This is a genomic window from Streptomyces sp. NPDC051211 (genome assembly GCF_040689505.1).
GTDB lineage: Bacteria > Actinomycetota > Actinomycetes > Streptomycetales > Streptomycetaceae > Streptomyces.
Map to the genome: position 1 here is coordinate 113,159 of NZ_JBFBAV010000012.1, position 88,567 is coordinate 201,725.

Sequence of the window (88,567 nt, forward strand, 5' to 3'; positions counted from 1 at the left end):
GACGCTCGGCACGATTGACGATCATCTGTGACTGCTGCACGTTCCTTCACCCCGTCCCGAGATCCCGCGCGGTCGATTGTTCACCGCGTCTACCCCCCGGTCGCATTCCACAGCGATCAGCACCAACGGCTGCACTGATGGCCCAATGTCGGCGTGGTGGCATGCCCTGCTGTGTCCGCGCTGCGCGGTTGGCGTCGTCCCGGCGGGGGAAGAGGGATGAGTCCGAGGCCGGGGCTGGTTCGCCAAAGCCGCGCCCAGGTCGAGGGGTTGTGGGCCGCGGCCTGCCCCCCGTGCAGGCTGCCGTCCCGGCCTCCCCGGCACCGACGGCGGGCTGGGCGTGATCGTGGCGGGCCAGCCCGCCGCGCCACCCGGGGCAGTGACCTGCGACGGGGGCGATCCTTGAGGGAATGTCATGACGGCAGTGCCAGTCACCCCGCGGGCGCCGGGCCGGCGATCCCGCGGGACCGGCCGGACTTGGCCCCGCCCCGGCTCGTCCGGCAGGCGTCGATCCGTCGGTACGCGAGACGGTTTGAGCAGATCGTGCAGGCGGTCCGCGACGGCGACGACGCGGCCATCCGCGCCCTGCTGGCGATCTGGTCGCCGTCGCGGACACGTCGGCTCCGCTGTATCTGCGCGAGCGGCTGTACGCGACGCGGTGACCTGCGGCCGGTGCGGCGATCACGGCCGGCCGGGCAGCGATGCGGCGGCCGGCAGCTCGTCGGCGGCGCGGGCGATGAAGTGGCGGGTGTGCTCCGGGTTCAGGGCCTGGGCCTGGAGGTGGTCGTACATGACGCTGTAGTGCCGCACGTCGGATCGTTTCTCCAGGTAGAGGTCGCTGGTGAACCGCTCCAAATACACCGTCCCCGCCGTGGTGTCTGGGAATTGGAGGATGGAGAACTGTCCCGAGACGCCGGGGTGGGCTCCCACGTCGTAGGGGAGGACTTGCACGGTGATGTGCGGCTGTGCACCGAGGTGGTTCAGGTACTCGAGCTGTTCGCGCATGATCTCTGGGCTGCCGACCACGCGGCGCAGTGCCGCTTCGTCCAGTACCACCCATAAGCGGAAAGGCCGGGCAGGGTGGTGGGCCCGGGACTGACGGCGCAGCCGGACATCGTGGCGCACCGCGATCTGTTCGGCCGTGGCCTGAGGGATCGTTTCCTCGATGACCGCCCGGGCGTAGGCGGGTGTTTGCAGCAGGCCCGGGATCACCAGGGGCTCGTAGGAGCGGAGGGAAGCGGCTGCCGTCTCCAGGCCGATGTAGACGGCGTACGGGACCTCCCCGCAGGCGACCCACCAGCCCTGCCGGTTCGATTCCGTGGCCATCTGCATCAACGAGTCGATGACCTGCTGGTCTGTGACGTGATAGAGGCCGCACAGGTCCCGCACATCGCGCGGGCTGATGGCGCGGCGGCCGTTCTCCATGTGGCTGATCTTGGGCTGGGAGATCAACAGGTGTTCGGCCACCTGCGTACTGGTCAGGCCACGGGCCAGACGGAGCCGGCGCAGTTCCGCGCCCAGTCGGCGTCGTCTGACGGTCGGGTTTCCGCTCACCGCCACGGGCGGTCTACCTCCGGCTCGGGACTGTTGCCGGCAACGGGAGTTGCCGCGGCTGAGTCCCGCGTGAACGCATTCGCCGCGCAGTGATGATCAACGGGACCTGCTGGCGAGTGTCACGTCGCGCGAACGCAGCCGCGTGCACAGCCCGGGCACACTTCACCCAGATGCCATGACCTTCCACCTATCTGCCGGAAAAGCCCGCTTACCTGCTAAGTCCCGTGGGTGGGGACGTGGTCAGGAGTCTGGCGGCTGTGGAGGTCACGCGCGGGAGAACAGGTCGTCGGTGTCCATCCGGTGCCGGCCGACGAAAGGCAGCCCAGCGCGCCGGGGAACCTCCCGGCCCTCGGCGAGCCACTGCCGCTCGAGGGCGTCGTAGACCGGGGTGTCCGACGCGGGCCAGGACGCCACGCGCAGCCCTGCGAATCGCTGCCGTGGAGGCGAAACGGTTTGCTGCTCCATGCCCAGGTCCAACGAACCCGGTGAGCCGACGTGGCGGCGCGTGACCATTCCGTCATGAGCCGGAGTGAAGACGGCCAAGCCGCCGGGCGAGGAGCCGACGGGGTCCCGGGCGAGGTGGAGGCCGCCACACGGATTCCGGCCCGCGGGGGTGGTGGGCAGGCGGGTACGTGTCGCCACCCTCAACACCCGCGGACGGCCCCCCACGCCGGTTGGGCCGATCAGGTGTGGAGGCGGCTGTTGGGGCCGTCTTGGTCGCCGGCGCTGTCGTCGTTGAACCAGTAGTCACCGGCAGCCAGATACCGGAAGGAGTGTGTGCTTTTGCTGGGCAGCTCGACCGTGACAGCCCGCTTCCCGTCCTTGCGCGGGCGCAGGGTGTGGACGCCGGGCTTCCAGTCGTTGAAGTCGCCCACCACGCTGACCGGCCCGGGCGGGGTGTCGGCGGGAAGGATGAAGGTGACCTCGGTGCGGTCCTTGCGCAGCGTGCGCTCCAGCATGGGAATCGACTCCTGACGGCGCGGGGCGGTGGGGGTAGCGCCCATCCTCGGCACCAGACCCGCAACCCGCATTCCGGCGCCTCCGCATCGGGCGCGCAGATCACCCTCCCGCCACGATCAGTAGCCGAAATGAGACGGGCTGGATGCTTCGTGTCAGCGTGGGTGGGAGGAATCCACACCCACGCATCGAGGAGTCGCCGTCATGGGCGGTACGCAGGACAAGCGCCAGGAGCCGGGCAAGGGCCGCGAGGCGCAGGAGCACCATCGCCCCGGAGACCCCGCGTACCCTCAGCCGGGCAAGCCGTCCCGCAAGCCCGGCCGCGAGGAGAGCTCGCGCCGACGTGAGGACGACCTGCGGCGGCTTCACCACCAAGCTCCACCTGAGCGCGGATGGCCGCTGCCGCCCACTGTCCCTGGTCGTCACGCCGGGTCAGCGGGCTGATGGCACGCAGTTCAAGGCGGTTCTGGAGAAGATCCGTGTCCCGAAGATCGGGCTGGGCAGGCCCCGCAAGAAGCCCGACAGCGTCGCCGCCGACAAGGCCTACAGCAACCGCCCCTACCGCGAGTACCTGCGACGCCGGGGGATCAAGCACACCATCCCGGAGAAAACCGACAGTCAGGCCGCCCGGCTCCGCAAAGGCTCACACGGCGGCCGGCCACCCGGCTTCGATGAAGAGCGGTACAAGAAACGCAACACCGTCGAACGGGCCATCAACCGGCTCAAGCAGCACCGAGCAGTGGCCACCCGCTACGACAAGCGCCGGTACGTCTACCTCGGCACCGCAACCGCCGCAGCCCTCACCATCTGGCTCCGCACGTGATCGCCCGGACAAGTCCTAGACGGGATAGATGCCCAGCCGTGGGTGCATCGCGCGAGTTCGACGCCCTGCCCGCGCAGCCAGGCCCGCAGGGCGATGGCGGCGGGGATGCCGGCTCGGGCGGTCGCGGCCTGGGTCAGGCTGAGCGGACGTTTCTCGAGCTCACCGGTTCGGCCCAATGTCCGTGACGGGCGGGCGCCTCCGGCCGTTGTGGGGGACGTCATCCAGTGCCGTACTTTCCCGCGGCAGAGTGAGTTCAAGGAGATCTTGATGTTCCGTTTCGCCAAGGCCGTAGCCGTTACCGCCGCCACTGGTGCCGTCCTGGCAGGGGGGGCCGGCATGGCCGCCGCCGACGCCACGGCAGAGGGCGCTGCCATCGGCTCCCCGGGTGTCCTGTCCGGCAACGTCGTCCAGGTGCCCATCCACATCCCGATCAACCTCTGCGGCAACACCGTCAACATCGTCGGCCTCATCAACCCCGCCTTCGGCAACACCTGCATCAACAACGGCGGCTCGGACGGGCACCACAAGGCCGACAACCACGGCAAGAACTGACAGCACCAAGTCCTGGATCCGGCGCGCTCGTCGCGCCGGCACATCCAGCGCAGTCATCTGAACCAGCCGCAGCGCACAGCCCGGTGTAGAACGGCCTCCCCTCATCCTCCAAGGGGAGGCCGTTCTCATGACGGGGCCAGCTCCTGCAGCCAGCCAGCCAGCCAGCCGAGCCAAGCCACGGGGAGCGGGTTCCGCTCCTCCCGGTCCGCGTGCCGGACCTCGGTCGCGTGGGGCGGCCCGGTGCTACTGCCGCCAGAGCGCTCTGGTCACCGGGCCTCGCCCGCGCACGCCTTATCGGCGCGGACTGCGCCCGACCATAGCCGGGGCCGACCAGCGCTCCGCAGCACAATCACAGCGTTCGGCATCCTGTGTGAAACGCGGGGGCTAGCGTTGACGCCCGACGCTGACACCGCCCCTTCCATGAGAACCCGCCCCGCGGACCCCTCTCCCGCGTCAGCATCTGGCACCGTGCTCTCCGGCTGGCGGGGCTACCGGTGCACGCGAGCGTGCCGGTTCGCCGGCCTGTCGGTGTGGGCAGTGACTTGAGGCGGGGCGATCGGCTAGGGGATGACATGAGGGCAGTGCCAGGCTCCCCCGGTGGGCGCCGGGCCGGGCGAGGCTGCCGGACCGGCCGGCCTTGGCCCCGCCCCGGCCGGTCCGGACGGCATCGATCCGTCCGTACGCGAGACGGTCGAGCAGATCCTCCAGGCGGTCCGCGACGGCAACGACGCAGCCATCCGCACCCTGCCGGCCGACCTGGCCGCCGCCGCGGACACCGTCGCCCTGCTGTACCTGCGCGAGCGCCTGTACGCGACGCAGTGACCTGCGGCCGGTGCGGCGGCGATCACGCCCGGCCGGGCAGCGATGCGGCGCCCAGCAGCTCCTCAGCGGCGCGGGAGATGAAGCAGCGGGTGCGCTCCGGGTTCAGGGCCTGCGCCTGAAGGTGGTCGAACATGGCGCTGAAGTGCCGCACGTCGGATCGTTTCTCCAGGTAGAGATCGCTGGTGAACCGCTCCAGATGCACCGTCCCCGCCGCGAGGGCGTCTGGGAAGTCGATGATGGAGAACTGCCCCGAGACGCCCGGATGCGCTCCCGCGCTGTGCGGGAGGACCTGCACGGTGATGTGCGGCTGCGTGCCGAGGCGGTTCAGGTACTGGAGCTGTTCGCGCATGATGTTCGGGGCCGTGCTGGCCATCGTGGGCGTGGTGATCGTGGTGCGCAGCCTGATGCGTAAGTTCGAGAAGAACCTCCGTACGGACCGGATGAGCCGGACGGCGCGTCGCATCGTCGCGGCGCTGGGCATCATCGGCGGTGTGGCGTGCGGGGTGGTCGCGGTGGCGACCGGCCTGTTCGTTCTCCTGGCCGCGGTGCGCTTCGACGCCAGCGAGGCAAAGGGCTTGGACGAGACGTTGCGTTCGTTCGCCGATACGCCGGCCGGGCCGGTGCTGCTGATCGCCGCGGCGGTGGGCCTTCTGCTGTTCGGCCTCTACTCGTTCTGCGAGGCCCGCTGGCGTAAAGCCCCTGAACACGACGCCTCGGCAGAGCAGCCGATCAGCCGCGATGCCGGCTGACCGCCCTGCTCGCGCCGCCCCCGCCCGTACCCTGCCGACCGCCCAGTGCACCACGGGCCCCGGGGGATCAGCCATGACATCCCCGGGGCCCGGCTCTATGGAGGCGCGTTGTCCAATCCACAGCGCGGCCCCGGCGTCCCGCAGCGGCCGACTCAGGAACTCCGGGGGCGTCGGCCACCTTCCGGGTCATCGCGGCCACCTGCGGCGGGAGCCGGTGAAGTGAGCTGCGGGTGGTCGTAAGGCTGCACCCGTAGGGGAGGGCGGCCGACACGCGGTACAGCGGTCATCGGTGTTTGACCTCAGGGGGCGACCGGTCGCCCCGGGGCCGTGCCCCTGGGCCGGCGCGTTGACGCTACCGAGCGAGGAGGGCGCTTACGATCTTGCCGCCGGTCGCCTGGCGGGTCACGGCGGTGGCGCGGGCGAGGCGGTTGACCATGGGCCAGCCGAAGCCTCCGGTGCCGCCGTTCAGGTCGGGGGTGCGCGTGCGCGGGGCCCGCGGACTGCTGTCGTGCACGGCCACTTCGATGCTGTCCGGGTGCGCAGTCAGGTTCAAGGCGCAGGTGCCGCCGCCGTGGCGCAGGGCGTTGGTAACGAGCTCCGATACCACCAGGACCACCGTGTCAGCGGCCTCGGCTGCAATCGCCGGTACGAGATCTTCGAGGAAGTGTCGGGCGCTCTCGCGTGCGCCGGCGAGGGATGTCGAGGAGCGGAGGGATGCGATGGTGACGGTCATCGTGTCCATCAGGTCACCCTGGTCTCGATCGTCGCTGCCCGGCCCTGTCTGCCTGGTGCTTGTGCCCCGGCCTGCGGCGGTTAACCCGGCGAGGACCGCCTTGCGCCCTGCCCGCGTCGCTGTTCGCGGTTGATTACCTCACGACCAAGCACACGAAAATCTATGTCAGCCGAAGCCAGGGTTGTCGATGGGCGGCGACGGGGCTGACGACCGGACCGGGTGGCCCGCAGATATCAGGGGCCGCCGCGAGCACTACCGCAGTAAACGCAGTGGCAGTACCCGTAGTAAGTGCAGTTCGCAGTACCCAGCAGTGAAATCAGTGAGCAGCACCTCGGTGAAGGCGTCGGCTGCGGGCGCGCGCACCGGGAGGTTCGGCAGTGGGGTTCCAAGCCAGAGCAGACGCAGGATGGGCGACGGGGCTGGCTGCCGGAGCGTGGCGCTTGGCCAGGTCACGAGCAGTACAAAGCAGTTCGCAGTACCAGCAGTACGAGTATCCCGTTTGGTAGGTAGTCGATCACCGAGGGAAGAACGGAGGAATTGGGCGCCATCAGGATCGCCCGGGTCGGCAGTACGGCGCCCGGGTACCGCAGGACATCGATAGTGAGGTGGTCTCCGGTCACGCATCCGCGATCCCCGCACCCCCGACAGCATTCAGGTCGGGCCTGCGGACAGAGAAGGCCGGCGCAGTACCAGGGCCGGCAGATGGTGTAGCAGTTCCTTCGGGGCCCTGGTGCCATTGGCACCAGGGCCCCTCCGCTTGCTCCAGAAAGAGGTGCGATGACCGCAGACGACTCGTTCGGCCGACTCGACGATGACGATTACCCCGCCTACACGATGGGCCGGGCCGCCGAGATGCTCGGCACCACCCAGGGCTTCCTCCGCGCCATCGGAGAAGCACACCTGATCACCCCGCTCCGCTCCGCAGGCGGACACCGCCGCTACTCCCGCTACCAGCTGCGCATCGCCGCCCGCGCCCGCGAACTCGTCGACCAGGGCACCCCTATTGAGGCCGCCTGCCGGATCGTCATCCTTGAGGACCAGCTCGAGGAAGCGCAGCGTCTCAACGCCGAATACCGGCGCGCCGCCGAACCGGTGAACCCAACGGTCGCGGCTTGAGCCGGGGCGCGCCCGCCGGTCCTCGGCGGGCTTGCGCGCACTGGTCCAAGGCGTGACGCGCACTCGTTTCCTCTGGTGACAGCCCGTTGTGGGCGTGTAGCGTCTGGGTCAGCTGTCGTGGTTCGGAAGTTCCCCCTTTGCCCACGCTTTCGGCGTGGGCGTTTTGCTGTGCTGTGCCGCAGGAACCAGGGCGATCACCTCCGCCTTCCGCATGGAGTGGGAGGCGTTCCATCGACTGGAAGGCATCAGCTGTGGCTACCGGAACTGTGAAGTGGTTCAACGCGGAGAAGGGCTTCGGCTTCATCGCCCAGGACGGCGGCGGCCCGGACGTCTTCGCCCACTACTCCGCGATCAACTCCTCGGGCTTCCGCGAGCTCCAGGAGGGCCAGACCGTGACGTTCGACGTCACCCAGGGCCAGAAGGGCCCCCAGGCCGAGAACATCAACCCGGCCTGACCTTCACCACCCGCCCGCAGGACCGAGGGGACCGCGATCGACGCGTGCGGGTGCCCGTACCGACCGCAACAGCGGACGCCGGACTTGCCCGGCGACGCCGGCGGGGGTCTGAGGCGTACCGAATCGGGGCTGCGCAGCTGTTGCTGCGCAGCCCCGATCTGTGTCGAGACCGGAGTTCGGCCAACGCGCCCCGCAGTGGGTCGAACGGCAGCAACATACTTGTGCTCGTTACTCCCACCGCATCCCGATCGCGGACAGCTGTGCGTTCCCCGGCGGTGCGGGCGGTAGCGGAGCCGCTGCCCCCGCGACGCCCGCGGGTTCGCTTATTGCGCCTCCTGGCACCGGTGCGGGTGGTGACGGTAGCGCGGGCGGTACCGGCAGCGACGGAGCTCGGGGCGGCAACGGCGGGGAAACCACTGCCGGAAGCGGCGCCGGAGACTCGGGCGCCGCTGAGACGAACGGCAGTCTCGGCCAGCTCGGCCGTCCGGGAGGAAATGGTTATGCCGTGATCACCTGGGAGTAGGTCCCGTCGTTGGGGCTGCGGCGCCACGTCGCGGCCCCAACTGCATTCTCTGTGTAGCTCGACGCCCCCATGGTTCGCCCGACCGGGACCGAACGCACACCAAGATCACTCCTCGGCGAGTCGGCGGATGTGCGACCCGCGTCACAGGAGAAACGATCACTGGGTTGTGCCCAGACAAGAGGGTGCTGGCCGTCAAGGTGGGGTGATCCAGACGCTGACGGTCAGCTTCCAGACAGGGCAGAGCCTTCAGGGTGGCAGGACTCGCCCGCACAGCTACAACGGAGTTACCGCACCCAGGAAGGCTTCGCCATGGATCTCGGAATGATGGGCATCTGGAGCCTGGCGTTCACGCACGGGGACCGTGCAGAGGCGCGGGATGCCGCGGCTGAGTTGGAGGAGCTCGGGTACGGTGCCATCTGGCTTGGCGGCAGCCCGGGTGGCAACCCCCGCGGGGACCTGGTCGCAGCAGCTGAGGTCCTGGCCGCGACCAGCCGGGTCACCGTCGCGACGGGGTGTGTGTCCATCTGGGACAGGACCCCGGACCAGCTCGCTGCCAACTACCACGCACTCCCGCAGCAGCACCGGACCCGGCTCTTGGTGGGACTGGGCGTCAGTCACGCCGAGATCGCCGGCCGGTACCGCGAGCCGTACCACGCACTGCGCTCCTACCTGGACGCGTTGGACGCGGTGGCTCCTCCACTGCCGTCGACCGCGCGAATCATCGGTGCGCACGGGCCGCAGATGACCCGGCTGGCAGCAGCCAGATCCACGGGAGTGCACCCCTATCTCGTCAGCCCAGCCCATACCGTGTGGGCCAGGTCGATGCTGGGTGACGGGCCGCTGCTGGCACTGGAGCAGACCGTCATCCTGCACACCGACGCCGAAGCAGCCCGCGCCCAAGCCAGAGCCATGCTCGCTCCCTACCTCACACTGCGGAACTACCGGTCAGCGTGGCTACGCGGGGGATTCACCGCCGAGGACCTGTCCGATGGCGGCAGTGACCGGCTGATCGATGAGCTGTTCGCATGGGGCAAACCGGACGAGATCGCTGCTCGGCTCACCGATCACCGCCGGGCCGGAGCCGACCACATTGCCGTCCAGGTGGTCACTGACAACCCAGGCACCTTCGCCCGCCAGGCGTGGCGTGACCTCGCCCCAGCACTGCTCTCACCATCAGACGCCCGAGATGCTCATCGAGCGGGCGCTCCCGGCCCTCCAGTTGACCGCTGAACCAAGCGGGGAGTCCGAGCAGCCCCCGGAAAAACGCTGATCCCCTCAACACCCCCGACTTTCGCCCGACACGCGACAGCGAGGCCGGGGCAACGCTGATGTCCACGCACACACCACCTGGTGCGGCGTCCGCACAGATCCCCCGGTCGATCACCTCCGACAGTTTCAGGGTGAAGCACCGACTGCCGAACACCCCTTCGGGGTCGTCGTCCATGCTCGCCGCCAGCCCACCCGCGCGCCCCCTCCAGCTCCTGGTCCTCCGTCCGCGACCTTCCACAACCGGGGCGTGGCGGTCCTGTACAACCGGCGCAGGACGGGATCCGGGAGTTGTCATGGACGACTGCTCACGGCTGCCCGATCCGCCCGGACGTGCGGTGTGCCTCGCCACGGTGATCAGGTCCTAGGGCCTGTCTGACAAATGATCACCCGGCGGGCTCGCGGAGCCACAGGACCAGAGCTGCCACAACGATTCCAGCCCGATAGCGATCGGCGAGCTTGTCGAACCTCATCGCGATCGCACGGAACTGCTTGAGACGGGCGAAGCATCGTTCGACCACGTTGCGGTTGCGGTAGATGTCTTTGTCGAAGGCGGGTGGGCGACCGCCGTGGGTTCCGCGTCGCCGGCGGTTGGCCATCTGGTCGCGGCGTTCGGGGATCGTGGCAACGATGCCCCGGCGCCGCAGCAGGTGGCGTATCGCCCGGCTGGAATACGCTTTGTCGCCCAGCACCCGCGCCGGTGTCGTGCGAGGTCGGCCCGTAACAGCGCGCGGAATGCGGATGCTGTCGAGGACCTGGCCGAAGGCGGTGGCGTCGTTGATGTTGCCGGGTGTGAGCACGATGGACAGCGGGAGGCCACGGCCGTCGACGGCGAGGTGGACCTTGGTGGTCAGCCCGCCCCGGGACCGGCCGAGGGCCTGACGCTCCTGCGAGCGGCCCGGATCTTCCAGTTCGTCCCCGTCTGCGGCCCCTTTTTGCGGGCGCCGGCCGAGTGCTGGTGCGCTCGGTTGATCGTGGAGTCGACGGAGACGGTCCACTCCACCCGGCCCACCGCGTCGTCGCGGACCTGGACGTGTTCCAGCAGCTTCGCCCAGGTCCCGTCCGCTTCCCAGCGGGCGAACCGCTCGTAGACGGTCTGCCAGGGTCCGTACCGCTCGGGCAGATCGCGCCACGGAGCCCCGGTCCGCAGCCGCCACAGCACCCCGTTGACCACCTGCCGGTGATCACGCCACGGACGACCACGCCCATCCACCCGCGGCAACAAGGGCTCTATTCGCTCCCACGCCGCATCCGTCAGCTCACCTCGACCTGCCACAAGATCAATGATCAGACCGGCTATAGAGTCCTGCATGTGGCGAATCATCAGGACGAAACCAGGGCGGCCTACGACGGAGTCGTCGAGCTGTACGCATCGCTGTTCGCAGACCGGCTGGAGACACAACCGTTCGCCCGGGCCATGATCAACACCTTCGCCGAACTGGTGCGCGCGACGGGCAACCTGCGGGCAGCTGACGTCGGGTGCGGGCCCGGGCATCTGACGGCCATGCTGCACGAGCTGGGCCTGGACGCCTTCGGGCTCGATCTCTCCCCCGGCATGGTCGACCACGCCCGGCGGGCCCATCCGGCGCTGCACTTCCAGGAGGCGCGGATGGAGTCTCTGCCGATCGAGGACGGTGTGCTCGGCGGTGTACTGGCCCACTACTCGATGATCCACACCGCTCCGGAGGAACTGCCGGGGCTGCTCGCCGAGCAGGTACGCGTTCTGGCTCCGGGTGGTCTGCTCCTGGTGTCCTTCTTCGGGACCGACGGACCGGAGCCGGTCTGGTTCGACCACAAGGTGGCGCCTGCCTACAGCTGGCCGGCGGACCGCCTCGCCGAACTGCTGGCCGATGCCGGGCTCGTTCCCTTCGCCCGGCTGCTCCACGATCCGGGCTCCGAACGGGGCTTCCTCGACGCCCACCTGCTGGCCCGCCGTTCGTGATCCGGCCCGGCAAGACCCGCCGGACGGTCGGAGCACCTCCGGACTGCCGGCTCGGCGGACGCTCGCTGATCCGACGGGAATTGTCAGACGGGCGCTAGCCGGGGAGGCCGGTCTGGTGCGCGCGCTGAGGGTGCCGAGTCCGAGGGAGGCGTACGTGACAAAGACGGGGAAGCCGCCGAAGGGGCGCACCTGCGCGACCAGCGTCCACGTCCGTGAGACCCGGGAGTGTGGAAGTGGGTGTGACGTGGCATGTTGCCGGATCGTTTCAGCCGATGTGAATGATGGATTCCCCTTTTCCGGTCAAGGCTCCCTCTGTCCGGACCGCACCGGCCTGACCAACCGGTACACACCGCCCCGCGTCGCCGTCTGCGTTCCTTGCCCACAAAACGGGGCGGTGGTGTGATGGGCCGGTCGTTCTACTCGTGCCGTTCCTGCCGCCAGCCGCTCTACGCCACCAGTTCCCTCGCGATTCCGGCTGGCTGGGACTGGGAGATCGACCACCAGCAGCCCGGCGACTGCGCCAACGGGCATTTGATGCCCCTGACCGGCACTGCCACCGCCCCCGAAGACCTACCCAACGCCCCACGCGTTCTGCGTGTCTTCGGCTCCTGAGCCCAGCCGGTGCCCCCTGTGCAGGGAGAGGCATTGCCCCCCGTGGCGGGTCTGCCGGTGACGTGTGCGTTACTGCCCGTCACGGCGGCCGACATGGGGTCGTTGGGCTGGCTATGAACCAGGGAACCGTTCCAGGCAGAGGGGTTTCGTTGGTCAGCGTGGGGGCGGGCGGCGGGCGCGTGTCGGATTCGCCGATCTACGACGCCCCTGAGCAGCAGTGGCTTCAGAAAGGCCGGGAGGTTCCCGGCAGAGAGGGACGCGCGCCGAGAGGCAGGCACCGAGCAGAAGGGGATTCGTTTCACTGGGCTGCCAGGGGAGCGCTGCCAGCGTGACGTGTGCTGCGTGCGCCGGGTGTAGCCGACACGGACTCCGGGGAGCACGGGCATGAACACGTACCACCCTCCAGACGATGGTGGAGAGTTCGACGTCCCTGGCGTCTATCGGGAGGCGTTGCGGGCTCAGATGTCTCCCCCACGGTTCCGCACCCTGGTGGCGGCCGTCCAAGAGACGTGCGGGCGATCGACCGGTTGCGGTCGGGGTCGAGCGGGGTGGGAGTCGCGTTGGCGTGGCCGGCCGGCCCGCGTGGCGCTGGCCTCGTCTGCGAGGCCGGCGGGTGGGGTGGTTCGGCACGGGGTGTCGTACGCCGCTCCGGGGGCGGGGTGCTGGTGCGAGCGGCACGACTGCGGCGGCTTGGTCCCGGTGTCCTGGTGCGAGGAGCACGGGGGCGCGGCTGGCCCGGTGATGGAGTGGCACCCCGGCGGCGGAATCCGCTGTGCCGATCTGGCAAGACGTCGGCGGGGCGAGTCTGCGGAGCGGTGCGCCCCCCTTACGGGCTGTCCGCTTCGTGTTCCCTGATCGCTGCCTCAACCAGGGCACGTGCCGCCCAGGTGATGGCCTCCTCTTCGGCCTGCGGGCCAAGGCCCCGGACGTCGCGCAGGGCGATCTGCGCCTCCCAGCCGACCACGATGGTCAGGGCGGAGATCAGCCGCTGGTACGACTCCTGACTCAGGGTGCCGCGGAGTGGTTCGCAGGCCTGCTCCAGCCATTCGATCCGGCGGGGCCCCCGGCGCGGCCCGGTCGGCTCCTCGGTGCCGCTCACCGGCGGATCGACGGTCAGCCGGATCAGTCGCCGGCCCAGGGGAAGCGACTGCGGTGAGTACTTCAACAGCGTCCTTATGAGGGTGTCCACCCGGCCTGCGGGGTCGTCGGCCAGCGCGGGGTCGTTCAACGCTTCCTCGACTGGGGGCTCGTTGAGCGCGCCGGCGGTCGCGTCGATCAGCAGGTGGTCGAGGCTCGGGAAGTAGACGTAGATCGTGCGACGTGACACATCGGCGGAGGCCGCGATCTCGTCGATGGACGGCGTTGCTCCGCCGGCACTCAGCCGGACCGCCGCGTCAACGATTGCTTTGCGGGTGCGGCGGCGCTGTGCTTCGCGTCCGCCGCGTCGGACTGGATCGTCACTGGTCATCGAAGTCTGTCTCCCGTGTCGGTTTGGGTTGGTGATGTCTTGACGCCCCCGCACCGAATGAGTATATCTTCATGCAGTCACTGCACAGGAGTGCAGTGACTGCATCGATGTGATCTCTGCGGTGTGCAGGTCTCACAGCCTCACCTGTCACAGGGATCAGGTCGTCGGTGTCTTGTGCCCAGAACCCCTTGAAACGATGGAGAGACACCATGAACGAGAACACCGATGTGGTCGTCATCGGCGGCGGATACGCCGGCGTCATGGCCGCGAACCGTTTGACGCAGCGCGGCGACCTGACGGTGACGCTGGTCAACCCGCGTCCGGACTTCGTCCACCGGATCCGCCTGCACCAGCTGGTGGGCGGGTCCGACGCGGCGGTCGTCGCCTACCGGGACGTCCTGGCCGAGGGCGTCCGGCTGGTTGTCGACACCGTGGCACGGGTCGACGCGGACGACCGCCGCCTGGCGCTGAAGTCGGTCGGCACGCTCGGGTACGACTACCTGATCTACGCGGTCGGCAGCGGCAGCGCCGACCCGCGGGTGCCCGGAGCGGCGGAGTTCGCCTACCCGATCGCCACACTGGAGGACGCGCAGCGGCTGCGCCCGGCCCTCGACGCCGCGCAGCAAGGGACCGCGGTGACGGTGGTCGGGGCCGGTCCGACCGGTATAGAGACCGCCGCCGAGCTGGCGGAGGCGGGCCGCGCCGTGACCCTGGTCTGCGGAGGTGTCCTCGGCCCGTACCTCCACGCCCGGGGCCGCCGCTCGGTCGCCGGACGGCTGGCCAAGCTCGGTGTGAGCGTCCTCGACGGCCCCGGCACAAAGGTGACAGCGGTGAGCCGCGACGCCGTACAGCTCGCTGACGGCCGCGAACTGCCGAGCCAGGTGACCATATGGACCGCCGGATTCGGCGTGCCGGACCTGGCCGTGCGCAGCGGGCTCAGCACCGATGCGGTGGGCCGCCTGCTCACGGACGAGACCCTGACCAGCGTGGACGACGAGCGCATCGTCGCGGCCGGGGACTCGGCGGCGCCGTCGGACCTGCCGCTGCGGATGAGCTGCCAGGCCGCGATGCCGATGGGCGCGCGGGCCGCGGACACGGTGCTCAGCCGGATCGCGGGTGAGCGGCCCGAGACGCTCAACCAGTCCTTCGCCGCCCAGTGCATCAGCCTGGGCCGCGGTGACGGCATCTTCCAGTTCGCCAACCGGTCGGACGTCGCGGTGTGGTTCAACATCGACGGCCGCCTGGGCGCGAAGCTCAAGGAAGCCGTGTGCAGCGGCGTCGTCAAGCACCTGGCCGACGAGGCGGGCAAGCCCGGCGGCTACCGCCTGCACCGCATCTCGGGAGGCGCCACCCGCCGGCAACTGCTCCAGGCCAAGCGCACCACGGCAGCGGCCACCCGCTGAACAGGCAGCCGGGCCCAAGCACTTACGTGCGATCCGGCCAGGTCGGGCTGCACCGGATCCGAAGCGGATACCGTGCGACGACGCCCCTATGCGCCCGGCTCGGTGTGCCGTCGAGGACGGCGGCCCGCACCACCGCGGCCCGCTGGGCCGCCCGCTACCGGCAGCTCGGGACCGCCGGAACGAGTGACCGCTCCAGCCCGCCCCCGCCACCAGCCCGCCAGCACCCGGCCGCCTTGGCGCAGGGTGTTGGTCACGAGTTCAGAGACGACCTGGACCACGGTCTCGGCAGCTTCGGTCCCGACGGGCGTACGAGGCTGTCGAGGAAGTCCCCGGCCCTCTCGCGTGCGTCGGCGACGATGCTGTGTGCGATGTTCCGGGTTGGTGTCAGTGGGGTGCTGGTAGTGACGGCAGTCAGATGAGCCTGTTTGTCCTGGTCGTATGACCAGGAGCCCGGTTCGTCACTGACGTGGGGGCGGTGTCCGGGGTGGCTGTCACTGTCATGGGGCGGTACACCTCCAGGGTCCTGGCTGTCATGGGAACGGTGCTTCACCCAGTGCCGGCGGGGGTGGTCGGAGCTGCCGGGCCCGGCCCGGAACCCGATTCGGGCCCGGGTATGGACGACCACGCCGCCTGCCTAGGCCGCTGCCCGCCGCCGTGCACGGATCAGAGGCTGCCACCGCGCCCGTACGAGATCAGCGATCTTCTGCGCGTGACGGGGACGCGGGCGTCCTCGGCTTCCGGATTTGCGGGTCACCCATCGCTGGACTGTCCGCTGGGACACGCTCAGGACGGCGGCGACCTGCCGGGTGGAACCCCGCTCCCACCTCAGCAAGGCCTTCAGCTGATCCGCCGTCGTCGAGGGCACCGGCTGCGTGTACAGGAGCCGCTCCAGCCCGTCGCCTATCTCTCGCACGATCCCACCAGCCCCGTCGACACACCATCCCGAGTTCCCGCCGGTCACAACTTCCACGACCGGACAGCAGAGGAGGACGTAACCGGCATACCGCTGACGTCCGGACCGCCATGCGGTAGAGGCCCCGAACGGCCGGCCGGGCCATCGGTTGGGCGCAGTCGATCCCCAGCTCGGCGAGCGCGTAGACGCAGGACCCGGATCAAGACGGAGGGCTGATGGCGCTCTTTGAAAAGATTCGTCGAGCCCCATCAGCCCCGGGGATGGTGCTGCGACCGCCGGTTGAGCCGATGCTGGCGCAGGCTGCGGAGTCGGTGCCGGGCCCGGCCGCGCTGCGCGCAGGAATGGCCTACGAGCAGAAATTGGACGGGCACAGGGCGCTCGTCTTCACCGCGGCCGGCCCGGGTGGGCGGGTGCTGGTGCAGACCCGTCGCGGGTCGCTGGTGCAGGACCGTTGGCCGGACTTGGTGGCGGCCGCCGAGGAGCAGCTGCCGCACGGCCTGGTCCTCGATTTTTCGGCATGCTTCGGGCGCAGCCCGACCGTCGGGCCGCCTGCTGTGCGATCGGAGTGCGATTCATGGCGCGTTCGGTACGTGAGAACTAGGACGAGGGGCAAGTCGCGGGCCGGCTGCGGGTGCCGTTGGCGGCCGGGCGGTGGGCCGCCGGCTCGGGCCTGGTCCCGGCCACGGATGCGGGCCCCGGGGTTGTGGTCGCGGGCGCTGGTGGAGGCCGCCGACCCGGAGGCGGTCCGGGCCGCGCTGTGGGGCCCGGTAGGGGTCGGCTGGGTGGCGGACCGGCTGACGGAAGCCTTCGGCGTGCCGCTGCCGCGGTGACGGCCGCGGGTGACCGCCTCGGCGGGCGTCCGCTGCTGAAGCTGTTGAACAGCAGGGCCTGTAACTGCTGCTGTCCGGATGCGGCAGCGTCCTGCCCAGGGTGACACCGTTTTCCTGGAGCGGCTGCGCGATGCCGGTCTTCGTGTGCGCGAGCGCCGGGAGGAGTCCGGGGTCGTTCTCGGGTACGCGGTGGCGCTTACCCGCCATGGGGCATGGCGGGATGGGGACGAATCCGAGTGCAGAAGGAAACGGGGACCACTCCCCGCTTCCGTGTTACCGTCTTGCCTGTCAAGAAAACGGGGACTACTCCCCGCTTTGGCTTGAGGGGTGGGGATCATGACGAACACGGCGTTGGTGCTCGGTGGCGGGGGAGCGGTCGGTCTCGCGTGGACGGTCGGGATGCTGGCCGGGCTGGCCGAGGAGGGCCTCGACCTCTCCGGCGCCGACGTGACGATCGGGACCTCCGCCGGCTCCGTGATCGGTGCACGGCTCACCTCCGGCGTCCGCATCGAGGAGATGTACCGCGAAGAACTCGACGGAGCCCCGGAGATCGATGTCACCGTCACGCTGCGTCAGACGGTCCGCTTCCTCTGGGCCGCACTCGGGTCGCGCGATCCGCAGCGATCCGTTCAGCGTCTCGGGCGGGCCGCGCTGGCCTCCCGTACCGTCCCCGAGTCGGACGTCCACCAGGCGGTCGCGGTGCTCCTGGCCGGCGTATCCGACTGGCCCGCCGCGGCGGACCTGAGGGTGACCGCAGTTGACGCCGCCGGCGGAGAACTGGTCGCCTTCGATTCCGCCTCACCCGTCACCCTCCCCGAAGCGGTGGCGGCGAGCTGCGCCGTACCCGTGGTCTGGCCGCCCGTATCGGCGGCCGGACGCCGGTGGATGGACGGAGGCAGTCGTTCGACGGCCAACGTGCATCTCGCCCGCGGTGCTGACCGCGTCGTCGCCATCACTCCGATCCCCGAAGCCGTCGGCCCGCACCCGAGCGCCACCGAGCAGGGGGCGGAACTCGCCGCGGACGGGTCGCTGGTGGCGGTCCTTACCCCCGACCGTGCGGCACGCAAGGTCTTCGGCCGCAACATGCTCGACCAGACCCGCCGGACAGCCGCCGCCCGGGCCGGCCGTATCCAGGCAGCCTCGTGCGCGGACGCCGTCCGCGCGGTATGGGCCGCTTGACGTACCGAACGGTGTCCGCCTCCGACGGGCGGGCCACCCCCATAGCAGTCACCCACGCGGCCTCTTTCGCCGCGACCCCGAAGCGGAGTGTGATCATGAACAGCAGCACGAACGTCGTAGTGATCGGTGGCGGTTACGCGGGCGTCATGGCGGCCAACCGCCTCACCCGGCGCGGCAATGTGAACGTCACCCTCGTCAACCCGCGCTCCTCGTTCGTCCACCGGATCCGGCTGCACCAGCTGGCCAGCGGGACGGGCACCGCGGTCGTCGCGTACGAGGACGTGCTGGCCGACCGCGTACGGCTGGTCGTGGACACCGTCACCCGGGTCGACGCGGCCGACCGCACTCTCGCCCTCGCGGACGGAGCACGCTGGGTTACGACTACCTGGTCTACGCGGTCGGCAGCGGCAGTGCCGACCCGGAGGTTCCCGGAGCCGCGGAGTTCGCCCACCCGCTCGCCACCCTGGAAGAGGCCGCCCGGCTGCGGTCGGTCCTGGAGGCCGCGCCGGCATCGGCCGCGGTGACGGTGGTCGGAGGGGGCGCCAGCGGCATCGAGACCGCCGCCGAACTGGCGGGGGAGGGCCGCGCCGTCACCCTGGTCTGCGGCGGGGCGCTCGGCCCGTACCTACACTCCCGCGGCCGACGCTCGGTCGCCCGGCGGCTCGCGAAGCTCGGGGTGACCGTGCTCGAAGGCTCCGGAACGCAGGTGACGGCCGTGACCCGCGACGCCGTGTCGCTCACCGATGGCCGTGAGGTGCCGAGTGGGGTGACCGTCTGGGCCGCCGGCTTCGTCGTCCCGGACCTGGCCGTGCGCAGCGGGCTGAGCACCGATGCCGAAGGCCGTCTACTCACCGATGAGACGCTGATCAGCGTGGACGACGGCCGGATCGTCGCGGCCGGCGACTCGGCGGCCCCGTCGGGTCTGCCGCTGCGGATGAGCTGCCAGGCCGCGATGCCGATGGGGGCCCGGGCGGCCGACACCGTGCTCAGCCTGATCGGGGACCAACGGCCCGCCGTGCTCAACCAGGTCTTCGGCGCCCAGTGCCTCAGCCTGGGCCGGGGCGACGGCATCTTCCAGTTCGCCGACCGGTACGACACCGCGGTCTGGTTCAAGGCCGACGGCCGCCTCGGCGCGAAGCTGAAGGAAGTCGTCTGCACGAGCGTCGTCAAGCACCTCGCCGAAGAGGCCCACAAGCCGGGAGGCTACAAGCTCCACCTCATGGAGCGCGGCGGCACGCGCCAGCAACTTGTACGGGCCCAAGGCGCCGGCACACAGGTCACCCTGCCGAAGCCCGCCTGACCGGTCGGAGCCCCCGGCGCGGACCGGCGACGCCGCTGCCCCGCGCCGCCCACCGGGCCCACCGGCCCGTCCTCGCCTGCCTTCCGCCCCCGACCAGAGGACCGGCCTCGCGCCATGCCAGGGACAACCCTCGTTCCGTGAAGCGACGCCGGCCAAGCGAACCGGGGGATCACTCCCAGTCCCGCCGAAAAGCAAAGGGCCCGTCATGCCTGCCCCGACTCTCGACCAACTCGCGCCCACCGGAACGGACTTCAGCGCCGACCCCTACCCCGTCTACGCCGCCCTGCGTGAGAAGGGCCGCGTGCACCGTGTCCACATTCCCGGGAGCGGTGACGTCTGGCTCGTTCTCGGCCGCGACGAGGTGCGCGCCGCGCTGACGGACCCCCGGCTGCGCAACGACATACGGCACTCCGCGACGTGGGAGAGCGACGGTGGCAACGCCATCGGGCTGAACATGCTGCAGACCGACGCGCCCCAGCACACCCGCCTGCGCGCCCTGGTCGCCCGCGAGTTCACCGCCGGGCGGATTGAGGCGATGCGGCCTCGCGTGCAGCAGATCGCCGACGGCCTCCTCGACGCCCTCCCGCCCGTCGGGGCCACCGATCTGGTCGCCGACTACGCCCTGCCGCTGCCGCTTACCGTCATCTGCGAGCTGCTCGGAGTTCCCGTCGGTGACCAGTACCTCTTCCACACCTGGTCGACCGAGCTCGTCGCGCCGTCATCGCCCGCCGCGGCGGGTGCCGCCGCCGGCGAGATGAGCACGTACTTCGCCGCGCTCATCGCCGCCAAGGCCGGTGATCCCGGCCCGGATCTGATGAGTGCCTTGGTCCGGGCCTCCGCCGCACCGGACGGACTCTCCCCCGAGGAACTGCTCGGCATGGCCTTCTTGCTGCTCGTCGCGGGGCACGAGACCACCGTCAACCTCATCTCGGGCGGTGTCCTGAACCTGCTGCGCCACCCCGACCAGCTCGCCGCGCTGCGGGCGGATCCCGGCCTCCTCGACGGCGCCGTCGAGGAGATGCTCCGTCACGACGGTCCCGTCACCGCCGCGGCCTTCCGGTTCGCCGCGGAACCCGTGGCCATCGCGGGCGTCCGCATCGCGGCCGGCGACAGCGTGATGCTCTCCCTGGCCGCAGCCTCCCGAGACCCCGAACACTTCTCCGATCCCGACCGCTTCAACATCCGCCGTACCGCCCGCTGCCACCTCGCCTTCGGCCACGGCATCCACCACTGCCTGGGCGCGCCGCTCGCCCGCGTCGAAGGGCGGATCGCCGTGGAGACACTGCTGCGCCGGCTGCCGGACCTCGCCCTGGCCGTCGAGCCTGACTCCCTCGTACGCCGCCCGGGAACCATGCTCAGGGGCCTCGCCGGCCTGCCGGTGCGCTGGTCGCGGCGGCTCCCGGCATGACGCCGCCACCGATGGCGCTAGCATCCGTACCGGACCCAGGCCCCCGCCACCGGGCTGCGCACATGGGCACGAGAACACGAGGAGTGAGAGTGTGACCCCTGGCACCGAACGGCCCGCGCCGGTACGGCGTGACGCGCGGCGCAACCGCGAGCTGCTGCTGGCCGCCGCGCGCAAGGCCTTCGCCGCCCAGGGCCTGGACGCTCCCCTCGACGAGATCGCCCGCCGGGCCGGCGTCGGGAACGCCACCCTGTACCGGCACTTCCCCACCCGCGCCGCCCTGATCGACGCGGTGTTCCAGGACGCGCTCCAGGGAACGGTCGCAGCCGGGGAAGAAGCCCGCACCTCGGCCGACGCCTGGGAGGGGCTGGCCCGCTACCTGGAGGCAGTCTTCATGCTGCTGGCCGCGGACCGCGGCATCAACGATCTGATGACCACCCCAGTCGAGGGCGTGACCTCCCTCGACGCCGTCCACGTCCACAATCACCAGACGATGGCCCTGCTGGTGGACCGTGCCCAGCGGGACGGCGCGATGCGTCCCGATGTCACGGTCGAGGACCTGCTCATGAGCCTGGCCACACTGGGCCGTTCCGTCCCCTCCCTCGAAGCCGCGGGCCCGCCGCATGCCTGGCGCCGCCAACTGGCCCTGTTCCTGGACGGCTTGCGCGCCGAGACACGCCCTACATCGGCCCTGCCCGCGCCGGGCCTCACCGCGGAGCAACTGGCAGACATCCTCCTCGACCTCGGCCCGCACCGCTCGACCTGAGCCGTCCGCCGCCTGAGGGCTGGTTCCTGCGGCAAGGCCGATCTGTGTCGGCCGCCGGGTGAGCGCGGCAGCGCTGGGACCCTGCCCGCCCTGCCCGCCCTGCTCGACCAGCACATCCCCCTCAGCCCGGACCAGGCCGCGGCCCACCCCGGCGATCCGCCCCTACCTCCGCCCACAGCACCCGACCCTCGACCGGGGACCACTGGAACGAGGGCGGTGTCAGATGCCCGCCAGCACGGCGCTCAGGGGGCTCGCGCTCGCTGGCACGAAGGCTGTGCCCGGCCTTGCCGTACTGACGCGGGGTGGCGTTTGGCCTTGTCGGGCGCTGCTACGAAACCGGTACTCTGCGCCCCACGGACGACGGTTCAGGAACCGTAGGTGATGGACACCTGCGCCGATCCGGTGGCGGGGCCGGAAGTGCCGCCCGCCGGGACGAGGTTCGACCCGCCACCGCCGCCGCCGGGCCCGGCGGTGCCGTCGGCGCTGACCAGGAAGCAGCCGCCGCCTCCGCCGCCGTGCCAGCCGCCGCCACCACCGCCCCCGCCGAATCCGCCACCGCCAGTGCCGCCGGTACCGGGCGTGCCATCGGTGCCGGCCCTGAAGCCCTCGGGGCAGGCGGCTCGCCCTTGCCGCCGAGGGTCTGGGTTCCGCCGCCACCCCCGCCGCCGCTGTCCGGTCGCTCGCCGCCGGGCTTCCCGGTGTCGCCCGCGTCTCCGCCGGTGGCCTCGCGGACGGGGAATCCGGTGAAGCTGGAGCCGCCTCCGCCGCCCCCGCCGCCGGCGGCGACGATGAGGCGGGGGTCGGTGCCGGGAACGCCGGTCAGGGCACAGCTCGCGCGCGCCGAGCTGCAGGTGCGGACGTCACTGGCACCGCCGCCGCTGCCGCCGGGGCGCAGACCGGTGACGGCTCCGCCGCCCGTGTCGACGTTGACGTAGTACGTGGTGCCGGGCACCACGGTGAGGGTGCCGGTGACGGTGGCGCCGGACCCGCCCGCTCCACCCTCGATGGCGGACCGTCCCGGATCGCCGGTGGCGGTGACGGTCAGTCGGGTGACGCCGGCCGGGACGACGAACCGCTGGTTGGCGCCGGCGGTGAAGGTCTTGGTCACGGGCGCCGCTGCGGCGGGCGCCGCGGGCACTACCAGGGCCGCCGGCAGCGCCGCGGCGGCGAGCAGGAGCGCGGCCCGTCGGGCCGTGCACCGAGGGCGTTCGGATCGCTGTGGGGTCAAAGTCACGATGGGGACTCCTGGACAGGGCCGTGGCACCCACCCCCTGGGCGCGCGGACGTAGGTCGATGGTCCGGCCCCTGCGCGGGACCGTCCGCCGCGGACCGTCCGGGCCGCAGCGGTCAGGCGTCACGCTCTCCCTCAGTCTCCCCGTTTCCCGGTCCGCCCCCGCCTCCCGGCGTCCCGGTCCGTCCCGGCGTCCCGGATCCCGCAAGGACGGAGCGGGGACGCTCCAAGGACGCCCTCTCTACGTTGATCAAGTCCTCGGCTTGGCGCCCATGAGTATTCCGACCGGCAGAGGTCGGCAGATCTCGGCCTGACAGAGAGGACAGCGATGGGTAGGACGCTCGCGGAGAAGGTCTGGGACGATCACCTCGTCCGGGGCGTGGAGGGGGAGCCAGATCTTCTGTACGTCGATCCGCACCTGCTGCACGAGGTGACCGACCCGCAGGCTTTTGAGGGTCTGCGTGCTGGCCTCCGCAGGAGGTGGTGGTGCGTCGGTTTTGACGGTGGATCAGGGGCCGGGGTCGATGTCGTTGCTGCATGTGCGGGTGATGGCGGAGGCCGCTGGTGTGACGGTTCGAACGGTATGGGGCGGAGCCGTGTGAGGGCCGTCTGGAGCCTGTGGTGCGGCCGACGCCTACAGCGCCAGTGACTCCGTCGAGCAGGGACGTCAGCTGGAGGGCGAGGACCTCGGGGTCGGCCGGGCCAGCCTCCTTCCGTTGACTATTCCCGCGGACCAAACCCGAGCCCTAGACTGCGACCGCTCGAGGACTTGGCGATCATCGGGAGGGCGTGCGAGATGAAACGGGCACTGATCAGCGCATTCGCGGCCGTGGCGTTAGTCGTGTCCGGGGGGAGTGTCGCCACCGCTTCCGACGGTGCTCCGCCGCGCACGACGCACGGCCCCTGCCAGTACACACAGACCCCGGACGAGCCGCCGGCGCGCTCTGTTCCGCTGCCGCCTGACCCGCGGCGCACCCCCAGTCGTGGCACGGTTGATATGGCTGTTCCGACCAGCCAGGGCCCGCTCCCGCTGCACTTGGACCGGGCCAAGGCGCCGTGCACGGTCCAGAGTTTCCTGCACCTGGCACGGCATGGGTTCTACGACCGTACGGTGTGCCACCGTCTGACGGCGTACCCGACGCTGAAGGTCCTGCAGTGCGGCGACCCGACCGGTACCGGTGAGGGCGGGCCCGGGTACAAGTACAGGGACGAGCTGCCGGTGGACCTGCCGCCGGCACCGACCGATCCGACCGGCGCGCGCCGCCTCTATGGGCGCGGCCTGCTGGCGATGGCCAACGCCGGTCCGGACACGAATGGTTCACAGTTCTTCGTCGTTTACGGCGACTCCGCGCTGCGGCCGAACTACACGGTGTTCGGCACGGTCGGCGCCGACGGCATGACGACACTCGACAAAGTCGCCGCCGGAGGCATCGAACCGACCGCGGAGGACCCGGCACCGGTCGACGGCACACCCGTGCTGCGGACCGAGCTGCTCCGCGTCCGGCCGTCCTGCCGGCATTGACGCACCGCGGCGTGGCCACGTGCTCGATGAGCGTGCCTGGCGCCTGTGGCCGCCCCAGGCGGACTACGCCGGCCGGGTGAAGCGTCTGGGTGCGGAAGCGGAGGGCTCCGGGCCTTGTGCCCGGACTACGCGAAGCGCCCAAGCGCAACCAGTGGACTCCGTACGGTGCTGCCTGCGATCTCTCGGTTTCGTGACAGTGGTGTGAGAGGCAGCGAGGGTTTGTGCGTGGTGCTGGTCGGGGTCTGCTTCCGGGGCAGGTCTCACTGTCATGGATGCGAGAGATCGGGGTGATTCCACTGCCACGGGGCGGCAGTCGTGCAGGTGGCGCACTGGCACGAAACCGAGAGATCGCACTCGGAACCAAGCCTCGCCGGACCGGCCCTCTGGACCGCCACGATCCGAAACGGCAAGGTCGTCCAATGGCGCGTTTACACGGACACTCCGGAGGTTCGGGAGCAGCTGGCGGTTCAGGACAGCCCGTAGCGCAACGAGCTCCCGCAGACCACGGCTGCCTGGGGGCTCTGCCCCAACCCCCGCGGTGCGCCTCCGCGTACTCGCACGCTGTGGTTCGCGCGGGTTCCCCCGATGAAGGAACGGCCGGTGCAAGCGAGCGGTTCCTGAACAGGCAGCCACTGCCGGCGCCCAGAGGCCGACTGTTGGAGGATCCGCGCCGGCCCGCCCGGCCGCCGGAAGCGTCGGCGGTCAGGCGGTCACGGCAGCCGCGGTCGACAGGAGTTCGGGGAGGGAGCCGGTGAAGTCCGGGAGCAGGAGGAGTGCCGTCGCCCAGGCCTCCGGGTCGGTGCCCAGCTCCTCCCGGGCCAGCCTCCGGGCCTCGCAGTACAGCGGACGCCACGAAGGACGCTCCACCTCGGACGGGTGCGAGTGCAGGCCGACGAGGAAGGAGACGACCCCGGGGGCCGGGCGGCATCGCCGCACGACGTCGACGGCAGACAGGCGGCCGTCCTGAAGCGCCCGGGCCAGCCATGGCATGCCGTCGGCGTCGCCGTCCACGGGCCCGGCGCCCAGCGCGTCCAGGAGGAGCGGCCGTGGGCAGTCGTCCCGCTGGGCGAGGGCGCACAGCAGGTCCGCCCACAGCGGTTCGGCGGCGTGGGCCTGCAGCAGCTGCGGCCAGGGCAGGGTGGTTCCCTCGTCCGCGAGGTGACGAACCCGTTCGGCAACCGATTTGGGGGCCGTGCGACGCAGCAGGGACACCAGCCGTCCGGGTTGCTCCTCGGCGGCCAGGCGGGCCCGGAGCAGCGCGAGTCCGTCGGGCGCGGCCAGAGCTTGGCGCACGGTCTTGTGCGTGGCCGCGGGCAGCGGATGCTTGGCGCCGCTGGTGCGGCCGGGGAACTGCTCCTCCTCCATGAGTGACTGGACCGCCCCCGGACCGTGCTGCTCCCACAGCCGGATCAGCATGCGCAGCCGGCCGCCTTCCGTATGGGTCCTGATCCTGGCCAGCACCACCCGCAGCACCCGGGGGTCGCCGGACAGCAGGCCTGCACTCAACCAGTTCCGGTGGTGCCGGAGGTCGATCCAGCCGAGTTCGTCCAGGAGTCCGTCCGTGACGGGCACATGGCCGCCCCGCCGCCCCCGGCCCGCCAGGATCCGTGCCCGCTCCTGCCAGGCGATGGCACCGTAGAGGTAGAGCTTCTCGTTGACCTCCGGGTCGTCGAGATCCAGGAGTTCCTCGACGATTTCGCCGGGCAGGTCCCAGCGGGAGGCGTTGGCCAGATGGGCGGACCTGCCGTGGACGGCGATGATGCGTGCGCGCAGCCGCGGTGAGGGAGCACCGAAGACGAGCAGGTGCTGGACGGCCCGACCGTCCAGGTAGGGCACCAGGGCTTCCTGCGCCTCCTCCTCGGCATACTCGAACAACCGCTGGAAGAGCCCGCGAGGGCCCTCCGGCTCCCGGGAGGGGAAGGCTGCGCCGGTCGCACGGGGCCATGACGGGGCCCGGCTGCTGCGCGCGGCGTCGGCGCAGGCCGCCGCCACGAGTGCGGTGGCCGTCCCTTCGAACCGGCTGATCCGCCGGTAGAGGGCGAGCCACGCCGCGGGGTCGGCGCCCATCGGGGCCGTCAGTTCCCTAACGGCCTTGCGGACCAGTTCATCACCCTGTGGCAGGCATTGAAGGGCCTCGGCGGCGGGCGTCACGTCGGTCAACACCTGCTCGGCCGACAGCCAGCCCTCGGCCAGGCCGCGCCGCAGGACATCGGGTACGTAGGACCGCTCGTCCGCGACCTCGGGCCCGGTGAGCGCGGACAGCGGCAGCGGGCCTTTGCCCCGCACCAGCGTCGTCCGGGGATCCGCACGCAAGCCCTCGACGGCCAGTTCCTGCGGGCAGCCCGGCAACTGGTTGAGATCCATGATCGCGGAGGCGGAGAAAGGGCGCCTGTCGTGCTCGGCGCGGACCAGATCCCAGTCCGGAAGGACCCCTGCCGGTATCTTCCGGTCGCTGTGGAGACGGACGAAGTACATCAGTTCGTCGGTGGGCGAGATGTAGCCGTCGAGGAGCGCACCGGGATCGGGCGCCGCCGCAGCGCGGCGCAGCAGGGCGGCGAGGCCCGGGTGGCTCAGCCCGCCCTCCGCCTCGGCGAGTGAGGCCAGTGCCGCCAGCTGCTCCGGGCCGCCGTGCTCGAGCAGGGTGCGAGCGGCTCGCAGCACCATCGGCAGCGGTGCGTCGTGACCGCAGTGACGCAGGGCATGCAGCACCAGCTCGGGGAAGGGAGCGCAGAGCGCCGGAGAGAGTTGCGCAGACCAGGTCTCGCCGAGCAGTTCGTCGACCAGCCCGCCCGGCGCCCGCCATGCCCGGTCGGACGGGTCCGCGGCCATCAGCACGGCCACCCGTATACTGTCCCCGCACCTACGGGACCACCGCTCGGCCTCATACAGCGCACGGCCCACCTCGGGATCGCCCAGCCGCGCCAGGCGCAGACTCTGACCGGGCGTCGCGTTCCGCGCCAGCGTCACGAGCAATTCACGGTCGCCGGAGGCGAGTACCGCGTCCACGAGGCGCCGGGGCAGGTGCCACCAGTGACGCAGGAGATCGAGCGTCTCACCCCGCAGACGCCGGACCAACACGTCGGCCGTCGACGGCTCCGCCAGACGGTACGCGGACGCAAGCGCGGCCAACTCGATGTTCCCCACCCGAAAACCCCTCACCTCATGCCAGTAACCCAGACGCTATACGCAGGGTGTGACATCGAGTCCTGCGCCTTCTGGCAGCAGCCGCGGGAGGCCGCGACGACGAGGGCATGGGCGTCCTGGCCCGTGGCCGGACGGCAGGAGACCTCGACCGCGTTCGTGACCTGATCCCGGGCGACTGGTGTGCGTGTGTGTGTGGGGGGGCAGCGGTTGGGTGTCAGCCGGTGGCTGTGCTGGGGAGGTGCTGGGTGAGGTCTCCGATGCCGTCGATCGGAGTCCTCGACACCGACTTGGTTGCCGAGCCGGTGACGCTCCAGGCGGAGCGCGCCGAGGTGCCGTACTTCGTACACCTTTCGCCGCCAGGCGACGCCGTCCGTCTCGGCGGAATATTCGTAGGCGTCGAAGAACGCCATGCGCTCGTCCTGCTTGGCCCGGGCCATCCGCATCGGCCAGTCCGCCTCCGGGTCTCCCCACCAGGTGCGGTCCATGTCGAGCACGCCGCAGCTCTTCGGCATCGGGGCCGGGGCGAGCATGGTGTTGCCCGTCCACGGATCCCCGGTCAGATGCCGGGGCTGCACGATCTCGTTCAGGACCTGCGCTCCGGCCTGGGCCACGTCCGCGGCCTTGCGCAGGTCGGCCGCGTCCAGACCGCAGCCCTCGACGTCGTCGGCGATCTGCCGCAGGGACGCCACCACCGCTTCGCTCCAGCAAGGGTGGCCGGGACCGGCGACGGGCCCGAAGTGCGGCCCGGCCACCGAGTGCACGGCGGCAGCGATCTCGCCCACCGCCGAGGAAATGGTCGGGCACTACTGACCGCCTGACCGCGGCGTATGCAGGTTGCCGCTCGCTAGCCGGACCGCAGGGCGTGGCCGGAGGGGCTACCGGCCGAGGTGGTACCGGAGCCCGTCACTAAGCTCCATCGCCATGACCAGTGATCTCGGATTCACCTGCTGGTGCTGCGGCGCTCACCACCCGGAGCTGCCGATGAACTACACGGCCGACGCCCCAGCCGTGTGGGATCCGGCCTTCGCCGACGCCGGCGACTGCCTGCTCTCATCGGACCAGTGCGTGGTCCGTGCGCAGCACTACTTCGTCAAGGGCCTGATCGAGATACCGGTCATCGGCACCGACGAGCCGGTCTACGCCCCCACGACCCTCAATCTCAAGACCCACGTGCACACCCGGCCGGCCGGTGAGCGCCCCTACGTCGAGCTCGAGCCCACCGACCACCCCCTGGCCGTCGAACAGCGCACGGGGATGACCGTGGACCGTGTGCGGGAGATCGCGGCGGCCTTGTTCCATTCCGCCGGAAGTGAGCCGCTGTGATGCCCTATCGCCGATCCTGGTCGTGCATGCCAGCCTGAGCCGCAGGGCACAGAGGTTCGTCGAGGCGGACGGCATCCGTGTTCCTCAGCAGGGCATCCGGCCCCGCCGTGACGCGTGGGTGGGCATGGCGTCCCCGCTGCGGAGATCGACCGGGACGAGTCCAGGACTGCTGGGGCGGCATCGCCCTGCCGCCGGCCCCGGCGTACGAGGGCAGCCCGCGCAGTTCAGCCTGCGGGGAGTACGCGACCGTCCTCGTCGAGCTTGAGGTGGATTCGGGTGGGGTCCTGGGTGTTCACGTCGGATGGTCGGGGGCTTTCGGGTCCATCGGGGCCCCACCGGATCAGGCGTTGCCCACGCTGAACACCTTCAGTGCCGCCTGCATGGCCCCCTTGAGCTGCAGGATTCGGTCCCAGAGCAGGAACTCGCGTACTTGGTCGAGGTTGTGGGGCCAGCCGTCTCCACGGGCGGCGTTGTCCGCCTGCAGGCCGGCCAGCCGCTCTGGGGTGACCTCGGCTTCGACGAGGGCGTCGAGGCCTCCTTCGTGACGGCATGCGAGCCAGGTGGTGATGCATACCGGCAGCGAGACGTTGGAGTGCGAACCGGCGAGGTCCACACCGCTCTCTCGGGTCGACGCGCAGGCGCTGACCGGCTGGTTGGCCGAGCAACTCGGCCAGTTCCAGGTGGCGGTGGAGCGTCAGACGGAGGTCGAGCGAGACTTCCTGCGTCCGGACGAGTGGTGGACCCGGTCCCACACCGCCGAGCTGTGGCGGGTACCCGTCGGCGAGGTCGACGGCATAGCCGCCCAACGCGGCGTCGAAAGCCATCGGTACACGGCCCGGGCAGACGCGATGTCCAGCCCTGGCACTTCGGTCACCGTCTACGACCCCGGCCGGGCCTACGACGTCGCCGAAGAACTCCGCGCGGAACGAGCCGCCGGCCAGGCCGCCGACAGCACGGCAACCCCCGGCCCAGCCGAGGACGACGCAACGGATTCCCGCTGACTCAGTCGGGCCGGTCCTGAGGCTGTCCGGGGCTACCTCGCGCTGAACCGCGCCAGCGGCTCCGGTGACCCCTGGGCTTCCCCGGCGGGCAACTGCCTGCTGCTGGACCTGCGGACCGGCTGCTTCGGCGCCTCGTGCGGCACGGAGGGGGCCGACTGGGCCGCGCCCGCCACGGTCCCGGCCGGCCGAACTCCCCGCCTTCACCGGCGGCAGCCGGCGCTCCACGGACCTCTCCGCCACGGCCCTGGCCGCCCTGGACCGCACCGGCACCACCCAGCCCCGGCGGTTCGCCACCCCCAGAGCGCGACGGCGTACCTCTTCCTCGCCACGGCGCCCCGGCCCGCGCTAACGGTCGAGTACCGCTGGCGGACACGGGAACGGCCCGGTCCGGCACCACCCTGTGCGGTGCCGGACCGGCCGTCCGGTCGTATGTCGGTCCGCCGTCAGCGCTTAGGGCAGGCGGCCTGGGTGACCTTGCCGGGCTTGGCCGTCGATGTGCCGGGGTCCAGGGTCAGGCACTTGCCGGTCCACTGGTTGATGAAGTAGTAGCCGTGGGACTGGCCGTTGCTGTCGGTGTTGGTTGGCATGACGTTCCACAGCTGGCTGCCGGAGAACCACTTGGTCTCGCAGGGCCACCAGAAGAGCTGCGTGCCGTCGCCGGGCGGGGTCCCGTTGTTGTACGGGACGGTCAGGCAGGAGCCGTTGCCCGCCTTGATCCAGTAATAGCCCTTGCCGTCGTAGTTCGGCTTGGTGGCCGTCCACTGGTGGCTGCTGGGCGCCGGGTCCGCGCAGGCCCGCTGAGTGACCAGGCCGCCGGAGCCGTCGGGGAACTCGTCGCCGCGCACCATGCAGCGGTTGGTGCCGTAGGTGCTGACGTACTGCTTGGCGTCGTTGACGGTCCACACCGCCGGGTCGGGCTCGAAGACGTAGTTGTCGCGGTTGAGCTCATCGACCACCGACACGGGCGTGAGGCCCGAGTTGTCGGAGAGCTGGTAGTAGTCCACCGCGACGAAGTTCGGGTTGCGGCCGCCCGCGGCGGGCCGGCACGACTTCTCGATCCGGCTCTTGAGCTGGGTGCCGTTGTCGATCTTGGCGTAGGCCTTCGGGTCGGGGTTGTCCGAGCTGAACTGGTTCATGGTGAACAGAGGGGTGAGGCCGGTCGTCCCCGGCATCGGGTTCGTGTTCAGTGGATTGCCGTTCCGCGACTCGCAGCCGAACGGCTGCCCCAGGCCGTAGCTGTACCGGTTCTCCACGGTGTGCGACCAGGTGTTCATCAGGGTGCCGGAGCCGGCGGCCACGTCACCCCAGCTGTCCTGGAAGATCACCAGGCGCTGGTTGGCGGAGACCATGTCCTTCAGCCGCGGCCAGTTGCTGCTGAAGATGCCCCAGTCGTTCTGGTCGAAGAGCATCTTGCCGGCGCCCTTGGCGTCCAGCAGGTCGGTGACCGTCTTGCTCACCGTCTCCTTGCTGGCGTAGTTCTCCAGGAACAGGGTCACCACTTCCTGCGGGTTCTTCTGCAGGAAGTTCACGACGGTCAGGAGCCCGGCCTTGAACTCGTCGTAGCACACGCGCACATCGGGGCTGGTGCCGTGGCACATCTGCACGGGCCCGGTGCCCCGGGAGTCGTACGTGTCGAGCATCAGGCCCCGCACGCCGCCCTCGAGCTGCTCCTTGATGCTCTGCGACTGGTTCGGCGGCACGGGCCACTGCGTGTCGTCGTCGGCGTAGGCGTTGTGCGAGGTCACGAACGACCACTGGTGGTAGCGCGCGTTCCCGTACTTGCTGCTCGCCGCCACCGCCCCCGTGGGAGCCGTCAGCACCGAGGCCAGGACGAGGAGCGCGAGCGCCGGCAGGGCGAGCAGGCGCAGCAGGCGAGCACGGCGGTCGGCGCCCGGACGGGGCGCGGTACCACTGGTTCTCATTGTGAAATTCCCCTGGTAGAAGCGGCCGCCGGCGTCCGCGGGCGCGGTACGGCGGCGACCGGGTGTACGGAGGTCCCCCGCGCCCGGCGCGCAGCCGCATGCGGGAGCGCGGGCGGAGCGGTGACGGACCGGCCCCGGGCGGGGGCTGGTCGGGCTCCCTCCCGGGTCGCCCCAGCCAACCGCGGCCGGCCGATCCGAACCAGGCAGTTCCACCGGCAGAAGTACGGTCCGGCATACTTTTGCCGGATGAAAGGACCGGCGGACCGGCCGGTCCGCGCAGCACCGGGGGACACACGCGGGCATGGGGACGGACACACCGGTCACCGGCGGGTTCGGCGAGCATCTGCTCCGCCTGCGCACGGACGCGAGGCAGAGCCAGGAGGAGCTGGCGCACGCGGCGGGGGTGAGCGTGCGGGCCCTGTCGGACATGGAGCGCGGCCGGTCCCGGGGGCCGCAGCGGCGCACCGTCGCGGCCCTGGCCGCGGCGCTGGGCCTGGACGCGAGCGGCACCGAGGAACTGGAACGGGCCGCCAGCCGGGGACGGCCCCGCGCGCGCCGGGCCGGGGGTGAGCCGGCGGCCAGCTCGTACGGGGGCGCTGGCCCGACGGGGGAGGCCGGTGGGAAGCCGGCGGTCGGGCCGTCTGAAGGCGCCGGCCCGGCGGGCGCTACCGCCCCGGACCGCTCCTTCCGCCACACCCTCGCGCTCCCGCGCGACCTGCGCGACTTCACCGCCCGCGGGCCCGCCCTGGCGCGGCTGGCGGCCCTGGCCGGGCAGTCCGACCCCGACCGTCCGCCGGTGGCGGTGGTCTGCGGGCAGCCCGGCCTGGGCAAGACCGCCTTCGCCGTGCACGCCGCCCACACCCTGGCACCCCACTTCCCCGACGGGCAGTTCCACCTCGACCTGCGCGGCATGGACCTGCACCCCACCCCACCCCGCGACGCCCTCGCCCGCCTGCTACGCGCCCTCGGCGCCACCGACGTACCCGCCGACACCGATGACCGCAGCGGCCTCCTGCGCTCCCTCCTACGCGACCGACGCGTCCTGCTCCTGTTGGACAACGCCGCGGACGAGGGCCAGGTGCGGCCCCTGCTGCCCGGGGAGGGCGCCTCCCTCACCCTCATCACCAGCCGCCGCGCCCTCGCCGGCCTCGAAGCCGTCCACCGCACCGAACTCGCCCTGCTCCGCCGCGAAGAAGCCATCGAACTCCTCACCCGCATCATCGGCGCCCACCGAATCACACAAGAAGCACAAGCCGCCCGCGACCTCGCCGAACTCTGCGGCCACCTCCCCCTCGCCGTCCGTATCGCCGGACAACGCCTCGCCGCCCGCCCCACCGAACACATCACCAAACTCGCCACCCAACTCGCCGAACAAGGCGGTCGCCTCGACACCCTGAAGGCCGGTTCACTCGAGGTCCGGGCCGCCTTCGCCCTCTCCTACCGGCAACTGAGCCCGCAGGCACAGACCGTCTTCCGACGCTCCTGCCTGGCCGACGGCCCCGACTTCAGCCCCCAGACCGCCGCCCTACTGGCCGACCTGCCCACCCGCACGGCCGCCCGGTATGCCGAGGACCTGGTCGACGCCGGCCTCCTCCAGTCCCACCCCACCGCTGACCGATACCGCTACCACGACCTCCTGCGCCTGTTCGCCGCCGAGCAGTTGGCCGAGGAGGACGGGCCCGAGGAGATCGCCGCCGCCGAGGACCGGGCCGCCCGCTGGACGCTGCGCCGGGCCACCGCCGCCGCCCTGCACTTCGAGGCCGAGTACGGGTCGGCCGCCGAGCAGGGTGACACGGAAGGCGACCCCGACCCGGCCACCGCGCCGGTCGGCCGCGACCGGGCCCGGGCCTGGCTGGAGGAGGAACGGGCCCAGTGGCTCGGGGCCCTGCGCCACGCCCAGTCGACCGGCCGTCACCGGCAGGTCGTCGACGCGGCGGAGGCGATGCACTGGTTCTCCGACGCCACCATGGACTGGGAGCTGTGGGCCGAGGTGTTCCGGCGGGCCGCTGACTCCGCCCGGGCGCTGGGCAGCACCCGTGAGGTGGCCGTGCAGCTGAACTACCTCGCCTGGGCCCGCAACATGTGCGTGTTCGACTACGTCGGCGCGCTGGCCGCCGCGGACACCGCTCTGGAGGCGGCCCGGGAGGCGGGCGACGAGCTCCAGGTGGGCTGGGCTCTGGGGTACGGCGCGGGGGCGCTCCAACGGCTCGGTCGGATCGGGGAGGCCGTCGCCCGGCTGAGGTCGTCGGTCGCCCAGTTCGCCGGGCTGTCCTGTGGTGATAGCAGGCTGGCCGAACTCACGGCCCTCAACGCGCTGGGCCAGGTCCTGCGCATGGACGGCCGGCCTGAGGAGGCACTGGCCATCCACCGCCGCAGCGAGACGCTCTGCCGGGCGGGCATCCCGGGGCGGCCGACCGGAGTGAGCAATTCCTACCTGGCCCTGGTCAGCCAGAACGTCGGCAACGACCTGGCCGCGCTCGGCCGGTGGAGCGAGGCGGAAGCCCCGCTGCGTGAGGTGCTGACCCTTCGTGCGGCGAACCCGATGTCCTTCTGGAGCGAGACCGCCCGGCTCGAGCTGGGCGTCGTCCTGCGGCACCTCGGCCGTCACGAGGAGGCACTGGAAACCCTGACGGCCGCCCACGAAGCCCTGGTCCGGCTGAACCACCCCCGGCAGCTCGAAGCCGCCGCCGAGCTCAGCACCCTGGAAGCAGCCGCCAGCACCGCTTAGTGGACGTCTTATCTGTATGACTGAGCAACACAGAAGGGCCCGTACTCCACGCACGCGCGTGGAGTACGGGCTCTTTCGTGCTTTCAGCCCGGCGCCGGCCAACACCCCGGCACAGGACAGAACGCGGCCACCTACCGAGCACACCCAGGCCAAATCGCCCTGGGACGCCGTAGCGGGGCGGTTGTCGTTCGAGGCGTTGCAGCGCCGGGCCGCCGCCCGCCCCCGCGGTGCCGCCGGCCTCGCGGTCGGCCTGCCGGCCTACTTCGTTGCGTTCGACGTGTTGCAGCTGGACAGCCAGGAACTGCTGCAACGCCCGTACGAGGAGCGGCGCCAACTCCTGGAGGAGTTGTTCACCGACCAGGCCCTGACGGCCCCATGGACGCTGTGCCCGATGACGACGGACCTGGCCGAGGCTCGGGAGTGGCTGGAGTCCTGGACTGACGTGAGCGGCGTCGAAGGCTTGGTGATCAAGCCCCTGACCAGCCGTTACCTGCCCGGATACAGAGGGTGGACCAAGGTCCGCCGCAGGGACACCACCGAAGCGATCATCGGCGCGATCACGGGCACCCTGACCCGCCCAGGGTTCCTCGTCCTGGGCCGCTACGACGCGGCGGACCGCCTGCGCGCGGTGGGCCGGACGGTCCCGCTGCGCCCGGACGTGTCCCGACAGGTTGGCGAGCACCTGGCCGAGGCCGACCCCGGGCACCCTTTCGAGGGGGTGCGGTTCACGGCGGCGTGGGGGAGCCGTGACGTCCTGGACGTGGTGTTGGTCCGGCCGGAGCTGGTGGCGGAGGTCAGCGCGGATCGGGCTGTTGACTGGGGCGCTTTCCGTCACCCGCTTCGCTTCACGCGGCTGCGCCTGGACGTGAGTGGACGATGTCCCGCGGTTCGGGGCCGGGTCGGCTGCGGCGGCCGGCTGACCGCTGGCAGAGCCGCCCGCCCCGCGCCGGCGGACGGGGCTCCCCAGGGGTCGTCACCGATGGGTAGCGGCCCCCGCTTCGTGTCCCCCGCAGGAGTGAATCCGGCCCTCGCGTACGCGTAGGCGGCTTCTGCGGTGTGCTCCCAACTCGCCCCAGAATCAGGGCTATTGACAGTAAATAGGATCTTTCGGCATGTTTCCGGCGCGGCTCGATGGTCGGGCCGCCGATGTGCGATCGGAGTGCGATTCATGGCGCGTTCGGTGCGGGAGCAGTACGACGAGAACCAGGCCGCGGGCCGGCTGCGGGTGCCCCTTGCGGCCTGGCGGTGGGCGGCCGGCTCCGGCCTTGTCCCGGCCGCCGACGCCGGCCCGGGGCTGTGGTCCCGGGCGGCGGTGGAGGCTGCCAACCCGGAGCAGGTGCGGGCCGCGCTCCGGGGCCCGATCGGGGCCGGGGTGGCGGCGGACCGGCTGACGGAAGCTCTGGGGGCGCCGTTGCGGTGCCGGCCGCGGGTGACCGCCTCGGCGGTCGGGCACCTCGCCCGAGCCGGCCTGCTGGTCCGCCTCGGCGGGGACGTCGAGTTCCCCGACGTCCATCCGGACCAGGTGGCCGCCCTCGCGCGCCGCCGGGACCTGCCCGCCCTGCTCGACCGGCACGTCCCCCTCGGCCCGGACCAGGCCGCCGCCGCCTCGGCGTCCGCCGCGTCGTCTTCGATCAGGTCATCAGGCTCGGTTGGATCGCCCCGACCGGATCCGTTGAGATCGACTACAAGCACCACGGCGGCGTCACCACGGTCCCGCTGTACTCCGCCGAGGACGTCGCCCTGCTCCCCGTCGTCCGCCCCCGAGGCCGCAGTGCCGTCCCGGGCATCACCAGTCAACTTCTCGCGCCCCAGGGTCGCAGGTCCTGATGCCCGCGGTCTGCGCCCGCATCGCCCCCGTGGGCCAGCGGTGGCAGCCCGGAAACGCACTCACCGGAGTCCGCGCCCTGATGCGATCCGACCGACGAGCCTGGCTGCGGCGCATCGGGGAGTTCACCGCCCTGTACATCGCTGCCCAGTGCCTGGGCGGACTCGTCGCCCAGGTCCGACCGTACATCTGGAAGAACCCCCTGTTCGGCACCGAACCTGGGGCGGGCAGTGGGAGTTGCACTATGGCAACTTTGCCCTCCAAGGCGTCGTCATCTACGTGACGGTGTGCGCCGCGACAGCGTGGTACGCCTGTCGACTGCGCCAGTTGTTGGCGGCCTGGAGGACTGATCCGCAGGAAGCGGCGCATGGACTTCGGTGGGCGGTGGGCGGTGGGCGGTGGGCAGTGGCCGGCTTCACCGAGGCCGCCACCGTCCGCTCCTACCACTGGCGCCGACCGGCCTCCCCGAGACCAGCCGCCCCGCGCAGTTCCTCGACTGGCTCCACGACGACGGACCACTGTGGGACCGCATCTACACGAACTTCTATTTCAAGCCGAGCACCCCCTCCCTCCCCACGATCACCCCTCCGGCACCCTCCGCCGTCTGGCACCTGCACTCCGACTACCGGCCCGTCCCACATCCCCCAACAGATCGACGCGATCGTCCAGCGCGGACTGCTCACCGCCACCGAGCCCGGGGAATTCGTCTACTGGCTCGACTGGCAGCACGACGGCTACCGCTACGACCCCCGCAGCACCGACCTCCCTGGCCGACCGTCCCGACCCGGCAAGGGCACCTGCCACAATGACGACCACTACCTCCACCTCACCGACGACCTCCGCCTGGGCACCTTCGGCCACCCCTGGGAACAGACACTGACCGCCTGGGGGCCCTCGCTGCTCGCCGCCGTCGAGGCGGAACTGACCAACCTGCTCGGAGAGCCGGTCAGGCGCCGCGGTTGCAGGAGGCCCGGTTCCACGTAGTCCGGGTCGGGAACTGAACGCCACACAGGTCGGCGCGCGGTTCCGGAGCGCACTGAGTCGCACAACGGGCGCGAAACCCGAGTGGCGTAGTTGGCCAGACGGGCCAACGCGTGGTGTTCGCCCTTGCCGACGTCCAGGCCGAGGAAGACGTCGATGTCGCCGGTGTCGATCACGTGCAGGCTCCTCCATCACGCTTTCGTCCGGCCTTGCCTGGGCACCGAGCTGCCACATCCACGTTACGGAGAGCTCTTCCGGCTCGGGTGAAACCGGTGCTCAAGCCCCTCCTCAGCGGTCCGTCGATGCCTCCGGGCCCGGTGACACCACCCCCCCGGATCATGAACAACAAGGGGGGAAGTCATGCCGGACCCGAAGGCCGGAGGCCCCATTGCGGAGCCACGAAAAAGTAAACGGGGGCGCCGTCAGCTGTCGCTCTTTCGTGCCGGTGGTGTCCTGGATAGGGGCGTCGGCGTTGCGTTTGACGGGGTCGATGCCGTTCAGGCCGGGCACCCCCGCCAGCGGCAGGCGCTTCATCCGAGGTGGCGCAGCAGCAGGCGCGGCGCGGCCCGCACCACAGCGGCCGCCGCCAGCCCGATGACGGCTCCTGCGGCGACGTCGGAGGGGTAGTGCGCGCCGCTGTGGACCCGCTCGATCGCCACCAAAACCGTGGGCACGGCGCACGCGGTGCCCGCCCACGGCCATGTCGGAGCGACGGCGGCAGTGAACGCGACGGCCGCGGCGGTGTGCCCGGAGGGGAAGGAGGAGCTCTCCGGCCGGTCCTCGACATCCTCGTGCGGGAACCATTCCTTCGGGGGCCGGCGGCGCTCGACGAGCTGCTTCGCGACCCCGTTGGAGAGCACCTGCGCCACCGCCATCCCCGCAACGCCCGCCACCGCGGCCCTGCGGCCCCTCCATCCGCCCCCGGCCACCATGAGAGCGGCGGCAGCCCACCACAGCTTCGTGTGCTCGGCGGCATCCTCCACCGGTGGCAGCAGGCCGCGCGCCCAGACCGAATCCCAGGACGCCATGCGTTTGGTCAGCCCGTTCTCGCCCGCGCGCACGGACGCCAGAAGTCTCATGGTCAGCAGCTCCCCACCAGGGCCGTCCGGGACCGTGATCACTCCATCCGGCGGCGGTCTTCGTCACTCCACTTCCGCGTGTCCCGCGGCGGGACGTAAGGCTCCTCGTCCTCGGGATGGCCGCCGGCGATCGCCCGCTGTCGGGCCATCTCCGCGTCGAACTCCAGTCCCAGGAGCACGGCGATATTGGTGATCCACAACCAAACCAGGAAGATGATCACCCCGGCGAGGGTGCCGTACGTCTTGTTGTAGGAGGCGAAGTTCGCGACGTAGAACGCGAAACCGGCGGAGGCGATCATCCAGATCAGCAACGCCAGGAAACTGCCCGGGGTCACCCACTTGAACCCGCGTCCCCTGGCGTTCGGAGCAGCCCAGTACAACAGCGCGATCATGACCGTGACCAGGAGAACCAGGACCGGCCACTTGACGATCGACCACACCGTCAGCGCGCTGTCACCGACCCCCAGGGCGGTGCCCACCTGCCGGGCCAGCCCGCCGGTGAAGATCACGATCAGCGCGCTGACGACGGCGAGGATCATCAGCGTCACGGTCAGGCCCAGACGCAGCGGCAGCACCTTCCACACCGGTCGGCCCTCAGGCATGTCGTAGACGGCATTGGAGGTGCGGATGAAGGCGGCCACGTACCCGGAGGCGGACCACACCGCGACAGCCAGGCCCACGATCGCCAGGATCGAGCCGACACCGGCATTGCCCTGCAATTGCTGCACCGCGCCGCTGATCACATCACGCGCCGAGCCAGGGGTGAGCTTCTGGAGGTTGTCCAGGACCTTCTTGGTCGCCGACTCCCCGGCGATACCCAGCAGGGACACGAGGACCAGCAGGGCCGGGAAGAGGGCCAGCACGCCGTAGTAGGTCAGCGCCGCAGCCCGGTCGGCCAGCTCGTCGTCCTTGAACTCTTTGAAGGTGCCGCGCAGCACCGCCCACCAGGACCGTTTGGGCAGCTCAGTGGGCTTGTCCGGTGCCCGCTCCTCCACCCGCTCATCCGGACCCGCACCGTTGTCCCGGTCCGCGTCAAAGCGGTCGCGGTCGTCTCCGTGCCCTGATTTCGGTGTCCTCGCTGCCATACCTGGCGGCTTTCCATGACAGCGCAGGCCATGCCTCCCTTCCCGGCACAATGCGAGAGAGCACGTTTGGACCGGACCGCGCGGGTAGGCGCTACAAGATGGTGCAAAAGGTGCCGCTCCTGTGGACGTGAAGGAGAACGCACAGGATCACCCGAGAGCAGATCCCCGCCGTGCTGGACCACCCGATCTACGACACCGAAGGGAACAAGATCGGCGAGGCCGAGCACGTTCGCCTGCGGGTCTTTGGTCTCACGCCCCCACCGGGGACGTGTGATCACGAGTGTTCCAACGCAGCGGGGGTGCGGTGCGGCGCCAACGGCTTTGTGCGCTGCTGGCGCCGCGTCGACGCCGTGCGCGGGGTGGGGGAATCGCCCACCAACGGGCGAGGGCGGCTACCCGGGTTTTCACTGTATGTCGTGGCCATGGCCCGCCCGTTCCGCTCGCACTGACGCGCGTGGCTCCAGGAAAGCAGATCCCTGGAGCCACGCCGGTGCCCGCTTGGTCTTCACTGCACAGGCGGCCTCGGTGTACCGGGAGTTTCGCGTACCTCATCAGCGGTGTCCCGGCCGACCTGGCGCAGCCCGTCGGCGGTCTCCTGGCCGGCGCTCTGCGCATGCTCGGTCGTGGCCGCGACGGCTTCCTCGGCTGTGCTCTTCACCGATTCCACGGCTTCGGCTGCCGGCTCCTTCAGCTCCTCGCGGACTTCCTGGGCGGCCTGCAGGGCTGTCTGCTTGACGGGCTCGAGGAGCTCGTCAGAGTGTTCCCGCAGCTGCTGTCCCGCACGCTCTTCGGCCTCGGTGGTCGGCAGGAGCGCGGCTGCGAGCATGCCGGCGCCGAAAGCGATCAGTCCGGCGGCCAGCGGGCTGCCCTGGGTCTGCCGTCTGATCTGCGTCGGGGCCTGCTGGAGGGCCTCCTGGACGTTGCTGCCAGCTTCCTTGGCCGTATCCGCGATGCTGTCCGTGGCCTGGTGCAGGCTCCCGGAGGTGCCTTGTGCCGCATCGTGTGCCGTGCCCATCACACGCTCCTTCACTCCGCTCACCCGGTGGCGCATCGAGTCGACCTTGCGCCGGGCGACCTTGCGGGGAGTCATCTTGTCCGCCAAGCGGTCGACGTTGCGCGCCAGGTGCGCGCGCCGGTACTCCACGTCGGTCCTCAGCTCGTCGGGTGTCGTGCCCATCGGGCATCCTCCTTCAAGGTCTCCACAGTCTGTTCCGGCTTAAGGTTGACGCCGCGCAGGCGCTTGCGACCCGTCACATACAGCACCCCGCCCACCACAGCCCACAGCGCGGTGACGATCAGGGCCGCCCAGACGATGTCCATGACGTTGGCCAAGGCGAAGACGACGGTCAGGCTGCCCAGCAGCAGCACCAGATGTCCGGCGTAACCGGCGCCGCCCAGCATGCCGACTGCCTTGCCGGCCTCTGCGGACTCCTGCTTGATCTCGGCCTTCGCCAGCTCGATCTCGTCACGCAGCAGCTGGGACAAATCCTGACTGATCTCGCCGATGAGATCACCGATCGACGGGTCCGAAGCCGCTGGCGGCGTTTGCGCCGGCGCCGCGGGGCCTTCGGGCGAGGAGAGGGCCATGCTCAGATCCCTTCCCCGGGCCGCTGCGGGGGGCCACCGTAGGGCGGTGAGCTCGCGGGCGGGTAGGCCGGCGGGGCCGGAGTCACGTGCGGAGGCTGGGACTGGCCGTAGGTGTCGAGGGGGTCCTCATAACCCGAGGGAATACCGCTACGGTCAGCAGTAGGAAGCCCCGCGTAACCGGTCTCACCAGCGTCAGCACGCTGACCTGCCGCAGCCGTCGTGCGCCGGTCGCCCGAGCCATCGGAGCCCGCTTCGGACGAAGCGGCGGCGCTGACTCCCTTGCCGGCGCGCGCAACTACAAAACCGGCCAGAGCGGCGCCCGCCAGGAAGACTCCCGGGCGACGGCGAGCGAAGTTCTGCAGGTCGCTGACCAGCCCGTCGGGACCGCGCTTCTCCATGTGGGCGGCCACCTGGTGGCCGCTGTCGGCTATTTGACGGGCCATGCCTGCGACAGTGGAGTCCGGCTTGCCGCTCTCACCCAGCTCACGTAGCTCCTGCGAGAGCCGACGCACATTCTCCGCCAGGCGCTGCGTCTGGGTCTCGGCCTGCCCGGTCAGCTGCGTGCGCAGTTCCCCGACGAGGTCCCGGGCCTGCACGGTGGCCTCACCGACCACGTTGGCCGCCTGCTCCTTGGCCGTACCGCCCACCTCGGCGGCCTTGCCCCCGACCAGCGAGGCACTCTCGCCCGCCTTGTCCTGAACGGTGTGCGCTACCGCCGTCGCCTTGCTCTCGTCCTGGCGGCTCGCATCCTGGAAGTCACTCAAGGCTCCTCCTGGTCAATCGATCGGATAACCGTTCCGAAGGCGCGCCTGCCCACCCTTCGAGCACCCACTCCTCAGCACGGCAACGAGTGCCCGCGAGGAAACGGGCGGCCTCGACGTGGGCGCTCTCCACTCTGTACGAAAGATCCACTCGTCGCGTAGGAGGGCGCGAGCAGGCTCACGCACGCGTGCGTGGCTGGTCGACTGACTCATGCGGGTGCTACGGCGCCGTGGGTACAGGCGACCGCTCCTCGGTGTAGTGCGCGCAACGCCGTGCCCGCACGGGGACCGGGCTCAGGCACGCCGGGCAGTCCCTCTTATCCGCTGCACGTCTTGGTGCGGTGCGAACCGCTCGGCGGTGGCTGCGGCCAGGTAGCGGCCGGTCAGGTGGTACAGCACCTTGGTGGAGGAAGGCCAGTTCAGGTTCCGGTGGCCCCTTCCCATGCCAGGGCTTTCTCCCGGACCGCGGGGTCGAGCCCGTCCAGCGGGCCGTGTGCGGGCACCTTCCGGCGCGTGGAGCGGGGGTGGTCCAGGACGTCGAAGTCCTGCGCCCCGAGCACTTGGGTGAGCAGCAGCACCTGCACGCTGGCGTCTTCCTCGGCGAGCAGCCGGCAGCGAGGCCCGTCCAGACCGGCCAGGACGTGGATCCGGTCGTCGAACCGGAGCCGGTCGCCGACCTTGACGACGTCCATCGCCCGCTTCACTGTCCTGCTCCTCGACGCTGCCCGGCAGGCTAGTGCTGTGACCGGCAACGTTTGCCGGGTTGCTCGTTGTACTGGTTGGAGGTGAAGGCATCTTCGACCAGCATGGGGAGGCGGGATGGCAGCACCGGTCAGGGTCCGCAGGCTGACCGAGCAGGAGGGGCAGAAGCTGCAGCAAGTCGTGCGGCGGGGAAGCACGAGTTCGGTGCGGTACCGCAGGGCGATGATGGTTCTGCTCGGCTCCTATAGGCTGGCGGCGCGCTCGGGTCCGGGCGGGCCTGGATGAGAAATTGCGTTGCACAGGCGTCCGGGGGGCTTCTAACCTGTGGCAGTTCCGTCGGTGCCCGTTCCGGGGCCCGGCGCTGTGTTTCGAGGTGATGACGTATTTCCCAGGCCAAGTAAGTAGCCGCTCGTTCCGAGGCTCTTTCCGGTTGTCCGCGATGGCGGGCTTCCGACGCATGCCTCGACGGCGGTGCTCCCTGATGGCCTGGGCTCGTTGCACCCTGCTTTTCCCTGTCGCGCTGTTCGCGCGCGGGGGTATGCCCAGGCCTGCCCCTGCCCCCTCTTCCTTCTGTACGCGAACAGGAATTCCTCGTGTCAACCGACACCCATACCCACGGTCATCCGCGCCCCGCAGGGGCCGGCCGTGCCGCCACGATCATCCTGGTCGTGGTGCTGATCGCCGAGCTGATGAACGCACTCGACGGTTCGATCGTCCACACAGCCCTGCCCTCCATCCAGGCGGACACCGGTGCCTCCAGCGCCGCGGTGCAGTGGATCCCCGCCGCCTACACCCTCACCTTCGCCCTCGCCCTGATCACGGGCGGGCGCCTGGGTGACCTCTTCGGGCGCAAGCGGGTCTTCATCGCCGGCACCGCCCTGTTCGCGCTGGCCTCGCTGCTCTGCGGGATCGCGACCGGCCCGGAGTTCCTGGTCGCCGCACGGGCCCTTCAGGGCGCCGGGGCAGCCGCGATGGTGCCGCAGGTCATGGCCACCATCGCGGTCACCTTCCAGGGTGAGTCGCAGGCCAAGGCGTTCGGCATGTACGGCATGATCATGTCGCTCGGCGGCGTCCTCGGCCCGGTCCTCGGCGCCGCCCTGACCTCTGCCGACATCGCCGGTCTCGGCTGGCGGACGATCTTCCTGATCAACCTGCCCATCGGCCTGGCCACCCTACTCTTCGCCCTCCGGTTCATCCCGGAGTCCCGCGAACAGCAGGCCAGGCGTCTTGACCCACTGGGCATGCTGCTCTCCAGCACCGGCCTGCTCCTTCTCGCCTACCCGCTCACCGCGGGCGGCGAGAAGCACTGGCCGACGTGGAGCTTCGTCATGCTCGTCGCGGGCGCCCTGGTGCTGGCGGCATTCGTGGCCCAGCAGCGGGCGAAGACCCGCAAGGACGGCTCCGCCCTGGTCGCGCTGTCCCTCTTCCAGAGCAAGGCGTTCTCGGGCGGGCTCGCCGCCCAGCTGGTCTTCGGCCTGGTCTCCGGCGTGTTCCTGCTGACGTGGGTGCTGTTCATGCAGTCCGGCCTCGGACTTTCCCCCGGGCAGTTCGCTCCGGCGTCCGTCGCCATCTCCATCGGCGGCATGGCCGGCGCGATGCTCGCCTCCAAGTGGGCGGGCGCCCACATGCGGCGCGTACCGCAGGCCGGGGCGCTGCTCATCGCCTGCACCCTGGCCGGCTACCAGCTGCTGGTCTCCGCCCAGCAGACAGGGATGCCGTTCGTGGCCGCCGTTGCTCCGATGATCCTCGTCGGGGCCGGTTTCGGCATGGTCGGCGCAGGTCTTGCCGGTCTCACCCTCAGCCAGGTCGGCCACGAGGACGCCGGCTCTGCGGCGGGACTGTTCAACACCGCCATGCAGCTCGGTACCGCACTCGGTATCGCAACGGCCTCCGTGGTGTTCTTCAACCACGCCCCGGCGGGCAGCCACGGCACCACCGTGACCGAGGCGTTCGCGGGCAGCATCTGGTACGTCATCGCCGCTCTCGCGGTGATGTGGGCGCTGATGTTCCGGCTGCCCAAGGCGGTCAAGGCCGCCTGAACCACCGTCGGCGGCCCCACCCCGTGCGGGGCGGGGCCGCCGACCCCGGAGCCTGAGTGTGCTCCGCGGCCCGGCTCCTCCCCCTGTTCCCTTGATCCCTTCCCCTCGGCGGACGTGTTCCGCCGGTCGTCGATGTGAGGTGATGACGTATCTCCCAGGCCCGATAGCCGTCCCCTTTCCGGCACGGACAGCACCCTCGCGGTGTCGTACCGACGTGTCGGCATCGACGGCGGCCCCTTCCTCGGCCTGGGCCCGCTCCTGCTCTTCCTGTGCGCCGTCGGCGTACGCGGCCCGGCCTGCCCGTATCCCCGACCACCACCGGAACAGGAGTCTTCCTCCCGTGTCGCATGACACCGACCAGACCACCAGCAGCCCGCTGCGCGCCGGATCCACAGCCGGCCGTGCGCGGGCGATCACGCTCGCCGTCGTCCTGACCGCAGAGCTGATGAACGCGCTCGACGGCTCCGTCGTCTACACCGCCCTTCCCTCCATCGCCGCCGACACCGGCGCCACCACCGCGGCCCTTCAGTGGATCGACGCCGCCTACGTCCTGACCTTCGCGCTCGGTTTGATTACCGGCGGCCGGCTCGGCGACCTCTACGGCCGCAGGCGGATCTTCTTGGCCGGTACTGCCGTCTTCACGCTCTCATCGCTTCTGTGCGGGATGGCGAGCGGTCCTGACCTGCTGATCGCCGCCCGGGTGCTCCAGGGCGCGGCGGCCGCGGCGATGGTGCCGCAGGTCCTCGCGACCCTGCATGTCACCTTCGACGAGGGCTCCCGGGCGAAGGCGTTCGGGCTGTACGGAACCGTCATGTCGCTCGGCAGCGTCATCGGCCCCGTCCTGGGCGGTGTCCTGACCCAGGCCGACCTGTTCGGATTGGGCTGGCGGCCCATCTTCCTGATCAACCTGCCCATCGGGATCGCCGCCGTCATCCTCGGCCGACGCTTCCTTCCCGAGTCCCACGACCGCACCGCCCGGCGCCTGGACCCGCTCGGCATGTTCCTGTCCGCGCTCGGCCTGCTGCTGATCACGCTCCCGCTGACCACGGGCGGCGAACACGGTTGGCCCCTCTGGACGTTCGCGATGATGGTCGCCGGCCTGCTCGTCCTGACGGTGTTCCTGGTCCAGCAGAAGACCAAGATGCGCAAGGACGGCTCCCCCCTGGTCGTGCTTTCCCTCTTCACCGGCCGCACCTTCAGTGCCGGGCTCGCCACACAGCTGGCCTTCGGCCTCCTGTCCGGCGTCTTCTTCCTGTCCTGGGTCCTGTTCATGCAGAACGGCCTCGGCCTCACCCCGGGCCAGGCCGCCGTCGGCTTCGTTGCCGCCTCACTCGGCGAGATGGGCGGCGCCTGGCTCGCCATGAGCCTCGTTGCCCGCTACGGACGAGCCGTGCCCCGGGCCGGAGCCCTCCTCGCCGCCGCCACCCTGGTCGGCTACCACCACCTCATCACCGCCCAAGGCACCGGCATGGGAACCGCGCTCGCCGCGGCCCCGATGCTCGCCGTCGGCTTCGGCCTCGGCATGATCGGGGCCCCTCTCGCCGACCTCACCCTCGGCAAGGTCGCCCACCGCCACGCGGGATCGGCCTCCGGCCTCTTCAACACCGCCACCCAGCTCGGCATCGCGCTCGGCACCGCCTTGACCACCGTCATCTTCTTCACCCACATCAGCGCCGGTACCCGCGGCCCCGCCGTGAGCACCGCCTTCACCGACAGCCTCTGGTACGTCATCGGCACACTCATCACGATGTGGGCGCTGATGCTCCTGCTACCCAAACCGACCCGCACCAGCTGACGGGCGACGGGCGACGGTGCCCGCACCGTCGCCCGTCCCACGGCCTTGGGGAACATCGGTACAGTGGCCGGTGAGGATGATCATGGTCGGCCGGCCCTCCCGCCGGGCCCGCCCTCCCGCCGGGCCCGCATTCGCCGCCCGGGCGATCCACTTTCGCCCGAGGTGGTCCACCTCCGACAACGTCTCCAGGACCAGGTCCTCCGCTCCACGGGGACCGAGTAGTCAGCAAAGATCATCCCGGGCGGGTTTCTGACGTACGTGGGTCATGCCCTGGTTCGTTCTCATGTGCCGACGAGACCACGGAAGGTGGAGAGCGGGATCAGTGAGAGGATTGCGAGGGTGATGGCAAGAACCACTGACATCGAAAAGGCAGCCGGTGTGCTGCGCGCCGGGGGCCTGGTGGCCTTCCCGACCGAGACCGTCTACGGCCTGGGCGCCAACGCCGAGGACCCGGCCGCCGTCGGGCGGATCTTCCAAGTCAAGGGGCGTCCACCCTCCCACCCGCTGATCGTCCACATCGGCGGCGCGGAGCAGCTGGACGACTGGGTCGAGGACGTGCCCGCGACCGCGCGCCTGCTGGCCGAACACTTCTGGCCGGGGCCCCTGACGCTGGTCCTGCGGCGCGGTCGCCGGGTGCCCCTCGAAGCGACGGGTGGCCTGGAGACGGTGGCCGTGCGCGTGCCCGACCACCCCGTTGCACTCGCGCTGCTGTCGGCCTTCGGCGGCGGTGTCACGGCCCCGTCCGCCAACCGCTTCGGCTCGGTCAGCCCCACCACGGCGAACCACGTCCGTGCCGAGCTCGGCGATGCCGTCGACTTCGTGCTGGACGGCGGGCCCTGCGCGGTCGGCGTCGAGTCGACCATCGTCGACACCACGGGCGATACCCCGAGCGTCCTTCGGCCCGGCGGGGTGACGCGCGAGGACCTCGAAGCGGTGCTGGGGTATCCGCTTGCGGTCCCTACGGCGAGCCGGGTCCGGGTGCCGGGCCAGCATCCGTCCCACTACGCGCCGCGGGCGCGGGTCGTCCTCGTCGAGCCCGAGAAGGTCGTCGCCGAAGCGGAGCTCGCGCAGGAGCTGGGGCACCAGGTCGGCGTCTTTCTCCCTGCCTCCTTCGCCGACGCTCAGGTGAAGGCGCACGCCGTGGTGGCCCTCCCCGGTTCGATGGCCGCCTACGCCCGCGGGCTGTACGGGTTCCTGCGCAAACTCGACCAGCAAGGGTGCGACCTCATCGTCGCGTCCCTGCCGGTGGAGGAGGGGCTGGGACTCGCGATCGCCAACAGGCTCCGCCGCGCCGCCGGACCCCGGCCCTCGTCCACCGGCAACGCCCCTCGACAGTGATCACGGTTCCCCACCCGTGGCACCCCTCGCAGTCCGCAGCAAGGGCCAAGCCGGCACGAGGCACGGGACAGGAGCGTGACCGGCTCCGTCAGCCGTGCGCGGCATGACGTGGCTGTGCGACGGCCGGCGGGCTGCGGTCACGATGCGGAGTCGGCGGTGACGTCGAGGCCACGGGTGGTGACCAGGTGGGCGCTGCCGTCGGCCAGCCGGTAGGACAGGCCCACCACGGCAGTCTGTCCGGCCTTCACCTGGTCGGCGAGCACCCGGGAGCGGTCCAGCAGCAGGTCGACGGTGTGCCGTACGTGCTCGGCAATGACGTCGCTGTCCTCGGTCAGCCCGGCGGCGCGGGCGGCCAGCACGCTCGGCGTGACCCGCTCGATGACGTCCCGAACGTACCCGGGCGCGGCCACCCCGTCCTCCACCGCCGCACGGGTGGCCGCGACCGCACCGCACGAGTCGTGGCCGAGCACCACCACCAGGGGGCAGTTCAGCACGCTCGCCCCATACTCGATGCTGCCCAGCACCTCCGGCCCGGTCACGTGGCCCGCAGTGCGGACCACGAACAAGTCACCGAGCCCCCGGTCGAAGATGATCTCGGCGGCCAGGCGGGAGTCGGAGCAACCGAAGAGCACCGCGAAGGGATTCTGGGCCGGTGCGATTTCGGAGCGGCGTGCGGCGTCCTGGTTGGGGTGCTCCGGTGTTCCCGAGACGAATCGCTGGTTGCCGGCCAGCAGCATCTCGAAGGCTTGCGCGGGAGTCGGCGTCGAGGTGTCAGTCATGGTCGCAGACTACGACGAGGCCCAGGTCACCGCGCCATGAGGGGTGAGCCCCGCCGCTGCCCATCGGCAGTCCCAGACGCCGGGCGAGGGCGGCCTCAGCCCGGACCCTCAACACGCGGCGGAGCCACTCACCCCGGTGGAGCTGTTCGCGCTGCCCGTTGATCCACTCCACGGCGGACCTCCTCGCTGATCAGCCCCCAGCCGACCAACGACCACCGCCCCAGCGAGGGTGCGAACCCCGCCACCCGAACGCACGAGACGCTTCCAGCGCACTCCGGCTCACCTTTCAGGACTTCAAGATCATCCCGTGGCCCCTTTGAGGCTGATCTGGGCACACGTCACCCAGGAGCTCGGCGACCTGGACCTCGGCCCGCCCCGACCTGTCCCATCAGATCAAGATCAATCTCGGCGCCTGCCGCTGTATCGATGTCCCGAGGCAACCGGTCCCGTGCTGTCCGTTCTCAGGTTCTGGCTCACTTTCCGTGGAGCGTGCACGCTCAGTGACGGTGATCGAGCGAGCCCTGGCGAAGCTGCCCGGAATTGTCCCGTCCTGGGTGGGTATGGCTGACCCCGCTGATGTGCCCAGCGGCGGCAGGCGGGTCGCACTCTGTTTACGCGTCCGCAGGTTCCTCTGCCCGGTCATCGTGCGGACGCCGGATTCGCGGAACAGCTGCCAGGGTTGACCCGGCGTTATGGCAGGCGGACCGAGCGGCTGCGGTCGACGTTGGCCGCGGTCGGCCTCGCGCTCGCCGGCCGGGCCGGTGCCCGGCTGGCCAGAGTACGGAGTGCCCGTCAGCCGCAGCACAGTGCTACGGCTGGTCGAGGCATTGCCCGACCCTCAGGTTCCGGCTCCACGGGTGGTCGGGGTCGATGAGTATGCGACCCGAAAGGGTCGCAACTACGGGACCATCCTGGTCGACGTGGGAAGCCGGCGGCCGGTGGACCTGTGCCCGATCGGGAGGCATCCAGCCTGGCCGCTTGGCTCGCGAAACGGCCAGGGATCGAGGTGGTCTGCCGCGATCGCGCACCGTTCTTCGCCGAAGGCGCCACCGTCGCCCCAGGCGGTGCAGGTGGCGGACAGGTGGCATCTCTGGCACAACTTGAGCGAGGCCGCCGAGCGATGCGTCGCCGACCACCGGGGCTGCCTCCGGGTTCTGGCAACGATCCTGCCCAGGCAGCCCCTGAGCCTGACAAGGCCCAAGACCCGACCGGCTCGCCTTGGCCCACCGGCCACCGCTTCGCCGACCGCACCCGCGCCAAGCACACGACCGTCCACGAACTGCTGGCCGCCGGGCTCAGCCGGAGGGCGATCGGCCGCCAGCTCCACATGACATCCCGGACCGTGAAGCTCTTCGCTGACGCAGCTACCCCGGAGGACCCTTTCCGAGGGCATTGGCAGGGCCGACCAGACACCCCCGGTCAGCAAGCTATCCGGGCCAAAATCGACGAGCTGGGCCTGGGCGAAGTTGCGATCACAGCAGCCCGAAGCTTCAACAAGGTCGAGGCGGCCAACGTTCTCAGCTTCTGCTTGGAACCCTTCTTCGATCACCTCAGCGAGCAGCTCAATGAGGTCATAATTGAGCACATGGCTGGAGTCTTCCGCCGCCCCGGAGAACTGGACTCGGCTGAGGACTTAATGGCCGGGTGGCTGGCCGCGATTCAGCACGCTGGAGAGCAGTAGCGGGCTACGGCCAGCGCCCGCGGTAGGGGCCTCGTTGCTCAAGACGCCGGATCCGGCGCGTGCGCGGAGAGGGTGTCGGCGATTTCGTTCCACATGGGGCGTACGTCGGCAGGCATCTTCGGCAGCGCATCCCGCATGGACTGGATGACATCCGCGTGTCGCCCCTGGAAGCGGAAGGACCAGGACGCGGACCCCAAAAGCGGGCGAAGTTCCGCGAGCACGGCAGCAGGATCGGTGTGGTGCTGCAAGAGCTCGGCAGCACAGTCCGCGCTGGCCGCGGGGTACGCGTCGACCTGGTTGTCGCGGTTGATGAACAGCCCCTCGATGACGCCTGTCCGGTAGGCGTCAGGCCACCGGTCCGGGTTCGTCGAGCAGGCTCGGACACCATCGATCCGTACGGTCCACGTCTCGTTAGCCGTGCGCCGACCGACCGCAACACCGAGGCGCCGTTGCTCCGGCTCCTTCAGACCGAGGATGTTCGCCGCTTCCAGACGCTCCGCGAGTTCCCCGCTGTGGAAGTTGGCCCTTTCGAGATCGCTGACGAGCTGAGTGACATTGCCCAAGAACACCGTTGTATGACGCGCCAGGACCCATCGAATCCACACCGGAGCGGCATGCACGCACGCCTCAGCCACCTCCACAGTGACCTTGTGGATGTCGGCGCGACCATGGCCGGTGCCGTACCGGTTCCGCACCTCCGCGAGCTGCGTAGCCATCTTCCGCGCGTTGTCGGGTATCGCCCGCAGCACGTCGTTCGGCGGCAGGTTTTCCCTGATGGCATGGGCGACGATGCGGTGCGCCGCGCTGAGAAGCGCGCTGTACGAAGCGTTGTCGGCATAGACCTCGCCGTTCGCTGCGATGGTGACCCGGGCTACGGACTCGGTCAGCTCCTTGGCCGCCCCAACGACAAGTGCAAAGTCTTCTGCTTCAACCGCACGCCCGACGCGTTGGTACGCGTCGGAGATGGCGTCCCAGTGTCCTGACTGGACCCGTTCCGGCCGTGGGAGCGGCTCCTGTACCAAGACCCTGATCACCGTAGGCCTCCTTCTCGAACGATGCCCGCAGCCACCAGGTGCCCTGGGCGGCCGTGCCTGACGTTGTCCTTCCGGCGTCATTCTGGCAAGCCCGCGGCGGACGGCTGCGGGCTGTGGGCCGGGAGGGGCTGCCGCCCTCTCGCGCTCTCCCGCACCATCCCGCCGTCGTGCCGGACACGCCCCCAGCACCCTCGTCGTGCGCGATGCGAACCCTGCTGGGGTGGCTGGGGTTTCGACGCGACTGTGAAAATCGCTGTCCGATCACCGGAGCACGGTGATAGATGTCCGGCGTGGAAAAGAATCTTGAGTTCCCTGACCTGCTGCGACTGATCGACGAACGGTCGACCGCCTTCCGCACCGCGGTCGCTGCCGCGCCCAGTCTCGACGCACGGGTGCCGACCTGCCCCGGGTGGACGCTGTTCGATCTGGTGAAGCACCTGGGTGGGGGAGACCGTTACTGGGCCGCCATCGTCGGCGCGGGGCCTGCCGACGCTCCCCCGGCCGAGGCCACCGCTGCGCGCGCCGCTCTGGAAGTGCCGCGGGAGCGTGAGGCCCTGCTGGCCTGGCTGGCCGCGTCGACGCAGCTTCTGCTGAGCGCCCTGCGCGAGGCAGGACCGGACGCCGGCTGTTGGGCGTGGTGGAGTGGCCTGCAGACGCCGCGGACCTCTGGCGGAGTCGCCCGGCACCGGGTCCAGGAGAGCGCGGTGCACACCTACGACGCCCAGCTCGCCGCGGGCGCCGCGCAGCCGCTGCCGGCCGAGGTCGCCCTCGACGGTGGCGAGGAGTTCCTGTTCACCTGCGTCGCGACGCCCAGCGCCTGGCCGCACAAGCCCACGGCCTTCGACTTCCACACCGCCGAGGGCCGCTCCTGGCGCCTCACGGTCGACGGCGACGGCGCACGCTCCACCCGCATCCCTGCGCCCACTGCCGTGACCGGCGAGGACTCGGAGGCAGCCGGCGCCTCCATCCATGGCACGGCCAGTGAGTTGGTCCTCTACTTGTACGACCGTATCTCCGCCGACTCCTTGCACGTTGACGGAGACGCAGGGCTGCTCGACCTGCTCCGCGCCTGGGAGCCGGAGGAGTAGGACGTAGCGGGGGCGGTTGGCCGCGCCTCGAGCCGGTAGGACAGGACACGACTCTTCGCCAGGTTCGTCAGTCGCAGCACCGGGCTCAAACCCGCGAGGCGGCCTCGGGACATCACCAAGCCGACCGTCTACCCGGTCAGAGCTCGAACTCACGACCTCCGCACGATCAGAGACGAGTACACCGATAGCCGGGCAACCGCCGACCGGCTCGCTCTCCGTATCCAGCGAGTCGGCGGTTCTGCGTCGAGACCGACCCTGGCCGCGCTCCTGGTCCCACGAACCCGCCAGATGATCATTCGTCAGGTAGGCCATGGGTAGCCGCTCTCCTCGCCAACCCGCTCAGCGGCGACCGCCGCTCAAGCCATCGGTGTACCCACCGCCTGTTCCAGCGCGGGGAATCCAAGTGAGCATGTCCGGCCTGCACCTGAGCGGCGGGTGGGGAAATAGGCTGTGGCGGATATTTCGTGACGGCCACTGTGCCGTCCAGAAGAAGGGGGGCCTGTCCGAAGGTGACCTTCGCCGAGCAGGTGCCAGGGCTGACCGCGTGCTACCAGCGCCGGACGCCGCGCCGCCGCGAGCTGGTCGGCAGCCTCGCCCCGACCTCGGCCGGCAGGTAGGCCCCGGCCTGAAGTGTCCGTAGAACCCGGCACAGTCGATAGCGTCCCTCCGAGTCGTATGTGATCCAACCGGAGGGACGAATGGCCGAGGCCATCAGCGAGCAGGCAGACCAGACCGGTGACGCAACGAACCCACCATCTGACGCGGAGGGTGGCGCCCCACATGATGAGGCCGCACCGCCTGCCGGTGCCGGGCGCATCGTTGAGCAGCGGCCAGCACCAGAGGAAGAAGGGGAAGCCGTCGGAGAATCCTCCGCCCCCAATGGCGAGGAGGAGGAAGAGGCCACGCCGACGTCCGAGCCGGACAGGCGGGTTGCAGCCCGCGAGCCTTCTCCGAAAGGTCAGCTCGTCGTTCAATGGGCCCAGACACGGATGGCAGGCGTAGCCGCCCTGGCAGCAATCGGCGCACTCATCTACACCGCGCAAACTACCCGCGCCACAGTGGAGACAGTCGACCTCACTGCCAAGGGGCAGATCACCGAGCGGTACACGGCGGCAGTGGGCCAGCTCGGCGACGACGAACTTGCGGTACGGCTCGGCGGCATCTATGCCCTGGAGCGTTCGGGGCGTCGGTGGGCCGGATGACTGCGCCGGGAACGGCGCCGTTGGCGGTGCTGGAGGAGTGCGGGTGTACGAGGCGCGCGGGGGCGGCGCACCCTTTAGGCTGTGCACCGGTCGGCTCCAGGCGTGGGGCCCCAGGGGGCGGGGAACAGGGTGTCCGTAGAACGTCATATTGCGGGGATGCTCCAGCAGATCGCTCGTCAGCAGGACATCGTCGAGATCGCCGCCCAGGGCTCCACGCGGAAGGCGGCCGCCTTGGCGCACGTGGCGGAGCAGTACGGCTACATGTACGGCATGGCGTACAGGACCGGGTTCAAGAACTCGCTCGTCCAGGTCCGGATGTACCGGGACCCGCAGCCCGACGCGCGCGTCCGCGAGGCGGCCACCATCACCGCCCATCCCCAGGCGGGCAACGGCGGGACAGCGCCGGGGCTGGAGCAGGGCTCGCTGAAGCCGCTCCCCGAAGCGGTCGGTGCCGTGGCCGTGCTGAAGGACCTCATCACCTTCGACGTCATGGCCATGTACGTCGCCGACCGGAGCCAGAAGGTGAAGGGCTACCTCGCCTGCGCGGTCCTGACCGTCCTCCTCCTCATCGACAGGTCGCCGGTCGAAGCAGTCGCCTCCGGCGCGGCGGTCGCGCTGCTCTTCACCGTGGCGTTCAAGGTGGGCGCGATCCGCCGCGGGAAGATCGCACAGCGGCTGACGGACGCCGGGTTTATTGCGGTGCGCGACGAACAGGGCGGCCGGCGGTTCCTGCGCCCGGGGCAGCAGTTGCCCGGCCACACCAACCCGTTCGCCGCCTGAGGCCCTGGTCTGCGGCGCAGGCAGGTATGGGACACCGCTGGGCAGCTGCCGCCGACCGGGCTCGCCCGGCTGGCGGCTTCACCGGGCGGTGGTGGAGGCCGCCGACCTGGAGGCGGTCCGGGCGGCGCTGCGGGGTCCTATGGGTGCGGAGTGGGCTGCGGACCGGTTGACGGAGAGCCCTGGGGGCGCCGTTGCGGTGCCGTCCGCGGGTGACCGCGGCGGCGGTCGGCCACCTCGCCGGGGCCCGGCCTGCTGGTCCGCCTCGGTGGGGACGCCGAATCCCCGACGTCCACCCGGACCAGGTGGCCGTCCTCGCGCGCCGCCGGGACCTGCAGGCCCTGCTCGACCGGCACGTCCCCCTCGGCCCACACCAGGCCGCCCGCCGGCTCGGCGTCCGCCACGTCGACTTCGACGCCGCGGTGCGGCTCGGGTTCGTCTCACCAGTGGGCTCGGTAGAGATCGACTACAGGCGGCAGGGCGGCGTCACGGTGGTACCGCTGTACTCCGCCGAGGAGGTCGCCCTGCCCCCCTGTCCGCCCCTGGGTCGAAATGACAATCCTCTGTGGCTGGAGGTCTACCGTCTGGGCACCGACAAGGAAGGCAACGCACCCTGCTTCCTCGTCGTCCTGTCGAATAGCGGCTATTACGAAGTGCTGTACGCCGAGAGTGCGCCCGCCCTAATGGACTCCAGTCGCGATGGGCGCCGGCGATCCAGGCGGCTGCCGTGACCGACCTTCTCGGACGGCTTGACGACAGCAGGTCGCAGTGACCACCTGGTCGACCGGCAGAAGATGCCCCGCGAGCGCCTTCGGGCGGAACTGGCCGCCTTCACGGCCAGGGTCCTGAGCAGCTCCGGTGCCGGCTCCGACTCCAGTGGCGGCTCCGGCTCCGGCCCCAGTGCCGGCGGGTCGCATGCCCGACAGTGAGCCGGACTGCGGCCCCGCGGCAGTCCCGGAGTCCCGGCGGTCTCGTGCAGTGCGACCACCTCAACTTCTGCCGGGTGCCGCCACTGAGCCGCTCCACTCGCACGTGCCGGTACTCGGTGAAATGCAGTCCTCCAACAGTTCCTCCGCACGGACGGTGCTCTGCAGCCGGTAGGCCCTCTGGAACCAGCGCAGGTGCTGCTCGACGGTGAGCGCCTCGTTGGGCACCGCCTCCTGCGGGCAGTGCCCCAGCGAACCGCGGTGCTCCACTTCGCCTGCATCGGCGGCGATCTGCCAGCACAGCACGCGCAGCAGGGTGCTCGTGCCCGAGCCGTTCTCGCCCACGACTCCCGCCAGCGTGCCCGGCTCAAGGCAGAGCGAGACGCCCTGCAGCACACGACGCGACCGGTAGGCCTTGTGGACGTGGTGCACGCGCAGGGCGTACGCACGGGGCGGCACCGTCGGTCTCCTCTTCGTACGCGGAACGTGGCGCGGGCTCGTACGGGGCGGTCGCCGTCATCGTCTGCGGCGGGAAAGGCAGTCGACGAGTGCGAGCCATTGCTGCCGGGTTCTCGGGGACGCCCTCGTCCAGAGCGGAAAGAGCCGATGCCACGTACCGGCCGGCTGCCTCCTCGGCCTGTTCACGGCTGCCGGTGGCCTCCAACAGGCCCATGACCTCGGGGACAGCGGCCGGGGCCACCGGTGCGGCGGCGAGTAGATCGGCAACCTGCCGGCCTTCGGCGGTAGGCGACTGCGCGGCCAGGACGAGCGGCAGCGTCTTCTCGCGCAGCAGGTCCGTGCCGACACCCAGGGGCCGGCCCTCCAAGGCGAGGTCCTCCGCCTGACCGTCCACCATCTGCTCCACGGCCACCACCAGGTCTTCGGTGGCCGCGCGAGCGCCCGGCGCCTGCGCCCGCACGACCGTGGCGACAGCCTGGACGACCAGAGCGTCCCCGGCGAGCACAGCGGCACCGGTACCGAACCGGGCCCAAGCGGCCGTCTTGCCCCGCCGCTCGGTGTCGCCGTCCATGACGTCGTCGTGGAGCAGCGAAAGCTGGTGCACGAGCTCCACGGCCGTACCGGCAATCGCAGCGAAGCGCTCCGGTGCGCCGACAGAGCGGACCGAAAGCACGCAAGCGCGGCCCTGACCCGTTTACCCACCCTGAACACCGCTTCAGAGGAGTCACCGGCATCGGCATCCCACCCCGGGTGGTAGCGGCACACGGGCCAGGGACGGGTGCAACCGCGCCACGGCCGCGCGCAGAGGGGGATCGACGAGCTCCGTCCCCCTCCTCGACAGCCCCTCACCGGCCGCCCCGGACCCAGCCGCGTTCAGCAAGCCGGTGCCGTGCGCCGATGTGTGTCATCAGTCCCGCGGCCCCGCCCGGTCGTCCAGCATGGTCGTTTCGTCTCTCCGCCCGGCTAACGACAGGGCCCGTCGACGGTTGCGACTGGCGCGGCCCGCGGCGGAGCCCTTCTGCCGACGAGTCATCACGCTCAAGGCCGCCGGGGGCGACCGACAACCAGTACTCCCTGCGACTCAACCCAGCGTGATCCACCGGATGCCCAGGCGGTCAACCTCCGCCGCTTCCTCCCCGGTGATCGGATCACGTCCCGTCGCCTTGCGCAGAAAGCGAAGTCGGCCCCAGCCCAACTTCTCAAGCGTTGCCTCACCGTGCGGGCCGAGCAGGAGATCCCGCACCACGTCCGCGGCCTGCGGGGTCAACCACGGCTTACGCCCCAGCGCGTCGGCCAGGTCCGGCCGTGCACGGCAACCTCGACCACCCTCGTCACCAGGAACTCTGACAGCAGCATCGGATCACCGTGCCGGGTACGGACGACACGCCCGTCCGCCTCGGCACGGCACAAGCGGTCCACCTCCCGCCAGGTAGCGTCGAAACCCTCGACGAGGCCGGCCCCGCCCACACGCCCTGCCGCATGGTCCTGGGCCAGTGCGATTCGAGCCGCATTGGTGTCCGGGGCAAAACGGTCGTCGGGTCGGTAGTACTCCGATGCCGACACCTCGGCGCGGACCGGCGCCTGCGCGGCCAACATGCCGGGCACCCAGGCAATCACGACCTGGACGTGCCCCAGCAGCTCGGCCACCGTCCACGGGGCACACCGGGTCGGCAGATGCCACTCGGCCTGCGAGACGCCGGTCATCTCCTGGACCAGTTGCCCGGCTTCCACACGGAACGCTTCACGTACCCGCCCCTGATCCATGCCGATCAAGCTACCCGACCCGGTGGCTCGGCCGGCGCCGCTGCGGAACCCCCACAGAAGAGGCTCAAACGCGGAGTTCACCGCTCCGTCCAGGCCCTCGACTCGCTGACTCCGGTCACCGGGTGTGGTGGGTGTCGTCTGGGTGGAGGGCGGCGCGGACGCCGGTGAGGACCACGGCGATCAGGCAGAGGGCGATGATGGTCTCTGCCCACAGGAAGGCCATCCAGTCCATCGCGCAGCCGATCGGGGGTGTGCCGGGGGCCGTGTTGCGGAACGCTGACAGAGCGAACAGGGTGGCGGCCATCCAGGCAAGGGCGGGCCAGACCAGGCCCTCGCGTCGGGTCGTCAGGTACCAGGCCCCGATGATCACGGACGCCGCGAGCGCCCACATCACGACGATCATGAAGACCGCGAAGACGAGCAGGCTGCCGGATCGGGACAGCTCCACCCGCACGACGGCCGCCTGCGGGAAGGGCGTGGGTGTCGCGGAGATGGAGAAGAGCACGTCGTTGTTGGAGAACAGCAGCCGCACCGGCACCTGCTTGCCACCCAGCAGTGCTCTGAAGCCGATGTCGGTCTCGTAGGTGTCGAACGGGTAGTCGCTGATCGATCCGTCTGCGAGCGCGACCTGCACGTCCCTGGTCGCGAGCCGCTCGTGCGCCTCGAACTCCAGGTCGCCGAGCGTTGCCACGGACGTCTGGAGGCTCAGGTCGGCCACCGGGGCGGTCTCCTCCTCCTCGCCGAGGGTGCCGCGCGGGGCGACCCGGACCCGCAGTACCAGCTCTCTGGCCGCTGCGTCGACGCTTTGGACGGTGGCCTCCACGTCCACCCGGTCGCCGGCTGCGGACCCTACCGTTCGGACCGTGTCGATCGCCTCCCGCTCGGTCAACTGCAGCCACGACCCCACGGATACCGTCACCAGGATCAGGACCGCGATGGGAAGCAGGACCGGCAGGATCGACGCCCGGGAGCGGCGTGGGCGAGGTGGGTTCGAGGCAGGGGTCATGGTGACTCCGACGGGAGACGCGGGGCGGTGGCCGCAGGTGCGATCCTCGTCGACGGGGCCGCCGATCCACCGCATCTGAGCGGGCGTGTCGGCATCGACCGGACAGCCCGGTTCCTCGCCCCTTCCAGGTCCGCCCCGAAGGCACCCTGCCGCATTTCCCGACCGGGAGTGAACACCCTCCCCGCAGCGGCCCCGCCCCACGCAGGTTGCCCCAGTAGGCGGTCCGAGCCCTCAGTAGAGGCGGTTGACGACGTTCTTGACCGTGACGCTCTTGAAGTAGTCGACCGGCGGGGCGCTCCAGTTGCTCTCCCACTCGATGAGCGTGACGGTGTCGCCGTCGCGGCCCACACCGAACAAGTGGTTGTGGTGGTTGTCGTTGAAGGTGTAGGTGACACGCATGCCCTGGACGGTGGCTCCTTCTTCCACATCCACAGCCCCGTAGTCGTAGGCCGTTTCGATGGTGTCGGGGCTGTCGTCGCGGTTGGTGGGGCAGTCCGCGTAGACCTGGCGCGCGTAGGCCGCGAACGCGATCGCCTCCGCCTCCGTCTGGAACACGACGGTGGTCTGGCCGCCACTGGCCGTTTCGGATGTGCTGACCGATCGGCTCCAGACGTTGACCTCGGGCACGGGCCAGGACCGGCCACACGCGGGGGAGCGCCAGCCTCGCGCGGCCGGCACCCCGTACCAGGTCGTGCCGTCCTTCGGCATGTCGGAGAGGTAGACCATGCCCGGCCGGGGCCGCCATTCGACAGCGACGGCCTCGGACCCTGAAGCCACCGCCAACAGCGCGGCAGCCACGGCCGCCGTGACCAGGCCACGCGCCCGCATCCGTATTGCCATGTGATCCCCCCGGTAGATGTGTGCTCCGACGGCCGTCGCCCCCCCGGGTACCCAGCCGTGAATTCAGCCTGCCACCCGCCCTGTCGCACAAGGTTCTCGCGAGGCGAGATGGCGCGGACTCCCCTTGTTTGTGACCGGAAGGGCCGCCAGGTGTGTGCCTTCTGCTTCGTGATCCGCAGCGTCAGGGTCGGTGCCCACCCGTCAACCTGCACAGACCGCACCCTCACGCCGTTCACCGGGCGTCATCGTACGGGCGCCACTCCGCAGAAGGGGGCCCCACACCGTGCCTGGTCCGACGAAGCCTTGTCAGACCTCCGTGGTGCACTGTTTTTGATCCAGAGAACATCCATGGGGGAGGCGCGTCATGGGAGCCGGTTCGTACGACGCACCGTACGAGGAGGTCCATGGGGCGGCGGTGGCCGCAGTCGACCTCCTGCGTCGCCTGGCGGCCGAACAGCACGAGGGCGCCGCTCCGCTGCCCACCGATACCGAGGTCGTGCGCTTCCTGTGGCGTACGCATCGCGCCCCACCCGACTCCTCCGGCCGACGGGTCCGAGGCACTGGGGCAGTTGCGGCGCGACGTGGCGGCCGGCCAACTCGCGCCTCACCGCCGCTCGGGCCACGTCCGCCGGCTGTCGGCGGCCTTCGAGGCCGGGACGCTCACGGCGTCGGACGTCATCGCATGCTGCGCGTGCTCGGCACCTCGACGATGCTCTCCTTCGGACGTGGATCCGGTTGTTCACCACCCGGCAGAAGATCGCGCACTCGCCGCGGAGTTCGGCGAGGCTGTCGTACTCCTTGCGCAGATTCGCCGTGGTCGGCACCAGATTCGCCTTCGCGATGCGGACCGTGGCCTCCGACCCGCCCTTCGACTCGGGGTCGAACGGGACGCAGGTGTGGACCTGCATCCCGTAATGGCGTCCCGTCACGACGACTTCGGGGTGGCGGACCGCGACGCCGGCGACCAGGTCGATCGTCACCGTCTTCTCGTTGTCGGTCAGCGCATAGGTCGGAGCCCCGCCGATCGCCCGCAAAGTAGAGTCGATGCAGGCCACCAGGGTCGGAAGAGTACGGTCCAGGTCGGGATCACCACCCGGAAACGCGACCAGGCCACCTTCGGCATGAAGGGGTCAATCATCTTCGGGCGCCGGACCGGACCGGTGACCGGCCGACCGGTGTCCCTCATCCGTGCGTACCTCCGCACGGTCTTCGGATCGACCCCCGCCAGCGCAGCCGCGGAATGCGCACACTCGGTGGCGTCCAGGGCCTCGAAGATTTCCATGATCGCCCTGTCAGACTTCTTCAACTGTCCGCTCTCAGTTGATCCATGTAATGGCAAGTACCGCCCCCTCCTTTCCCGACAGGCGCATGTCCGTCCTTGTCTGCGCCCCGTGCCGGAGCCGGCCACCAGCAACGGCCACCGCTCTGGCTCGCCGCTGCATGACCTGATGCCTCAGCCGCATCGTGCCGACCCCCGCACTGACCTCAATCATCGAAGCGGAAGCCGTCTGACCCGTGCCCACCCGCCCCGCCGTCCTCAACCGGCCAACCAGCACGCTCCATCACAAGGCCCGGTGGCACAGCGCCGTGACGACGAGGCTCGTCACGCCGTGCCCCCGGCGCGGCACAGCACGGCCACGTCCGTGGAACCCGCGTGTGACGCCGCCGGGGTGAGTCCTCTGCGAGCAGTCCCGGTACCCTGGGAGTCTCACAGCTCATTTCCACGGGTCAGAGCGCTGGGTGGTTGTGCAGGATGGGCGTGTGACCGCTCCTTGACCATCCCGTGGTGTCCTCTGACATGAGACTTTGACCGTGTGTCAGGGGAGTTTGACGACGAGTGGCTTCCTGCCGCCTGGTTTTGACCGTTCGAATGAAGGCAGAGGGTGGGGAACGTGGTTGTTCTGGTGCTGCTCGGTCTATTGGCGCTCGCGGTCGGCGGGTGCGTCTGTGTGGTGTGGGCCGAGCGCGGTGGGCCCCGGTGGGTCCGCGCCGTGTCGACCGTGACGCTCGCTGCGGGCGACGTGGTGCGCCACTCCGACAAGAGCCGGCGCCGAAGGCTGAACCGGAGCGCTGACGGCGGGGAGTAGGAACCGAACCGGGCGGTCGAGGTCACCTGGCAAACGGTCAAGACCACCTGGCAGAGGCAGGCCTGATCCCGCTGGTCCCCTCACTGGCCACCCAGGACGGTCGCCGGCGGCGTGCCGGCAGCGCACGGCCGGGCGCGGGGCGAACGCCCGTGGCCGGCACAGCTGGGAGCGGACGTCCTGGCCGACCACCGCCGCCCCGAGGCATTGCCTGGATTCGTGGAAGAACTGGCCCGACGATGGGCGGCCCGGACCTGGTGCGGCCCGGACCGCACGGCCCGCCGCCCGGCCCGGTTCGGCCCCGGCGCTGCCGGGGCGGCGCCCTACTTATGGAGCACGACTGGTGGCCTCTGCTGGCCCGCACCTGTCATGACGTTGTTCGTCCGAACCCAACCCCGTTTGGACGAACTGCCCCGGTGGCTGGGCGGCGTCTCCCGTTTTCGTGAACTGGACCCGGCGGCAGGACCCCCTCGTGCCCCATCTCGGCCCGGGCCAGGCCCGTATGCTCACGGGGGCTATCCCGCCTGCCGTTCCGCCCCACGCGCGGATAGGATCGCGAGCATGGCCCTGATCATGAGCGACGTGGACCGGTTCGAGGCTGCCAGGCCCCGGCTGGAGGCCATTGCGTACCGGATGCTCGGCTCGGCGAGTGAGGCGGAGGATGCCGTGCAGGAGACGTTCCTGCGCTGGCAGGCGGCCGACGTCGAGCGGATCGAGGTGCCCGAGGCCTGGCTGACGAAGGTCCTCACCAACTTCTGCCTCAACCAGCTCACTTCGGCGCGTGCCCGGCGTGAGACGTACGTGGGAAGGTGGCTCCCCGAGCCGCTGCTCGCCGGGGACCCGATGCTCGGCCCGGCCGACACCGCCGAGCAGCGCGAGTCGGTGTCGTACGCCGTCCTCGTCCTGCTGGAGCGCCTGTCGCCCAACGAGCGGGCGGTATACGTCCTGCGTGAGGCCTTCGACTACCCGCACCGGGAGATCGCCGCGATCCTGGACATCACCGAAGCCGCCAGCCAGCAGATCTACCACCGGGCCAAGAAGCACGTCGCGGACGGCAAGGCGCGCACCGAGATCGACGAGGCCGCCGCCCGGAGGATCGTGGAAGAGTTCCTGGCCGCGGCGACCAGCGGGCGTACCGAACCCCTCGTACGCCTCCTCACCCAGGACGCCGTCTCGGTCGGCGACGGCGGTGGGAAGGTCCCGGCCCGCGCGAAGGCGTTCGAGGGCGCGCTCGCGGTGGCCACGTTCCTGCGCGGCCTGTTCAAGCCCAGCGACGCCAAGCGGTCCTATGTCGGCGGCGCGCCCGACATCTACGCCACGACCGCCAACGGCGGGCCCGCCATCGTGGCGGTCGTGGACGGCCGGGTCGTCGCGATCACGTGCCTGGAGGTCACCGCGGACGGCATCGCCGCGGTCCGTAACCAGGTCAACCCCGACAAGCTCGTCCGTGCGACCGAGCAGTGGGCCACCGCGGACCACGGGGGCTCCCCGCTCCACACCCTCTGATCCGATGTGACCTGCTTCACATCGCGGTCCTGTCAGGAAACGCCGGGCTGCCCGGTTCAAGAGGCGAAACCGCGCAGACAACGGCGGAACCCTCGCAGACAGGAGCAGGCCCATGCAGCACCGCATCGTCGTCCTCGGAGCCGGCTACACCGGAGCCGTCGCGGCCGGCCGCCTCGCCAAGCGGCTGCACCGCGAGGACGTCACCATCACCCTCGTCAACGCCGAGCCCGACTTCGTCGAGCGCGTCCGGATGCACCAGCTCGCTGCGGGCCAGGACCTCAAGCCCCGGCCGTTCAGCGAGATGTTCGCGGGCACGGGCGTGGAACTGAAGCTCGCGAACGTCACCGCCGTGGACGTGGACCGCAAGACGGTCACGGTCACCCCCGCGCACGGCCCGCAGCAGGAGGAACTGGCGTACGACACTCTCGTCTACGCCCTCGGCAGCGGATGGAACGACGGGGGCGTCCCCGGCGCCGCCGAACACGCCTACGAGATCTCCAGCCGCTCCGGCGCCCTCCGCCTCCGCGACCGCCTGGCCGCCCTCGACGCCGGCCGGCCCGTGATCGTGGTCGGCGGCGGCCTGACCGGTCTGGAGGCCGCGACCGAGATCGCCGAGGCCCGCCCGGACCTCGACGTCGCCCTGGCCGCCCGCGGCGCCCTCGGCGACTGGCTCTCGGAGAAGGGCCGCGCCCACCTGCGGAAGGTGGCGGACAAGCTCGGCATCACGGTCCACGAACACACCGCGGTCACCGCCGTGGAGGCGGACGGCGTGACGACGACCGACGGCCTGACCATTCCCGCCGAGGTCACCGTCTGGACCACCGGCTTCGCCGTCCACCCGATCGCCCAGGCCACCACCCTGGAGGTCACCGACCGCGGCCGGATCGTGGTCGACACCACGATGCGCTCGGTCTCCCACCCGGACGTGTACGCCGTGGGCGACGCGGCGATGGCGATCGGCCCCCAGGACAAGCCCCTCCGCATGTCCTGCGCCTCGGGCGTCCCCATGGCCTGGCAGGCCGCCGACGCCATCGCCGCCGGCCTCACCGGCACCAAGCTTCCCCACGTCTCCATCCGATACTTCCAGCAGTGCATCTCACTCGGCCGCAACGACGGCCTGGTCCAGTTCGTCACCGCCGACGACCGGGCGGTCGACAGCGCCCTGACGGGCCGTGTGGCCGCCCTCTACAAGGAACTGATCTGCAAGGGTGCGGCCTGGGGCGTCGCCAACCCGACCGCGGGCCTGCCGTCCCGACGCCGGCGTGTCGTACGGCAGGAGACCTCGAGCCGCGCCCGGGTGAAGACGACGGCCTGACCCCGCCATCGCCGAACTGCCGCCATCGGCCGACGTGGTGGACACGTCCACCGCCGGCGACGGTCCGGCGCCCCGGCCTACGGTCATCCCGACACCGACTCACCACCACCCCGCCCCGCACTGCCAAAGGGCCCACCTGTCGCGGCGCGGGCCGCGGGAGACCGCGCAGTGCAACGCCGGATACCTCGCCCCGGATCCGGGCGCAAGGCCTGGCGGGACGCGCGCCGCCGGGCGCGTCGAGGTGGCACGTCAGGGCTTCAGGACCGCCGGTCGGAGGCGTTCCGGGGGAGCAGCGTGATCTCGGCTGCCTCCTTGAGGTCGGCGGCGTCGGTGTCTCCCGCAGGGGTGGCACCGGCCGCCCGCCCCACCCGTTGAGAGAGGGGCAGGCGACGGGTTCCGGGCTGCTGTGGCCGATGTGGCCGATCAGCGCGCCGCTGGGACGGGCACAGGGGCGGCCGGGCTCACGGGCGGGCTCAGCCGGTCAGCGCCCTGCGGTACCGGGACGGCGGCGAAGACGGCGTCTTGCTGGGCCTGGAGTTCCTTCTTGCGGGCCGGGGTGGTGGAGGGCAGGCGCTGCTCCTCGTACAGGAGGTGGGTCACCTCCTGGGCGTGCTTGCTGGCGGGGGTGTGGAACTGGACCTCGAAGTGCTGCCCGGAGTGCGGCGCGCGCCATCCGGTGTTGAGGCCCTTGTATCCGCTGGACCGACCCCAGGTGTTGGACCACTTGGTGCTGTCGTTGCCCCAGGCGGACAAGAGTGCGGACGCGGTGTTCACGCCGTCGGTGTAGGCGCCGTCCGGCCACTGCAGGGTGTAGCGCACGGCGTCGCTCAGTGCGGCCAGGACCGTGTCCACGTTCTGCTCGGGGTGCTCCTTGAGGGAGGTGGCGACCTTGCGCTTGAGGGAGTCGGGCGACTTCAGGCGGTACTCGAAGCCGATGAGTTCCGCGCCCGTGACGAGGGCGGCGGTTCGTACGTCCGTGCCGATCGGCTGCTCGGCCTCCTTTGCCCGGTCGACGTAGGCGTCGACCTTGGCGTTGTCGGAGGCGTTCAGCGTGAGCCCGCCCTCTCCCTTCCAGGCGTCGTCACCGGTACCGGCGGCCATCGCCGGCGCGGTACCGAGGGCCAGCACGGTGGCGAACACCGTGAGCAGGCCCGGGCCGATGGTGCGGGTCGCGGTCGTGGTTGTGGTCGTTGCCGTGGTCGTGCGGGTCGTGGTCGTGCCGGCCGTCATGAATCCGCCTTCACCGTTGAGCTGATCTTGCACGGCCCAACCGGGACGGGGGCGATCGGGTTACTGCCCCTGCCCCTGCCCCTGCCCCGGCCGGGGGCGGGGGAGATCGAAGGAAAGGCCCGGCAGGGCCGTGGCATTCAAGCCCAAGAGACGGAAGTAGCCCTCGCCGAGGGCGATGTAGCGGACAAGCCTGTTGGCCCAAGGCCTTGTTGGTGCGCTTGGCGCCTCCGTAACGGTGGTCGCCGTCGCTTCCGAGGCAGGCAGCCGAACCGGGCTCGGGTGAGCCGCGCGGCACTGAGGGCCAAACCGAGACAACCGGGCTCGACCACGCCGCCGGCGGGGGGGGGCGACTCGCGGGCGTCGGCGGGACGACGACGAGCGCGGCACCGATCATTCCCGGGCGGCTCGGGAACCGTTCCCCCGAATCCGGCCTAACCTCTTGACGTGCAGTCGGCTGTTGGAGGGGACAGATGAGAACGCGGACGATGGTAAGCGTTGCAGTATCGGCCTGCGTGGCGCTGATGGCGTGCGTCGCGTGCGGCCCGGAGCAATCGGAGGAGGACGCGGACGCGAAGCCTTCGCAGCCGTCCGCGTCCACGCGCGCACAAGAACCGTTGCCCACGCCGTCCGCGTCCACTCGGACCGAGAAGCCGCCGACCACCCCGACCGGTCCCCAGCCCGCGCCCAGAACGAAGGAGCGCGCGATCCAGCGGTACGAGCAGTACCTCCACGCCCTCGGCCGTGAAGACATCGACACGGTCTGCGAAGTGGCCGGGCCCGGCGCGAAGAAGGCACAGGACATGGGATTCGGTCCGTGCACGTCGATGTACGTCACCGTGTTCCAGATGATCTCGCCAGCGCAGAAGAAGGCCCTGCAAACCGCGACGGTCGATCCGCAGCGCATCGCGGTGCGCACCCCCGACAAGATCGAGATGCCACTCGAAGCGGTCAGGGCCTCTGTCGCCTTCTCCGAGAGCGACCTCGGCAGCTACACCCTGGAGTACCTCGAAAACGACTACTACATCACCGACGGAACGTGACGCGTCGTACGCGGAGCCGCTCGGCGGTAGGGAAGCAGGCCCCGGGAGACGGTCCCGGGGCGGCGTGCCCACCACATGAGAATGAGCAGCCGTTGGTCCAGAGAAGGGTGGAGGACGTCCCCGGTTCGGGGCGGGGCCCGGCCGCGGCGGCCGGTTGAGCGGATAAGGGGTGGCCGGCCGCCGGTGGGGCGGCCGGCCCGGTGATGCTCGCCCTCAGCGGGTCGGGCACTTCTTCCAGGAGAAGTGGTACATGGTGTTGATGCTGCCGTCGGTGGAGTCCATGGCCATGAAACTCGTGGTCCGCGGGTCGGACGTTCCCTTGTCCACGCGCATCTCGGTGTTGATGTTGAAGTTCCGCTTCGCCCCGCAGGGGGACCACACGACGGCCTCAAGACCCGCCCTGTCAGTCACCTGCCAATTGTCGTCGAGCGCACCGTCGAACTTGTGGCTCCTGCCCGCCGACTCGGACATGCCCTGGAAGTAGTAGCTGGCCTTCTGGGTGCCGGATGCTCCCTTCGCCAGGTTTGCATATCCGCGGTAGTCGGCCTGGGCGACGGCGTAGGTGTAGCCCTGGGGAACGTTCATGCGCAGGCTGAGCTGGCAGTTCTTGCGGCCGTCGGGCAGCTTGGTGTCTGCGCCGGCCTTGGCGAGGTACTCGCTGTAGGTGACGGTGAAGGCCGTGTTGTCCGGCGCGACGGCGACGGAGGCGCTGCCGGGCCGACACCCCGAGCCGTTGACCGAGGCCACGTCGATGGTGACCTTGTCGGCCGGCTCGGGTGCTCGGGGCGTGGCTGCGCCCGCCGACGATGCGAGGGCGGTGGTGGCGAGCGCTGCGGCCGCGAGACTGACGGCGGCTGTGAGCGCATGGAGACTGCGCGGTGTACGGATCATGCCCGGACCAACGACACGTGACGCGAACCGCAATGCCCGCCGATCGGGGGACCGATGGAGTCCGGAGGTCGGCGTGCAGCCGGCCGCGGCCACCGCCGGTCCGGCGGCCGTGGGGTGCCGTGGCGTTCCGCCGGTGAAAAGGAGCGCCCGGCGCCCCAGGCGGTGAACCCGTGGGCGGGAGGCTGGCCCTGCGGGCCGGGGACGGCTGCAACACCCGCCAGGAGGTGCTGATCGGGGAGGCCGTCGAGGCGCCGGCGGCCGGCTCGGGAGTGGGCGTGGACCGGTTTCCGGGGCGGGTCACGCCGATCGGGTCGATGCGATCAGGGCTGCCAGGCCGTCGAGGTGGCAGGCCAGGCCGAAGGCGAAGAGGGACCGGGTGGTCAGGGCGAGGGCGGGGTCGGTGCGGGCGGCGGCGAAGGAGGGGAAGGCGGCGCGGGAGAAGAGGGCACTCGGCCCCCGGGCTCGGCGAAGACCGTGCCCTCGGACAGGGTGCCTCCGTCGCGTACGTCGAAGACCCGGATGCAGCCCGCGCGGGTGTCGGAGACGAACAGCTGCCGCTCGCCGGGCGAGAAGACCAGCCGTTCGGCGCTCCGAAGCAGTCCGCGACCAGCCGCACTTCGCCCGTCGCCGGATCGATCCGGTACACATTGGTGGAGCCGATCTCGCTCTGCGCGCAATGGCCGTCTCGATCGGCGCGTCGTCGTCGTGTCTGCCGTCTCGCTTCTCACGCTGCCCGCGGCGGAGGACATCACGGGCGGGTGGGCAGTCGAGCGCGGCTGAGTCGACGAACAGCGGTGGTGGTCCTCTCACACCGGCCCGGTGTCACGGCGCAGTCGGCATGTGTGCGGCCAGTCCGCGGCGACCCCGAGCGGTAGGGGAGGGAAGACGGCGCCCCCTTGCCCGGCCAAGGCGCGCGGATGGCGGTGACGGCCGTCGGCGGCAACCTCGTCCCGGGCCTGGTCAAAGGGGGTCCGCGTACGCAAGGATCACGGCCGCACCACGCACCACGCACCACGCACACCACCTCCCAGTCACTCCATCACAGGAGGATGTTCATGGCTCGCCGCACATCCCGCGGCCTCATCGCCGCGGCCACCGCCACCGTGGCGCTCTTCACCCTGGCCGCCCCGGTCTCCGCCCTGCCCGCGGGCGCCGCCTCAGGTGCCGCCACCGGCAGCGCAGCCGGTGCCGCTACCGCGCTGCCCCAGGCCCGCATATTCATGGTCAACCCCGTCCAGTCCTCCGGCGACCAGGCGTTGACCGACGGCAAGGACGGCAACGCCGCCGTGCCCGAATCCGCGTACGCCGTGGCCGCGCTGCGGAATCTGGACGGCAGCGGTTCGCTCTCCGGCAGGTGGGCGACCGTACGCTCGGACACCGGCGCCTCGGCGAGGCTCGCGGACGTCGGGAAGTACAGCCGTACCGACGACCAGTTCGAGCAGGTGATGGCGTACTTCTGGGTCAACGAGGCGCAGGAGTACCTGCAGGGCCTCGGCTTCGGCAGCGAGCTGCCCGGCGCCAACGACCGCGTGCAGCCGGTCCGGATCAACCAGTGGGGCGCCGACAACTCCTACTTCACCGACAAGAAGGCCGAGATCCGGTTCGGCAAGGGCGGGGTGGACGACGCCGAGGACGCCGAGGTCGTCCTCCACGAGTACGGGCACGCGGTGCACCATGCGCAGGTACCCGGCTTCGGCACCTCGCCGGAGGCCGGCGCGATCGGCGAGGCGTTCGGCGACTACCTCGCCGTCACGGTCGGCGTGAACGCCGCCGCGAAGTACGGTTGGCCGCTCAAGGCCGACCCGGCCTGCGTCGCCGACTGGGACGCGGTCTCCTACAGCGCGGCCCCGCACTGCCTGCGCCGCATCGACGAGAACAAGGTGTACGCCGACCGGGTCGGGGAGGTCCACGCCGACGGCGAGATCTGGTCCCGGGCGCTGTTCGACATCCGCGGGGCCCTCGGTGCCCGCACGGCCGATCGGATCATCGTGAACGCGCAGTTCGGCTTCCGGGCGGACACGAGCTTCCAGGACGCGGCACTGATGACGATCGCGACCGCGCAGCGCATGTACGGGGCGGGCGCGGCGGCCGTGGTCCGCGAGGCGTTCCGGGCCCGGCAGATCCCGGGGGTCTAGATGAGTAAGTCCGATGTGCTGTCAGTGAGCCTTTTCAGCGCTGACGCTCCGGGGTGAGGATGGCTGCGGCGATGACGGTCATGCGGTTGGGGCTGCAGCAGGCTCTGCGGAAGATTCGCCAGGACTTCAGTCGCGCGATGCTTCGCTCACACGGCGCAACAGGCCTGTTGCATTCCTTGCTCACCCTCCAGCAAGGATCTCTCCAGTTCAGCCCCAAAGACCCCGGAAGAAGGAGGAGGGTCACCATGCCAACAACACTGGCGGAAGAACCGCCGGCAAGGACGTCCGCGTCACCGTGACGCGCGCCATGAACCGGGAAGCCGCCACCGGCCACCGCGCGCCGTAGGAGGCCTGGTCGGCAGGCGCCGGGCGGGTGGGCGGGGTACTCGCCCGAACGGGCTGCCCGGCGGGCAGCGGCCTCCCGGCGGCCGCAGAATCGGTGCGGGAGAAGCACACGACGGGAGCCGATCAGGATGCCGAACACCGCCGGTTGCTCAAGGAGGGCCCGCGTCGTCGTGGTCTCGGGCGTGCTGGCCCTCGCCGGGGCAGTCGTGGCCGGGTGCGGTGGCGGGGCGGCAGGCGGCGGGCAGGTGCCCGGGACGGGGCCCCACCCGCAGGCGGCGCGCTCCGGGCGGGTCACGGTCGTCTACGAGACCGGTACGGTCGCACCGCAGGACCGGGAGGTCGTGGGCCTGATCCGGAAGTCCCGGGTGCTGGAGCGGACGGCGGACTGGGTGAACAGGACGCTCACCCTCCCGCACGATCTGGTCGTGAAGGTCACCGGCGACGTCCCGCGCGGTGTCACCGACGCCGTCACCCAGCCCGACGGCAGGACGGTCTTCGTCCCGCCGTCGTTCCTGGCCGAGATCAGGAAGGCCTTCGCCGACGTCGTGAAGACCGTCGAGCGGCCCGACCCGTTCCCGGCGTCGGAGTACAACACCGACGATCTGACCGTGCTGTCCACCGAGTTCATCTTCGGCCACGAGATGGGCCATGCGCTGCAGCGCCAGCTGCTGCTGGCCAACCTCGGCCTCGAAGAGGACGCGGCCGACGGCTTCGCGTCCTTCTACACCGTCGACGAGGTCGGGCCGGGCCCGTCGCTGGCCGCCGCGATCCTCTTCGACGAGATCGCCCGCAAGGAGGGAACGCCGACCCTGGAGAGTATGTCGAGCGACCACCCCGTCACCCAGCAGCGGGCCTACAACTTCCTGTGCTACCTGTACGGCAGCGACACGCGGGAGTACCAGCGGTCCCTGGTCGACAGCGGCCGTCTCCCCAAAACCCGGGCCCCGCTGTGCCCGCAGGCGTGGGCGATGCTGGACTACGGCTGGTGGACGCAGCTCCGGCCGCACTTCAGCCCGGCGTTCAAGGCCCGGGGCGACGAGGAGCAGAAGCAGGCGCAGGCGCGGTTGATCGCGCAGACGCGGGACCTGGCGAAGCGGATCGACGATATCCGCAGCAGCCAGTGAGCCTTTTCAGCGCTGACGCTCCAGGGTGAGGACGGCTGCGGCGATGACGGTCATGCGGGTGGGGCTGCAGCGGGCTCTGCGGAAGATTCGCCAGGACTTCAGTCGCGCGATGCTTCGCTCGACTGGTGCTCGCGCTGCTGACAGGGCTCGGTTGATCGTTCGCCGGGTTGTGGTGGGGTCTCGGTTCGGGAGCCGTCTGATCGGTGTGGTCACCCAGGGGCCGGCTCCGATGTAGGCGCGGTCGGCGAGGACGGGAACGCCCTGGCGTTCGCAGATTCGGGTGATGCGGTGGGTGCGGGCGGCGGTCAGGTCGTGGGTACGGCCGGGCAGCGCGGGCGAGATCCATGGCAGGTTGCCCGCGGGATCGGCCACGACCTGCACGTTCACGCCGTGGCGGCGGTGCTTCTGGGAGAAGTCGGCCCGGCTGTCGCCGACGCGGTAGCACTCGGCGAGCGTCCCGTCGAGCAGGACGTGATCAGGATCGGCCTCTCGCAGGACCCGCAGCAGTCCAGGGATGCCTGCCCTCTCACGAGGTGTCGAGGTCGGTGTGCAGCAGGTGGTGGTCCGAGTACGGGCTCGGGTGCACTTCGTGCCCGAGCGGGACGACGCCCCGCAGGAAGACGTAGTCGAACTTGCTCTGCCAGTCGGTGGTCGGCTCGCAGGCGCCGGTGGACGAGGGGCGGCACCGGGGGTCCGCATCCGCGGCCAGTGCCCGGATTCCGGTGAGTTCGAAGGAGGCCGGCACGGCGTTGAGGTCGCCGAGCACGATCGCGCGGTCGTGCCGGGCGACGGCGGCGGCGAGCACGCCGGTCTGCTCTGCTCGCACCGCCCCTTGACGCCGTTCGGCGAGGTGCGTGTTGAAGACCCGGACGGGTCGGCCGCCCACCGCGGTCGTGACCGCCATGTAGCCGCGGTCTTCGGACCCGCCGTCGGGGTACTCCACGTGGACGAGGTCCGTCATCGGCGCTGCCGAGAGCACCGCCTGGCCGTAGGCCCCCGGACGCCACGGCAATCCCCCGCAACGGTTCCAATTCCGAAGCACCGTCCCGTACTCGACGTGGTAGACCAGCCCGTGAGCGCGCTCCAGACGACGCCGGATCTCCTCGACGTCGCGCACGCACGCCTCTTGCAGGCCGATGACCTGGGGCGCGTACGCGGCGATCTCCGCTGCCCGGTCGGCATTGGCCGCCTTGCAGGGGTTGCAGATGTTCCACGTCATGACCCGGTTCGGTACGACCTTCCCGGCGGATTTGACGGGCGGTGGGTCGGCGAGGGGGGCACCGGTCGGACCACTGGGGCCGACGAGCACCACGCAGGCCACGACCACGGCGCCCGCGAACAACCGCGCGCCCCTACCGATCACCACCGCCTCCTCACAGGGGTTCCGTCGGCATCCGGCATCCGGCATCCGGCATCCGGCATCCGGCATCCGGCATCCGGCATCCGGCATCCGGCATCCGGCATCCGGCATCCGGCATCCGGCATCCGACATCCGACGTCCCCGTGCACGAGGTTAGGCGACGGAGTCCTCCACCCGACGCGCCGGCCCCGGGCCGAACGCTGCCCACGGCCCCGAGCCCGCCTCGGGTGCGCCGCGTCGTGCAGTCGCGCGAGTCGCCCCTCGACACCGAGGGGGTGGGTTCGACGCCCGTTCCTCCGCCGGTCGGCCGACCCCGCACCCCTGCCCGCTCACCGAAAGGCCGGCCCCGTGCAGACACCCCCATGGCCGCCGCAGCCCGGCGGGCCGCCGAGCACGCGCGGCGGTTCGACTCCCGCTTCGAGACGTACTTCGACGAGGTGGCGGACCGCATGGACTTGCCCGGCCCTGGGCCGCTTCGCCCCCCGCGCCCTGGAGCTGCTGCGGGACCTGTCCCTGCGCGGCGGCAAGAGGCTGCGCCCAGCCCTCGTGTACGAGGCGGCCCGGCTGGTGACCGACGAGGACGTGCCGGGCCTGGACGAGGCGGCGCTGAGCCTGGAACTCCTGCAGACCCACGGGCTCGTGCACGACGACATCATCGACGACAGCCCGGTACGGCGCGGCGGTCCCTCCACGTACTACGCGTACCGGCAGGACTTCCCCGATGAGGAGCGCACCGCCTCGGCGCCGGCCATCCTCGCGGGCGACCTCGCCGGGTTCCTCTCCGTACGCGTCCTCCTCGACGGCGCCGCGTCCGCCGAGGTCAAGCAGGCCATGCTGACGGTGCAGCTGGACACCGGCGCCCAGACCGTCGCCGGACAGATCATCGACCTGGAACGGGACTCGCATCCCGTCCCCGACGAGGAACTGCTGCACGCGGTCACCGAGTTCAAGTCCACCCGCCACTCGATCCTCGCACCTCTGCGCCTGGGTCTGCTGGCCGCCGGGGCCGACCTCTCCCTCGACGACGAGCGGTTGCGCCGCTACGCCACCGCGCTCGGCATCGCCGGCCAGATGCGCAACGACTACCTCGACCTGTTCGAAGAACAGGGTGCCGGCGCGGGTTCCGACATCCGCGCGGGGCGACGCACGTACGCCGTGCGCGCCGTCCTGGCCGCCGCGGACAGCGCCGTGCGGGCCGTGGTGGAGGATGCGCTCGGCGATGCCGACTGCACCCGGAGTCCGTCGAACGCATCCGCGACCTCGCCCGGGGGCTCGGCATCGACGCCCGGATGCGCGAGGACGTGGCCCGTCACGCGCGGACCGCCACGGCCGAGGCCGCCTCCTGGACACCCCACTGGCGCGCGGAAGCCGTCTCCTTCTTCACCCATCTGCCGCAGGTGGTCGCGCACGCGGTGTGATGGACCGGGCGCGGCCCCCCTGCGGCGAGGCGATGCTCGGCCGGTGATTCACCTGGTCGGGCCGAGCGGAAGCCGTCTCCTTCTTCACCCATCTGCCGCAGGTGGTCGCGCACGCGGTGTGATGGACCGGGCGCGGCCCCCCTGCGGCGAGGCGATGCTCGGCCGGTGATTCACCTGGTCGGGCCGATCGGAGGCGTGCCCTGCCTCCAATGGCCCAGCTTCACGGCCCCGGACAGACCGTGAGTCGGATGACATCTCTAACGTCACTGGCAGGTATATCGGTGCGAAACTCGTGGAGGCGTCATGTCCCATCGGGGCCACCGGCTCGCCGGTGCCTGTACCAGCATGGTCGCCGTCGGCCTGCTCGTCACCGGAAGTGCCCTCTCCGCGCCGCCGCACGAGGATCCGGACAAGAACCCGGGGGCAGACGTCGCGGTGGGCGCCTACCTCCACTACGGCTCGCCCGGTGTAGAGCGGATGCGGGAGCTCTCGCGCTGGCTCGGCGGCGCAGAAGTGCGCGCCGGGCACACCTACCTGCCCGGCGACACCTGGGCGAACATCGAAGGCGCACCCGATTCCCTTCGGAGCTGGGCGCGATGGCGCAGGGCCAGAGCCGATCGGCTCTTCGTCCTGAACGTACCCATGCTGAACCACAACGAGGCCCGGGTCCCGGACGGGCGGGTGGCGGAGCTGATCCGCACGGGCGCCGACGGGGCGTACGACCACCACTTCGAGCGGCTGGCCAGGCGCTTGGTCGCCCTGGGGGTGCCCGACACGGTGATCGTGCTGGGCTGGGAGATGAACGGCTCCGACTACACCCACCGGTGCCGGCCCGACCCGGAGAACTGGAAGCGGTACTGGCGGCGCATCGTGTCTGCCATGCGCTCTGTCGAGGGACAGCGGTTCCTTTTCGACTTCGCCCCCAACCGCGGGCCGGACGCCATCCCCTGGACCAGGTGCTACCCCGGCGACGACGTGGTCGACATCATCGGCATGGACACCTACGACCAGCCTCCCGGCAACAGCTTCGACGAGCAGGTCACCCAACCCTACGGACTCGGGCAGCAGGTCGATTTCGCCAGGGCGCACGACAAACGGATCTCCTACCCGGAATGGGGACTGTTCCGCAACGGCGACAACCCCGATTACATGCGCGACATGCTGGCATGGATCACCGAGCACAAGCCGCTCTACCACAGCATCACCGACTACTGCCCGCACGGCGTGTGGCAGTGCTCCCAGAACCCGCGCTCCGCACGCGTCTTCAGGGAGTTCCTCTCCACCCGCCACGGCCGTGCCCGACCCTCCCGCTTCGACCACGCGGACTGACCAGCCGTCGGGACACCGGACGGCCCGACACCGGCAGCCGCTCCGCGCTGCAAAACGGCAGGGCCGCCGGGCGTCCGCGCCACGTCGGCCCCACCCGCGCACGACCTCGCTCTCGCATGCGACTGCTCGCGCTGGAGCGAGTTCTACGATGAACCGGTGCTCTTCGACGGTCCTGTGGTGTCCTGTGCCGGACTGGAGTGGAAGGGCCCGCGCACCCTGCGCCTGTTCTGGGCGCGGGTCACCTACCGGCACTACGCCCTTCGCCGCGTTCCCGGCGACACGGCTCTGCAGCAGCCGTTACCAGGGCGAACACGATCTCCACCATCATCGCGTCCTTCTCCCACCGCGGCTCTCGCCCCATATCCATGCTGCAGCTATGCCGGCCGAAGCGCACGGTGCCATCCGGGGGCCGGCGCGGCCCCCCCCAGCCGGTGCGGCTGGTGGGCCGCGCCGCCGTCGACCGCTTTGGTGCTGCCACGGCCGCGGCCGGCGCGATGCTCAACTGTTTCGCCGAGGTCACCGACGCCACGCCCTGACCACCCGGCCTCGCGGGCGAAATTCGCGCTGGCCCGTGCGGCGCTCGATGCCTGGTCCGCGCGCCGCCTGGGTATCACCGTCCTCGACGGCCGGGCATCCCAGCTGCCGACCGCGAACGGCCGGTGCACCGGCATGCGCCTGGAGGACGGCACCGAGATCTCCGCGGGCACCGCCGGCGTAGCCGCCGGCGCAGCCTCCGGCCCCCTCCTCGACCAACTGCTCCCCGACCGCACCCCACCGTTGCTGTACGGCACAGGATGCGCCGTACGGACCCTGCGCCACACCGGACCCGGCTTCGACCGGGCGATCCGCACCCCCACCCGCTCCGGCGCATGCGGACTGCACCTGGTACCCCTGGGCGGCAAAGTGGAATACCTCGGAGCGACGAACCACATATCCAGCTCGACGGCCCGATCGTGGTGGTCTGGGACAACCTCAACACCCATCTGGCCGCGGGGCTGAAGCGGTACGAGGCCGAGCACGACTGGCTCACCACCGTCCGGCTTCCGCCCTATGCACCCGACCTAAATCCCGTCGAGGCCGTCTGGTCACTGGTGCGCAGAGCGATGGCCACCACCGCCTTCGACACACCCGACGACCTCGACCGCAAACTCCGACGCGAGTTACGCAGGATCCAACTGCGGCCCCACCTGATCGACGGCTGCCTCACCGCCACAAACCTGCCTGCGGGCAGCCCCACGCGTCGGGCCACCGCCTTGGGGGAGTACTGACAACCGGCCGAAGCAGGGCCCACGACTCCTGAGTCAAGCCGCAGCCATGGCTTCCAAGGCCCGATGTTCCATCTGTGAGAGTTCCGAGAACGGTCCCGGGTGATCACGTTTTCCGCACGTCACCGTTCGCCCCGCGCGGTCCCGCCCGCCCTCGCCAAGGTCCACCGGCGTGCCGAGGCCGCGCGTAAGGCCGTCGCCGCCGTCGAAGGATGCCCATCCTGCCTGCTGCGCCTGCTCATCGAGGAGGGAGGCCCTCCGAGCCAGTAGTCCAGTGCGGGTGAGGTGCGCACAGGGTGGCGGGTTGACTGACGCCGGGAGGGCAGCGCGGGAGCGTTTGCGGCTGCAGGCCGTGGCGTGTAAGGAGTGCTCGATGTCCAGCACCCGGTTCTTCCTCCCTCTTCGACGCCTCGACCGTCCGTGCCGCTGCGGCACGACCCGACGCGCAGGACGAGGATCAGCCTGTGAAGGCGGGGAGCACGAGCTGGTACGTCCCGTAGTTCATGAACCCCGCGATGACGGCGGCGACCATTGAAACGACGAGCATGAGCACCCTGTCGCCCGTCGGAGGGCAGACGGCGGCGTACGCGGGGTTTTTCGGGTGGTAGGCGATCCGGACAGTCTTCCCCTTGTTGTGGCCGAGGATGTAGCGGGTCACGCCGTCGGTGGCCGAGAACGCGTGGACGGTGTCGCCGTCGTCCTCCCGGAACACCTGCCGCCCCTCCACAGTGATGCCGTAGCGGGGCAGGTACCAGTCCCGCCACACCATCGCGAACAGCATCACAACGAAGTAGGAGCAGGCCACGCCCGTCGGCCCGAGCAGCAGCGTCGCGATGGCCCGACTCCAGTTCCCGCCCAGCACACCGACGACGACGGCCAGGGCTGCGATGGCCGCGCAGCCGGTGCACATCAGCCGGATGCCGTGGGAGGGCAATCCGACTTGGACCAGGTTCTCGTCCGCTTCGTCTTCGCCCTCGTCACCGGTGACCAGGCTTCGGATCACGACAAGCGTGGAGCCGTCGACTGTCTCCTCGTCCGCGGTCTGTTCCGGCAGAGCGGCGTTCACCGCGTCGGCGAAGACGCCTGCGGCGGCCGCGCTGACGTCGCTGACGCGGTACACCGTCGGATCGACTCCCGCCGGAGCGGTCAGCTCCAGGAGGATGTCGCGCCGTTCGGCGTGGACCCGGGCGATCGCGGCGAACGGTATGCGCAGCTCGGCGTCCGGACGCAGCAGCAGCAGCTCCTCACCGGTGGAGCGGAGTTCGATGCCCCTGTCGCCACGGAGGACGGGGACGGGCGAAGAGATCGACATGCGCGTGATCGTAGGTGGCGAAGTCCCTGCTGGTGAAGAGTCTGCGGGGCTTTCGGATTGAACCTGTGGTGCCGTACCGTCCGTCTGTGAACCTGGTGATGACCGTGCTCCTCCTTGCCGTCCTCGCATCCGCGGCCTTCTGCTTCTTCGGCCTGATGCTGATCAAAGGCGAAGGAGCGGAGCTCAAGAAGATGACGGAGCTGTACGAATCCGGCGTCGAGGTGCGAGCGGAGCTGGTGAGCCTAGTGCCGTTCGGTACCAACGGTTACGCGAGCGCTGTCTACGAGTGGCAGTCCCCGGAAGGCTCCGGCCGGCACCAAAACGGTGCGAGCGTGGGCCACGCCCACGTCGTCGGACAGAGCTACCCCCTCGTCTTCGACCCGCAGAACACCAGGCGGGTGCACCTGGGGACGAAGGTCGCGGTCCGCAGGGAGCGCAAGCGCCGCCAGGGCTACGTACGCAACGCCCAGCGAATGGCCCTCCTGGCCCTCGCAGGCGGCGCCTTGGCGACGGTGGGGCTGATCATCAGCCCCTGACGGCCGTCAAGGTTCGAACGCGGGCAGCTGGTGACAACTACGGGCGGGCTGCTGTCCGGCGGATCTTGGGGGACAGGTCGCCGTCGCAAAGTTCGCCCAGCGCGACCGCGAGCGGCTGGGGCTCCTGCGGGTCAAGGGGCCTACCACCATCCCGGGCCCGATCGGCGAGGGCGGGGTCATCCCCGCGTGCGCGGGGAGCAGTCCACTGCTTCATCAAGGAATCGAAGCTGCCGGGGGTCATCCCCGCATGCACAGGGAGCAGGTTCCAGCGGCCTGGGCTCGCCGGCTGAAGCCGGATTCCCTCACGAAACGCCGACCGTTACCTGCCCCTCCATACCCCACGAGGCCGGCCGATCGACCGCACCGCGGCCGGGGACAAAGCCGGCGACCTGATCAGCCTGGTCGGCATGGGCGAGATCATCCACACCTTCCCCGGCCATGTCACCAGGCACTGGGGCATGTCGATCGTCCGATGGCTTTCCGCCCCCCAGCTGACGTCCATGACTACGCCCTGGTCTGGAGGACCGACAGGCGCCTGCCCCTGCCGACGACGAAGCGACGACTGGGCGCGGCGCACTCGGCGTCACCGGCGTCACCTAAGAAACAGCAGCAGGGTTTCATTCCGTGCCGGGCATGGCCGGGATGTCGAGAAGAGCGAGGAAGGCGGTCGCCGCGGGGGTGCGGCTGACGTGGCTCCAGGTGACGTATTCGACGCGGGCCGGCGCGTCAGTGACCTCAACGGTGGTTACGCCGGTGAGTTGAGGCGCGTAGGCGGAAGGCAGCATGGCGATGGCGAGGCCCTGCCCGACGAGCCGGGCGATGTAGTCGGCGGTGGTCACTTCGAAGGCGACGTCGCGGCTGAGACCGGCGGCTGAGAAGGCTTGGTCGGATTGGGCACGTCCGGCTGTGCCTGCTGGAAGGTCCACAAATACCTCGCAGGAGAGCCTGCGGAGATCGACGGCTGGTTCGGCGGCGAGTGGGTGGTCCGGTGCGACCACGGCGACGAGTCGGTCGTCAGCGAGTTCATGGGCGGCGACACCTTGGGGCCGCGCTGTGGTCGGCAGCCCGAGGAAGGCCACGTCGAGGGCTCCTTCCTTGATCTTTTCGACGAGGTCGTCGCTCGCGCCCACCCGCAGGGTGATGCGCACGTGCGGGTACTGCCGGCGGAAGTCACGCAGTGCCCCGGGGATGTCGACCGCGGTGACCGTGGGGATCAGGCCCACGGCGAGCCGTCCGCGCACCTCTCCGACCGCTGCGGCGACTTCGGCGGCGGCGCGTTCGGCGGCGTCCAGACACTGGCGGGCAGCCGGGAGGAACGCCTCACCGGCCGGCGTCAGCCGCACCCGGCGGCTGGTGCGCTCGAAGAGTCTCGCGCCGAGCTCCTTTTCCAGGCGGGCGATTTGATGGCTGAGGGCGGACTGGACGACCAGGCACCGTTCGGCGGCCCGGGTGAAGCTGTTCGTCTCGGCAACCGCGACGACGTAGCGCATCTGTTGAAGTTCCATACACCTATCTTGAATCAAGATTGATGACGTGAAAAACATGTGTTGGACTCATTGATTGCTGCGCGGCGAGACTCCGAGGCATGACAAGTCCAGCAATACCGAGGGTTTCCGGCGGAGCGAGCAGCGGTGTTCCCCGTGGGAATCTGCCGCGCACCTTCCTGACGGCGCTCAGTCCCGCCGTGTGGGGCACGACCTATGTCGTCACCACCGAGCTCCTCCCGCAGGGGCACCCGCTGTTCGCGGGACTCCTGCGTGCGCTGCCCGCCGGCCTGATCGCCATGGCCCTGACCCGGGCGCTGCCGCGCGGCGCCTGGTGGGGAAAGGCCGCGGTACTCGGCGTACTGAACATCGGGCTGTGCTTCCCGCTGCTGTTCATCGCGGCCGAACGCCTGCCGGGCGGCGTTGCCGCCACCTTGGCAGCGGCGCAGCCGCTCATTGTCGCCGTCCTGGTCGTGGCGGTGCTCCGCGAGGCCCTGTCCGTGTGGCGCCTCGCCTGGGGGGCTGCGGGTGTCGTAGGCGTCGGCCTCGTGGTGATCGGGCCGAAGGCGGCACTCGACACGGTCGGGGTCGTGGCGGGCCTGGCGAGCGCGGCCTCGATGGCGCTCGGGGTGACGCTCACCAAGCGCTGGGGACGGCCCGCCGAGGCCAGCCCCACCGCTGTCGCCGGCTGGCAGCTCACCGCCGGGGGCCTCCTCCTGGTGCCCGTCACCTTCCTTGTCGAGGGGCCGCCTCCCGCGATCGACCTGTCCGCCGCCCTCGGCTACCTCTGGCTCGGCCTGATGGGTGGTCTGATCGCCTATGTCCTGTGGTTTCGCGGCATCACCACCCTGCCCGTCACCTCTGTCGCGGTTCTCGTCCTGCTCTCGCCGCTGGTCGCCGCGGTGCTCGGCGCCGTCCTGCTCGGCCAGATGCTCGGCCCGGTCCAACTCGTGGGGTTCGGGCTCTCACTCGCCGCGATCGTCGCGGGACAGCTGCCCGCACCCGGCCGGCTCGCGCGTCGCCAGCGAGCCCGCAAGCCGGGGACCTGACCTCATCGTGACCCCCGGGAAGCCCGCACCTGCTGCGCAGCGTGATCAAGACGTTCGTCGAAGCAGCGATGCCGATCTCCGGATCGGTCTGCGCAGGGGCGGCGTCGCAGGCCGGTCCCTGATCGGGCTCCCCCAGAACTCCCCCCACCCCCGTCGGCTCCCTCGGGAGCCGGCTTCACCATGACCTCGTTGGAAGGATCTCGCAGTGTCGAACCAGAAGATTGTCCTGGTCACGGGTGCGACTGGCGGTCAGGGCGGCGCCGCCGCCCGCTGCCTGTTCGAGAGCGGCTGGGCGGTGCGCGCCCTCGTCCGCAACCCGGACAAGCCGGAGGCCAAAGTCCTCAAGGCGCTCGGCGCGGAACTGGTCGCCGGCGACCTCGACGACCCGGAGTCGCTGCGCGCGGCAGCGCAGGGCGTGCACGGCGTCTTCAGCGTGCAGCCCGCCGACTTGGCCCACCCCCATCCCGAAGCCGAGGTGCGGCAGGGCAAGAATGTCGCCGACGCTGCCAGAGCCGCAGGCGTCGCACACCTGGTCTACAGCTCCGTTGGCGCCGTCGGGCGCAACTCCGGCGTCGCGCATTTCGAGGCCAAGGCGGAGATCGAGGCGCACATCGATGCCATCGGGGTGCCCGCGACGGTGCTGCGGCCGGTGTTCTTCATGGAGAACTGGCCGTACATGGTGCCGGAGGCGGAGAACGGTGAGCGGGTGGGTTCGATCGCGCTGGACGCGGACACTTCACTGCAGATGATCGCGCTGAGCGACATCGGCCGGATTGTTGCCGAAGCGTTCGGCAACCCGGCCGAGTTCGTCGGCAAGGAGCTCGAGATCGCCGGTGACGAGCTGACCGTGCGGCAGATCGCCGAGGTGTTCACCAGGGTCGACGGCATCCCGACTCGCTTCGAGCGGCAGCCCATCGAGGAGGTGCGATCCGGGGCCGAGGAACTGGCGAACATGTTCGACTGGCTCAACGAGAAGGGGTACCAGGCCGAAATCGCCGCACTCCGCGAGCGGCACCCGGAGCTGCTGACCCTGGAGGCGTGGCTGCGCAAGAACCGGTAGCCGCCGGTGGGCGGCGTACCCGGCGACCAGCTCACTGTGACCAGACCCCCGGGAGCGTCCGCTTCTACACGGGCGCCCCGAACGCCTCGCAGGCGTGGCGGGGCTGTACGCATGGTGCCCTGCGGATGCAGGACGCGTCGTGCGGCCCGAGTATGAGGATCATGGACGAAGGACACCGCAGCCCCCCACCAGGTCTACGACAGGCAGGCCCCGAGCGTGGGCATGCCCCGGGCGGGGGCGGGGGCCGCCAGCTGCTCGAACGGGCTCGCGGGGCGGTCGTTTCCGACGGCTGGCATTTGATGGCTCAGGCTGCTGTCTCCCGCTGTCTGGGCGTGGACACCAGCGTATGGGAGCGGTTCGCCGCCCACTGGGAGAACCTGGCCGTGGACGCGTACGCGGCCGAAACCGGGACGCGTCGTCTGCGGCGCTTCGGGCAGTTCCTCCTGTCGAGGTCGGGTGAGATCACCGCGCTGCCCCATGACGTGTTCGTGCAGCCCCAGGACAGCAACCCCCTCTACGTGGACGTCGAGCGCCGCTTCGAACCGCTCACCGGCGAGTTCCGGGCCGAGCCGCTGCTGGGATCGTTGATGCGGATGCTCGGCGAGGTCGCCGCGGGATTGGATGACGCGGGGGAGTGGATCGTCAGGGTGCACCCTTTCAGGGTGGTGGCGCAGTCGGGCAGCTTGGGTGAGCCGACTCCGAGGGCCGGCACCAGGACGGGGTCACCCTGGCGACCTCACTGCTGATCGGCCGTGAGAACGTCACGGGTGGCCGCAGCACGGTCTATGACGCGGACGGCCGTGAGATCGCGGCCACGACCCTCAGCGAACCGGGGAGCCTGCTCCTGAGCGACGACCGGACCACCTGGCACGCCGTCTCCCCGCTCCAGCTGCAGGACCCCGGCCGGCCCGGGCACCGGGACGTGCTGGTCACCACCCTCGTCGCCCGCTGAAGTCATTCCTGCGCCCGGTGTCCTCGGGCGGTGGCGAGCACGAGTCCGTCCACCACCCCGGCGGGCCCCGCCTTGACCGCCCACGCCCGCTGGCGTGCCGCTCCGTCCCCGCGGGTGGCCAGCCGCTGTGAACAGGGCCGTGACCTGGTCCAGGTCGCCGAACCCTTCGAGTGCCGGACGTACGAAAGCCACCAGCTCCGCGGCAAGGTCTGCCACCAGTCGGGACCGGCCGGTCCACGGGTCGAAGCCGTGGCCGCTCCAGCCGTCCCGGGCGGCCCGCCAGCAGGCGGCCCTCAGCACTTCCCCCTCCCACGCCGGCCCCGGATCCCCTCCTCGTGCTCTGTCGGCTGCGGTGACGACCAGGGCGCGCAAGAGCATGGCGACCGCGACGGTGTCGTCGATGTCCTGCAGTACGTCCATCGCACGGATCTCCAGGGTGGGCAGCCTGGGGTTGGGGCGCAGGTCCCAAAACGGCATGCCCGCATCCAGCATCGCCTCCGTGCCGGCGATGACGACGGCCAGCCGCTCGTGTTCTTCCAACGAAGCGGCGTAGGGCGGGGGACCCAGGCACGGGAAGCGGCTGCGGATGACCGTGCGCCAGCTGGCGTAGCCGGTATCGCGCCCACGGTGAAACGGCGAGTTGGCGCTCAGCGCGATGAGCAGGGGAAGCCAGGGCCGCAGATGGTTGGCCGTCAGGACCGCCAGCTCGCGGTCGGGAAGGTGGACGTGGACGTGGAGGGCGCTGATGGCGAACTCGTCCATCATGCTCCGGTACTGCGCCCGCCCGGCCTGATAGCGCGGATGGTCCGCCACCTGCAGGGCCCCGGGCTCCCGCAGCACCGGAGTGCCCGAGGCGTACAGCTCCAGCCCCTTCGTACGGGCTGCGGCGACCAGCGCCCCGCGCACCCGCTCCAACTCCCCGCCCAGCTCGCCCGCCGACCGGCACGGGGGTGTGCGCCCCTCGACCTGGCACAAGGCGAACTCCTTCGTCACCAGATCGCCCACCTCGCCCTCGGCGCGAGCGGCTACCGCCGGGCCGGCGGCAACGATCGAGCGCGTGTGCGGGTCGACGAGGAAGTACTCCTCCTCCACCCCGACCGTCGGAACCTGGCCGGAAGACACACGGCGAGCGGCAGAGGAAGACTGGGTCACACCTCCAGCATCGCCGCGAGGACTCGACTACCTGCCAGGCACGCCCAGACGTCCCCACCGACTGCCGCCTCCGCACCCCCATCGGCTCCACCACGCAACTGGACGGCGCGCTGCAGGACGCCAGGACCGACAGCTGCGGCCGTGGGCGGCAGCGCCCTCGCACCCGACCGACCCGGCCACTCGTCGCGCCCCGCGGGGGCCTGGCACCCGACGTGTTGTGACGCCTTCGCGGCAGGCGTCACAACACGTCGGGTGCACTCTCTCGGGCGGGATCCTCGGATGCCGGGTGATCTGGACCGCCGGCCGGGGCGGCGGCGCGCAGCGCCGCTTCGACCCGGCGGTTGCTGGTCATGGATGCCGTGACGGCCGTCATCGCCAGGAGGAGGACGGCGGCGGCGTAGAGCGGGGTGCGGATGTCGTAGGTGGTGGCCAGCCAGCCGCCGAGGAAGGCCCCGATGGGGGCGGCGCACATGGCGAGCATGCGGGAGGTGGAGGCGACCCGGCCCATGAGGTGGGCGGGGACGATCGCCTGTCGGAGGGACGGGCCGAGCACCATCGTGGCGCCCATGCCCGCTCCGCAGACGGCGAGCGCGAGGCCGGCCGCGTACGGGTTCGGGGCGGCGGCAAGGCCCAGGATGGCGAGTCCCTCGACTGCGGCTGTGCAGGTCAGTGCGGTGCCGGTGCCGAGTCGTCGGCCGAGGAAGGAGGCGATGCCCGCGCCGAGCAGGCCGCCGGTGGCCTCCGCCGTGAGGAGCAGGCCGAAGCCGTGGGTGTCGATGCCGAGGCGGTCGTGCGCGAAGAGGGCGAGTACGGTCTCCACGGCGAGGAAGGCGATGTTCCCGACCGCCGGACGCAGCGCGAGCCCGAGCAGCAACCGGTCCCGGACGACGTACGAGGCCCCGGCCCGCGCCTGCCGCAGCAGCGACTCGCGGGCCTCCGGCACGGGCCGGGGCATGGCGGGCAGCGTACGTACGAGCAGTGCGGAGAGCGCGAACGACACCGCGTCGGCGAGCAGCGGAACCGCCCGCCCGAGCGCGAGCAGGGCACTGCCCGCAGGCGGCCCCGCGAAGCCGGACGCGGCGGTCTGGGCGCCTTGCAGGCGGGAGTTGGCTCGCTCCAGGAGCGCGGGTTCGCGGCCGAGCAGATCCGGCAGATAGGCCGTGGCGGCCGTGTCGAAGAAGAGTCCGCCGAGGCCGAGCAGGAAGGCGACGGCCGCGAGCAGCGGAATGCTCAGCACGTCGAGCGCGGCCGCCGCCGCGGGTATCGCGAGCAGCACCGCACGCGCTGCGTCCGTGACCCACATCGTGCGCCGACGGTCCCAGCGGTCCACCAGCGCACCGCCGAGCACCCCGAAGAGCAGCCACGGCAGCGTCCCGGCGGCCGTGACGACTGCGAGCGCCATCGGATCCCGCGTCAACGTCAACGCGAGCAGGGGCAGCGCGGCATGCGACACCCCGTCACCGAGCGAGGACACCGTCTGCGCAGTCCACAGCCGTCCGAACCCGGTCGGCAACTTACCAACACCTGAGGTCACTTGGCGCCCCCCTCGGCCTGCTCGCGCCGTGCGGGGTGGAACAGTGCGAAGACGAGTGACGCGTCCGGCAGCGACGGATCGGACAGCTCCCGGTACTCGTCCGCCAGTGCCTGCAGCCGCGCCCCCAGCTGCGCGAACTGCTCCTCGGTGAGCCGCAGATGCGCCATCCGTACGTGCCGCTCACCATCCACCGGTGACGCCTCCAGGTCCGCCACCGCATGCCGCATCAGCACATCCGGCCCTCCCTCGCCCGGATCCGGCAGCACGATCGCTCGCGCGGCCATCGCGTAGTACCGCTCGGTGACACCCCGCACCTTCCGCGTCCGTACCACCTTCACCAGGCCGGCCCGCTCCAGCAGCCGCACGTGATAGCTGGAACTCCCCTTCGCAAGGCCCACCCGCTCGGCGATCTGCGTGATCGTCGCCGGCTCGAAGCGGAGCACGGCCATGATCCGGTGGCGCGTGAGATTGGAGACGGCGCGCAGCTGCTCGTCCGTGGTGACGTGAAACGTCTCGGGAAGATCATCGGTAGGCATGCGAGCAATGGTCAACGACTCTTGACCATTGCGCAAGGGGATTTCCGCGCGGACCTTCTACGACGAGGGGCAGGCCGCGGGCCGGCTGTGGGTGCCTCTGGCGGCGTGGCGATGGGCGGCCGAGGCGGGCCCGGTTCCGCTGGCGGACGTCGGGCCGGGGATGCGGTCGCGGGCGGCGGTGGAGGCCGCTGACCCACAGGCGGTCCGAGCGGCGCCGCGGGGCCCGATCGGTGGCGGTGGACCGGCTGACGGCGGCCCCGAGGGCCGGGACAGGGCGCGGGTGGCAGTGGGGCGGATCGCTCGGGTGGGCCGGGTCGAGGCCGGGCACGCCTTCCTCGCAGCGCGGGTCAGCGGCTGAAGGCAACCGACCGCAGCTTCATCCGTTCCGTGCCGTAGCCCGTGTGCGGCCGGAGCGTGAAGTAGTCGCCCTCGCAGTCCGGTTCGGTGAACACCGTGGCGGTCGCGGTGGTCCGGTTGCGCGGCGAGTGCGCCGGCTCGCGTGAAGGCCGAGGACATCCCGCGCAACCTGCTGCCGATGACCGACGCCGAGGTCCTCGCCGTCGAGCGGATCGCCGCCACCCCGGCGCAACGGCTGATCGTCGCCCTGGCCGCCGTCCACGCCGCCCGCGCTGCGGCCATCCGACGTCTCACCTTGGACGACCTCGACCTGCCCAACCGCCGGATCACCATCGCGGGACACGCTCAGCGGCTTGGCGAACTGTTTCATCAGACCCTGCTGGCCTGGCTCGCCCAGCGTCGCGGCACCTGGCCGAAGACTCCCAACCGGCACGTATTGATCAACGCGAAGACGGCCCTGGGAACCGGGCCTGTCAGTGCTGAATACCTCAAGCGGCACCTGCTGCACCAGGGCGTCTACCTCGAACGCATCCGCGGCGACCGGGTACTGCACGAAGCGCTGACCGTCGGCGCCGACCCGTTGCATCTCGCCCCGGTAGAGCGGGCGCTCTTGACGGCTGCCCGTAAGGGGATCTCCGACCGAACGATGCCGGCGGAGCAGACAGAAAAGACCGGCACGGCTGCTGTCGAGGGGCTGCCGTTAAACCAGTGGCGTCCCCGTGGACGAGCCTCATAGCTTGTGCGCCCGTGACAGATGATCCGAAGACGCGCCCGAATCGACATGACCTCGGTCGGGTGTTCAACGAGGTGCCGGAACTCTACGACCGGGTCCGGCCGGGATACCCCGACGAACTGTTCTCGGACCTTGTCACCGTCACCGGCATGGACGAAAGGTCGTCGGTGCTGGAGGTGGGCTGCGGTACCGGCCAGGCGACGCGCTCGCTGGCAACGCTCGGATGCTCAGTGACCGCCATCGAGCCGGGCGAAGGAATGGCCGCACTCGCTCGCCAGCGGATTGCCACCCTCGGCAACGTCGAAGTCGAGACGTCAACGTTTGAGGAGTGGGACGACCGCGGTCGACGCTTCGATGTCCTTGTGGCTGCGTCGTCGTGGCACTGGGTCGACCCGTCGATCGGCTGGCAGCGAGCGCACGACGTGCTCCATCCCGCAGGCTGGATGGCACTGCTCGGCAACGTCGTTGTCCGCCAAGTGGGAGAGCCGGAGGTGTATGCCGAGACCGCCGATCTCCACGAGCGGTTCTGCCCCGGGAACCCCGGCTGGGGTCATCCGCCCCTGGAGGACGACGTGCGCACCACCGACGAGGGCTGGGGACTGGTCGAAGATCCCGGCGGATTGTTCGGCTCGACGATCGTGCGCTGGTACCCGACCGTTCAGTGGTTCGACGGGGACGGCTTTGCCGATCATCTTCGCTCGTTGTCGCTGTACCGGAAGCTCGACCGCGACGTCCGTGAGCCCCTGCTCGACGCAATCGCCGAGCGCATCCGCACGCGGATGGGCGACCGAGCATCACGCCGTTACCTGAGCGTCCTCCGTGTCGGACAGCGCGCCGAGTGAGCCCAGTGGTGAAGGACCTGCCGATTCAGCGGCAACGGACCCACCGCACTTTCCCGCCCGCACCCACCTCGCGCGGCACCGCACCGCAACCGACCCCGTACGGGCGCGGTGGCGGAAGTGGTGGCCAGGCAGACGGCTGTTCCCCGCGCCGCCGGTCACCCCCGAGGAGGCGTTCGGTGCGCTGCGCGTACTGGACCGGCTCAGCCTCGTCGACCACACACCGGACACCCCCAACCAGGCCGTCCGTGTTCACCAGCTCATCCAGCGCGCCACCCGCGACACCCGCACCCTCCACCAGCACGACCAGTACACCCGTACCGCCGCCGACGCTCTCATGGCCGCCTGGCGCCTGGCCGCTGGCGAACGCGACACCGACCTCGCCCAGGCTCTACGAACCAACACCCGAGCACTCACCCGCCACGGCGAAGAGGCGCTGTACCGGCCGGACGCGCACACGGTGCTGTACCGCCTCGGCCACAGCCTCGGCGAGAGCGGTTAGGTCACCGCCGCCATCGCCCACTTCGATCACCTCACCACCACCACCTGCAGCCGCCTCGGTGAGGATCACCGCGCCACCCGCACCGCCCGGAGCCTCGCCAGCTGGCGGGGGCGGGCGGCGGACCCGGGGTTCGCGCAAGGCTTCGACGGCAGGCTGGAGCGCATGGTGGGGGTGCTGGGCGACGGCCAAGAAATTGAGTGGTCAGGTGCAACGGCGTCCGCTGCCGCACGACTTCCACCCGCAGGTGCCCGAGCTGTCGGTGAGCAGCACGGACCTGAGCGACGGCGGGACCCTTCCGGACGCCCATGTGTACGCGAAGGGCAACTCCTCGCCGCAGATCGGCTGGTCGGCCGGACCGGAGGGCACTGGCAGCTACGCGGTCACGTGCTACGACCCGGACGCACCGACCGGCAGCGGGTTCTGGCACTGGACGGTCTTCGACATCCCGGCGGACGTCGCCGAGCTGCCGGCGGGGGCCGGAACCGGGGGCTTCGA

General features: G+C 70.6%; 76 protein-coding genes and 10 pseudogenes (1 of these 86 only partly in view). 47 read left to right on the top strand and 39 right to left on the bottom strand.

What is annotated here, in order from left to right; genetic code table 11:
• The 4 genes from AB0447_RS14945 to AB0447_RS14960 form a co-directional block, all read right to left on the bottom strand.
• A protein-coding gene (locus AB0447_RS14945) for an ATP-binding protein (protein ID WP_366477042.1) crosses the window boundary here: on the bottom strand, positions 1-40 show its beginning. The gene continues 371 nt to the left of window position 1, outside the view; the window shows 40 of its 411 coding nt (coding positions 1-40); its start codon is at positions 38-40; the stop codon falls past the left edge of the window.
• 638 nt (positions 41-678) lie between these two features.
• Positions 679-1,557: a helix-turn-helix transcriptional regulator gene (locus tag AB0447_RS14950; RefSeq protein WP_366477043.1), complete on the bottom strand. Its 879-nt coding sequence runs from the start codon at positions 1,555-1,557 to the stop codon at positions 679-681.
• Between the two features lie 258 nt (positions 1,558-1,815).
• The gene (locus AB0447_RS14955; RefSeq protein ID WP_366477044.1) at positions 1,816-1,965 is read right to left on the bottom strand and encodes a hypothetical protein; all 150 of its coding nucleotides are present in this window, start codon (positions 1,963-1,965) and stop codon (positions 1,816-1,818) included.
• 269 nt (positions 1,966-2,234) lie between these two features.
• Positions 2,235-2,510: an isoamylase early set domain-containing protein gene (locus tag AB0447_RS14960; protein WP_366477045.1), complete on the bottom strand. Its 276-nt coding sequence runs from the start codon at positions 2,508-2,510 to the stop codon at positions 2,235-2,237.
• 143 nt (positions 2,511-2,653) lie between these two features.
• Here AB0447_RS14960 and AB0447_RS14965 point away from each other — a divergent pair, with 143 nt between their 5' ends.
• From AB0447_RS14965 to AB0447_RS14975, 3 genes are all read left to right on the top strand, one after another.
• Positions 2,654-3,331: an IS5 family transposase gene (locus AB0447_RS14965; RefSeq protein ID WP_366477046.1), complete on the top strand. Its 678-nt coding sequence runs from the start codon at positions 2,654-2,656 to the stop codon at positions 3,329-3,331.
• A gap of 267 nt (positions 3,332-3,598) precedes the next feature.
• The gene (locus AB0447_RS14970; protein ID WP_366477047.1) at positions 3,599-3,883 is read left to right on the top strand and encodes a chaplin; all 285 of its coding nucleotides are present in this window, start codon (positions 3,599-3,601) and stop codon (positions 3,881-3,883) included.
• Positions 3,884-4,480: 597 nt separating this feature from the next.
• Positions 4,481-4,705 (top strand): hypothetical protein, encoded by a 225-nt coding sequence (locus tag AB0447_RS14975; protein ID WP_366477048.1) that lies wholly within the window; start codon positions 4,481-4,483, stop codon positions 4,703-4,705.
• A gap of 22 nt (positions 4,706-4,727) precedes the next feature.
• Here the strand turns inward: AB0447_RS14975 and AB0447_RS14980 are convergent, their stop codons facing one another.
• The gene (locus AB0447_RS14980; RefSeq protein WP_366477049.1) at positions 4,728-5,078 is read right to left on the bottom strand and encodes a DUF5753 domain-containing protein; all 351 of its coding nucleotides are present in this window, start codon (positions 5,076-5,078) and stop codon (positions 4,728-4,730) included.
• Here AB0447_RS14980 and AB0447_RS14985 point away from each other — a divergent pair.
• A complete protein-coding gene (locus AB0447_RS14985) occupies positions 5,068-5,454 on the top strand; it encodes a DUF1206 domain-containing protein (RefSeq protein ID WP_366477050.1) in 387 nt (128 codons plus the stop codon). The two genes, AB0447_RS14980 and AB0447_RS14985, sit on opposite strands and share 11 nt — an antisense overlap.
• Before the next feature lie 352 nt (positions 5,455-5,806).
• Here the strand turns inward: AB0447_RS14985 and AB0447_RS14990 are convergent, their stop codons facing one another.
• Positions 5,807-6,196, bottom strand: a complete 390-nt coding sequence (locus AB0447_RS14990) for an ATP-binding protein (RefSeq protein WP_366477051.1) — start codon at positions 6,194-6,196, stop codon at positions 5,807-5,809.
• Positions 6,197-6,964: 768 nt separating this feature from the next.
• On the opposite strand from AB0447_RS14990, the gene AB0447_RS14995 reads away from it, so the two are divergent.
• The 3 genes from AB0447_RS14995 to AB0447_RS15005 all read left to right on the top strand — a co-directional run bounded on the left by AB0447_RS14995 (position 6,965) and on the right by AB0447_RS15005 (position 9,511).
• Positions 6,965-7,303: a MerR family transcriptional regulator gene (locus tag AB0447_RS14995; RefSeq protein WP_366477052.1), complete on the top strand. Its 339-nt coding sequence runs from the start codon at positions 6,965-6,967 to the stop codon at positions 7,301-7,303.
• A gap of 251 nt (positions 7,304-7,554) precedes the next feature.
• Positions 7,555-7,758 carry a cold-shock protein gene (locus tag AB0447_RS15000; RefSeq protein ID WP_030224583.1) on the top strand — a complete coding sequence of 68 codons (204 nt, stop codon included), beginning with the start codon at positions 7,555-7,557 and terminating at the stop codon, positions 7,756-7,758.
• An 832-nt stretch (positions 7,759-8,590) separates the two neighbouring features.
• Complete coding sequence (locus tag AB0447_RS15005; protein ID WP_366477053.1) at positions 8,591-9,511, top strand: TIGR03620 family F420-dependent LLM class oxidoreductase; 921 nt, start codon at positions 8,591-8,593, stop codon at positions 9,509-9,511.
• A gap of 94 nt (positions 9,512-9,605) precedes the next feature.
• Here the strand turns inward: AB0447_RS15005 and AB0447_RS15010 are convergent.
• Together AB0447_RS15010 and AB0447_RS15015 are read right to left on the bottom strand one after the other, a co-directional pair.
• A pseudogene (locus AB0447_RS15010) lies at positions 9,606-9,911 on the bottom strand (helicase); the annotation flags it as partial.
• Positions 9,912-9,933: 22 nt separating this feature from the next.
• A protein-coding gene (locus tag AB0447_RS15015; protein WP_366477132.1) for an IS5 family transposase occupies positions 9,934-10,859 on the bottom strand; the annotation gives its coding sequence in 2 pieces (ribosomal slippage) (positions 9,934-10,475 and positions 10,475-10,859; 927 coding nt in all).
• On the opposite strand from AB0447_RS15015, the gene AB0447_RS15020 reads away from it, so the two are divergent.
• Complete coding sequence (locus tag AB0447_RS15020; protein ID WP_366477054.1) at positions 10,860-11,489, top strand: class I SAM-dependent methyltransferase; 630 nt, start codon at positions 10,860-10,862, stop codon at positions 11,487-11,489.
• 1,438 nt (positions 11,490-12,927) lie between these two features.
• On the opposite strand, the gene AB0447_RS15025 is transcribed toward AB0447_RS15020, so the two are convergent.
• The gene (locus AB0447_RS15025) at positions 12,928-13,569 is read right to left on the bottom strand and encodes a TetR/AcrR family transcriptional regulator (RefSeq protein WP_366477055.1); all 642 of its coding nucleotides are present in this window, start codon (positions 13,567-13,569) and stop codon (positions 12,928-12,930) included.
• A gap of 209 nt (positions 13,570-13,778) precedes the next feature.
• On the opposite strand from AB0447_RS15025, the gene AB0447_RS15030 reads away from it, so the two are divergent.
• The 6 genes and pseudogenes from AB0447_RS15030 to AB0447_RS15055 all read left to right on the top strand — a co-directional run bounded on the left by AB0447_RS15030 (position 13,779) and on the right by AB0447_RS15055 (position 21,365).
• Entirely contained in the window at positions 13,779-14,972 is a 1,194-nt protein-coding gene (locus AB0447_RS15030) for an FAD-dependent oxidoreductase (protein WP_366477056.1), read from the top strand.
• 1,599 nt (positions 14,973-16,571) lie between these two features.
• The gene (locus AB0447_RS15035) at positions 16,572-16,715 is read left to right on the top strand and encodes a hypothetical protein (RefSeq protein ID WP_366477057.1); all 144 of its coding nucleotides are present in this window, start codon (positions 16,572-16,574) and stop codon (positions 16,713-16,715) included.
• 336 nt (positions 16,716-17,051) lie between these two features.
• Positions 17,052-17,894: a patatin-like phospholipase family protein gene (locus AB0447_RS15040; protein ID WP_366477058.1), complete on the top strand. Its 843-nt coding sequence runs from the start codon at positions 17,052-17,054 to the stop codon at positions 17,892-17,894.
• Between the two features lie 95 nt (positions 17,895-17,989).
• Positions 17,990-19,194: pseudogene (locus AB0447_RS15045) on the top strand (FAD-dependent oxidoreductase).
• 205 nt (positions 19,195-19,399) lie between these two features.
• The gene (locus tag AB0447_RS15050) at positions 19,400-20,602 is read left to right on the top strand and encodes a cytochrome P450 (protein WP_366477059.1); all 1,203 of its coding nucleotides are present in this window, start codon (positions 19,400-19,402) and stop codon (positions 20,600-20,602) included.
• A gap of 91 nt (positions 20,603-20,693) precedes the next feature.
• Positions 20,694-21,365 carry a helix-turn-helix domain-containing protein gene (locus AB0447_RS15055; protein ID WP_366477060.1) on the top strand — a complete coding sequence of 224 codons (672 nt, stop codon included), beginning with the start codon at positions 20,694-20,696 and terminating at the stop codon, positions 21,363-21,365.
• A 328-nt stretch (positions 21,366-21,693) separates the two neighbouring features.
• Here the strand turns inward: AB0447_RS15055 and AB0447_RS15060 are convergent, their stop codons facing one another.
• Positions 21,694-22,599 (bottom strand): hypothetical protein, encoded by a 906-nt coding sequence (locus tag AB0447_RS15060; RefSeq protein ID WP_366477061.1) that lies wholly within the window; start codon positions 22,597-22,599, stop codon positions 21,694-21,696.
• Positions 22,600-23,392: 793 nt separating this feature from the next.
• Between AB0447_RS15060 and AB0447_RS15065 the strand changes: the two genes are divergently transcribed.
• Positions 23,393-24,118 (top strand): peptidylprolyl isomerase, encoded by a 726-nt coding sequence (locus tag AB0447_RS15065; protein WP_366477062.1) that lies wholly within the window; start codon positions 23,393-23,395, stop codon positions 24,116-24,118.
• Between the two features lie 702 nt (positions 24,119-24,820).
• Here AB0447_RS15065 and AB0447_RS15070 read toward each other — a convergent pair.
• Positions 24,821-26,959 carry a hypothetical protein gene (locus AB0447_RS15070; RefSeq protein ID WP_366477063.1) on the bottom strand — a complete coding sequence of 713 codons (2,139 nt, stop codon included), beginning with the start codon at positions 26,957-26,959 and terminating at the stop codon, positions 24,821-24,823.
• A 314-nt stretch (positions 26,960-27,273) separates the two neighbouring features.
• The gene (locus tag AB0447_RS15075) at positions 27,274-28,044 is read right to left on the bottom strand and encodes a hypothetical protein (RefSeq protein ID WP_366477064.1); all 771 of its coding nucleotides are present in this window, start codon (positions 28,042-28,044) and stop codon (positions 27,274-27,276) included.
• A 199-nt stretch (positions 28,045-28,243) separates the two neighbouring features.
• Here AB0447_RS15075 and AB0447_RS15080 point away from each other — a divergent pair, with 199 nt between their 5' ends.
• Positions 28,244-28,585: a DUF2199 domain-containing protein gene (locus AB0447_RS15080; RefSeq protein WP_366477133.1), complete on the top strand. Its 342-nt coding sequence runs from the start codon at positions 28,244-28,246 to the stop codon at positions 28,583-28,585.
• Between the two features lie 224 nt (positions 28,586-28,809).
• On the opposite strand, the pseudogene AB0447_RS15085 reads toward AB0447_RS15080, so the two are convergent.
• Together AB0447_RS15085 and AB0447_RS15090 are read right to left on the bottom strand one after the other, a co-directional pair.
• A pseudogene (locus tag AB0447_RS15085) lies at positions 28,810-28,947 on the bottom strand (DUF5954 family protein); the annotation flags it as partial.
• Positions 28,926-29,198, bottom strand: coding sequence for a hypothetical protein (locus AB0447_RS15090; RefSeq protein WP_366477137.1), 273 nt, complete (start codon positions 29,196-29,198; stop codon positions 28,926-28,928). The pseudogene AB0447_RS15085 and the gene AB0447_RS15090, both read right to left, overlap by 22 nt.
• Between AB0447_RS15090 and AB0447_RS15095 the strand changes: the two genes are divergently transcribed.
• Positions 29,152-29,586: a hypothetical protein gene (locus tag AB0447_RS15095; protein WP_366477065.1), complete on the top strand. Its 435-nt coding sequence runs from the start codon at positions 29,152-29,154 to the stop codon at positions 29,584-29,586. The two genes, AB0447_RS15090 and AB0447_RS15095, sit on opposite strands and share 47 nt — an antisense overlap.
• Before the next feature lie 443 nt (positions 29,587-30,029).
• Here AB0447_RS15095 and AB0447_RS15100 read toward each other — a convergent pair whose 3' ends face one another.
• Complete coding sequence (locus tag AB0447_RS15100) at positions 30,030-31,508, bottom strand: RICIN domain-containing protein (protein WP_366477066.1); 1,479 nt, start codon at positions 31,506-31,508, stop codon at positions 30,030-30,032.
• A gap of 301 nt (positions 31,509-31,809) precedes the next feature.
• Here AB0447_RS15100 and AB0447_RS15105 point away from each other — a divergent pair, with 301 nt between their 5' ends.
• The 4 genes and pseudogenes from AB0447_RS15105 (at position 31,810) to AB0447_RS15120 (ending at position 37,045) form a co-directional block, all read left to right on the top strand.
• The gene (locus AB0447_RS15105; protein ID WP_366477068.1) at positions 31,810-34,236 is read left to right on the top strand and encodes a helix-turn-helix transcriptional regulator; all 2,427 of its coding nucleotides are present in this window, start codon (positions 31,810-31,812) and stop codon (positions 34,234-34,236) included.
• Positions 34,237-34,417: 181 nt separating this feature from the next.
• Positions 34,418-35,278 (top strand): ATP-dependent DNA ligase, encoded by an 861-nt coding sequence (locus AB0447_RS15110; protein ID WP_366477069.1) that lies wholly within the window; start codon positions 34,418-34,420, stop codon positions 35,276-35,278.
• A gap of 1,181 nt (positions 35,279-36,459) precedes the next feature.
• Positions 36,460-36,678, top strand: a pseudogene (locus AB0447_RS15115) (DUF2716 domain-containing protein); the annotation flags it as partial.
• A gap of 34 nt (positions 36,679-36,712) precedes the next feature.
• Positions 36,713-37,045 (top strand): DUF2716 domain-containing protein, encoded by a 333-nt coding sequence (locus AB0447_RS15120; protein ID WP_366477134.1) that lies wholly within the window; start codon positions 36,713-36,715, stop codon positions 37,043-37,045.
• Positions 37,046-37,572: 527 nt separating this feature from the next.
• Here AB0447_RS15120 and AB0447_RS15125 read toward each other — a convergent pair.
• From AB0447_RS15125 to AB0447_RS15150, 6 genes are all read right to left on the bottom strand, one after another.
• Positions 37,573-38,121 carry a phosphatase PAP2 family protein gene (locus tag AB0447_RS15125; RefSeq protein ID WP_366477070.1) on the bottom strand — a complete coding sequence of 183 codons (549 nt, stop codon included), beginning with the start codon at positions 38,119-38,121 and terminating at the stop codon, positions 37,573-37,575.
• Positions 38,122-38,159: 38 nt separating this feature from the next.
• A complete protein-coding gene (locus tag AB0447_RS15130; RefSeq protein ID WP_366477071.1) occupies positions 38,160-39,206 on the bottom strand; it encodes a YihY/virulence factor BrkB family protein in 1,047 nt (348 codons plus the stop codon).
• A gap of 505 nt (positions 39,207-39,711) precedes the next feature.
• Positions 39,712-40,383, bottom strand: coding sequence for a DUF3618 domain-containing protein (locus AB0447_RS15135; protein WP_366477072.1), 672 nt, complete (start codon positions 40,381-40,383; stop codon positions 39,712-39,714).
• Complete coding sequence (locus tag AB0447_RS15140) at positions 40,359-40,793, bottom strand: phage holin family protein (protein ID WP_366477073.1); 435 nt, start codon at positions 40,791-40,793, stop codon at positions 40,359-40,361. The genes AB0447_RS15135 and AB0447_RS15140 overlap by 25 nt, the downstream gene beginning before the upstream one ends.
• A gap of 2 nt (positions 40,794-40,795) precedes the next feature.
• Positions 40,796-41,557, bottom strand: a complete 762-nt coding sequence (locus tag AB0447_RS15145; RefSeq protein WP_366477074.1) for a hypothetical protein — start codon at positions 41,555-41,557, stop codon at positions 40,796-40,798.
• A 416-nt stretch (positions 41,558-41,973) separates the two neighbouring features.
• Positions 41,974-42,258 carry a hypothetical protein gene (locus AB0447_RS15150; protein ID WP_366477075.1) on the bottom strand — a complete coding sequence of 95 codons (285 nt, stop codon included), beginning with the start codon at positions 42,256-42,258 and terminating at the stop codon, positions 41,974-41,976.
• A 115-nt stretch (positions 42,259-42,373) separates the two neighbouring features.
• Between AB0447_RS15150 and AB0447_RS15155 the strand changes: the two are divergent.
• From AB0447_RS15155 to AB0447_RS15170, 4 genes and pseudogenes are all read left to right on the top strand, one after another.
• Positions 42,374-42,490 (top strand): annotated as a pseudogene (locus AB0447_RS15155) (IS630 family transposase); the annotation flags it as partial.
• Between the two features lie 359 nt (positions 42,491-42,849).
• A complete protein-coding gene (locus tag AB0447_RS15160; RefSeq protein ID WP_366477076.1) occupies positions 42,850-44,295 on the top strand; it encodes an MFS transporter in 1,446 nt (481 codons plus the stop codon).
• A 340-nt stretch (positions 44,296-44,635) separates the two neighbouring features.
• A complete protein-coding gene (locus AB0447_RS15165; protein WP_366477077.1) occupies positions 44,636-46,090 on the top strand; it encodes an MFS transporter in 1,455 nt (484 codons plus the stop codon).
• 342 nt (positions 46,091-46,432) lie between these two features.
• Positions 46,433-47,428 carry an L-threonylcarbamoyladenylate synthase gene (locus AB0447_RS15170; RefSeq protein ID WP_366477078.1) on the top strand — a complete coding sequence of 332 codons (996 nt, stop codon included), beginning with the start codon at positions 46,433-46,435 and terminating at the stop codon, positions 47,426-47,428.
• A gap of 137 nt (positions 47,429-47,565) precedes the next feature.
• Here AB0447_RS15170 and AB0447_RS15175 read toward each other — a convergent pair whose 3' ends face one another.
• Positions 47,566-48,207, bottom strand: coding sequence for a carbonic anhydrase (locus tag AB0447_RS15175; RefSeq protein ID WP_366477079.1), 642 nt, complete (start codon positions 48,205-48,207; stop codon positions 47,566-47,568).
• Positions 48,208-49,153: 946 nt separating this feature from the next.
• Between AB0447_RS15175 and AB0447_RS15180 the strand changes: the two genes are divergently transcribed.
• Positions 49,154-49,888: a hypothetical protein gene (locus AB0447_RS15180; protein ID WP_366477080.1), complete on the top strand. Its 735-nt coding sequence runs from the start codon at positions 49,154-49,156 to the stop codon at positions 49,886-49,888.
• A 38-nt stretch (positions 49,889-49,926) separates the two neighbouring features.
• Here the strand turns inward: AB0447_RS15180 and AB0447_RS15185 are convergent, their stop codons facing one another.
• Positions 49,927-50,922 carry an abortive infection family protein gene (locus AB0447_RS15185; RefSeq protein ID WP_366477081.1) on the bottom strand — a complete coding sequence of 332 codons (996 nt, stop codon included), beginning with the start codon at positions 50,920-50,922 and terminating at the stop codon, positions 49,927-49,929.
• A gap of 281 nt (positions 50,923-51,203) precedes the next feature.
• Between AB0447_RS15185 and AB0447_RS15190 the strand changes: the two genes are divergently transcribed.
• The 4 genes from AB0447_RS15190 to AB0447_RS15205 all read left to right on the top strand — a co-directional run bounded on the left by AB0447_RS15190 (position 51,204) and on the right by AB0447_RS15205 (position 54,720).
• A complete protein-coding gene (locus AB0447_RS15190; RefSeq protein ID WP_366477083.1) occupies positions 51,204-52,010 on the top strand; it encodes a maleylpyruvate isomerase family mycothiol-dependent enzyme in 807 nt (268 codons plus the stop codon).
• A 698-nt stretch (positions 52,011-52,708) separates the two neighbouring features.
• On the top strand, positions 52,709-53,212 hold the full coding sequence (locus AB0447_RS15195; RefSeq protein ID WP_366477084.1) for a hypothetical protein: 504 nt from the start codon (positions 52,709-52,711) through the stop codon (positions 53,210-53,212).
• A 156-nt stretch (positions 53,213-53,368) separates the two neighbouring features.
• Positions 53,369-53,992, top strand: a complete 624-nt coding sequence (locus AB0447_RS15200; RefSeq protein ID WP_366477085.1) for a hypothetical protein — start codon at positions 53,369-53,371, stop codon at positions 53,990-53,992.
• A 302-nt stretch (positions 53,993-54,294) separates the two neighbouring features.
• A complete protein-coding gene (locus AB0447_RS15205) occupies positions 54,295-54,720 on the top strand; it encodes a hypothetical protein (RefSeq protein WP_366477086.1) in 426 nt (141 codons plus the stop codon).
• A 258-nt stretch (positions 54,721-54,978) separates the two neighbouring features.
• Here AB0447_RS15205 and AB0447_RS15210 read toward each other — a convergent pair whose 3' ends face one another.
• From AB0447_RS15210 to AB0447_RS15230, 5 genes are all read right to left on the bottom strand, one after another.
• Positions 54,979-55,260 carry an ATP-binding cassette domain-containing protein gene (locus tag AB0447_RS15210; RefSeq protein ID WP_366477087.1) on the bottom strand — a complete coding sequence of 94 codons (282 nt, stop codon included), beginning with the start codon at positions 55,258-55,260 and terminating at the stop codon, positions 54,979-54,981.
• Between the two features lie 22 nt (positions 55,261-55,282).
• The gene (locus AB0447_RS15215; RefSeq protein WP_366477088.1) at positions 55,283-56,047 is read right to left on the bottom strand and encodes a polyprenyl synthetase family protein; all 765 of its coding nucleotides are present in this window, start codon (positions 56,045-56,047) and stop codon (positions 55,283-55,285) included.
• Between the two features lie 590 nt (positions 56,048-56,637).
• Entirely contained in the window at positions 56,638-57,138 is a 501-nt protein-coding gene (locus AB0447_RS15220) for a maleylpyruvate isomerase N-terminal domain-containing protein (RefSeq protein ID WP_366477089.1), read from the bottom strand.
• Positions 57,139-57,253: 115 nt separating this feature from the next.
• Complete coding sequence (locus AB0447_RS15225; protein WP_366477090.1) at positions 57,254-58,144, bottom strand: DUF4436 family protein; 891 nt, start codon at positions 58,142-58,144, stop codon at positions 57,254-57,256.
• 231 nt (positions 58,145-58,375) lie between these two features.
• The gene (locus AB0447_RS15230; RefSeq protein WP_366477091.1) at positions 58,376-58,984 is read right to left on the bottom strand and encodes a hypothetical protein; all 609 of its coding nucleotides are present in this window, start codon (positions 58,982-58,984) and stop codon (positions 58,376-58,378) included.
• A gap of 1,892 nt (positions 58,985-60,876) precedes the next feature.
• Between AB0447_RS15230 and AB0447_RS15235 the strand changes: the two genes are divergently transcribed.
• From AB0447_RS15235 to AB0447_RS15245, 3 genes are all read left to right on the top strand, one after another.
• Positions 60,877-61,071, top strand: a complete 195-nt coding sequence (locus tag AB0447_RS15235; RefSeq protein ID WP_366477092.1) for a hypothetical protein — start codon at positions 60,877-60,879, stop codon at positions 61,069-61,071.
• Between the two features lie 558 nt (positions 61,072-61,629).
• Positions 61,630-62,574: an RNA polymerase sigma-70 factor gene (locus AB0447_RS15240; RefSeq protein WP_366477093.1), complete on the top strand. Its 945-nt coding sequence runs from the start codon at positions 61,630-61,632 to the stop codon at positions 62,572-62,574.
• A 112-nt stretch (positions 62,575-62,686) separates the two neighbouring features.
• Entirely contained in the window at positions 62,687-63,889 is a 1,203-nt protein-coding gene (locus AB0447_RS15245; protein ID WP_366477094.1) for an FAD-dependent oxidoreductase, read from the top strand.
• Between the two features lie 423 nt (positions 63,890-64,312).
• On the opposite strand, the gene AB0447_RS15250 is transcribed toward AB0447_RS15245, so the two are convergent.
• The gene (locus tag AB0447_RS15250; protein ID WP_366477095.1) at positions 64,313-65,119 is read right to left on the bottom strand and encodes an ATP nucleotide 3'-pyrophosphokinase; all 807 of its coding nucleotides are present in this window, start codon (positions 65,117-65,119) and stop codon (positions 64,313-64,315) included.
• Positions 65,120-65,631: 512 nt separating this feature from the next.
• Here AB0447_RS15250 and AB0447_RS15255 point away from each other — a divergent pair.
• Entirely contained in the window at positions 65,632-66,159 is a 528-nt protein-coding gene (locus AB0447_RS15255) for a hypothetical protein (RefSeq protein ID WP_366477096.1), read from the top strand.
• 213 nt (positions 66,160-66,372) lie between these two features.
• On the opposite strand, the gene AB0447_RS15260 is transcribed toward AB0447_RS15255, so the two are convergent.
• Positions 66,373-67,050, bottom strand: a complete 678-nt coding sequence (locus AB0447_RS15260; RefSeq protein ID WP_366477097.1) for a DUF4360 domain-containing protein — start codon at positions 67,048-67,050, stop codon at positions 66,373-66,375.
• Positions 67,051-67,511: 461 nt separating this feature from the next.
• Positions 67,512-67,748 (bottom strand): annotated as a pseudogene (locus tag AB0447_RS15265) (SMP-30/gluconolactonase/LRE family protein); the annotation flags it as partial.
• Positions 67,749-68,105: 357 nt separating this feature from the next.
• On the opposite strand from AB0447_RS15265, the gene AB0447_RS15270 reads away from it, so the two are divergent.
• The gene (locus AB0447_RS15270) at positions 68,106-69,185 is read left to right on the top strand and encodes a M4 family metallopeptidase (protein WP_366477098.1); all 1,080 of its coding nucleotides are present in this window, start codon (positions 68,106-68,108) and stop codon (positions 69,183-69,185) included.
• 34 nt (positions 69,186-69,219) lie between these two features.
• Here the strand turns inward: AB0447_RS15270 and AB0447_RS15275 are convergent.
• A pseudogene (locus AB0447_RS15275) lies at positions 69,220-69,342 on the bottom strand (IS5/IS1182 family transposase); the annotation flags it as partial.
• 316 nt (positions 69,343-69,658) lie between these two features.
• Here AB0447_RS15275 and AB0447_RS15280 point away from each other — a divergent pair.
• Positions 69,659-70,654 carry a DUF4344 domain-containing metallopeptidase gene (locus tag AB0447_RS15280; RefSeq protein ID WP_366477099.1) on the top strand — a complete coding sequence of 332 codons (996 nt, stop codon included), beginning with the start codon at positions 69,659-69,661 and terminating at the stop codon, positions 70,652-70,654.
• 6 nt (positions 70,655-70,660) lie between these two features.
• On the opposite strand, the pseudogene AB0447_RS15285 reads toward AB0447_RS15280, so the two are convergent.
• Positions 70,661-71,182: pseudogene (locus AB0447_RS15285) on the bottom strand (transposase family protein); the annotation flags it as partial.
• Positions 71,181-72,062 (bottom strand): endonuclease/exonuclease/phosphatase family protein, encoded by an 882-nt coding sequence (locus tag AB0447_RS15290; RefSeq protein ID WP_366477100.1) that lies wholly within the window; start codon positions 72,060-72,062, stop codon positions 71,181-71,183. The gene AB0447_RS15290 and the pseudogene AB0447_RS15285, both read right to left, overlap by 2 nt.
• Positions 72,063-72,362: 300 nt before the next feature.
• Between AB0447_RS15290 and AB0447_RS15295 the strand changes: the two genes are divergently transcribed.
• The 3 genes from AB0447_RS15295 to AB0447_RS15305 all read left to right on the top strand — a co-directional run bounded on the left by AB0447_RS15295 (position 72,363) and on the right by AB0447_RS15305 (position 76,029).
• A complete protein-coding gene (locus AB0447_RS15295) occupies positions 72,363-73,601 on the top strand; it encodes a polyprenyl synthetase family protein (protein ID WP_366477101.1) in 1,239 nt (412 codons plus the stop codon).
• Between the two features lie 134 nt (positions 73,602-73,735).
• Positions 73,736-74,761, top strand: coding sequence for a glycosyl hydrolase (locus AB0447_RS15300; protein ID WP_366477102.1), 1,026 nt, complete (start codon positions 73,736-73,738; stop codon positions 74,759-74,761).
• Positions 74,762-75,555: 794 nt separating this feature from the next.
• Complete coding sequence (locus AB0447_RS15305; RefSeq protein WP_366477103.1) at positions 75,556-76,029, top strand: transposase; 474 nt, start codon at positions 75,556-75,558, stop codon at positions 76,027-76,029.
• Between the two features lie 454 nt (positions 76,030-76,483).
• Here AB0447_RS15305 and AB0447_RS15310 read toward each other — a convergent pair whose 3' ends face one another.
• On the bottom strand, positions 76,484-77,338 hold the full coding sequence (locus AB0447_RS15310) for a hypothetical protein (protein ID WP_366477104.1): 855 nt from the start codon (positions 77,336-77,338) through the stop codon (positions 76,484-76,486).
• An 86-nt stretch (positions 77,339-77,424) separates the two neighbouring features.
• Between AB0447_RS15310 and AB0447_RS15315 the strand changes: the two genes are divergently transcribed.
• Positions 77,425-77,874, top strand: a complete 450-nt coding sequence (locus AB0447_RS15315; protein WP_366477106.1) for a DUF3592 domain-containing protein — start codon at positions 77,425-77,427, stop codon at positions 77,872-77,874.
• A 617-nt stretch (positions 77,875-78,491) separates the two neighbouring features.
• Here AB0447_RS15315 and AB0447_RS15320 read toward each other — a convergent pair.
• A complete protein-coding gene (locus tag AB0447_RS15320; protein WP_366477135.1) occupies positions 78,492-79,379 on the bottom strand; it encodes a LysR family transcriptional regulator in 888 nt (295 codons plus the stop codon).
• Positions 79,380-79,459: 80 nt separating this feature from the next.
• On the opposite strand from AB0447_RS15320, the gene AB0447_RS15325 reads away from it, so the two are divergent.
• The 3 genes and pseudogenes from AB0447_RS15325 (at position 79,460) to AB0447_RS15335 (ending at position 82,419) form a co-directional block, all read left to right on the top strand.
• Positions 79,460-80,407: an EamA family transporter gene (locus tag AB0447_RS15325; protein ID WP_366477107.1), complete on the top strand. Its 948-nt coding sequence runs from the start codon at positions 79,460-79,462 to the stop codon at positions 80,405-80,407.
• A gap of 205 nt (positions 80,408-80,612) precedes the next feature.
• Positions 80,613-81,467 (top strand): NmrA/HSCARG family protein, encoded by an 855-nt coding sequence (locus AB0447_RS15330; protein ID WP_366477109.1) that lies wholly within the window; start codon positions 80,613-80,615, stop codon positions 81,465-81,467.
• 299 nt (positions 81,468-81,766) lie between these two features.
• Positions 81,767-82,419: pseudogene (locus AB0447_RS15335) on the top strand (2OG-Fe dioxygenase family protein).
• Positions 82,420-82,683: 264 nt separating this feature from the next.
• Here AB0447_RS15335 and AB0447_RS15340 read toward each other — a convergent pair.
• The 3 genes and pseudogenes from AB0447_RS15340 to AB0447_RS15350 form a co-directional block, all read right to left on the bottom strand.
• Positions 82,684-83,571, bottom strand: a pseudogene (locus AB0447_RS15340) (YbdK family carboxylate-amine ligase); the annotation flags it as partial.
• Positions 83,572-83,809: 238 nt separating this feature from the next.
• Positions 83,810-85,084 carry an MFS transporter gene (locus AB0447_RS15345; RefSeq protein WP_366477111.1) on the bottom strand — a complete coding sequence of 425 codons (1,275 nt, stop codon included), beginning with the start codon at positions 85,082-85,084 and terminating at the stop codon, positions 83,810-83,812.
• Positions 85,085-85,101: 17 nt separating this feature from the next.
• The gene (locus AB0447_RS15350) at positions 85,102-85,641 is read right to left on the bottom strand and encodes a winged helix-turn-helix domain-containing protein (protein ID WP_366477112.1); all 540 of its coding nucleotides are present in this window, start codon (positions 85,639-85,641) and stop codon (positions 85,102-85,104) included.
• Between the two features lie 499 nt (positions 85,642-86,140).
• On the opposite strand from AB0447_RS15350, the gene AB0447_RS15355 reads away from it, so the two are divergent.
• The 4 genes from AB0447_RS15355 to AB0447_RS15370 form a co-directional block, all read left to right on the top strand.
• Positions 86,141-86,734, top strand: a complete 594-nt coding sequence (locus AB0447_RS15355; RefSeq protein ID WP_366477114.1) for a hypothetical protein — start codon at positions 86,141-86,143, stop codon at positions 86,732-86,734.
• Between the two features lie 11 nt (positions 86,735-86,745).
• Positions 86,746-87,573: a methyltransferase domain-containing protein gene (locus AB0447_RS15360; RefSeq protein WP_366477115.1), complete on the top strand. Its 828-nt coding sequence runs from the start codon at positions 86,746-86,748 to the stop codon at positions 87,571-87,573.
• A complete protein-coding gene (locus AB0447_RS15365; RefSeq protein ID WP_366477117.1) occupies positions 87,551-88,072 on the top strand; it encodes a hypothetical protein in 522 nt (173 codons plus the stop codon). Before AB0447_RS15360 ends, AB0447_RS15365 begins: the two co-directional genes overlap by 23 nt.
• Before the next feature lie 193 nt (positions 88,073-88,265).
• Positions 88,266-88,567, top strand: a 302-nt coding sequence (locus tag AB0447_RS15370; RefSeq protein WP_366477119.1) for a YbhB/YbcL family Raf kinase inhibitor-like protein, incomplete at its 3' end; no start/stop codon positions are given.

What these genes read in the sequence shown, in the direction of transcription:
- AB0447_RS14960 (WP_366477045.1), bottom strand. Translation starts at nt 2,510, where the DNA reads ATGCTGGAGCGCACGCTGCGCAAGGACCGCACCGAGGTCACCTTCATC.
- AB0447_RS14965 (WP_366477046.1), top strand. Translation starts at nt 2,654, where the DNA reads ATGCTTCGTGTCAGCGTGGGTGGGAGGAATCCACACCCACGCATCGAG.
- AB0447_RS14970 (WP_366477047.1), top strand. Translation starts at nt 3,599, where the DNA reads ATGTTCCGTTTCGCCAAGGCCGTAGCCGTTACCGCCGCCACTGGTGCC.
- AB0447_RS14980 (WP_366477049.1), bottom strand. Translation starts at nt 5,078, where the DNA reads ATGGCCAGCACGGCCCCGAACATCATGCGCGAACAGCTCCAGTACCTG.
- AB0447_RS14990 (WP_366477051.1), bottom strand. Translation starts at nt 6,196, where the DNA reads ATGGACACGATGACCGTCACCATCGCATCCCTCCGCTCCTCGACATCC.
- AB0447_RS14995 (WP_366477052.1), top strand. Translation starts at nt 6,965, where the DNA reads ATGACCGCAGACGACTCGTTCGGCCGACTCGACGATGACGATTACCCC.
- AB0447_RS15005 (WP_366477053.1), top strand. Translation starts at nt 8,591, where the DNA reads ATGGATCTCGGAATGATGGGCATCTGGAGCCTGGCGTTCACGCACGGG.
- AB0447_RS15025 (WP_366477055.1), bottom strand. Translation starts at nt 13,569, where the DNA reads ATGACCAGTGACGATCCAGTCCGACGCGGCGGACGCGAAGCACAGCGC.
- AB0447_RS15030 (WP_366477056.1), top strand. Translation starts at nt 13,779, where the DNA reads ATGAACGAGAACACCGATGTGGTCGTCATCGGCGGCGGATACGCCGGC.
- AB0447_RS15035 (WP_366477057.1), top strand. Translation starts at nt 16,572, where the DNA reads ATGCGGGCCCCGGGGTTGTGGTCGCGGGCGCTGGTGGAGGCCGCCGAC.
- AB0447_RS15040 (WP_366477058.1), top strand. Translation starts at nt 17,052, where the DNA reads ATGACGAACACGGCGTTGGTGCTCGGTGGCGGGGGAGCGGTCGGTCTC.
- AB0447_RS15050 (WP_366477059.1), top strand. Translation starts at nt 19,400, where the DNA reads ATGCCTGCCCCGACTCTCGACCAACTCGCGCCCACCGGAACGGACTTC.
- AB0447_RS15065 (WP_366477062.1), top strand. Translation starts at nt 23,393, where the DNA reads ATGAAACGGGCACTGATCAGCGCATTCGCGGCCGTGGCGTTAGTCGTG.
- AB0447_RS15080 (WP_366477133.1), top strand. Translation starts at nt 28,244, where the DNA reads ATGAACTACACGGCCGACGCCCCAGCCGTGTGGGATCCGGCCTTCGCC.
- AB0447_RS15095 (WP_366477065.1), top strand. Translation starts at nt 29,152, where the DNA reads ATGCATACCGGCAGCGAGACGTTGGAGTGCGAACCGGCGAGGTCCACA.
- AB0447_RS15100 (WP_366477066.1), bottom strand. Translation starts at nt 31,508, where the DNA reads ATGAGAACCAGTGGTACCGCGCCCCGTCCGGGCGCCGACCGCCGTGCT.
- AB0447_RS15105 (WP_366477068.1), top strand. Translation starts at nt 31,810, where the DNA reads ATGGGGACGGACACACCGGTCACCGGCGGGTTCGGCGAGCATCTGCTC.
- AB0447_RS15125 (WP_366477070.1), bottom strand. Translation starts at nt 38,121, where the DNA reads ATGAGACTTCTGGCGTCCGTGCGCGCGGGCGAGAACGGGCTGACCAAA.
- AB0447_RS15130 (WP_366477071.1), bottom strand. Translation starts at nt 39,206, where the DNA reads ATGGCAGCGAGGACACCGAAATCAGGGCACGGAGACGACCGCGACCGC.
- AB0447_RS15135 (WP_366477072.1), bottom strand. Translation starts at nt 40,383, where the DNA reads ATGGGCACGACACCCGACGAGCTGAGGACCGACGTGGAGTACCGGCGC.
- AB0447_RS15140 (WP_366477073.1), bottom strand. Translation starts at nt 40,793, where the DNA reads ATGGCCCTCTCCTCGCCCGAAGGCCCCGCGGCGCCGGCGCAAACGCCG.
- AB0447_RS15170 (WP_366477078.1), top strand. Translation starts at nt 46,433, where the DNA reads ATGGCAAGAACCACTGACATCGAAAAGGCAGCCGGTGTGCTGCGCGCC.
- AB0447_RS15175 (WP_366477079.1), bottom strand. Translation starts at nt 48,207, where the DNA reads ATGACTGACACCTCGACGCCGACTCCCGCGCAAGCCTTCGAGATGCTG.
- AB0447_RS15190 (WP_366477083.1), top strand. Translation starts at nt 51,204, where the DNA reads ATGTCCGGCGTGGAAAAGAATCTTGAGTTCCCTGACCTGCTGCGACTG.
- AB0447_RS15195 (WP_366477084.1), top strand. Translation starts at nt 52,709, where the DNA reads ATGGCCGAGGCCATCAGCGAGCAGGCAGACCAGACCGGTGACGCAACG.
- AB0447_RS15200 (WP_366477085.1), top strand. Translation starts at nt 53,369, where the DNA reads ATGCTCCAGCAGATCGCTCGTCAGCAGGACATCGTCGAGATCGCCGCC.
- AB0447_RS15220 (WP_366477089.1), bottom strand. Translation starts at nt 57,138, where the DNA reads ATGGATCAGGGGCGGGTACGTGAAGCGTTCCGTGTGGAAGCCGGGCAA.
- AB0447_RS15225 (WP_366477090.1), bottom strand. Translation starts at nt 58,144, where the DNA reads ATGACCCCTGCCTCGAACCCACCTCGCCCACGCCGCTCCCGGGCGTCG.
- AB0447_RS15230 (WP_366477091.1), bottom strand. Translation starts at nt 58,984, where the DNA reads ATGGCAATACGGATGCGGGCGCGTGGCCTGGTCACGGCGGCCGTGGCT.
- AB0447_RS15240 (WP_366477093.1), top strand. Translation starts at nt 61,630, where the DNA reads ATGGCCCTGATCATGAGCGACGTGGACCGGTTCGAGGCTGCCAGGCCC.
- AB0447_RS15245 (WP_366477094.1), top strand. Translation starts at nt 62,687, where the DNA reads ATGCAGCACCGCATCGTCGTCCTCGGAGCCGGCTACACCGGAGCCGTC.
- AB0447_RS15250 (WP_366477095.1), bottom strand. Translation starts at nt 65,119, where the DNA reads ATGACGGCCGGCACGACCACGACCCGCACGACCACGGCAACGACCACA.
- AB0447_RS15260 (WP_366477097.1), bottom strand. Translation starts at nt 67,050, where the DNA reads ATGATCCGTACACCGCGCAGTCTCCATGCGCTCACAGCCGCCGTCAGT.
- AB0447_RS15270 (WP_366477098.1), top strand. Translation starts at nt 68,106, where the DNA reads ATGGCTCGCCGCACATCCCGCGGCCTCATCGCCGCGGCCACCGCCACC.
- AB0447_RS15280 (WP_366477099.1), top strand. Translation starts at nt 69,659, where the DNA reads ATGCCGAACACCGCCGGTTGCTCAAGGAGGGCCCGCGTCGTCGTGGTC.
- AB0447_RS15290 (WP_366477100.1), bottom strand. Translation starts at nt 72,062, where the DNA reads ATGCCGGATGCCGGATGCCGACGGAACCCCTGTGAGGAGGCGGTGGTG.
- AB0447_RS15300 (WP_366477102.1), top strand. Translation starts at nt 73,736, where the DNA reads ATGTCCCATCGGGGCCACCGGCTCGCCGGTGCCTGTACCAGCATGGTC.
- AB0447_RS15305 (WP_366477103.1), top strand. Translation starts at nt 75,556, where the DNA reads ATGCGCCGTACGGACCCTGCGCCACACCGGACCCGGCTTCGACCGGGC.
- AB0447_RS15310 (WP_366477104.1), bottom strand. Translation starts at nt 77,338, where the DNA reads ATGTCGATCTCTTCGCCCGTCCCCGTCCTCCGTGGCGACAGGGGCATC.
- AB0447_RS15320 (WP_366477135.1), bottom strand. Translation starts at nt 79,379, where the DNA reads ATGGAACTTCAACAGATGCGCTACGTCGTCGCGGTTGCCGAGACGAAC.
- AB0447_RS15325 (WP_366477107.1), top strand. Translation starts at nt 79,460, where the DNA reads ATGACAAGTCCAGCAATACCGAGGGTTTCCGGCGGAGCGAGCAGCGGT.
- AB0447_RS15350 (WP_366477112.1), bottom strand. Translation starts at nt 85,641, where the DNA reads ATGCCTACCGATGATCTTCCCGAGACGTTTCACGTCACCACGGACGAG.